This is a genomic window from Acinetobacter sp. YH12096, assembly GCF_013419215.1.
In the GTDB taxonomy this organism is placed as follows: domain Bacteria; phylum Pseudomonadota; class Gammaproteobacteria; order Pseudomonadales; family Moraxellaceae; genus Acinetobacter; species Acinetobacter amyesii.
Window position 1 is genome coordinate 1 of record NZ_VPAM01000005.1, and the last position, 115,343, is coordinate 115,343.

A 115,343-nucleotide genomic window follows, 5' to 3' on the forward strand; every position below is an offset into this window, starting at 1 on the left:
CATGAAATACGGTATTCTGATGTGACAAAACCTGAATCCTGGTCGTTAAAGTGTTTGTTTGCACTCATATTTTAACTGTTAGGACTCAGGTTTTTTTATTTAAAGCAAACTATGGGACAGCAGTGACAAGGGTGTGCCTTTTTTTGTCCCTGTATTTAAATGGAAGATGCCTATGTCGGCTTTCTTAAAATTCACTCAATTTGTGCAGAAAACATTTGCGATTTGGGTGGTGCTGTTTGCAGCGCTCGCCATGTTTTTTCCCGATGTATTTGTTTGGTTAAAAGCATATATCCCATGGATGCTAGGCATCATTATGTTGGGTATGGGCATGACCATGACACTGCAAGATTTTAAAAGTGTATTGCAAAGCCCTAAAGCTGTGATGATCGGGGTTTTGGCACAGTTTATTGTGATGCCGGGATTGGCTTTTTTCTTGTGTAAATTATTACAACTGCCGACAGAGATCGCGATCGGGGTCATTCTTGTCGGTTGCTGTCCGGGTGGAACGGCTTCTAATGTCATCACCTATATGGCAAAAGGTAATACCGCATTATCTGTTGCCTGTACCTCTGTTTCGACATTACTCGCACCGGTTTTAACCCCTGCGATTTTCTATTTGCTGGCAAGCCAATGGATCGAAATTAATGCGGCATCGATGTTGGTTTCAATTTTACAAGTGGTTTTATTTCCGATCATTGTGGGGTTAATGATTCGAACTGTCTTTAAGCACCGAGTGGATGCCTATATACAGGTCATGCCATTGGTTTCTGTTGTGGCAATTGTAGCGATTGTGGCGGCCATCATTGCGGGTAGTCGAACACAGATTTTGCAATCAGGTTTACTGATTCTTGGGGTAGTGGCCTTACATAATGGCTTGGGCTATCTATTGGGTTTTTGGGCCAGCCGACTGTTTAAATTGCCCTATGCAGACTGTAAAGCAGTGTCGATTGAAGTTGGGATGCAAAACTCAGGTTTGGGTGTGGCATTGGCGGCGACCCATTTTGCCGCTTCACCTCTGACCGCTGTGCCGAGTGCGATTTTTAGTTTGTGGCACAATATTTCGGGTCCCGCACTGGCAACCTATTGGGCAGCACGGACGAGTGAGCCCAAAGCATTGGAACAAGACAAGCCTGTGCAATAAACAATTCAGTAAAATAGAGGGCAATGTCCCTCTTTTTTGATGTCGAAAATAAATTTTACGATTTGATGAACAGGGCTTTAGGGAATTGCATGCTTTTTTAATTGATTAATGCTATTTGTAACATAAGTGTCATATCCGCTGCCTAACATGCCGGCAAACACTTTAGATATAGACTGTTTCAAACAGCATTGAGAGGGTATGCAACATTTTCAGCATTCATCAGCGACCTATTATAATCGTGAATTGTCACTTTTAGATTTTAATCGGCGGGTCTTGGCTCAGGCACTCGATTCAAGTTTACCTTTACTTGAACGCTTGAATTTTCTCATCATTTTTTCACGCAATTTAGATGAATTCTTTGAAATTCGCATTGCGGGGCTGATGAAACAACGAGATTTGAATGCAATTGTACGGACGCCAGATGCCATTCCGACTGAAGTGGTCTTAGATGAACTTTCCCAAGTGATTCATGGCACAGTTGCACAGCAATACCAGACCCTTAATCATGCTGTATTGCCTGCATTACAAAGTGAAGGCATTCGCTTTATTCAATTTAAAGATATTTTAGAAAAACATCGGGCGTGGATTAGCCATTATTTTAGTAAAGAAGTACAACCAGTTTTAACACCGATTAGCTTAGATCCATCTCATCCGTTTCCACGCTTGGTCAATAAAAGCCTCAACTTTATTGTGAGCCTAGAAGGCAAAGATGCCTTTGGTCGTGCCATTGAAATGGCGATTGTTCCTGCGCCACGTTCGTTGCCGCGGTTAATCAAAATGCCCACCGAAGTTGAAGGCAGTGCAGAGACACAAATTTTCCTGACCGCCATTATTCAGCAACACATCAATGATTTATTTCCGGGGATGAAAGCGACGGGCTGTTATGCCTTTCGAGTGACACGCAATGCAGATTTGGTTTTGGCTGAGGATGTGGATGACTTGGCGGTGGCATTAAAAGATGAATTGTCTTCACGCCGTTTTGGTCGGGCAGTTCGTTTAGAAATTGAAGATGATTGTCCGCAAAGCATTATTGATTATTTGTTAGATGAATTTGATTTGAGTGAGCAGGAGCTCTATCGCATTGACGGCCCGATCAATTTATCGCGGCTCAGTACCAGTTTTAATCGGCTAGAACTGAAATATCCGTTCTATACACCAATTATTCCTAAAGTTTTTCGTAAACAAACCGCGATTTTTGATGTATTAAAAACACAAGATGTGTTGTTACATCATCCGTTTGACTCCTTTCAACCGGTTATTAACCTATTACGTGAAGCTGCAAAAGACCCTCAGGTTTTAGCCATTAAGCAGACGCTTTATCGCAGTGGGCCAGATTCGGACATCGTACAAGTTTTGGCGGAGGCGGCTCGCAACGGTAAGGAAGTAACCGCAGTTATAGAACTTCGGGCGCGGTTTGATGAAGAATCCAATATTACCGTGGCCAATATATTGCAAGAAGCTGGGGCTGTCGTGGTGTATGGCATTGTGGGCTATAAAACCCATGCCAAGATGATTCTGATTGTGCGCCGTGAAAATAATCAACTATTGCGCTACGCCCATTTGGGAACAGGTAATTACCACGCAGGCAATGCGCGGATGTATACCGATTATGGCCTGATGACGACGCATCCCGATATTTGCGAGGATGTGCATCGCATGTTTCAGGAACTGACAGGCATGGGCAAGATGGCGAAACTAAAAGCCTTACTGCATGCACCATTTACCCTGCATACCGAACTATTGAAACTGATTGAACAGGAAATTATTGCCGCGCAAGCGGGAAAATACGCACGAATTATTGTGAAGGTCAATGCACTCACGGAACCGCAACTGATTGCTGCTTTGTATCGTGCATCGCAAGCAGGGGTATCTGTAGATTTAATTATCCGTTCGATTTGTTGTTTGATTCCTCAGGTCAAAGGGATGTCTGAGAATATTCATGTGAGATCTATCGTCGGACGCTTCTTAGAGCATACTCGAGTGTATTATTTTGAGCATGCAGGCGAAAAACGATTGTACTGTGCCAGTGCCGATTGGATGGGACGTAACTTATTTTCACGGGTCGAAACCTGTTTTCCCATTTTAGAAAGCCGTTTGAAAAAACGCATTATGAAAGATTGTTTACTTAACTATTTGGAAGATAATCAAAATGCATGGGAAATGCAGTCGAATGGGCAATGGGAGAAAGTCGCGGTTGAAGCAGGTGCCGAGCCGCATAACGCGCAAAAATATTTGATTGCACAGAAAATTTCGACCGTTTAAGACAAAAAAATCCCGACTTAAGTCGGGATTTTTGATTTCGCTAAAACCTTTACGAGGCTTTTGCCTGTTTGGATTTTAAAATTTCAGTTCTGAAGTTTTGAGCCAATTCAGCGGCATCACTGTCCATCCCATTGAGCATAAATGCATGACGAGTGAGCACATTGGTCGGATTTGGCAAACTGACCAATTGGAAATGATCTGAAATCTCTTTGAGCAAAGTTGTCGGCACATGAATGGCACTTTCTTTAGCAACCAATTGTTGGACTAAACGTTCAGCCGCTTGCACAGAAGACAATTGCATGGCTTCGACAGAGCTTGAAATTGCACTACGGGTTTGTAAAACGAAACGTTTTTCTTCACGGTAGCGTTTATATAAAACATCTGAAAGCAATTGGAATACTGAGCTGATCATGGTGAGGCAACGCAGCGCATCTGGAGTGTCAGCGGTCATGCTGATGGTTGCGCCATGTTCATCAAACTTATGTACCGTACTGATGTCAGAACTGTTCAATTTATAATGTTGAACACAGAGTTCTGTGGTTTTATTTAAGAAAATTTGGCAGAGATTAAAATACGGCACAGACACGGTTTTGTTGACGCTATCGAGCAGCTGTTTCGGATCATAAAATTGAATATTTAATGCCAAGCTGTTGCTGTCGAGAACCACTGGTTTCATGTCTTTATGCTGTTTTGCTTTTGCTTGCGCATTTTGCTGCGCTTGAGCAATCGCCACAGCGGCATTATGTTTTTCTTGTTCTAAAGCCTGCGCTAGCGTTTGAATTTCATGTTTTAGACGTGATTCATTGTTGATTCGCGCTAAATATTCAGTACGACTAGGGCGAGCAATGGCACGATACGCTAACCACAACAAGCCATGTAGGAATAATGAAAATAGAATCGCGGCCCATTGCGTACGTAAGATTTCACCAATACTTGGTTTAATTAAAGTGATTTCAACCGTTCCGACTTTCTTTTCGTTTTGCAACGCATCACGAACAAAGATTTCACCGTCACGGGTTTTGGTCAAACCGCCTGTGGCCAAAACTTGATTATTGGCATTTAAGATGCGGATGGAAGCCACGCTCGGGTTGGTTGCATAGCGGTCAGCAAGTAAAGCTAATGATACGGTATTGGCCGGCTCAAGCTCAGATAGGCTGTCTGTAACCAATTGACTGGTCATCAGTTGTCCCTGACTGGCACGGTTTTCGTTCAGTTGGTGGGTTGTTGCCAATACCAATAAAAAGGTATGCAAAGCAAAACAAACTACTAATAGGCTAGCAAATAGCCCTTGTCTAGGCGCATTCAACGTAAACTTCCAAGGCATTTCTATTCAATTTAGATTATGATTCTTACATTAGTTGTAGCTCAGACCCGAGTCAATTCATGCGAGAAATCATTCTTATATCACTTTTAGGACCTGACCAACCTAATCAATTTACACGATTAATGCAGGTTTTGTCCGCACATTCCTTACAGATTTTAGATGTCGGACAAGCAGTCATCCACAATCAGCTGACTTTAGGTATTGTTGTTTCGTCGGAAGACCAAACTGCGACAGCATTAGCCATGAAGGAGATGTTGATTTTAGCACATGATATTGGCTTAACTGTGCGCTTTAAACCAATCTCTACAACAGAATATCAACAATGGGTAAATGAGGGAGGCCGCACACGCTATATCGTTACGGCACTTGCGCCAGAATTACAGGCGTCTCATTTACAGGCAGTTACAAATATTGTGTCGAGCCAAGGCTTCAATATTGAAACTGTGACTCGTTTATCTGGCCGTCCAGAGTTAGATGGATCAAGTGAAGGTCCGCGCCGTGCCTGCGTTCAATTTGGTCTAAAAGGCCAGATGTTGGATGCCACTGCGATGCGTGCAGCATGTTTACGTCTATCTACTGAACTAGGGGTAGATGTTGCCGTTCAAGAAGACAATGCTTACCGTCGTAATCGTCGTTTAGTCTGCTTTGATATGGACTCGACGCTGATTGAGCAAGAAGTGATTGACGAATTGGCGATTGAAGCGGGTGTCGGCGCTCAAGTGGCTGAAATCACTGAACGTGCTATGCAAGGTGAACTCGATTTCCAACAAAGTTTCCGTGCACGTGTGGCACTACTCAAAGGTATGGATGCTTCGGTATTGCCTAAGATTGCAGAACGTCTGACTGTCACAGAAGGTGCGGAACGTCTCATTTCAACGCTGAAATCACTGGGCTATCGCACGGCTATTTTGTCAGGTGGTTTTCAGTATTTTGCTGAATATTTACAAGCAAAACTGGGTATCGATGAAGTCCATGCCAATGTACTGGACGTCCAAGATGGCGCGGTAACCGGTGAAGTGAAAGGCCATATTGTGGATGGTGCCCGCAAAGCCTTCTTATTGACACAAATCGCTGAAGAAATGGGGATTTCATTAGAACAAGCCATTGCAGTCGGTGATGGTGCGAATGATTTGCCAATGTTGTCTTTAGCTGGCTTAGGCGTTGCCTTCCGTGCGAAACCTTTGGTGCGTCAAAATGCCAATCAAGCCATTTCAAGTGTGGGTTTAGATGGTGTTCTTTACCTGCTTGGTGTGCACGATAAAGATTTGAATCGTGCTTAAAAGCATTTAATTCATACTAAAAAACGTAGCCAAAAGGCTGCGTTTTTTATGCCAAGAATTCAGCTCATCCGATGAACGGTAGAAGAAAATTGTCGATAAAAACAACGATTAACAGCATTCGAAAAATTAATTTTTTTAGCCTAAAATCAGCTGTTTTTTTTGTAATGACACTCGAAACGAGATGCCATCATTGTTCTAGAAATTCTTTAAAAAGAAAAAATGTAATGACAAAATAATGTTGCGACAAGGTGTGTCGCATGGACAAAAAACGAGACTTTTTTTATGCAAAAAACTCAGCATAATGCTTGCAAGAGATTGAGATCGACCAAATCTATTTACTGAAGATACAGTAGTGAGACGGCTCAGCATCCTGTAAGACAAGAGATGTCAGCTGTCAAATGACGGAGGTTTTTATGTTAACAGCGAATTTAGCAACAATCGTTGGCCTGAGCTTGGTATCGGCGGCTGTGATTGCTGTTTTCTTCTCGCCTTATCGTCGCTGGTTAAGTTTTATGCTGGCGGGGATGCTGGTGTGGGGACTCATTGAAGTGATTCGATTTGGCACACAAACCATGTTTGAATTATCAGTGACTTATAGTTATTTAACGGCATTAATGGCCGCAATGGTGGTATTCACTTTAGTATTGTTACGTGAAGACCGCCGTGCAGAGCGTGCGATGGCAAAGCGCCAATGTATAGAGCACACGCCTGTATATGATGAAGAACAGCAATGTTCGAGCCGATAAGTGCCAGAACAAAATTTCAATGAAAATGCGCCTGAGGGCGCATTTTTTTATGAACGTATTAGTCCGATTTGAGATACAAAGCCTTACTTCTCAAAAGCCAAGTTATGGTAGGATGAAGCCAGTCAATTTTCCAACAATTACAATAGGCTTTAAGTCATGAAACTATCATCAATTCCTGTCGTAAAACTACCTTTAGTTGATGTCAGTACGGATCCACTTGATTTACTCGTGGCAGGTTTAGCGCTTCGTATGAAACAGCTTGCACGTACTAGCCCTAAATTCATTGAATTGGTTCATGAACGTCAATTCCGCATTCAAATCGGTACAGATTTGGGTGTTGCACGTCAAATTATTGTAAATAACGGACAGATTGATACTGTTTCAGGCGATGCTGAAAAAGCAGACTTTATTTTGCAATTTGCGGACAGCGAACAGGGTGTAAAAACCTTGATGAAAGGTGACCCAACTGCATTTATGACGGGTATGCAAAATGGCAGTATTAAAATGGAAGGTGATTTTGGTCTACTGGTCTGGTTTAACCAAGTGGCGAAGTTAATTCCACCTAAACTTCCAAAACCGGTTAAAGAAAAAATTAAAATCGCACGTGCGTTTATTAAAGAAAAAACAGGTAAGTAAGATTTACGCCTTGTTTTCACTCCTTTAGCGGGAGGATTTAAAAAAGCCCTCTTTTGAGGGCTTTTTTAATGCTTCAGTGGTTATTCAACTTCTAAATTAAAGGTCACTGGACCGTCATTGACCAAATGCACTTTCATGTCGGCGGCAAAGATGCCTGTCTGCACATGATCATATTGGCTCTTGGTGTAATCGACCAGCTGTTCATACAGTGCTTTGGCATCGTTTGGCGGCATGGCAGGGCCAAAATCAGGGCGCAGGCCTTTTTGCGTTTGTGCCATCAGAGTAAATTGAGACACCAAGAGGATACCACCGCCAGCTTGACTGACATTCCAGCCCATCTTGCCTTGTTCATCATCAAAAAAACGGTATTTCAAGATCTTATCGATCAGTTTTTTGCCCTTTTCTAAATCGTCAGCTTTACCAAGTCCTAAAAACACTAAAATACCGTGATTGATTTCACCCGTGATCTCACCATCGACCACCACTTTGGCTTCCAAAACACGTTGTAACAAGGCCCGCATAAATTCTTCCGAGTAGAAAATTGAACATAGGGCAGGGATTGTAGCAAAGACAGCATTCTTTCGAAGCGATGTTTAGAAAATTTTGGGCTCAAACATTTGAAAATGAAATGTATATTTTTTATAAATCTAATAATGCGATTGAATTTATGAAAATAATCTGTTTTATCTATTTATTAAATATCAGTATCTTTGCGGGGCAGGAAAGGTATTTAACAGAGATATTAAGACGATGTTTAAGCGTTCTTTATTGGTTGCGATGTTAGCAACAGCAACAGCGGCGACTCAAGCAGCGCCATTAACTAAAGACAATGGTGCACCAGTAGGCGATAACCAAAACTCGATTACTGCGGGTCCAAATGGTTCAGTTCTACTTCAAGACGTACAATCGGTTCAAAAATTACAACGTTTGGTCGTGAGCGTATTCCTGAGCGTGTGGTACATGCCCGTGGTACAGGTGCTTATGGTGAATTCGTTGCAACTAAAGATTTATCTGATCTAACCATTGCTTCATTGTTCAAAGCAGGTACCAAGACTCCAGTTTTCTTACGTTTCTCGACTGTAATTCACGGTAAAGGTTCTCTAGAAACTTTACGTGACCCGCACGGTTTTGCGATTAAGTTCTATACACAAGAAGGCAACTGGGACTTAGTGGGTAACCAAACTCCAGTGTTCTTCATCCGTGATGCGATCAAATTCCCAGACTTCATCCATGCCATGAAGCCTAGCCCAATCAACAACGTTCAAGACGCAAACCGCGTATTTGATTTCTTGTCTAGCCAGCCATGGGCAACCAACATGTTGACTTATGTGTATGGTAACCAAGGCGTGCCTACCAGCTACCGCGAACAAGACGGCTTTGGTGTGCATGCATACAAGCTTTATAACGACAAAGGCGAATACAAATACGTTAAATTCAACTTCCGCTCTAAACAAGGTGTGAAAGGTCTGAACGTTAAAGAAGCTGCTGAGCAACAAGGTAAAGATTTCAACCACTTGACTAACGATCTTTATAACAACATCAATGCTGGTAAATTCCCGAAATGGGATCTTTATATCCAAGTGTTAGATCCTAAAGATTTAAACAGCTTTGATTTTGACCCGCTTGATCCAACAAAAATCTGGCCTACAGATCTAGTGAAAGAAACCAAAGTGGGGACTTTAACGCTGAATCGTATGCCAAAAAACTTCTTCAATGAAACTGAACAAGTGGCATTGGCTCCAGGTAACTTAGTTCCAGGTATCGAGCCTTCAGAAGACCGTCTATTACAAGGTCGTATCTTCTCTTACTCAGATACTCAAATGTACCGTTTAGGCGCGAACCACCAGCAAATTCCAGTAAACCGTCCGCTTGTTGCTGTTAACAACAACAACCAAGATGGCTACATGAATGTTAGCGAGCGTGATTCTGACGTGAACTACGAGCCAAGCCGTAAAGAGCCTAAAGCTGCCACTGAGAAAGCACGTGCAGTTCAAACACCGCTGACTGGCACAGTTCAACAGATCGGTACCAAAGAGCAAAACTTCAAGCAAGCGGGTGAGCTTTACCGTTCATACTCTGCTAAAGAAAAAGACGATTTAATCATGAACTTGGCTGCGGATCTTGGCAACGTAAAAGATTCTGAGACCAAGCACATCATGTTGTCTTACTTCTACAAAGCAGATGCAGATTACGGTATGCGTATGACCAAAGCAGTAAACGGTAACCTTGCAACTGTAAAAGCCAAAGCAGCACAACTGAAAGACTAATTTCGATCAGTCTGAAGGATTGGTAACTAGGGGCTAGAACGTTACCTCAAAAAAGTCCTATGAAGCTCCATACCTTTCCTGCACCCTAGGGGGAGTTTCATAGGCACTCCTTAAATATTCATTTTTTTTAATGAAATGAATTGTTTCCAATTCAATTCTACATTCGATTTCTGTTGGAGTTCATCATGAAAGTTATGCAGCATTTGACTTTAGCCAGTCTTCTTGCGTTTGGTTCCGCATTCGCAAACGTGGCAATCGCGGAAGATATCTCCCCCGCTAAAGCGACTGCAAGCGATCAGATGACCTCACAACAGGAATTGATTGCAATCTTTTTTGCCGCAGCCAAAACCGGCAATGAAGAAGTCATCAATGAGTTTCTCAAGCATGGTTTTCCTGTTGATGTGCGCAATGCCTCGGGTTTTACACCGCTGATGATGGCGACCTATTATGGTCATCAAAATATTGTGACTCGCTTGTTGGAACATGGTGCAGACCGCTGCGCACGTGACAATAAAGGTAACACCGCTTTGATGGGTGCCATGTTTAAATTGGAATGGGCGATTGCAAAGCAATTACGCCAAGTGGACTGTGATGCCAATGCAAAAAAAACGGGGCAAAAGACCGCAGAGCAGTTTGCACGTGAATTTGGTCAAGAAGAAAAATATCGACAGTTGCTCAAAAAATAGTGAGCTAGATCGCGCTCAGCTTTAGCAAAAAAATTGAAAAAAGTCGATGAATCGTGGTGATTTATAAGTTATTCCACTAAATCAATCGGCTTTTTATCAATAAAGTATGCTTTAATGCAAAGAGTTGATAAAAACTGAAAGTCTTTATGTCTCCAATCATCCAATCCTTATTAGACACAGATCTGTATAAATTCACCATGCTTCAAGTGGTGTTACACAAATTTCCGCAAACCCATAGTGTGTATCACTTTCGCTGCCGTAACTTGGATGATACAGCCTATCCACTGGTCGAAATTTTGGATGATTTAAACACGCAGCTCGACATGCTATGTCAGTTGAAGTTTAAAGAAGATGAATTGCAGTATTTACGCAGTTTACGTTTTATTAAAAGCGATTTTGTTGATTATCTTGAATTATTCCAGCTCAAACGTCGTTTTATTAAAGCCGGCATTGATGAAGAAGGTCGTTTAGATATTTGGGTAGAAGGCCCAATGGTTCAAGCGATGATGTTTGAAATCTTTGTCTTGGCGATCGTCAATGAACTGTATTTCCAACGTATTCGTACCCCAGAAACATTGGTTGAAGGTGAACTTCGTCTTCAACATAAAATTGCGCTGTTAAAACAATACGAAGCGGCACAAAATCCAAATGATCCGCCATTCTTAGTCTCTGATTTTGGGACGCGCCGTCGTTATAGCTACGAATGGCAAAAACACGTGATTGCTGAATTTTATCAAGCCGTTCCGAATATTTTCCGTGGCACCAGTAATGTCCTGATTGCCAAAGATTTGAATATTATTCCAATCGGCACCATGGCACATGAATTCTTGCAGGCGTTCCAAGCTCTTGATGTTCGATTACGTGACTTTCAAAAAGCGGCACTAGAAACTTGGGTCCAAGAATATCGCGGTGACCTAGGGATAGCTTTGACGGACGTTGTCGGTATGGATGCGTTCTTACGTGACTTCGATTTGTACTTTGCCAAACTATTTGACGGTTTACGTCATGACAGTGGCGACCCGTATGAATGGGGCGATAAAGCCTATGCACATTACAAAAAGCTTAAAGTCGATAGCAAAAGTAAAATGTTGACCTTTAGTGATGGTCTAAATATCGAAAAAGCGTGGGATTTGCATAATTACTTCAAAGACCGTTTCCAAGTTAGCTTTGGTATTGGCACCAACTTGACCAATGATATGGGGCAAACTGCGCTGAATATCGTACTGAAATTGGTTGAATGTAATGGTCAATCTGTGGCAAAAATTTCAGATAGTCCGGGTAAAACCATGACAGATAATGATACTTTCTTAGCGTATCTACGTCAGGTGTTTGACATCTCTGAAGTTAGCGCTTAAACACAGCATTAGATAAAAATAAAAAAGCCGAATCAATGATTCGGCTTTTTTATATCTAAAATATTGCTAAAGGAATGCAAAAATTCAGAATAATAGTGAAAATGACTTATGCTAAGATCGAATTTAATCGCACAAAATACAACACGAACAACGATGACAGCATCTACACTGAATTTTGGTCTGCTGATTGAAGCGGAAGAATTGGTTCCACATCTTGGTAATGAAAAACTACGGATCGTCGATTTGAGTCGTCGTTCGGTTTATGACCAATTGCATATTCCACATGCACTGCATGTGCAGCCGAAACTGTTAGTGCGCCAAGAAGAACAAGCGATGGGGCTATTACCTGACCAAGCTGGCTTAGAACAGCTCATTCGCTATCTGAATATCAGTCCAGAACATCATGTAGTAGTGTATGACGATGAAGGTGGGGCATGGGCTGGTCGACTGATTTGGAACTTACATTGCCTCGGTTTTGAAAATACCAGTCTCCTCAATGGTGGCATCCATGCTTGGCTTGGGGCAGGCTTACCGACCTCGTCTGAAATTGAGCAATTTGAACCCGTGAGCCCATTGGTTGAAGTAAGTGCAGAGGCGCGTGCTCAGTATCAAACAAACTATGATGAGCTATTGGCTCGTGTACAGCAGGAGCAGATCCAAGTATGGGACTGCCGTACCGAAGATGAATATACAGGCTTACGTTTGGCTGCGCGACGCGGCGGTCACATTCCGGGGGCACGACATTTCGAATGGAGTACTGCCCTTAACCGAGAAAATCATTTAAAATTGCATCCTTTAGAACGCACACAACAACGCTTAGAACAATTGGGATTCAATTTAAACGAACCCGTGGTGGTGTATTGTCAGTCCCATCATCGGTCGGGCCTAGCTTATATACTGGGACGTTTACTCGGTTGGAATATTCGAGCTTATGATGGTGCGTGGAGCGAGTGGGGCAACCGACTCGATAGTCCTGTGATCACCGGAGAGTTGCCGTCTTGAGCCTTACATCTCAGTTAAAAAAACAAATTTTTATTCAAGCTCAGCGTGTTGTTCCACAGCACAAATTATCACGTATCGTGGGTAAATTGGCTGCAAGCGAAAACCCTGTGGTGAAAAATGCCGTGATTACCGCATTTAAAGCGCAGTATGGCATCGACATGTCGATTGCTGAGCAAAGCAATGCCTTAAAATTTAAATCCTTCAATGAATTTTTCACTCGCTCTTTAAAAGAAGGCGTGCGTGCAGTCGATGCTGATCCATCCAGTGTTGTTTCACCTGCAGATGGTGCGATTTCACAACTGGGTAAAATTGAAAATGGTGATGTATTTCAGGCCAAAGGCCAGAAGTTCACTGTTGAAAACCTAATTGCCGATCCACAATTGGCTGAACCCTTTAAAAATGGGCAGTTTGCTACGGTTTATTTGTCACCAAAAGACTACCACCGTGTACATATGCCATTTGCAGGGACATTGACAGAAACCCTGTATGTACCGGGTGAATTATTCTCTGTAAACCAGACCACTGCTGAAAATATTCCGGGTTTATTCGCTCGTAATGAACGCATGGTCTGCTTATTTGATACAGAAGTTGGTCGTATGGCGGTCGTACTGGTAGGTGCAATGATCGTGGCAGGTATTGAAACCGTGGCTACAGGTAAAGTTAAACCGACAGGGCGTTTGGAACTGAATCAACACGATTTATTCTTAGAAAAAGGTGCAGAATTGGGCCGTTTCTATTTAGGTTCAACAGCGGTTGTGTTGTTTGAAGAAAACAAAATGCAATGGGATGCGACCTTTAAAGCCAACTCGACTGTGGTGATGGGCGAAGCTATAGGGCATACCATTTAATGAATTCCCTCTCCTTTTAGGAGAGGGTTAGGGAGAGGTTTTTGAGCTAAGCTGATGTATTCAAAAAAGAATCCCTTCTAACCTCCCTTTATTAAAGGAATGAATAAAAAAAAAGCGCCATCAGGCGCTTTTTTTAAATTCAAAATTTAGCGTTTTACGACGATCGAGTCGATACTGCTATGACGTAAAGTTTGTTGTGCAATCACAGCAGCTTCTTGTGAATCATAGGGGCCAGACACGACGCGATACCAAACTTTGCCATTTTCATTACTTTGGATCACATCGGCAGATAAGCCATTTAAAATAATTTCTGCACGACGGGCATCGGCTTGGTCAGGGTCATCATAGCTACGCACTTGCAAAATATAGCTTGCAGGGGCAGGTGTTGTTTCTGTGGCTTCAATACCCGGCTCAGTCGGTGCAGTGGTAGCCGTTTCAGGTGCTTCAACGATCACCACGGTTTCTTTGGTATCTGTTTCAGGCACAGCTTGATCTGGAATCGGGGTGACTTGTTGCTGAGGCAACAGATCATAAAAACGGTAATCTTTATTGGTTTCTTCTTGGTAGTGTTCAGAGGTAATTTGACCTTTCGGTTTTACCGGCTCCCATGGTTTCCATAACATCAAGGCCACCAAGAAACTCAACACGATTAAAATGATCACAAGTGTACCTAACCATGCAGGAATCAATGGTTTTTTAGGCTGATTTGGCCGCTCTGATACACCGCGTTGCGTTTTTCCAAACACGAGGAAACCTCTTTAATTGTAATTGTTACGAACCTAGTAGGAACTGACCCAAAACCAAGTTCTGATTATTATATATTACATGACTGTCATGCTGTTTATGTTTAATTTTCACAATTTCAACATCTTCAAGTTTTCATTAAAAGATGACTGAATATCCATGAAAATACAGGCTCATAAAGAGCCTGTATAGGCGTCAATGTATATGGTTCATACATGGACGGATTCTAACGTATACTAAGAATGGCTTACATTGATTCAGGCGCACTCACACCCAATAATTCAAGACCATTGCGTAAAACTTGCTGTACGTTTACAGACAGTAATAAGCGCGCTTGAGTCAGTTCTGCATCATCACCCAAGACTTTATTTTCGTTGTACCAACCATGGAACAACGCCGCTAATTCTTTCAAGTAGTTACCCACTTGGTGTGGTTCATAGCTGTTTGCTGCACGAACCACAATTTCAGGGTAAGCCGCAAGTTTAGCAAGAACTTCAGTTTCAGCTTCTAACTCAAGTTTAGCTGCAAATTGACGTGCAGCTTCAGCAGAGAATTGAACGTCTGTCGCAGCGGCTTTTTCGAGCATACGGCAGATACGTGCGTGTGCGTATTGGATGTAGTACACCGCATTGTCTTTGCTTTGAGACACAGCAAGGTCTAAGTCGAAGTCAATGTGTTGTTCTGATTTACGCATGACATAGTAGAAACGAGCAGCATCGTTGCCTACTTCTTTACGTAAGTCGCGTAAAGTCACGAATTGACCTGAACGAGATGACATTTGAACCATCTCGCCGCCACGCCATAGGCTCACAAATTGAACCAAAAGCACCGTCAATTTTTTAGAATCATAGCCAAGCGCATCAATCGCTGCTTTCACACGTGCAATATAACCGTGGTGGTCTGAACCCCAGATATCAACGATATCGGTATATCCGCGTTGTAGTTTATTTAAGTGATAAGCAATGTCGGATGCGAAGTATGTAGTCTGACCATTACGACGTTTCACAACACGGTCTTTTTCATCACCAAATTCAGTTGATTTGAACCAGATGTTGCCATCTTTTTCGTATAAGAAACCACGTTGATCGAGCATTTGTAATGCTTCATCAATTTTTTCAGTCAAGGTTGCTTCGCTGAACCATTGATTGAAAGTCACGCCAAATTCACCGAGGTCATCTTTAATGTCATCGAGAATGGCTTTCAGCGCAGCTTGATGGAACACACGGTAACCCGCAGCCAAATGGTTTTGTGAATTATGAATCAAACCATCAATGTGTTTTTCTTTATCGCCTGAAACAACGACTTTATTGCCTTCGCTATCGAGTTCAGCAGCATATTGCACATCTTCAGGAACATCTTTGTAGATGTCGGCCACAGGGCGTACATAAGCATCGCCATCTTTGTCGATAATGCTTTGTGCGATTTCTTTAACGTAGTCGCCTTGGTATGCATTTTTAGGGAAGACCAGTTGTTGACCCGTCAATTCTAAATAACGCAAGTAAGTCGATGTTGCCAAGATATCCATTTGACGGCCAGCATCGTTGACATAGTATTCACGGTCAACTTTGGCACCTGTTGCCTCAAGGAGATTGGCAACGGTCATACCGTAAGCTGCGCCACGACCATGACCCACGTGTAGGCTAGACGTTGGGTTGGCTGAAACGAATTCCACTTGAACACGTTTTTCAGCGTTGGCCTGTGTACGACCGAACTGATCTTTCTGAGCTTGAATTTGGTCTAAGACAGCAAATCGTTGGTCAGCATTTAAAAAGAAGTTAATAAAGCCAGGACCTGCAATTTCTGCTTTGCTGATATCTGCGACTTCTGGAAGATTTGCCAGAATTTTTTCGGCTAAATCACGTGGCTTCATACCTGCAGCTTTAGAAGCAATCATGGCAATGTTTGACGCAAAGTCACCGTGGCTTCGGTCTTTGGTTCGGGTCAAATTGCTAGTATTGTTCCAGTCAGTTGGGAGTACACCTTCAGCTTGAAGGGATTGCACTGCATGATCGAGCGCTGCTTGTATTGCCGTATTCATAATCAGTCGAAAAATAAATGTCGCAGAAAAACGGTAAATATAGCAAATTTCAGGCTCTTTAGGTGAACCCATTTGTTGCGAATAAAAAATATTCGATAAAAATGAAGCATTGCTTATATCGAAGTAAAACGATATAAGTGGTTTAGCGATTCAGGATCACTGCTTGAGTATATGGATATGTCACAACCCACCCCTAAAATTTTTGGCAATGTGCCGAAGTTAGCTGCACGCTGGGCGCTGATTATCGTGCCGTTTATTTTGTCTTGTCTCATGAGCGGCATTATTTCGTTTATTAATATGCTCAGAAATTTAGGTTGGTTTGAGGGTTTTCTTACCCTATGGCTGCATAATTGGATGATTTCATGGGCAATTGCTTTTCCCATTGTGCTGATTTTATTGCCGTTTGTTCGAAAATTTACAGGCCTGCTGGTTGATATGTCAGGACCACAGCCACCTGCAAAATAAGCCTGCATGTAAGTCACAGTTGAGTCAAACGGTGACTTACTGTATTTCGCTTTAAATATTTATAGGCTATCGCGACAACTTACTGCTTTAGAGAGTAATTCGGCTTTGTTGTTTTGGAAGGTATAGAGTTTTGAGGAATTAAACACTTTAATGACTTTGGCCTGAGCGACAGCGGTTTTAAAGCTTTGGAACTTTTGCTGATGGGCTGTCTCAAACGGATTTCCAAAGTTTTTATTATCGAGCAGAATTTGAATTTGCCCCACATTCGTGTCATGTGCTTTTAGGATCTCTTGGCCATCTGCATTGCTTAAACTGAAAGTAGGGCGCTGAGTGCTGATTTTGCAATTCAATTTGAGGCTCAAGGTGAAATTGTCTGCCGATTTATTTTTGAGGGTAGACGTGCCTTGTTGATCATTTTCAATATAGACCCACTGATTTTTCGGCATATTGGTCAGCAGAGTTTCTAACTGTTGTTGGGTACTTTTGCTGATATCGACAGTGCCTTTTTTATCGATTTCAGGGGCTTTTTCTTTACCGAGCATGCCCATCACTTTGTCGCTGACTGTGCTACTGGTTTTGGAAATGGTCTGGCAAGCGCTTAAGCTACTGATGATTAGAATGAATGGTAGTGTATAGATGGCAGGTAAATGCATAGATTTTATTGTTCTATTAAATTTTCGGATCGGCAAAGTTTAACGGTTCTACGCATAAAGCTCAAACCTGCGGCCAATCTCCTTTGAGGAGGACTGCTGCAGGCGGCTAAAGCAGCCATTCTACACAGGCACGAATAATTCCCAGTGCAAGGCCAATAAAACCGCCGACCACGACACCATTGACTCGGATCATATGCAGGTCGCCACCGACTTCGTTTTCGATCTTATCGATCATTTCACGTGAGTCCCATTCGTGTATACGTTCACTGATAAACCGAATGACTTTTTCACTGTATTGGTCGGAGAGATTGATGGCAATATCACTCATTTTTTCATTCAGCAATTGGCGTACAGCGACGTTAGAGACAATATTTTCGCCCACTTGTTGAATGGCGACTCTTAAATTTTGTGCAATACCTGAGTCCGGCTTTTGTAGATCAGATTTAATCGCATCACATAAAATCACAACAGCGCCGCTTAAAAAGTTAAGCATTTGTGGGCTGTCTAATAAAGCGTCTTTGGTGCTATTCAAACGTTGGCTGGCTACACTTTGATTGTCTGCCAACTCATGCATGAGTTGCTGTGCCATGTCTTCGATTTTACGGCGCCACGGATGTTCATGGTCGGCAAGCATGGACTCAACACGACTGACCAGTGAATCAATGGTGCGCTGCTGTACATCAATACCAATCCAGCTCGCACCTTTGGCGAGCTTCCAAACCCCGAGTTCTTTAAACAATTGACGTGAAAGGTCGCGGGTTTGTTCTGGATGCTGTGTGACCCAATCATGGGCTAAATCGAGCCCGCGCTGTAACACATCTTGATGGAAGTCATTTTCTAAAACTGCCCGTAGCATTTCACTGGCCAAATGATTGACCTGAGTATTTCGTACCCATTGCACGCTGTTATTTTGGATAAAGCGTCCAATTTGTTCCTGACCGACAAATTCGAAAATTTTCGGTACCGTTTGCTGAATGACTTGGGTCACTTGAGCATTATTGTGCGGATTGGCCAACCATTTCCCGACGGCAAGAGAGAGATCCGTCTCCGCTAAACTTTTTTCAACCACTTGGGGTGAAAGAAAATTTTCCTGAACAAAGCGGCCCATGGACTCAGCAATGCGCGCTTTATTGCGTGGAATAATTTCTGTGTGGTCACGTAAAAATTTAGGAATCGGAATCCGACCAAAGGGATTGCGAAATAAAACGGTTATCGCATACCAGTCTGCCAAACCACCAACCACTCCAGCTTCTGCTGAAAGCATTAAAATATGAATGAGCCAGACGTATTCGGGCAGCAATTTAGCTGCAATCATCAATGCAATCCACGCCAGCACCGCCACCACCAAAGCAATGGTGGCGAAGCGTTTACTGCGTTGCAGACTAGGTGAAACAGCAGGCTGTTCAGTTGGGTTCATCAATGATCGGGTCTCTATGGGTTGACTTATTTGGTGGTAGGCTCAGCGGCTACAGGCAAAGGATTTCCTTGGCTGTCTAAACCATATTTAGCCCCGAGTGATTGCAAAATCAAGCGAGCATCAAAGGCATCCTGAGGGGCTTTGGCACGATCTTTATAGCAAGTAATACTGTAGGAAACTTGAGTTGGATCGAGTGTGACCACCTGTGGAACGTCATAAAACGGGCCTGGCCAAAAACCAGGATGGCGACGGTAATAGCCATATGGATAAGGCATTGGGTCTGGGTAAATCACCGCTTGGCGCGGCGGTTTTTGACTCCGATTACTCGGGTCATCCATGACTTTAAAATATTGAAAGCCATTGTGTAGGGTGGTTTGAGCGGCTTTAACCAAGGTGATTTCTTCGGCAGTACCATAGCTCATATTGGGTCTAGCTTGAAAGCTAATACGATAGCTTTGCGCATTTAATGGTGTCGCAGAATATTGACCGAGTTGTTCAAAGGTCAAAGGTTTTGATGGGGTTGTGGCACAGCCAGTCAAACCGAGTGCTGCGGTTATGGCTGCTGCGATAATGAGTTTGTTCATGCGCATACTCCTGTTTAGTCGGTTCATGGCAAGGGGAGATACTGGCCAAAAGCCGTCAATTAAAAGCTAGAATTGGGCTGGGTTAAAAATTCCAATTCCTCTGCTGTAGATGTTCTGCCCAATACCGCATTGCGATGCGGGTAACGTCCAAATCGATCGATAATCACTTTATGCTTTTTTTCAAATTCTAAGTTGATCGGATTGCCCAGTTGCTCAAATAATTTTAACGCGCTTTGATGGATTTTTGTCGATTCGCTATGCATAAAGGGCATATATAAAAATGAGCGCTGTTCAGGGCTTAATTGTAGATCTAAACCCTGCGCGATGGCTTCTTGTGCAAGCGCCAAAGCCAGTGCATCTTGGGCAAAAGCCAAGCCAGAGTCACGGAATAAATTTCTAGAAAATTGATCTAAAACAATAATTTCAGCCAAACGACCTTCGGCAGTAGTACGCCATTGCCACAGTTCTACTTTACTCGCCGCAAGATGGATGTCTTTAAACTTTTTTTCGATTAAAACATCAAAATTATTGCTTTTAGCGAACCAATTGGGCTGATTTTCTGGGTTAAACCAAAATTCGAGAATATCTTGATAATTCATAAGTTTTAAGCATTATTAGCATATATTTGTTTATAAAATCACAAATTTCAAATGTCATATAGAGTAAGTTTGTGATAAAAAATTGCCAAAATAAAATCACGGTTTGTCTCAAAACTATACAGTGGGTCATTTGCCCACTTCAAATCGCGTTATACTGATATAAACTGATGATTTTATTTTAGTAGTTTCTTCCATTTAAGCGAGATAGCAATGAGTCAACCCGAATCGACCTCTCAAGACATTTTACCGACTTGGGTAGATTCTTCGCTGATTAAAGGAATGTTGCGCGGTATTGAGCGTGAAAGCTTACGTATGCAAAGCAACGGTTTCTTGTCTCAGGCCGACCATCCCCAAGCCTTGGGTGCGGCTTTGACTCATCCGCATATTACGACAGACTATTCTGAAGCTTTAATGGAATTTATCACACCGCCAAAAGAAACCATTACCGAGGCGTTGAATTATCTGCAAGATATTCATGCTGTTGCGCATACGCATTTAGAACATGGTGAAAAACTTTGGCCGTTGTCGATGCCATGCATGTTGGATAAAGACGAAGACAGTATTCGTTTAGCGCAATATGGCAGCTCGAATATTGGGCGCTTTAAAACCTTGTACCGTCGTGGTTTAGGGGTGCGTTATGGTCGCCGGATGCAGACCATTTCAGGGGTGCATTATAATTTATCCTTCCCAGATCATTTCTTTGAAGCACTACAACAGCACGAAACTGACGACGCCCTCAAAGCATTGAGCTTACAGGATTATCGTAGTCATCGTTATTTTGGCCTGATCCGTAATTTTATCCGTTTAACGCCATTGGTGATGTTTTTGGTTGGGGCGAGCCCGTCGGTGTGTAAATGTTTTATGACCGGACGTGAACATCAGCTGTTACCACTCTTAAAAGGCACGTTATTTTTACCTTATGCAACGGCGCTGCGTATGGGAAATTTTGGCTATCAAAATTCAGCACAAAAACAGTTAGGGATTCACTACAACGACATTCAGGCATATTTGGAAGGTTTGCAAAAAGCGGTGCATACCCCGTATGCCGCATTTAGTCATTTAGGTTTAAATGATGAACAGGGTGAACCGATTCAAATTAATGACCACGTGTTGCAAATTGAAAATGAATACTACAGTTTGGTTCGTCCGAAACAAGTGCCACAGGATGGTGAAACACCATCTGAAGCCCTGCAAAATCGTGGTGTGGGTTATGTAGAATTACGCGCAGTAGACGTCAATCCTTATAGCCCGATTGGGATCAATGAAGACACGGCAGGCTTGCTCGAAGTGGTGGCTTTATACTGTTTATTGCAAGACAGCCCAGCATTGTTAGATGCCGAACAAAATGAAATTGAGAAAAATCAGGCTGAAGTAGTAAACCGTGGCCGTGCGCCAAACGCAGTGATTTTACAGCAAGGCCAAGCGATTCCAATTGAAACATGGTGTCGTACACATGTTGCAGCGATGCAACCGTTGGCTGAATTGCTGGATGATTCTTACAATACAGATATTTACACTCAGGCAATGGCTGTGATGCAATCACGCATCGATGAAGTCGATGAAACATTGTCGGCACGTATGATTAGCGATACTTTAGAACAAGGTGGAACTTGGGGCTTTGGTAGCTTTATGGCCTTACAACATGCTGAAGTGTATGAGCAGCATGTTTTGAGCCCTGAAACTGCAGCATATTTTGCACAAGCTGCTGAGCAGTCTTTAGAAAAACAGGCTCAACTTGAGCAAGACTGCACCTTGAGTTTTGAAGAATATTTGAAAAACTTTAGATAAAAAATTTTAAGAGGATTTACCATGAAATGGAGTTTCCGCTTCGTGAGTGGTTTGTTGTTTTTAGCCAGCGTGATCGGTATGTCTTTTGCGCTGTTTTTAGAACATGTACAAGGCTTAGAACCTTGTCCATTATGCGTATTCCAACGTATTGGTTTGATTGGACTCGGCATCATTTCATTGATTGCGTTGATTCACAATCCAGCATCGAATTGGGGTAAACGCATTTACGCATTGTTGGGGACACTATCAATTCTTTGGTCTGCTGGGGTGGCTGCGCGTCATATTTGGCTGCAAAACTTACCGCCAGACAAAGTACCTAGCTGTGGCCCAGGACTGGATTATTGGGTAGAAACGCTGCCGTTAAAATCAGTCTTTGAACAAGTACTAACCGGCTCTGGTGAATGTGCCAAAGTGGATTGGACGTTCTTGGGACAATCCTTACCGGTTTGGTCATTGGTGTTTTTTGCGGTCTTAACTTTGCTCAGTCTTTGGCAGTTAATACGTAAATACCCAAGCAAACCCGTGCCACGTTTACGTGATAAATTTTAATTCTATGATGTAAAAAAAAGCCCTCAGTTGAGGGCTTTTTTTACGCATACACATGGTAGAAATTTTACTTTAGGTTAGGGCAATGCCTTCCATACTTTCCAAGTCCATCATAAATTCATAGATATGATCACAAGCTTTATCGTCATTGTTTGGATAGAACCAATGCACGATTTGCTCGGCCACTTGAGGGTGATGCTGAATTTCAAAATGGTTCAGGCCATAAAAAATCGCTTTATGTGAATCTGGCACTTTAAGCTGATAACGTGCATTTGGGTGTTCCCCTAAGGCACTTTTCACGCTGACCAAGTAATCTCCAATCACATGTCGCGTTTTATTGCGACGATGTTCATATTCAATGGTCCCTGCCACGAGGTAGGTATTGATATGTGATGGAATCGGGGCAGGTTTACGGTTGTCGTCCATGAGTCCAATGCGGACATCATTATGTTCCCAATCGTCATCACGCACGCTGCCATAGCGCAAATCTAAAATGCCGTTACTACGGATATTCACCACGTGGCCCACGATTTTGACCAAGGGGAAACGCCCCAATTGATCTTGCAAATGAAATCCGATACGTTCAAGCACAGCACCATGATGTGGTGAGCCCAAGCAGACTAGATTTTCGACTTGATGAATCCATTGATACATATTTTGTTTGCCATAAAAAATGGCACTACGGGACACTAAGCCCCCCATACTATGACCAATTAAGTCGATACTGGTAATGCCGGGGTTGCGACGGACCAAATCTTCTAATGTATTGGCTAGGCTGCGACCATTGGTCGAGATACGACGACCCGTATTGTAATTTAAATACAGCATGGTGTTATGGTCACGTTGAGAAAGTAATTTTTCACCAATGCCGCCATATTTGGCTGTCGACCATGACAGATGATTCATGCACAGCCCATGAATCAACAGGGTAATACGACCGGTTAATTCGCCTTTTTGTACCGCACCATAATGGTCGTAAACCACCATGGGTAAGGCCATCGGGTTGTGATATTTCAGTAAATAGTCGCCCAAGACCCCATTCAGCGCGCCCACTAGAAAATGTAAAGACGGCGTGAGCGGTTTGTCGTGTAAGCGTGGGAATTTTTCAATAATGCTACGCAGCGTTGGTGCGAGTAAATAATTGCCATAATTGAAAAAGGTGTTGTAAGAAAATTCGTAAATCCGTGCAATGGTTGGCTGCTTATGAAAGGCTTTCGAGCCTTGTTCGCTCATTCCAAAAATACTGATTAAAATTTCACGTTGAATGTTTTTGATCAAGTCATGCACGACATCACTAAAACGCATTGTCACGAGTTGTGCCAAACCTTCCAGTACATCTGCTTGACTGGGCGGCGTGCGGTCCCATTTACAATAGGTTTCATGCAATGGTGTTAAGCTAGGCATAATGTTCCTATCCTTACATTCAATGCTATTCCTCGATTGTATTTATTACTGGAATAGCCTGAAGTTTCATTGTTTATTTTATAAAATTCTCACGAACAGCTTTTACAATACCGATAACAGACCTGTCGGTGAATGCCTTTTGTCTGACAATTTTACTAAAAATTCAAATTTAGAAAATGTGACGCAGTTAGCACTTATATGCCACTTTTAAAGCAATTTAAAGATCAATTTGGAATCAAAATGATGAATATTGTGTATTTGCATGGTTTTCAAAGTAACTCAAATTCAGTGAAAGGGCAGATATTGCGGCACTATTGCGCAGACTTAAATGGTGTGCACGTGCATTTGCCAGATTTGAATATGCCACCACTACAGGTAATGCAGCAGATGTCAGAGCTGATTGAAGGTTTGGATAATGTGGTTTTGGTCGGTAGCAGTTTAGGTGGCTTTTATGCGACGCAGTTGATGGCACGCCATCACATTCCTGCGGTACTCATCAATCCTGCGGTCTATCCATGGCAATTATTTCGTGATTTATTTGGCGACACGGCATTGCCTTATCAGGTGACTGAAACGTGGTGCTTGGATGATGCACAGCTCAATCAAATGCAGGCTTTGGCTGTATCTAAGGTTGAAAATGCAGATCAACTGTTGGTCTTGCTCCAACAAGGTGATGAAACCTTGGATTATCGTGATGCCACTAGTTTTTATAGTGCGGTTCAAGCCGGCACGGCTATGCTGATCACTGAGGTGGGTGGAACGCATGGCATGGATGATTTTGCAGGAAAAATACCGATGCTCTTGCAGTTTTTGTCCGATGCTGTCAAAAATATGCCTAAATAAAATGATCCAATCCAAATGCTGAAAAGCTAGATCCAACATACAAAAAATGGGCAGTTACGACATCATTTGACGTTTAAATTGTTTAAGAAAATGGCGGCTGATCGCAAGAGATATGCATTTTAATAAAAAAGCATATACTGTAGCGCTTGAAGAAATGTTTTAACCAAAAAAGCAGGGAATTTTGCAACGTGACGCAATATACGGCTCAATCACTTGAAGTTTTATCTGGCCTAGATCCGGTACGTCGTCGTCCGGGGATGTATACAGACACTACACGACCAAACCATTTGGCGCAGGAAGTGATAGATAACGCCGTCGATGAAGCGCTTGCAGGACATGCCAATAAAATTACCGTGACAGTGTATAAAGATGGCTCATTGTCAGTTGAAGATAATGGTCGTGGGATGCCAGTTGACATCCATCCTGAGTATGGTCAAAGCGGGATTGAAATCATTCTGACCAAACTACATGCCGGCGGTAAATTCAGCACAGACAATTATCAATTTTCAGGTGGTCTGCATGGTGTGGGGATTTCTGTCGTCAACGCATTGTCCAACCGTGTTGAGGTGGAAGTTCAACGTCATGGCAACCTGTATAAAATGGCCTTTGAACACGGTGAGCCAGTTGCGCCACTGGAAGTTTTAGAAGGTAAATGTGCCAAACGTTCGACTGGAACAACCGTGCATTTTTGGCCTGAAGCGAAATATTTTGACTCGCCTAAATTTGCCTTAAAAGCACTTAAACATAATTTAAAAGCCAAAGCAGTATTGGCGGCAGGCTTGCAGATTATTTATATCGATCAAATCAACAACGAAAAGATTGAATGGCAATTTGAAAATGGTCTGGTTGACTATTTGATGGATGAACTGCAAGACCGTGACATCGTTCCTGCCCCTGCATTTGTGGCGACTGGTGAAGCAGAGCGTGCCAGCGCCGAGTTTGCGATTTGTTGGAATGTGGAAGGCGGTGAGTCCATTCAAGAGTCGTATGTGAACCTCATCCCGACCGCGCAGGGCGGTACCCATGTCAACGGTTTACGTTCGGGTGTGACAGATGCGATTCGTGAATTCTGTGAATTACGGAATTTACTCCCACGGAATATGAAGCTGTCTGCCGAAGATGTGTGGGATGGTGTCAACTTTATTCTGTCTTTGAAATTCCAAGAGCCACAATTTTCGGGTCAAACCAAAGAACGACTTTCAAGCCGTGAAGCCTCTGGTGTGGTGTTAAATATTGCCAAAGATGCCTTTGCACTGTGGCTAAATCAAAACTCCGATATTGCCATGCAACTGGCTGAAATGGTGATTGCCAAGGCCGGTCGCCGTTTAAAAGCCGCGAAAAAAGTGGAACGTAAAAAGATCGTTTCAGGTCCAGCTTTACCGGGTAAATTGGCTGACTGTGTGGGTCATACCCTCGAAGAATCAGAACTGTTTATTGTGGAAGGGGATTCTGCAGGTGGTTCTGCCAAGCAAGCACGTGATAAGAACTTCCAAGCGATCATGCCGATCCGTGGTAAGATTTTAAATACTTGGGAAGTGTCTTCAGACGAAGTTTTGGCATCGCAAGAAGTACATGATATTGCGATTGCCATTGGCGTTGATCCGGGCAGTGACGACTTGTCAGAACTCCGTTATGGCAAGATTTGTATCTTGGCCGATGCCGACTCGGATGGTTTGCACATTGCGACTTTACTCTGCGCACTGTTCGTCAAACATTTCCATACTTTGGTTGAGGAAGGACATCTGTTTGTGGCGATGCCACCGCTGTTCCGTATAGATGACAATAAAGATGTGCACTATGCCTTGGATGAAGATGAACTAGAAAGCATCTTAAAGAAATGTAAAACCAAAAATCCTCAAATCACACGATTTAAAGGATTGGGCGAGATGAACGCGAGTCAGCTGCGTGAAACGACTATGGATCCCGATACACGTCGTTTAGTGCAACTGGACTTGGATGACGTACAGTTTACTTCAGGTTTACTCGACAAATTATTGGCGAAGAAGCGCTCTTCAGACCGTAAATATTGGTTGGAACAGAAGGGTAATTTGGCCGATTTAGCGGTTTAAAATTGCAACAAGGAAAAAACCACGCAAGTGGTTTTTTTTTGCTTCAAATTTAGGAAAAGCTGCATGATTTGTGTGCCAAAACACCGTGTTTTTTGAAAAACGTCGCAAAATTGTTCAATTATAGGTCAAATGTTGGATACAAGTTTGTATGCATCTTTGCGGTGATTTTACGATTTTTGAATCGACCCATAAAAAATTAAAAGCAAATTTTATGATTGTAACTATGTGAAAAATAACATTTAAAAATAAATAAAAGCACTCAATCAAAATAAAAAATAAGGCTTGGCACAGTTATTGAATTGCTCTGTTGTGATGAAAGACAACAAATGCATTTTAAAAATGTGAATTACAAGCTTAGGTTGGGAGTGTGAATAATGTTTCAACGCAATGTATTTGCTAAAAGTATTTTAGCGGCAACGATGACTGGGGCGATTGCTTTAACGGGCTGTTCAAAACCTGCAGAAGAAAAAACAGAAAGCGCTACATCAGAACCAAAAGCCGCTGCAGCAAGTGGCGATACTATTAAAGTCGGGATCTTACATTCGCTGTCAGGCACGATGGCGATCTCAGAAACTTCTCTAAAAGATACGGCCTTGATGGCGATTAATGAAATTAATGCCAATGGCGGGGTATTGGGCAAAAAACTAGAACCTGTGGTGGTGGATCCTGCATCGGACTGGCCACTATTTGCGGAAAAAACCCGTCAGTTGATTACCCAAGACAAAGTAGCCGTGATTTTTGGTTGCTGGACGTCGGTATCTCGTAAGTCGGTTTTACCCGTGGTTGAAGAATTAAATGGCTTATTGTTCTACCCTGTTCAGTATGAAGGTCAGGAACAGTCTAAAAATATTTTCTACACAGGTGCAGCACCGAATCAGCAAGCGATTCCTGCTGTTGAATATCTGATGAGTGAAGAGGGTGGTAAGGCAGAACGCTTTGTACTATTGGGCACAGACTATGTTTACCCACGTACCACCAACAAAATCTTACGTGCATTTTTGAAGTCGAAAGGCATTGCCGATGCAGACATCATGGAAGAATATACCCCATTTGGTCATAGCAACTATCAAACCATTGTGGGCAATGTGAAGAAGTTTGCGGCAGGGAAAAAGACTGCTGTGATCTCGACCATTAACGGCGATTCAAATGTGCCGTTCTATCGTGAATTGGGCAACCAAGGCATCAAAGCTGCGGATATTCCTGTGATGGCGTTCTCTGTAGGTGAAGAGGAATTACGCGGTATCGACACCAAGCCGCTGGTCGGACACTTGGCATCGTGGAACTACTTCATGTCAGTGAAAAATCCAGTGAATACTGAATTCACCAATAAAATGAAGCAGTATGCCGTGGAATACAAATTGCCAAATGCCGATAAATTTGTGACCAATGACCCGATGGAAGCTACCTATGTCGGTATCAATATGTGGAAACAAGCGGTAGAAAAAGCAGGAAGCACAGATGTCGATAAAGTGCGTGAAGCTATGGCCGGCCAAGAATTTAAAGCGCCATCGGGCTATACCTTGCAAATGGATGCGTCGAACCATCATTTGCATAAACCAGTCATGATTGGTCAGATCCGTGCCGATGGTCAGTTTGATGTGGTACACAAAACGGCAAAAACCATTGCTGCAGAGCCATGGAGCCCGTACATCCCTAAATAATTCAATCCGAATGCCTGCTGCCATTGTGTAGTGGGCTTGTTTTGATGTGATCCCTAGATGGGGTTGTTCTATTACTCAATAGGGATGCTTATAAGATGAAAAAATTACGCAATTTCCCGATCCTTTTTCTATTCCTGAGCCAATTATTCTGTTTGCAAATCGTGCATGCAGAAACTGCAGCAGATGTGGTGCCTACGGTGCAATCTGTGCAGCAAGGTGACGCCATTCAGCAATTTGTTCGCGGGAGTTTTACCGAGCGACGCAGTTTACTGAATCAATGGCCGGGCGATATTGAATCCTTAGATCAGTTGGCCGCATTGGTCGAAAAAGACCAGTTATATAGTGGTCATGATGGTCAAACCTATATTTTAGAAACTGACGAAAAATTATTGAGCTATCCAGATTTGCAAACCGTGACGGATTGGCCTGCCGATTTATCTCAAGTCACCTTGGTGAATACCCTTCGTAAAGCCTTAACGTTTGCGCAAGCGAAAGAAAAGCTGCAATCGAATGATTTAAACCAACGTTTGGATGCAATTGATATTTTAGAAAATAACTTGGCTGAGTTGGATGTTAAAAATATTAATCAATTGTATTTAAATGAAAAAAATAACAAAGTTAAAGCCCGTTTAGCGCAGCTCAAAGCACGCTTGGATTATCAAAACCCTGATGTTTTACAAAAAATACAGGCGGCCAAAGTGCTGCAAGATTCTAACCGTCCCGATGTGTTGGCGATGGTGGAACAGGAATTACAACAAGCCAACCTGCATCCTGAGTTAAAAGCCGCACTGACAGAAGCCAAGAGCAATATTAAAACTCGGATTCAGGCCAGTGAATGGACTGGACATGTCTTTTCAGGTCTCAGCACGGCCAGTATTTTACTACTGGCGGCGTTGGGCTTAGCCATTACGTATGGTCTGCTAGGCGTGATTAACATGGCGCATGGTGAACTGATCATGATCGGGGCCTATACCACTTATGTGGTGCAAAGCCTGTTTAAGAGTTATCTCAGTAGCTATGTCGATTGGTACTTGATTGCCGCGATTCCTGCTGCATTTATTGTAAGTGCTTTGATCGGCATGTTGATTGAACGTACTATTATTCGTCCCTTGTATGGCCGTCAATTGGAAACACTATTAGCCACCTTTGGTGTGAGCTTAATTTTAATGCAAGTGGTGCGCATGGTTTTTGGTGCGCAGAACGTTGAGGTGTCGAATATTTCATGGCTGTCAGGGGGCATTGCTGTGACACCGAGTCTGATGCTGCCTTATAACCGTATTGCCATTATTGGCTTTACCGTTGCGGTACTCCTGTTGCTGGTTTACTTGCTGAATAAAACCCGCTTTGGTTTATTTGTTCGTGCCGTGACGCAAAACCGTCAAATGGCACAGGCCGTAGGTATCCGTTCTAGCCGCATTGACATGATGGCTTTTGGTTTAGGTTCGGGGCTTGCAGGTCTGGCAGGCTGTGCCTTAGCACAAGTCGGCAATGTCGGTCCTGACCTAGGACAAAACTATATTATCGATGCGTTCTTGGTGGTTGTGGTTGGCGGTGTTGGCCAAGTATGGGGCGCAGTATTGGCGGCTTTAGGTCTAGGTGTCAGTGGCACAGTGCTGGAAATCGGCATGGGTGCAGTCTTAGCGAAAATTATTCTACTGGTTCTTGTGATTTTGTTTATTCAAAAACGTCCACAAGGTTTGTTTGCCATCAAAGGCCGTTTTGTGGAGTAAGCGCATGAAAATCACTTCGTTATTATCGGATAAACCCTATAGCGGTATGGCGATTGCCGTGTGCTTTGCCATTTTACTGATTTTACCTTGGTTACATGTATTACCCGCCGATTCAGCACTGCATTTATCAGCGTATTGGGTCACGCTCATTGGCAAGATTATGTGTCTCGCCTTGGTGGCATTGGCCTTAGATTTGGTTTGGGGCTATGCCGGCATTTTAAGCTTGGGGCATGGTTTGTACTTTGCCTTGGGCGGCTATGCCTTTGGCATGTATCTCATGCGTGAAGCGGCAGGCGATGGCTTACCCGACTTTATGCGCTTTTTGAGTTGGACCGAGCTACCGTGGTACTGGATGGGTACTGAACATATCGTGTGGGCATTGGCTTTGGTGGTTTTGGTCCCAGGACTGATTGCCTTCATTTTTGGCTTCTTTGCCTTCCGCTCAAAAATTAAAGGCGTGTATTTTTCAATTATTACCCAAGCCATGACCTTTGCTGCGGCGCTACTGTTTTTCCGCAATGAAACCGGCTTTGGCGGTAACAACGGCTTTACCGGTTTTAAAACCATTTTGGGTATGGATATTACCTCTGCACCAATGCGTGCAACCTTGTGTTTCCTCACTGCGCTGACTTTGCTGGTCTGTTTTGTCGGCTTACGCCACCTGATGAATAAACCCTATGGTCGTGTACTCGGTGCAATTCGTGACAGTGAAAACCGTTTGCAATATTTAGGTTACCGCACCTTATGGTACAAGCTCTCTGCATGGGTGTTGTCTGCCGTGATCGCAGGGATTGCAGGCGCTCTGTATGTACCCCAAGTTGGCATTATTAACCCGAGTGAGATGAACCCTGTCAATTCGATTGAAATGGCGGTGTGGGTGGCTGCAGGTGGTCGCGGTACGCTGATTGGCCCGATACTGGGTGCAGGTTTGATCAACGGGATGAAGACCTATTTCACGGTGGCTTATCCAGAGGTATGGCTATTGATTTTAGGTGCGCTGTTTATTGTGGTAACGATATTCCTGCCAAATGGCGTGATTGGGCTATTAGAGCGGTTTAAAAAGGAGCGCAGCGAATGAATGATCAATGGGTTCAACCGCATGGCGGTCATGCCGCAGAAGGTTATGGACGACCGAAAGAGCAGGGTGCGGACTTCAGTCACGGGATTGCCCTGTATTTAGAAAAAGTCAGCGTTTGGTTTGATTCTTTCCGCGCATTAAATGATTTGTCGTTATATATCAAAGAAGGTGAGCTGCGCTGCATCATTGGTCCCAATGGTGCAGGCAAAACCACGCTGATGGATGTGATTACCGGTAAAACTCGCCCAACAGAAGGTTCGGCTTTTTTTGGGCAAACCTATGATTTGGCAAAAATGAGCACGGAGCAAATAGCAGAAGCCGGAATCGGTCGTAAGTTTCAAAAGCCAACCGTATTTGAAAATTTTACCGTGATGGAAAATCTGTTATTGGCTGCACCTAAAGATAAACGGGTGAAAAAGAGTTTTTTCAGCAAACTCGATCCAGATGCGCAAAACGCCTTGGACGAATCTTTAGCACAAATCCGCTTAGAAGAATTGATCCATAAACCGGCAGGGCTGTTGTCACATGGTCAAAAGCAGTGGTTAGAAATAGGCATGCTACTAATGCAGCGTCCAAAATTGATTTTGCTGGATGAACCTGTAGCAGGAATGACCGATGCTGAAACAGAGCGTACCGCAGAGCTGTGTTTAGAGTTGAAAAAGAACCATACCCTTATCGTGGTTGAACATGACATGAGCTTTATTGACACCATCAGTGAAAAAGTCACCGTGTTGGCGCAAGGTGCGATTTTGGCAGAGGGTACATTGGCCGAAGTCCAAGCCAATGAAGATGTCATTGAAAAATATCTCGGACGTTAAGGAGCAGACCATGTTAGAAGTCAAAGACGTCAATCAGTTTTATGGTGGCAGTCATATTTTAAGAGATGTGACATTTGCCGCTCCCGTGGGGGCGTGTTCAGTGGTGCTCGGGCGAAATGGTGTGGGTAAAACCACCCTCTTAAAATGTTTAATGGGCATTTTACCGATCAAGTCTGGGCAGATCTTACTGGATGGCAAAGACATTTCTAAACTGAGTCCAGAGCAACGTGTACGTGAAGGCTTGGCTTATGTACCGCAAGGACGGGACATTTTTTCAACCTTGACCGTTGAAGAAAATATTTTGATTGGGATGGCAAAATTTAAAGGCGCTAAAACCCGAAAAGTGCCAGAACATCTCTATGAGATTTTCCCCGTATTGGATGAAATGAAACATCGTCGAGGTGGAGATTTATCTGGTGGTCAGCAGCAACAATTGGCGATTGCCCGTGCGCTCGCTTCCGAACCACGGGTATTGATTTTAGATGAACCGACCGAAGGCATTCAGCCGTCGATTATTAAAGACATTGGCCGTGTGATTCGTCAGTTAGCCGATGGCGGAGAAATGGCGATTGTTTTGGTTGAACAGTTTTATGATTTTGCAGAAGAACTGGCAGATGAATATACCGTGATGGCGCGGGGGCAAGTGATTGCACAAGGTGTCGGTAGTGAAATGCCTGAAAAAGGCATTCGGGAATTGGTGGCGATTTAACATTTAGTTGACTGCGATGTGTGGCGGGCTTGTATCAATCAAGCTCGTTACTCTTTTCATTCAATTTACTACGCTCAAAAAATCGTTGCTGGTCATGGAAATGGCATCAAAAAAACGAGTGGCATAAATTTTTTTTGTTTTAAACCATAAGCTTAAGTTGTTCTCAGTATCGTCATTTGAAGCTTCAGCATGTCGTGCTTCAGTGATGCTAAGTGCAGTACTGAAACTTTGGTAAAGGGCGAATGGGCATCCATCAGTATTCGATCAACTGCAGTCGAATATACAAAATATCTGCTTTATTTTTGTGTGGATTACATTAATCTAAATGTACGACATAACAAGAAGATAAGAATATGGACGCGATATTATATTTGATCCCACCGAATGATTTGGAAACTCTGATTTTAGAAGCAGAAACCCCTCAAGATGTCTTGGATTCACCTTTTGTACAACACTCCTTTTTTTTAGGGGAAGCGTGGCAAGAGTTGAATCCATTATTAAGCGTGAACAGTGAGTCAGTTGCGGCACTGAGTTATGCCATTCAGGCAGAACATCCTTTGTCAGAGCGACGACCGGGACTGAGCCTTGCAGTGCATTACAATACTGTAGTTCGCGTTGCAGAAATCCATCAGGCATTACAACAGTTAAGCGTGGATGAAATCAAAAAACGTTATTTGGTCACGATTGCAGAAACCGCACCTGAGCAAGAGCTTAAATTGGCCGAATTAAAACTACTTTTTTTACAGTTACAAGATCTTTATCGTGATGCGGTGCGTCATAATTTATCGGTGCTGAGTGTGATACAAGATGGTATTCGTTTGGATAAATTACCATAAACACAGCTCAATACGGGCTATAACTGAAGTTGCATCAGGACCAGATCACGCCATTCACCAAACTTTTGTCCCACTTCGGGCATATAACCTGTTTGCTTAAAGCCTAATTTTTTGTGCAGGGCAATCGAGGCGCTATTGCCGTGATCAATGCCAGCGATCATGACATGCATACTTTGGCTTTTTGCATGCTGAATTAGGTGCTCTAATAATTGCTGACCAAGACCCTGTCGAGCATAGTTTGGGTCAATATAGACAGAATGCTCAACAGTATGTCGATAGCCAGCAAAATGGCGGAAAGAACCATAGTCAGCATAACCGGCGATTTGCTGTTGATCCTGATCTTCAATCACCACAAAAGGAAAATTTTGCTTTTGGAAATCCAGCAATTTCTGTTGAAAAGAGTCAAGAGTGTAAGCTTGATCATTCCATGTCGCAAAGCCGTTGAGAACTTCATGATTATAGATTGCGAGAATGGCCGCTAAGTCTTGTGGAGTTGCAGGTCGAATGAGAAAAGACATGCGCAAATTTCTGATAAAAATAAAGTCAATTTAAAAACTTAGGCATAAAAAAAGCAAGGTGATGAACCTTGCTTTTTTCTTCATCGCGTTCTGAGTCGAACTTAGAAGTGGTATTTCACCAAAGCGCTGACATCGTTTTGGTCCTGACCTTTCAGGCCATATTTGTTGTTCCAAACCGAGTGTTCAACACCTACGTAGAGCTTAGTCTTAGGAGAGATATGCTTACCTATATTCCATTTATATTGGCTTGTCCAGTTTAATTCACTAGCTTGCGCCCCTTTTTCAGCTGTTGACCAGTCAAGGAAAGCATCTACTAGAAAATCTTCAGAGCCAATTTTAAATGGCACAGCATAAGTGATCGTCATTTGATAATCATCTTTAGTACCGGCTGATTTAGAATCATTATCGGCTTTATAGAAGTTGATGTTTGCATACTGTGTATATGGAATGTCTAAAGCAAAGCCAATACCATACAAGAAGTTATTAAACTCAGAATTTTTGTCGTAGCCGGCATTATGTTCCCAAGTCGTTGCAATCAGAACGTCTTTGATCGGCCCCATAGAAAGGTCTTTACCAGAAACTTCGCCTAAGCTAAGGCGCGGTGCAAGCTCAAGGTAAGTCGATGCTTCATCATCTTTGTCCCAAGCTTGGTCAACGAAGAAGAATACATCTGAATATTTCAGTTTAGCGGCATATTCAGCTGTGATCGTTTTCTGTTCATTGTTGTCACCATCAAAAGGCACAACATAATTTTCACCATATAGGCCAGTTAAGCTGAAATCTTGCCATACGATAGGTGAAGCTTGAGTGAAAGCAGCAGCAGATGCTAATGCACATGATGCAACGATTTGTGTAAGTTTCATTAAAAAATATCTCCCCCGAGAAGCACTGAAAGCATACAGATTATTAAGCAAAAATAAAGCCAAATTTTACTCAACGGCAAAATTGTTTTGTAATTTGAAGGGGAAATACGCTGTGAATGATCGATGACGGTAAAAGCGAGATTTTGAGTTTGAATGGAATTGTGCAAATAGAAGGTGGGCGTCGAGGAAATGCACAAAAATATGACCCAAATCAATTAAAACAATGCAAATCTACAATAAAGTCTTGCTTTTTGTATGGATATTAAAAAAATATCAAAATAGCACTTGCAAAATTCTAACTTAAGACCGATATTCGAAGTATAAGGACACGGATCTGCAGACTCTAAAGTGTTCATCATTCAATGTGGAGGACGACGTTCCATACAAAGTTGAAGATGGTCATTGCTGTAACATTTACAGCAAATGTAACGTGCCAAGATAATAAGTTTTGCACAAATATTTATAGATATTACAGATAGATATGAGGATGATATTATGAACATAGAAATCCGTACAGATAAAAACATTCCTAATAGTGATCGATTAATTACATACGTTCGTGCAGAACTTAATGAAGAATTTCAGCGCCATAGTGAACGCATTACTCACTTTTCGGTGCATTTAAGTGATGAAAATGGGGACAAGGGCGGTAGCGACGACATTAAATGTATGATTGAAGCGCGTCCTGCTGGTTTGAAGCCTGTCGTGGTCAACCATCGTGGTCATAATGTAGATACAGCTATTCACGGTGCAATTGATCGACTTAAACGTAGTCTTGAACATGTGTTCGAAAAGAAAGAGAACCCACGCAGTACACAACCTGCTTTTGCTGAAGCAGATGACAGCGTAGATGACGAATAAGTCTCAAAATTTAAAAAAGCCCTGCGGGGCTTTTTTTGTGTGTTTTGTATTTTGTTTTACATGAAATTCAAACAAACGCAGCTTTATTCGGCATAATAGATCAAAATAAATTGAAGTGAGCTTTCCCGATGTTAACAGCGCAACAACAGCTTTTTGTGCAAGCGTTAGAAGAACAAGATCTTGCACAGGTGCAACGCCTGTTGGCAGATGGTCTTAATCCAAATTTTATCGACTTTGAAAAAGGACCTACGGTTTCTGTATGGTCTGATGGTTTGTTTAAATGGTGGGAAATGGTTTGCGAAGCATATGAAGCAGGTCAACCCTTAACAGCAGAACAGAAAGCACAACATTTAGACGTACATATGCAAATCTTGGAAGCGCTGATTCAAGCCAAAGCCAATGTGCATTTATGGGATGCTGAAGAAATTTATGGTCCATTATGGGATGCTGCGAGTGCAGCATGTGTCCCTGCGGTACAGCGTTTATTGGATGAAAAAGTGAATCCAAATATGATTGATAGCGATGGTTTAACCATTTTATCGTCGATTAGTGAATTATTTTTTGACTGTGATTTTGATGCGGTAAATTGGTCAGAAGCATTGGAAGAAGAAAAACAAACCTTGGAGCTTTTGCGTAGCCATGGCGCAAAAATGACCAAAGAATTAGCATAATTGTGAGTAAAAACATGACTGTATTTAAAGTTTTAAGCATTGCAACATTATCCAGTTTGAGCCTGTCTGCATTTGCGGCGGATTTTTCATTTGATCGTCCGGGCGCGGGTATGGGCACAGGCATTACCCCTGTAGGTCGTTTGGCATGGGAACAAAGTTTGCCAGCAGCGAGCTATAGTGAAAGTCGTGATGAAAATGGTGAAAAAGTAAAAAACACCACTTTAAATGCAGACATGTTATTCCGTACTGGTTTGGCAAAAGATTTGGAATTGCAATTGGGTTGGCAAGGTCCTGCATGGTCTAAAACCAAAGTTGCGGGTCGCTCAGTTGAAGATGATGGTTTGGGTGATGTCAGCATTGGCCTGAAAAAAGCCATTGATTTGAATGATGAGAAATTGTCGATGGCTATTCTTGCTGAAGCTATTATTGCGACAGGCAATGAAGGCTTTAGTGCTGAAGATGACATTTATAGTCTGACTTCAGCCGTGGCTTATGATTATAGCGATACAATTGGGACTTCAATGACCATGCGTTATGAGGTTCAAGATGGTGATTGGGCTGTGAGTGCAATTCCGGGAATGGAATATCACATTGCGGGTAATTTATCGGGCTTTTCTGAGCTGGTTTATCGCAAAGCAGAGAGTACCGATCAGGAAGTGTCTTTGGCTTCAGGTCTGACGTATGCCGTTTCGGATCGTATGCAGTTGGATGCGAGCGTCGGTCTAGAACTCACTGGCGGTCATAAAAATTATCAGTCCGGTTTGGGCGTATCTTACCTGTTCTAAAAGAACCCTAAATTTTAAAACGTATAAATACAGACTGAGGATGAATTCAGCTGAATGAAACAATGGACTTATGTTGCGGCAGCGGCTGTGCTGTCGTTCAGTATGGGCGTCTCTGCTCAGGATGCATTACTTTCAGCTGAAGATGCTTTTCCTTTCTCGGTCGTCTCCGATCGTGCAGATCAGGCGGAGCTGAGTTGGGATATTCCAGCGCATTATTATCTGTATCAGCACAAAATAGAGGTGAAGCAGGGCAATCAAGTTTTAGCTTTGGATTTGCCTGCTGCTGAGGATTTAAAAGACGATAACTATGGTCATACGCAGGTGTATTACCAACAGTTGAGTTTTAAAATTCCGACTCAAAAACTGCAGACCTATCAAGTCAGTTGGCAAGGCTGTGCCAAGGATCGGGTGTGTTATCCACCACAGAGCATCAGCTTTGAAACGGATGCTTCTGGCTTGGTCACACAGCAAAATCTTGCCAGTCCAAATAAACGCTTACTCGATTTTGCAGCAGAAAATACTGCCGAACAGCCTACGGCGAATCGTTTAGATCAGCAGCGGGCAGATAATGCTGCACTGGCTTCTGATCGCTATACCGCAAGCGACCAAATGTGGTCTGAAAAATTAGCACAAAGCTCCATATTTTATGGCCTTTTCCTGTTTTTTGGCTTGGGTTTTTTGTTGGCCTTTACCCCTTGTTCATTGCCAATGCTGCCGATTTTAACCTCACTGATTGTCCGCGACAGCCGAGGTTTAAAAGCGTGGATGATTGCACTGACTTTTGTCACCAGTATGGCGATGGTGTATGCCATTCTTGGCTTGGTGGCGTCGTCTGCAGGTTTGAATTTCCAGCGTTGGTTGCAACAACCCTCGACTTTAATTGCCTTTAGCGTACTCTTTGTGGTTTTTGCCCTGAATTTATTTGGTTTATTTGAACTGAAATTGCCACGCAGTTGGGTCAATCGCTTAGACCAAGCTCAGTCGATGCAAAAGGGCGGTAGTCTCGTTGGCGCTGGGGTCATGGGGATGATTTCAGCATTACTGGTCGGTCCTTGTATGACAGCACCGTTGGCAGGCGCATTATTATTTATTTCCCAAACCCAAAGTCAGTGGCAAGGTGCGTTATTGTTATTCACCCTCGGCTTTGGCATGGGGACCCCACTATTGTTGGCCAGTGTCCTTGGCTCACGGGTATTGCCTAAAGCGGGATTGTGGATGAATCAAATCAAGGTGCTTTTTGCTTTCATCATGTTGGCATTGGCTTTGTATTTTATTCGACCATTGATCAGTGAAGCTTGGTTACAGTGGTTATCCCTTGCTCTGGGGCTGGTGTTTAGCGCTTATGTGCTTTGGCGCATTTTATGGCGCAGTACTCAGCTCAAATGGTTATATATCTTGGTGTTCTGTGCAGCTGTACCTTATATTGTGTACAGTCAATATCAACACAGCCAACGTTTTTTAGTCGAAGAAAATCAACAACAAAGTGCTTGGCATGTGGCACATACAGCGGAAGAGTTTCAACGTTTATTAAGTGAAATTCCCCAAGGTCAATCCGCGATTATTGATGTCTATGCCGATTGGTGTGTGGCCTGTCAGCCGATTGAACATAAAGTTTTAAAATCGGCTGCGGTACAACAGGCTTTGGCACCGTATTACTTAATTAAGTTAGATTTGAGTCAGTATGATGCAACCCATCAAGTACTGCTCAATCAATGGGATATTTTAGGGCCACCGACCTATTTATTTTTAGATACAGCACATCAAGAGATACGTGGACTGCGTTTGACGGGTGCTTTTAGTGAGGAAGAATTGCTAGCGCAATTGGAAAAATTTAAATCGCGTGGAGAATAAAAATGATGCAATTATATATTGCCAATAAAAACTATTCGACGTGGTCTATGCGACCGTGGTTGGTGTTACACGCGTTTAATTTACCCTTTCAAGAGATCTTGATTCCTTTTTCTGAAGAAGCAGATGGCGGAGCATTCAAGCAGCAAATGTTAGCCCTACATGCCAATGGTAAAGTGCCCCTACTGCAACATGACGGTGTGATGATTTGGGACTCATTGGCAATTTGTGAATATTTGGCAGAGCAGTTTCAAGAAATCCCATTGTGGCCAAAAGATGCCACCCAACGTGCATGGGCACGGAGTATTTGCGCGGAAATGCACAGTAGTTTTATGCAATTGCGTAGCTTATGCAGTATGAATCTGCAGGCGGATTATGGTCGTCATGGTCAGAGATTATGGTCTGAACATGCTGAATTGCGTGCTGAAGTGACTCGAATCGAGCAGATTTGGTCGAGTCGTCCTGCGGTGGATGGCTTTCTATGCGGTGAATTTAGTATTGCCGATGCATTTTTTGCACCCGTGGTGACACGTTTACAGACCTTCCAGCTACCTGTGAGTGACAACACACAGCGTTATATGCAAAAGATTTTGCAGCAACCTTCTGTGGTGGCATGGATCACGGCTGCTCAACTGGAACAGCCAGTCCGTCGTATGGAACAGTATCCACGTTAAAAGCTTAATGCCGCATCTGAGCTATATAAAAGGTTTTAAACCAAATGGCTAAAGCTTTGTTGTTCGGTGTAGGCCATGACCATGTTACGACCACCAGCTTTAGCTGCATATAGCGCCTGATCTGCATGGGTCAGCAATTGTTGCGGTACCAATTCAGGCGTAGAAATTGCAATGCCAAAACTAGCTGTCACATGAATTGTCTGACCGTCATGCCCCCAAATTTCAAGCTGTTCAATGGCTTTTCGACAGCGCTCTGCAATGAAAATTGCTTGTTCTAAGTTAGAATTTTTTAACACCAAAATAAACTCTTCCCCGCCAAAACGTCCAACCACATCACTACCGCGTAAATGTTGGTTTAATACTTGGCTGACGAGAATCAAGGTTTCATCGCCTTTATCGTGTCCGTATTCATCATTGATGCGTTTAAAATGGTCTAAGTCCAACAAGACCAGTGCATATGTATCTGTTTTAGCACTATCGAGCTGTTCCAAACACTGATTGATACTGCGTCGATTAAATAAATTGGTCAGTGGGTCGACTTGACTGAGTTTTTGTATCAAATGCTCACGGTGACGCCATTGGCTCAGTAAGATTTCAAATAAAGCCAGACAGGTTAATAAAATAGGAACAATGAAAAAGATCATTGAGAAGAGCCAAAAACTATTTTGATAGCCATAGGCATGAGGTTGAAAAATCGGGGCATAGGGAATAATGCCGCGGATGCTTAAATACATACAAATGGATAAAAAAATCGTGGCTGGAATCAGCATGCTATAGACGATTTTTCGTGTAAATAGTACCAATCCAACGGTCACAAGGCTCACGTAGGAGATCATAGTGGCTGGACTCATGACGCCAATTAAATAACCATCACGACATAAAGAAATGACGAATAAGCCGACCGAAAGATAAGGTAAAATTAGCTGAATCTTGGGATTATCTTTTCCAGCATAGCAAGGCCAAATCAGCAGGACCATTAAGCAAAAAAAGACGATGTTGGTCCACAATTGAGAGTGGATGAGCTCAAGGTTAACCCACTGCCAAAGTTCTGGCGTGACATAAACATAAAATTTCCAGATGATCCAAAGCAGATGAATGGCTGAGCCAAGCATCAGCATGAGCATACACTTTTTCAGGATACTCCAATTCATCACCACTTCATCTTCCAGTAAATACTGGGCGATTCTATTGCGGAGGATCATGTCACGTATGCTTGATTTCACCGTCATCCTGTGTCATTGCCCTGTTCGAGTTATCAGTTTTTTTCTTAAAGTTTATATAGATATCATTTTATAGGCTTACATTAGCATGAAAATTTACACTTGATAACGGTCAAGAACCGCTCAGTAATTTTAAATTTTTTACGAGTTTAAAAAGATTGTTCTAAAAATAAAACATAGTGTCATAAGGATCGGGATTATTCTATTTATGAAAAATGATTACACTAGGCTCAAGTTAATAACAACAGCTTTAGGTTTTAGTCATGAAAATTCTGCATATTGATTCAAGCATCATGGGCGACGCTTCAGTTTCACGTCAACTTAGCGCTGAAATTGTACAACAGCTACAGCAAAAACATGGTGATGCGGCACAGGTTCAACATCTCGATTTAGCTGTACAGCAGATTCCACATCTCAGCAGTGAAATTTTGATGGGTCAAAATGCAGAACAATCGGCTTTAGGCGAGCAGTTGTTACAACAGTATTTAGATGCCGATGTGGTTGTGGTGGGTGCTGCTATGTATAACTTCGGTTTGCCATCAACTTTGAAAGCATGGATTGACCGTATCAGTGTTGCAGGTCGTACCTTTAAATATACAGAACAAGGTCCAGTGGGCTTGGCAGGTGACAAAAAAGTTTATATTGCCAGCAGTCGTGGCGGCGTGTATGGCGATAACAGCCCTGTAGATTATCAAGAAGGTTTATTAAAAGCCGTATTTAATTTCACAGGTGTCAGCGATATTGATGTGATTCGTGCCGAAGGTGTCAATATGGGACCTGACATGAAAGCACAAGCAATGGCGACAGCTCAGGCTCAAATTCAAGCCATTTAACAGATTGACATTTCCCTCTTAGGTCAGCATCTGCTGACCTTTTTTTATGGTGGCTTTGATCAGTTTTCAGGGATTAGTCCTGATCCAGTCGGTGTGCAAAATCAGCTAAATCACTCAGCGCACGCTGTCCTTCTTCAAACCATGGGCTAAACATTTGGAAGTTATGCCACATGCCAGTGTACAGCTTAAATTCGACATCTAGGCCGGCATTTTCTGCTTTGACTTTAAAGCGCTGCGCATCATCCAATAAAATTTCTTTAGAACCCACTTGAATATGAATCGGAGGCAGTCCTTTGAGTTCGGCAAAAAAAGGCGAGACCAATGGATCAGCTCGATCGACCGAGCGTGGTACATAATAATCAATGCCTGTTTCGAGGGCTTCTATGCTTAACAGCGCATCATGCTTGAGGTTATAGCGTAGGGACTCACTACTCAACGTCAGGTCTAAAAACGGTGACATCAACACCAAACCACTGACTTGTGGAAGTTGTTCCTGTTGAATTTTAAGAGCTAAGGCAAGCGCTAAGTTTGCACCACAAGAGTCGCCTGACAAAATAATATCTTTGGCTTGAACCCCTTGATCTAATAACACCGCATACACATCAAAAAGGGCATCGAGTGCTTCAGGAAACTGTGCTTCAGGGGATAAAGGATAATCCAAATGTAACACTTGCATTTGCGTGCGTGCCGCAACTTGAGTCAGAAACGCCCGATGCGTGTTCATCGAACCCAAGAAAAATGCGCCCCCATGAATATGAAAAATGAGTTGGGTCGATGCCTGTTGTGGTTTGATTTCTTCGGCTTTTAAGCCGGCTAAGCGAATAGGACGAATTTGTACATCGGGGTTTTGGGGAAATGCACGACACATTTGTTCCAAAGCAAACCTTAAAGTATTGGGCGGTAAATTGAATTGGCTCGGCCCACGAATTGTGGTTTTTAAAATGCTTTCTGTAATCAGTTGTTTCGTCAGTGGCGATATCTTCATTGTCTTTCCATCTTTTTCTATTTTTGGAATCGTGTGAGCATATTTACCAACACAAATTACAAGGTTACACTAAACGGTCACATACAAAAATTGATAAATTGTTGTGACTTTTGGATACTAATGTCGTCTATATCAGACCAGGGAAATAAACAAAAATGAAAAAAATTGCACTAGCATTAGGATTGATGAGTTTAGCCGCATTTGCAAATGCTGCAGATCCGCTAAATGGTACAACTTGGAAAACCATTGATGATAAAACCAAGCAGCCAAAAGCGATTGTAAAATTCACTGAGCAAAAAAATGGTACGCTTTCTGCGAGCATTCAGTCAGTTTTGACACCAGGTGAAGAGAACGCTTGTAAAAAATGTGAAGGCCCATATCACAATAAATCATTAAAAGGCTTACGTATTGTGACAGGTCTTAAAAATGTAGGTGGTACAAGCTATGAAGACGGTTCAATTTTGGATCCTCAATCAGGTAAAACTTACAAATTAAAAGGTCAATTGGCTGATGGCGGCAAAAAACTAGAGCTTCGCGGCTTTATTGGTGTTGCTGCTTTAGGTCGTAACCAAACATGGATCCGCGCCAACTAATTTGACGTGATTCCAACAAAAAAGCCTGACGATGTCAGGCTTTTTTATAGCCTATTTTCAGCCACAATTGAACTAGAGCCGTGCATGAGTGTGATAAAAAAATTTATTTCAACGCACGATAAGCGCTTTCATCAAAGCCAACCAATAAATCGCTACCTGTATCCAATACAGGGCGTTTAATCATACTGCTATGCGCTGTTAAACACTGAATCAAATTTTCTTCACTGGCTAAGGCCGCCTGTTGCTCTTCTTCACTGAGTTTTTTCCATGTGGTGCCTTTTTTGTTGAGAATCACATCAGCACCTTTGGCATCGAGCCATTTTTTCACGGTTTCAGCATCAATCGCTTCTTTTTTATAGTCATGAAATTCGTAGCTTAGGCCTAATTCGTTGAGCAAGTCGAAAGCTTTTTTCATGGTATTACAGTTTTTGATGCCATAAATTCTAAGCATGAACAGGTGTCCTCAATTATTCAAAACAATAAGATAAAAAATAAAATCAGCTATTATCCTACAGGCTAATTCATCAATGCTCAAAGCTCGATCTGGATATGGATTGAGAAATAAATGTTTTGCTGTAAAAGTCGCATGTAATAAATATTGGGTATTGTCATCAAAACGACATTTTGGTGTTTTAAAATAGCCTACAGAACAAAACGAATCAGAAAAGAAAGCGCTGCGATAACAAGAAAATTCAGCTTAAGGTTGCATAGTCAAAAGTAGAAAGAAAGCGAGAATAAGAAAATGCTGTGCAGATCGAATTTTTAGCTGTTTTAGTTGGGGGATGTTTTGAGTCTATAGATGTGGGGACTAGATAAGAGAAAACCCGCATTTAATCATCCTGATCATGCGGGTCTCAGTCCAACGTCCATTGTCACATCCTTGAAAACAAGCTAAATCATTTAGTTTGTTTTTATACTTCCTTCGGCGTCCAATCCTTTTGTGTCATCCTGACATGTCCCTTTGCCGTGCGACCATAATGCTACGTTCGAGTTGTGAGATAAATCCACAAATTCGTCATGTAATGTGAGAAATAACCTCTAATTTAGTAAACAATCGTTCACTCAATTAATTGCTGAGAGCTTAAATTTTATAGTCAATAATCACTGGGGCATGGTCGCTAAACCACTCATCTTTGAATACCCAAGCATTCACAGTACGTTCTTTCCAGTCTGGCGAACATGCATGGTAGTCAATACGCCAACCGACATTTTTGGCACGTGCTTGTCCTCGGTTAGACCACCAAGAGTAAAGCTCGGCTTCTTTACGTACCTCACGGAAGGTGTCGACATAGCCAAGTTCATCATAAATATGATCGAGCCATGCACGTTCATGTGGTAAGCAGCCCGAAGCCTTTTGGTTCCCAGACCAATTTTTAATATCAATACGTTTATGCACGATGTTGTAGTCACCGCAAACAATCACTGACTTATTTTCAGCACGCCATTGCTTCAAAATTTGTTTGTATTCGTTTAAAAATAAATCTTTACGTGCCTGAGCTTCTTCACCCGATGAACCAGAAGGCAGGTAGAGCGAGCAAATATGTGCAGTTTGTCCAAGTCCTAAATCGAACTCAGCAGAAATAAAGCGGCCTTGGCTATCGGCTAATTCAAAGCCTAAGCCATCTTTCACTGATACAAAGGGTAGGCGGCTATAAATCGCAGTACCGGCATAGCCTGGGCGTTCTGCAGGGAAAAGGTGTGTAAACCAACCTTCGGGTTTAAATTTATCGGTCCATTGTTCATGGGTAATGCGGCTTTCTTGCATGCAGATGACATCGGCATCTGAAGTTGCCATCCAGTCAAAAATACCTTTTTTTTCAGCGGAACGCAGACCATTCACATTAATTGAAACGACACGTAAAATTTTTTGATCACTTGGATAGCTACTCTTTGGTATCATGCTCAGGTTTAACCTCAAACTTAAAAAAATGGAGCACCTCATGACAGCGCAAGCGGCATTTAATCCACAAGCTTTTATCGAACTCGCATTATCACGTGGTGTGCTTAAATTTGGTGAGTTTACTTTAAAATCGGGTCGTGTGAGTCCTTATTTTTTTAATGCAGGTCTACTGAACGATGGTGAAGCCTTATCATTATTGGCTTCTGGCTATGCAGCTAAATTAACACAATGCGATAATGTGGAAGTGGTCTTTGGCCCAGCTTATAAAGGTATTCCATTTGTAGCCGCTACGGCTGTTGCACTGTCACAAAACCATGGTGTGAGCGTACCTTGGGGCTTTAACCGTAAAGAAGCGAAAGACCATGGCGAAGGCGGTGTATTGGTTGGTGCGTCTGTTGAAGGTAAAAAAGTCTGGATCATTGATGATGTGATCACTGCGGGTACAGCGATTCGTGAAGTAGTAACTATTCTGAAAAATGCCGGTGCACAAATTGCGGGCGTATTGGTGGCGCTAGACCGTCAAGAAAAAGGTCAGGGCGATTTGTCTGCGATTCAAGAAGTACAAAAAGAACTCGAAATCCCAGTTCATGCCTTAATTACCATGAAAGATTTGATGACTTTCTTAGAGGCTAAAGGTGAAACTGAAGCTTTAGCGAAAATGGAAGCGTACCGTGTTAAATACGGCATTTAATTTTTCGGGATTTCAAAAGGCAGCTGAAGCTGCCTTTTTTACGTCTTTAAATGATGATTGTTGCATCTAACTAACAAAAAACGTGAAATATTGCTTAAAAAGTAGGCGTTAAACGTGAAGAATCAATAAAAAGCCGTCTCAGTGCGCTATTTACTGAAACGGCTTTAGTTAAACTATTGATGCTTATAGAAAATTTAAAGAATTTCGTATAACGTGTATTATGTTAATTTTAGATTTACTAAAACTATTTTTTGAGAACTAGGCTGTTATGGGAACTGTAAAGCTCAAATCTTCTGATGAAGTTTTTCAATTAAAAATTAGTCTGCTAGGTAGTGATCCTGAAATCTGGAGAACTATTCAAATTTCATCGGCAGCTACTTTATCTAGGCTCCATAAGGCAATTCAATCCGCTTTTGATTGGGAAGATAGCCATTTACATGAATTCACGACTATTAAGCATGAAAAGATCAATAAAAGACAAAAATTGAAAGAAGTTCTACGTGTAGGTAAAAAAATTATATATACATATGATTTTGGCGATTGTTGGGAACATTTGATTACTGTAGAAAGCAGACAATCTCCTGATTTAAATAAAAAATATCCATGTTGTATAGATGGTCAAAATCATGCTCCATTTGAAGATATTGGAGGAATTTTTGGATATCTTGATATTTTAGATGCATTACAAGACCCCAAACATCCAAGATATGACGATTACATGCAAATTATCGAAGATGAAATAGGAGAGATAGAGTTTGATCCGACCTACTTTAATTCACATGATATTAAGTTTTAAACCTGATTTAACATAAGGGCTGTTATACGAAATTGCAACTAAATATAGTTGCAATTATTATTTAAAAGTAACTATACTTAGTTGCAATAGCAGTAGGGCTGAAGTATGGGTAAAACGGAAAAGTTACTGGAAAAATTTGGAAATTCAAAAAATACATTTCCGTATAAAGATTTAGTCGTTTTACTGAATCAGCTCGGCTATGAAAAATTTGAAATGGCAGGCTCTCGTGTCCGTTTTTTTAATACGAAAACTGAACACATGATTTTACTGCACAGGCCACACCCTGAAAATGAAATCAAAGGTGGGGCTTTGAAATCTGTAAAACAGGCACTCAAGCAGGAGGGATTTTTATGAGCTATTTAAAATACAAAGGTTATCTAGGTACAATTGAACCTGATCTTGAAACAGGTGAGTTATTTGGAAAGCTTGCATTTATCCGTGATCTCATCACTTATGAAGCAGAAACATTAAAAACTCTTGAACAAGCTTTTCAGGAATCTGTCGATGGATATTTAGAGTCTTGTGCTGAATTAGGTAAAAAACCCGATCAGCCATTCAAAGGTACATTTAATGTCCGTATTAGTCCTGAGTTACACCGTAAAGCTGTTTTAGCATCAAGTGATAATTCTCTTAATGCTTTTGTAAGCGATGCGATTCAAGAGAAATTAATGCGTTTAGGTGCTTAATTTATTGAAGCCTAGATTGACATCTAAAAATTGAAAAAAATTAGTAAAAAAGGGAGCTTACAGCTCCCTTTTTTGTGTTATTCCTAAGTAGAAATGTCCTACCTAATAACCAAATAGAAATGTCCTATATGGACATTTCCAAGTCAAGCACAGGATTTAGATTTCGTTCTTGAATTGCTGTTTTCTGTGCACGTCTGCTTGGCATCTTTTGAGAACGATTACGTTTGTTTTGCTGTTCCAGTTCTTCATGTTGTTGTTGGATATGATTCAGAACAGCACTCAACCGTTTATTCTCAACAATCTCTCGCTGATTCAGCTGACTTAATTTATCGAAGAGGCTGTAATTGATCTTTCGGCTATTATGCATGATGGCTACAGTACCATCCGGGTATTCCAGGAACTCAAGATACTTACCGATCAACCTCTGATTTTCTTCGGTGTTTTCCAAGAGATATACGCATTTATCATAAGTAATCGTCAGGCTATTCGTGACTCTGCGGGGTTCACGCCAAGTAAAAATATCATCTAACTCTTCGGCTGTTTCAGTGATCGGCCGATGTAGATTCTTAGGATTAAAAGCCATCTTGGCGAACTTCTGATTGAACTGCTCAATGAAGCAGGGTAGCCAGGCATTCGCTTGCTCAATCGAACAGATGCCTTTCAGGCGCATCTCCTTGATCAGACGGTCCTGAAGGGTTCTGTTGGCCCGTTCTACACGGCCTTTGGCCTGCGGTGAATTGGCGAAGATGATATCGATATTCAGGGTGCTGAGTACACGTCCAAACTGGGTAATCTTGGTGTCTTTCTTGCTGCTTTGATTCACTCTAAAGACTGAATGTTTGTCGCTGTAAAACGCTAAAGGCTTACCGTGCTGTTCGACATATAAACGTGTTGAAATCATATAGTCAAAAGTTGATTCTGACTCACAGAAGCGTAAATGCTGTAATTTGCCTGTGGCATCATCAATGAACACCAGTAGGCAGCATTTAGCAGCGCGTCCTTCAAACCAGTCATGGTGTGAGCCATCAATTTGGATCAGCTCACCAAAGCAATCCCGGTTGTAACGAGGCTGATACGGGCGCTTCAGGCGCTTGGATCGAGGAATCCATAAGTCAGCTGCAATCATCCAGGAACGCAGGGTTTCTACTGAAAGATCGAATCCATGCACGGTGGTGAGCTTTTCATGCGCTAAAGTGGGTCCGAAACCATGGAGTTGGTCAGAAACAATATTGAGGCATTTGAGTCTGAGTTCTTCAGGAAGTTTGGAATTGCTGATTTGGCCACGACCGGCATGGGCTAATGCAACTGGACCTTGGGCTTTGTATTTCTGCAGTAAGCGTCTGATCTGACGTTCTGAAATATGAAGTAGCTGAGCAGCCTGGGATTGAGTTATGCGTTGATCGCAGATTTCCTGCAAGACCGACAATCGTTTAAGTTCTTTATCCGACATAGACACCAACATATCAAACCGTCCGCTAAGGAAATCGCAAAAGTGCATATTCTAAAAGCGGACATTTTTACTTTGGAGAAACCGGACATTTCTATTTTGGAGTTACACAGCTCCCTTTTTTGATTTCGCATAAGGTGTATTATGTTAATTTTAGGAACGCTACAAGATAGATTAGACTCGATTTTTTCTCTTTTTGAGATATAAATAACAAATCAACAGAAAACTAAGCCAAAATAAGTAGTCCAAAATAAAGTAGTGAAGAAGGAACTCATCTAAATCCCAAAAAATAAATAACACGCTTATATTGTTACCAGGTGAAGTGAAATCTCCATCAATTAAGAATGGCTTTGTTGCACAAAGATTTCATAACTATATGATTTTAAAAGTTTTGATTATTTTTTGATCTAAAATTAAATTTATTTAAATCAGATGCTTACATATTTATGCAACAAAGCCATTAAAACTTAACAAAAACCTGAACTTGTAAAATAATCTAAATATCAATTACTTAATTCTCAGAAAAATATTATTATTATTGTGTTATTAATGTTTAATATTTGTGGTTTGTATGTTTTGGATTCTTATAGCAGTTCTAGTTTTGATTAGTACACTATTAATTATTTCTATATTAAAGGAATATCTTAAAAATCCTTTCAGATAAATGACTCAATTTTAATCTATTTAACATAATGGCGATTATACGAAGTACACTTGTATATTAATATAAATATCAACTACTTAATAAAAATAGAAAAATCCAAAAATGCCCAAAAAGCCGACTTTGAAACAAGTCGGCTTTTTTATGATCGATTTTGATAGTTTTTGCCAAGAAAATTGGCTAAAAAAATGATCAATTTAGCAATCAGTGCCCATTTCATACGGATCCAGGTTCCAAAACTATCCCCAATTGCTGGGGATAAAATTTAGGCTATTTTGTACGCTTTGGCTCACATAAAACTCGGCCCTTTGCGGCTATCCAGGATAGGTGAATTTTCCTATGATGAAGTCATAGAGAACAGGATGTTCCAAACAACAAGAATAAGAAAGATCGCACCAGGAGCGTGAGGTAAGACAGGAGTCATACCTAGCAACCCAATATGAGAAACCCCGGCAGGATGCTGGGGTTTTTTATTATCTAAAATATTTAGATCAAAGTTGGATGGGCATCCAGAATGCGAATTAAAGTCGCTGCAGGACCAGTCGGATAGCGTCGGCCTTGTTCCCAGTTCTGTAGCGTTCTCGCGCTAATATGCAAACGTGCAGCAAACTCTGCTTGCGTTAATCCAGTTTTCTCACGTACTTCTTTAATATCTGGCAATTCAAGCTCTGTGACTCGACTGGCCTTTATCTCATTACGTTTGATGGCACCAGCTTCTTTGATTGAAGCAACCAGGTCATCAAATAAGTTGTTATCCATGAAATTGCTCCTTTACTAATTGACGCAGGATCGATGTTTCTTTGTCTGTCAGATTATCTTTCACAGACTTTGGATAAGCCACCAGGAAAAATATCTGATCATCTTCTGTGACCCAATAATAGATCACCCGGATGCCGCCGCTTTTACCTTTATTGCCTTGAGTACAGCGTACTTTACGAATTCCACCACCATTCTTGATTAAGTCACCTTTATCAGGTTGTACCAAAAGATCTTGCTGGAGCTGACGATACTCTTCATCACTTACAAGCTCTTTAATTTGCTTGGTAAAAACACTGGTTTCAATGAATAACATGAGCTCAAGTACGTCAATGGCGTATAAGAATTTTAGCAGTTTTAGAATAAAAAAACGAGAAAAGGTAGCTCTCATTTCTCATAACCGAAATTATCTTACGTGATTAGCTTCAATTTTGATTTTTAGGTAATAGAAATTACAACCAAAAGGTAAATAAATATTCAATTTTTTGATACAAAAAGTCATTTATAGTATATTTAATTAATTGATATAATTTACATTAAGTACATTATTAGAATAAATATATAGAATGCCTCGTTTAGTTCTAAAGGCTAAATCAATAAGATCTTTTGATCCTAAATTTTTGATGGCCTTAATTGATTGTCTACCTTTAAATCAGCGACCCTCTATTAAGGAATTATTAAATCTTTATCCAGAAGAAATTAAATTAGATCTAACCTCTGAAGTATTGGAGTCTACTATTGAAAAAATATCAGCTCGATTAGGTACGGTATTCGATATTCAACATTCATAATTTAAAATTAAATAATAGATGTTATATGAAAGGCACAATTCATGAGCCTTTTCATCACTCGTTTAACATAAAATCTCTTATACGAAACTCTCTTCATCACACTTCTTACATTCCAACATTACCCCTAACTTTTCGTTCCGTCCTTGCTCAGTGATAACCCAAGGACGGTTTTGCCAAGGCGGATCATGCCGGACATGCTGTGTATGGCCACAAGCTAAAATAGCATACCAATGATTTTCATCATCCAAGGCAAAATCAACAATGGCTTGCTGCATATCGGACACCTATCTAAACTGAACTTATGTTGAAAAGGGGAGAGAGCTCATGCTGAGCAATCACAACGGCTTGAATATCAAATTGCTAAATAGACTGTGAAATTTGGTTTATTTCTGCCGCACGCTTACGCCGCGACAGTTCTATTTTTCCCGCCATGTTTGGCTTTATACAGCGCTAGATCAGCACGCTTAATTGTATCTTCGTAGGTACAATCTTCAGGCATGATGGTTGTTACTCCTATGCTCACGGTGACATGGGCGTTATCTATTGAAAACCGACTTAATTCTTTTCTGGAATGTTCATGAATCCGTTTGGCAAATTGAATGGCTTGTTCACAGCCCGTGTTGGGTAATGCGACCACAAACTCATCTCCACCTAAGCGGCAGGCGCAATCAGTCTTGCGCAGCGTTAAACGAAGAATATTTGCGACTGCTCGGATTGCCTCATCACCGACATGATGACCTTTGCTGTCGTTGATTTTTTTGAGGTTATCAAGATCGAACATCAAAATCGAGGTCTGTATGGAATGTCGTAGGTATGACTCATAATGTAATGCTAAGTCATGCTCTAATTTTCTTCGATTGAAAAGACCGGTTAACTGATCCGTATGGCTGAGTTCCTTCAGCTTAATTTCCAAGTTGTGACGCGCTGAAATATTACTTGCGACCCAAAGCACAACGTCTTCTTCATCTACTGAAAAACTGAGGGCTTGGATGCGCACCTCAAACCAAATGGGCTCTTCAGGACCATAATCGGGCAGACCTTTTACATCCCTATTGCTCAATTCGTACTCTTCGATGAGTAGATTTCCTGACGCTAGAGCTTGGTCGATCAGTTGCATAAACAAGTTGGCTTTATCTGGCTTGATCACATCTGAAATATAGGTACCAACAAGACCGGAACCATCGTGGTAATAGCGATTATCGCGCCCACCAAAAACCGCAACGTATTTTCCACTACGCGATATGACAAAAGCAGGGTCTGGCAAAGCATTAAGAATGATAGCCATCTGCTCAATGTTGATCATTAATTAATTCTATTTCTTTATTTACAATAATTAACACAATAGCTAAAAAAAAATAAAAAGCACGTGTTTTTTCACCAAAAATAGTGATGGGCGAGATGTAGATGTGATGAATATCTGTATCGATTGTTTGGCGTCGATTTACACAGGCCTAACGCCATAATGCTTTCACGGCTTATTTCCTTTATTGAGATAAGGCCGATGATAGAAATATATCGAATTATCGCCTGCATCACACGAATCCATACATACACATGCAAAATCAGAATAAACAAAAGAAAAATCTCGGCTATACTCATTCATAAATTGATAATGAACAGAGCACTGAATAATGCGTGTACTTGTTGTGATGGATCCCATCGAAAATGTAAACCTAAAAAAAGATACCTCAATGGCGATGCTATGGGCAGCAGCACGTCGTGGACATGAGCTAGGCTATGCATTACAGCAAGATTTATATATCGATCAAGGCAAAGCCTTTGGTTTGATTTCACCGCTAAAAGTTTTTGAAGACTACAACCACTATTACGAACTCGGCGAAAAACAAAAAGAACCAATTGCTGCTTATGACGTGGTTTTGATGCGTAAAGATCCGCCGTTTGACATGAACTTTGTCTACACCACCTATATTTTGGAACAGGCTGAACGCGAAGGTGCATGGATTATTAACAAGCCACAAAGCCTACGTGACTGCAATGAAAAATTGTTTGCGACACAATTCCCTGAACTTCAAGTACCAACCTTGGTGACTTCGCAGCAAAGTCTGATTCGTGAATTTTTACAAGAACATGGTGATGTGATTGTGAAGCCATTAGACGGCATGGGCGGCATGGGCATTTTCCGTTTATACCAAGATGGCGTTAATATTGGTTCAACCATTGAAATCCTGACCAATAACGGCACACAGCCGATTATGGCGCAGCGATACATCCCAGAAATTGTGGATGGCGACAAGCGCATCTTGATGATCAATGGCGAACCCGTACCGTATTGTTTGGCGCGTATTCCGCAAAATGGCGAAGTGCGTGGCAACTTGGCGGCAGGTGGTTTGGGCGAGGCGCGTCCATTGACCGAAAATGATAAAGCCATTGCAGCCAAAGTTGGGCCATTCCTTCGTGAAAAAGGGTTAGTGTTTGTTGGTCTGGATGTGATTGGTAATTACGTGACTGAAATTAATGTCACCAGTCCAACCTGCGTACGTGAAATTGATGCGCAATTTGGCACCTCGATTGCCGATGATTTATTTGATGTCCTTGAGGCAGGTTTAAAAGCTTAATTTTGCACTAGATTTAAAAGAGTCCTTCACGGGCTCTTTTTTTGGCCTGCGCTAAGGGGAGGGGAGCTTAAAAAGCAAAAAAACTGTAAGTGAATGCAATTAAAGTGAAAAATTGTCTGATTTTTTTTCAATTCTCATAGATTAATAATAAAACTAGTTTAAACTTTTAAAATAGTAGAAAAAAACAATCATACGCCTGTTGAAAAAAAGTAAATTACCTTTCACGGTCATGCGTTTGTGATTACAATTGTTTGCTTAAAATCGAATATCATTAGCCTCTTTTTAGAATTGAAGAATTAGACAGTGACCGAAGTAACGCAAGTAAAGCCGAAACATGTCATGATGATGGCTGCCGGAACCGGTGGTCACGTCTTTCCAGCGCTCGCTGTTGCCAAAGAGTTGCAACAACAAGGCTGTGAAGTTTCTTGGCTCGCAACGCCAACAGGTATGGAAAATCGCCTGCTTAAAAATCATAATATTCCAATTTATCAAATTGATATCCAAGGCGTACGCGGCAATGGAGTCGTGCGTAAGCTGATGGCACCATTTAAAATTCTCAAAGCTACATTGAGTGCCATGCGTTATATGAAACAACTCAAAGTCGATGCAGTTGCAGGCTTTGGGGGGTATGTGGCTGGGCCGGGTGGCTTGGCAGCTCGTGCATTGGGCATTCCAGTCATTATCCATGAACAAAATGCGGTGGCAGGTTTTACCAATACGCAGTTGTCACGTGTGGCCAAAATTGTTTGTCAGGCATTTCCAAATACCTTTCCAGCACAAGATAAAATCGTAACCACAGGGAATCCTGTACGTAAAGAAATTACAGAAATTTTAAATCCGTCATGGCGTTACCAAGAGCGTGAAAAAGCTGGGTTGCCATTACGGGTTTTAATTGTGGGTGGCTCACTGGGCGCACGTGCCTTAAATGAATGTGTGCCGGCAGCCTTGCAGCAATTAGAACAGCCACTCAGTGTATATCACCAGTGTGGTCAAAATAACGCTGAAAGCACATTGGCTCGTTATGCAAATGCACCTGAACATATGCAAGTTGAAGTTCAGCCGTTTATTGAAGATATGGCAGCAGCCTATTCTGCAGCGGATTTGATTATCTGCCGTGCTGGTGCGCTAACCGTCACTGAAATTGCGACAGCAGGTGTAGCAGCCGTGTTTGTTCCTCTGCCAAGTGCAGTGGATGACCATCAAACTGCAAATGCAGGGTTCTTGGCCAATATCAATGCTGCAAAAATTTGCCCACAAGCGGATATGACCGCAGAAAGTTTAACAGCGTTGTTGAAGCCGCTGATGAATCGCCAACGACTTATGGAAATGGCGGTTAAGGCTCGACAACAGGCACAACCCGATGCGACACAGCACGTGGTTGGTTTAATTCAAGATTTGTAAAATTCGAGTAATCTATGTCTCCATCAACGCCTGCCGATCAAGCGAAAAAGCTCATTAAAGTGCCAGAAATGCGCCGTATTAAACACATCCATTTTATTGGGATTGGTGGTGCGGGCATGTGCGGTATTGCCGAAGTATTGAAAAACCAAGGCTATAAAGTTTCAGGTTCAGATATTAAAGCGTCGAAAACTACGGCTCAGCTTGAAGAAAACGGCATTCAAGTTTTCATCGGTCATGCTGCTGAAAATATTCAAGGCGCCAATGTAATCGTGGTATCAACAGCCATTGATTCTGAAAACCCAGAAGTGAAAGCGGCGATTGAAACCCGTACACCTGTTGTACGTCGTGCAGAAATGTTGGGTGAATTAATGCGTTACCGTCATGGTATTGCCGTTGCTGGGACGCATGGTAAAACCACGACAACCAGTCTTGTGACCTGCATGTTGGCAGAAGAAAATCTGGATCCAACTTATGTCATTGGTGGTTTGTTAAATCGTACTGGTGTGAATGCTGCATTGGGTGCAAGTCGTTATATCGTGGCCGAAGCGGATGAATCAGATGCATCTTTCCTGCATTTACAGCCGATGGCAACGATTGTCACCAATATCGATGCTGACCATATGGATACCTATGGCGGTAGCTTTGATGTATTGAAAGATACCTTTGTGCAATTCTTACAGCGTCTTCCATTTTACGGTTTAGCCGTGATGTGTGGTGATGATGCCAACATCCGTGAAATTATGCCGCGTATTGGTCGTCCTGTCGTGACTTATGGTTTCAATGAAGACAATGACATTCGTGCTGTTGATGTGGCTCAAGAAGGCATGCAATCACACTTTACAGTTTTGCGTAAAGACCGTGAGCCGTTACGTTTAACCATTAACTTGCCGGGTCTTCATAACATCTTAAATGCCTTGGCAGCGATTGGTATTGCAACGGATGAAGGCGTTTCTGATGCTGCGATTGCACGTGCCTTAGAAAGCTTCAGTGGCGTAGGTCGTCGTTTCCAAGTCCAAGGCGAATTTGAAGTTGAAGATGGCTTGGTGAAATTGGTCGATGACTATGGTCACCATCCAAAAGAAGTGGAAGCGACCATTAAAGCAGCACGTGCAAGTCATCCAGATCGTCGTTTGGTGATGATGTTCCAGCCACATCGTTTTAGCCGTACGCGTGACTGTTTTGATGACTTCGTCGATGTCTTGTCTCAAGTCGATCAACTGTTGTTATTAGAAGTTTATCCTGCAGGTGAAAAACCAATTGTGGGTGCGGATAGTCGTGCGTTGGCTCGAAGCATTCGTCTCCGTGGTGAGGTTGAGCCGATTCTCATCGATCCAGTAGAAGGCAACTTACAAGCAGTAATGAAAAAAGTGTTACAAGCAAATGACTTGTTATTAACACAGGGCGCAGGTAATGTTGGAGCAATCTCAATCGAACTTGCTCAAAACAATCTCTATGTAAAATGATCACCGCTGGGTGATCCAAAGTTTGTTTAGACCGTAGATAAAAGTTTAAGGATATAAACGTGTCAAATGCTTCAAAATTCGGCAAAGTTGCCGTGTTATTAGGTGGGAAATCTGCCGAACGTGAGGTTTCTCTCGATAGTGGTAAAGCTGTACTTGAAGCATTGGTGCGTTCGGGTGTAAATGCCGAAGCATTTGATCCGCAGCAACGCAGTGTGACTGAGTTGGTGGCTTATGACCGTGCATTTATCGTACTTCATGGCCGTGGTGGTGAAGATGGTCAAATTCAGGGTACTTTGGAATGGTTAAACATTCCGTACACTGGAACGGGCGTTCAAGGCTCAGCGATTGGTATGGATAAAGTCAAAACTAAACAAGTTTGGCAAGGTTCAGAACTACCGACAGCACCTTATCGTATTGTCAGCAAAGATTCAGATTTACAAGAAATTGTAGATTCAATTGGTTTGCCATTTATCATTAAGCCGGTGCATGAAGGCTCAAGCATTGGTATGAGCAAAGTTGAAAAAATTGAAGACTTTGCAACCGCAATTGCCAAAGCGACCCAGCATGATGCAGTTGTGATGGCTGAAAAATGGATTACCGGACGTGAATTTACCATTGTGATTTTAAATGGTCAGGCATTACCTGTGATTCGTTTAGAACCGCCTGCAGATGTGGCTTTTTACGATTACGAAGCGAAATATAACCGTAACGATGTGCAATATGGTATTCCATGTGGCTTGACTGAAGATGAAGAAAAGCGTCTACAAGCTTTATCTTTACGCGCTTTCCAAGCGGTAGGTGCGAGTGGTTGGGGTCGTATTGACGCGATGCAGGATGCCGAAGGAAACTTCTGGTTACTTGAGGTAAATACTGTTCCGGGTATGACCAGTCATTCTCTAGTACCAAAAGCTGCTAATGCTGTAGGTTATAGTTTTGAAGATCTTTGTGTTGCAATTTTGGAACAAACCCTGACAGGTGCGGCACACTAAATTATGGCTCAACTTCCTGCGTCTATGCGCCGTAAACGTGCAGCAACGACATCGATACATGACAAACCACCGACACGTAAGGAAAAACTTACCAATGTGGGTGGATGGCTGTTGTTGTTTATTGCATGTGTGGTTTTGATTGCCGGAATTTGGGGGCTATATAAAGTCATGACGGATGCACGTGTGGCTGAACTTGATGTGGTGGGTGTGCGGAGCGCCCAAGAAAAACAACAAGTCATGTCATACGTTTCACCGATGATGACTGAAAACTATTTTACCTCTGATTTACGTGTCATTCGTGACCGTACTTTAGAAATCTCTTGGGTCGATCGCGTGGTGGTATCGCGTGCATGGCCGAATGCAATTCGTGTACGGGTGATGCCGCGTCAAGCGATTGCACGTTGGGGAACTGGGCGACTGTTAAGCGACAGTGGTGATGTATTTGCTGAATTAACTCCGACCAATCATCAGAATTTACCGTTATTGCATGGGCCGACGAGTCAGTCCAAAATGATGATGCGTCGCTATAATGAAATTAATCAACTATTTATACCTGTTGGCATTCGTTTAAAAGAATTATATTTAACCGAACGAATGACTTGGTTTATGCAGTTTGATTCAGGCTTACGTGTGATTGTCGATCAGGATCAAACCATGAGTAAGTTGCAGCGTTTAAGTTATCTCGCACACAGTGACTTAAAACCTGTTTGGCCACGAATTTCTGCCATCGATTTGCGCTACCGAAATGGTTTAGCGATTCAATGGAAAAACTCTGTGCCAGCAAAGTCGATAAATGGTCAGTTTGTTGTAACCAGTGATGACATAGGCATTGCGAATGCAGCGCCTGTAAAGCCATAATGATCGGCTTTATAAGTAGAGGCTTTAAGCCATAAATTAAACAAACATGTGAATGGTAGTAGTAAATAATGAATGAAGCTGTTCCCTCGGTTGTTGCGATTGACATTGGGACACACAAAGTTTCAGTTTTGATTGGTAAGGTACACGCGCCAGACAATATCCAAGTGGTAGGGATGGCGACCGCTCGTAACCGCGGCATGAATAAAGGGAAAATTGTCAGTCTCGATAAAGTTGTTACCGCAATTAAAAATGCAGTGCAGGAAGCGGAAGATATGGCGGAATGTCGTGTACATTCTGCGTGGATTTCCATTCCAAGTGCTGAACTAAAAAGTTTTTATGCCTCTGGTCGTACTCCAATTGAAAATAATGACCATGCGATTACCACCAATGAAGTGGTGCGTGCTTTAGAACTGGCCAAAGCCAGTCATTTAACGTCTGACCATTATTTGGTGAGTGCTGTACCTTTAGGTTTTGAACTAGATGATGAACCTGAGTGGGTATTAAACCCGATTCGTATGTCAGCACGGAGTATGACAGGACATTATCATTTGATGATGTTACCCATCAGCACTATGCAGAATTTGGATCGTGCATTAAAAGGCGCCAATATTGGTGTTGAACGCATGGTCATTTCATCATTAGCAACAGCTGAAGCCAGTTTGCTTAAAGATGAAAAAGAATATGGTGTGTGCTTGGTCGATATTGGTGCAGGTACGACCAATATCGCGGTGTATTTAGATGGTCGCTTGGCGATGACACATACCTTGCAACGTGGCGGTGAGCATGTAACACGTGATATTGCTGCTGTATTGCAAACCACAACAGAAGAAGCGGAACGCATTAAGCTGTTGTATGGTTGTGTCGACCTGAAAGTGGTTAAACCTGAAAGTATGATTCAGTTCCAAGGGATTGATGGTCCACAAACCATTAGCCGTATTGAACTGACCGAAATCATTATTGCGCGCTATGAAGAAATCTTTAATCAAGTGCGTAATGAATTGGTCGATCATGGTGCAATTCATGGTTTATACCATGGTGTTGTACTCACAGGTGATGCCTGCCAAATTGAAGGAATGGTGACATTTGCACGCCGGATTTTAGGTGTCTCTGCACATTTAGGTAATCCACCTATGCAAGTGTATGCCGATGATCAACAGCAAGCAGCTTTACGTCGTTCACAATACGCGACTGCCGCAGGTCTGTTAATTTTCAGTCAAAGCGAAACACAAGATACGATCGTTGAGCCAGAAGATACGGAAAAACTTTCAGTATTGAATCGGGTAAAACGGGCATGGTCGGGCTTCAATGACACCTTGAAGTCGATCTTTTAAGTTGAAATATTTGGGAATATTGTTGGGAAGTTGTACGGATTATTGCTTGTACTTGACAAGCTGGAACTTGGACAGCATTCTAAAAAACAATTTTTATTAAGATCAAGGCAGTATACGGGCTGAAGTGTCTGCCAATTATGGATTAGGAATTTTTTAGGCATGGCCTCATTTGAATTTTTAGAAGATGATCAAAGCGACAGCAACGGTCAAGCCCGTTTCACAGTATTCGGTGTGGGTGGTGCTGGCGGTAACGCTGTGCAACACATGTTGGAATCAGATATCGAGGGTGTAAAATTTGTTTGTGCCAATACAGACAAACAAGCACTCGACCGCATGAATGCACAATTTAAAATCCAACTCGGCGAGCAAAGCACGCGTGGTTTGGGTGCAGGTGCAAATCCACAAGTGGGTCAAACTGCTGCTGAAGAAAGCCGTGAGTTGATTCGCCAACACCTTGAAGGTACGGACATGGTGTTCGTGACTGCAGGTATGGGCGGTGGTACTGGTACAGGTGCTGCGCCGGTTGTTGCTGAAATTGCCAAAGAAATGGGTATCTTAACGGTAGGTGTGGTGACGACTCCGTTTAACTTTGAAGGTAAACGTCGTCAGCAATCTGCTGAGAAAGGTATCGAAGCCCTTGAGCAACATGTTGATTCTCTAATTATTATTCCGAACCAACGCCTGCTAAAAGTGTTCCGTGATATCTCGATGAAAGATGCTTACAAAAAAGCAGACGACGTACTGTTAAATGCTGTACGTAGTATCTTTGATCTTGTGGTGCGTCCTGGTCATATCAACCTTGACTTCGCCGATTTGAAAACTGCGATGAGTACACGTGGTTATGCCATGATGGGTGCAGGTTCTGGTCGTGGTGAAAACCGTGCACGTCAAGCTGCTGAACAAGCGATCCGTAGCCCATTGTTAGATAACGTGACCATCATGAATGCAAAAGGCATTTTGATTAACGTAACAGGTGGCGATGACGTAACCTTCGGTGAAATTGAAGAAATCACAGATGTAGTGAACCAAATTGTGGATCTTGATGAAGGTCAAGTGTTCTACGGTACGGTATTTGATCCAGATGCACGTGATGAAATTAGTGTAACTGTGATCGCAACGGGTTTAACTCGTAATTCTGCCGATTCTGCTGAGCCAGTGAAACGCCCTGTCGCACAAGCAACACGTACAGTCGCTTCTGCACAAGCTCCTGTAGATGAAGATGATGTACCAGCGATTCAACGTCAACATAATGAAGCAGCTGCTCCGGCGGCTGCGGTGGCGTCAGCATCGAATTCACGCCCTACGCCAATGAGTATTCAAGACTACTTGAAAAATCAGCAACGTAAATAAAACAAATTCAATGACTTAAGTGTCTATTGATTGCAAAAGGTAGCTGATCAGCTACCTTTTTGTTTTTTATCAATGGCTAAATATGCTAACGTATAGCGGTTTTGTGAACTGATGATAGAAGACACATGTTGAAACAACGTACCCTGAAACGCATCGTGAAAGCGAGTGGCATCGGACTGCATAGTGGGCAAAAAGTGATGATTAACTTTGTGCCACATCATGCCGATGGGGGCATTGTGTTTCGTCGTATCGACTTAAATCCACCGATTGATATTCCAGCTGATGCTATGCTGATTCAAGAAGCATTCATGTGTTCTAACTTGGTGCAAGAAAATGCTAAGGTGGGCACAATTGAGCACATTATGAGTGCGATTGCTGGTTTAGGGATTGATAACCTGATCGTGGAAGTGTCGGCGTCTGAAGTGCCCATTATGGATGGGAGTGCCGGCCCATTCATTTATTTGCTTATGCAAGGTGAACTACAAGAACAAAATGCACCTAAAAAATTCATAAAAATACGCAAACCTGTCGAAGCACTGATCGATGATAAACGTGCTGCCTTCCAACCGCATGACGGTTTCCAATTAAATTTTACGATTGATTTTGACCATCCTGCATTTAAGAAAGAATTTCAATCGGCAACCATCGACTTTTCAACCGAAACATTTGTCTATGAAGTCAGTGAAGCGCGGACTTTTGGCTTTATGAAAGATTTGGATTATCTCAAAGCCAATAATTTGGCTTTGGGGGCGAGTCTCGAAAATGCCATTGGCGTAGATGAAAATGGTGTGGTCAATGAAGAGGGTTTACGCTTCTCGGATGAGTTTGTTCGTCACAAAATATTAGATGCTGTGGGTGATTTATATTTGCTTGGTCATCAAATTATTGCGAAATATGATGCCTATAAGTCAGGTCATGCATTAAATAATCAGTTATTACGCAATGTCAAAAGTGATCCAGATAGCTATGAAATTGTAACATTTGATGACATTAATGATTGCCCAATTAGTTATGTGAATGTGACATAAGTCATTGTCTTATAATAGTGATGTTATATTGTATCATTTGTAAGTGTTAAGTCTGTCACATTCTGAGCATTCAAATTTGTCTGTTACAACTGGGTGGTTACTTTTTATTGCTTGCCAAACGCAGCATTGCTTGGCTAAGCTTAGGGTCGCTCACAAAGTCAGCAGCATTACGGAGTAAATCCTGAGTTTCTGTACTGAGGGTTCTTGAAATTTTTTCAGGGGAATGGGGCGTTGGAGACGGAGTTCTCAGACGGACTTGAATCTTGTGTAAATCCTTGAATTCGTATATTTGTGATAATTGTGCAATATATTGCTTTTGTAAATAGGCCAACTGACTTATCAGTGCCTGATTTTCTCCAGTTAATATAAGTACACCGTTTATATAACAAACGACTTGCCATTGATCCGGTTGGGGCAATAGCGGTTGAACAATTTTCGTAAGCTTCTGCCATGCAGCAACTTGCGTTGAGAGAAACGACAAGTTTCCTGTTTTTATGTGTTTTCTTGTTGGTTGAAAGACGTTGACAGGTTCTGACATACATATTTCCTACATGTTTATGTCTTAATCTTATGCGCTCCTTTTGGCTGATATCAAGGACGAAATCACACAAGGAACAAAAGAGAACAGTTTATAGAGGTTTTTTATGCATTTACGACGTATTTTATTGGCGTTTTCATTGGCAGCTTCGGCCGCTTCAGTCGCTTTTGCAGATTTAGTTGAATTAAATCAAGCAGACTCATCAGATCGTATTGAACAGTTAACTCGCACTTTGTCTCAAGGTGCTTACTCTGAAAGCAATGATATTGATGTTCCAGCGGAAACGAAGTTGAATGTTCAAATTCGTGAAAAATCAATTGAACTCAACAATGCGACAATCGCAAAAAAATACGGTTCAAGCAATTCCTCTCAAAACTATTCAGCAAGTTCAAATAATCCATATTCATGGTTAATTGCCCACCCACTTCCAGACATGAAGCGCGTGAGCTCAAATTATGGTGGCCGTACCATGGGTGGCCGTGCAGAAAATCATTCAGGTTTAGATCTTTCTGCGGCAAGTGGTACACCTATTTATGCAACGGGTCCAGGCATTGTAACCAAATCAGGCTGGGGCACAGGTTATGGCCAATATGTTGAAATCAACCATGGTAATGGTTACCTGACACGTTATGCACATGCATCACGCTTAATTGCACGTGTAGGCGACCGTGTTGCTGCGGGTGAGCATATTGCTAACGTTGGTTGTACTGGTCGTTGTACTGGCCCACATTTGCATTACGAAGTAGTGAAAGATGGTCAACGCAAAAACCCATCGACGTATTTAGCGATGTTGCCATAAGCGCATACAACATCTGTATACGAAGCCATTGTCTGAACCTCTACAGACAATGGCTTTTTTATTTATCGCTAATAACTATAAAATTATCATTCTAAAAAATATTGTCTGTATGAAATATGGCGAAAATTGACCCAAAAATGTAAATTTGTGTAATTGTTAATCAATAAGTATTTAGTAAATAAATAATAGAGCTATTTCGTATTCATCTGTGGCGATAACTCAGCCTAGCCAAAATATGGTACTAATAGAGCCATATATTTAGCACATAGGATAGGTGAAGTATGGCGTTTTATGGCGATACAGATGCGCAAGAAACCCAAGAATGGCAGGACGCATTTGATTCAGTTTTACAGCACATGGGAACTGACCGCGCTGCATTTTTGCTTGAAAAACTCTATCAACAAGCGATTGCTAAGCACGTTCCCATTCAGCGACTAAATACTCCTTACTTAAATACCATTTCAGTTGAAGAACAACCGCCTATGCCGGGTGATTCGGATATGGAGCGCCGTATTCGTGCGCTGATCCGCTGGAATGCCTTAGCGATGGTACTGCGTGCCAATAAAACAGGTGACGATTTAGGTGGTCACTTGGCAAGTTTTGCATCATCTGCCACTTTATATGACGTGGGTTTTAACCACTTCTTCCGTGCCAATAGCGACAGCTTTGGCGGTGACATGATCTATTATCAAGGTCACTGTGCGCCAGGTATCTATGCACGTTCGTTCTTAGAAGGTCGTTTGACTGAAGAACATTTAAATAATTTCCGTCGTGAAGTTGGCGGTAAAGGTTTACCTTCATACCCACATCCGTACTTGATGCCAGATTATTGGCAGTTCCCAACCGTATCGATGGGTCTAGGCCCGATCATGTCGATCTATCAAGCACACATTCAAAAGTACTTGATGAACCGTGGCCTGATCAAAGAAGAAAACCGTAAAGTTTGGGCTTACCTCGGTGATGGTGAAATGGATGAACCTGAAAGTACAGGTGCCATTTCACTTGCAGGTCGTGAAAAGCTCGACAATCTGATTTGGGTCGTGAACTGTAACTTACAGCGTTTAGATGGCCCAGTTCGTGGTAATGGTAAAATTATTCAAGAACTTGAATCATTGTTCCGTGGTGCAGGCTGGCGCGTAATTAAGGTGGTTTGGGGTCGTCATTGGGATCCGTTACTGGCAAAAGATGATTCAGGTGCCTTAAAAGCGGTGATGGAAGAAGCGGTCGATGGTGACTTCCAGCGTTATCAAGTGAAAGGTGGTGCGTATACGCGTGCACATTTCTTTGGTAAGTATCCTGAAGCTGAAGAGTTGGTGCGCAACTTAAGCGATGAAGATATTGATAACCTGAACCGTGGTGGTCATGACCCATTCAAAGTGTATGCGGCTTATGCCGAAGCGATGAAGGAAACGGGTCAGCCAACAGTTATCTTGGCAAAAACAGTCAAAGGTTATGGTTTGTCGGAAGAGATTGAAGCAGTCAATAAGACGCATCAAATCAAGAAAATGCAGCTTGAGTCGTTGAAATACGTGCGTAACCGTTTCAACTTGCCATTTACCGATGAACAGCTTGAAGAAGTGCCATTCTATCGTCCGAGTGAAAACTCGCCTGAATTGAAATACATGAAGGCGCGTCGTGAGGCATTGGGTGGTTATTTACCTGCACGTCGTAAAGAAAGTGAACAGCTGGCGATTCCTGAATTGTCTGTGTTTGATGCGGTACTGAAAGGCAGTGGCGGTAAAGAGCAATCGACGACCATGTTGATGGTACGTTTGATTTCATCATTATTGAAAGAAAAAGCCATTAAAGATCGTGTCGTACCAATTGTGCCAGATGAAGCGCGTACTTTCGGTTTGGAAGGTATGTTCCGTCAGTTGGGGATCTATGCTGCGCATGGTCAAAAATATACCCCTGAAGACCAAGAACAGTTGATGCATTACCGTGAAGCTAAAGATGGTCACATGTTACAAGAAGGGATTAACGAAGCGGGTGCGATGAGTGCTTGGGCTGCGTTAGGAACCAGTTATTCAACCAATAACTTGCCAATGATTCCGATGTATATGTACTACTCGATGTTCGGTTTCCAGCGTATTGGCGATATTGCATGGGCTGCAGGTGATGCGCAGGCGCAAGGCTTCTTGCTCGGTGCAACTGCGGGTCGTACAACACTGAACGGTGAAGGTTTACAGCACCAAGATGGTCATTCACATATCTTGGCAAATACGATTCCAAACTGTATTTCTTATGACCCATGTTTTGGTTATGAGTTGGCAGTGATCGTACATGATGGTTTAAAACGCATGTACGTGAACCAAGAGCGCGTGTTCTATTACTTAACAGTAATGAATGAAAACTACGAACACCCTGCTATTCCTGAAGGTGCTGAAGAAGGCATTAAACGTGGTATGTATCTCTTCGAAGAAGATGAGAAAGCAACGGTTCAGTTGATGGGTTCAGGTGTGATTCTGCGTGAAGTGATTAAAGCGGCGAAAATCCTTCGTGATGAATATCAAATTCATTCAAACGTGTGGAGCGTCACTAGCTTTAACGAATTAGCTCGTGATGGTATGGCGTGTGAAGAATACAACCGCCTACATCCATTGGCTGAAGATACGAAAGAAGCTTGGATCTCTCAATTACTTCGTGAAAAAGACGGTATTGTGGTATCGGCAACCGATCACATGCGTGCTTATAGCGAACAAATCCGTGCTTATCTTCCAGACAATCGTCCGTTCGTTGCATTAGGTACAGATGGTTATGGTCGTTCAGATACACGTGGCAACTTACGTAGCTACTTTGGTGTCGATGCCGCACATATTGTGGTAGCAACATTGAAAAAACTCGCGGATGAAGGCGAAGTTGATGCGCGTTTAGTCAAAGATGCTATCTCAAGCTTTGAACTAGATACTGACCGTCCAGTGGCATGGGCTCCGCAGGAAACGCCGGAACTGCATGCTGTGGCTGACTACAAAGAGGAGAACTAATCATGCAAATTACGACTCCTGATATTGGTGTAGATAAAGCAACGGTCGCTGAGATTTTAGTGAAAGTCGGCGACAGCATTAGCGTCGATGACAGCATTGTGTTGTTAGAGTCTGATAAAGCCTCTGTTGAAGTACCAAGCACTTCGGCAGGCGTGGTGAAAAGCATTGCAGTTAATCTGGGTGACAGTGTTGCTGAAGGTGCTGTGCTGATCGAGTTGGAAGCAGAAGGTCAAAGTACTGCTACAGCTGAGCCAGTACAAAATGCAAGTGAAGACGAAGCAGCAGAACCAACTCCGGTTGTGGAAGCAGAACAAACTGCAGCAGCATCTGTTGCAGCCAATGCTCCTCAGTCGCAAAGCATCGATGTGCAAGTTCCTGATATTGGCGTAGAAAAAGCTACGGTAAGTGAGATTTTGGTCTCTGTTGGTGATGAGATTGATGTCGATCAAAGTATTATCGTGGTGGAATCAGACAAAGCGACAGTCGAAGTCCCAAGTACTGTATCAGGCCGTGTTGAATCGATCACAATCAGTGCTGGCGATGTAGTGAAAGAAGGTGTAGTGATTTTAACGGTGAAAACGGCGGCTTCATCTGCTGCGGTTGAATCGGCTGCTGTGCAAGAAACTGCACAGCCTGTTGCTGCACCTGTTGTTGCAGAAGCAACACCAGCGCCGTCTACGGCTGCGGCGTCTGGACCTGTTGATATTGCAGTGCCTGACTTAGGTGTTGATAAAGCAGCAGTGGCTGAAATTTTAGTCGCTGTGGGTGATGTGGTTGAAAAAGACCAAAGCATCATCGTGGTGGAATCAGACAAAGCAACGGTAGAAGTGCCAAGCTCTACCGCTGGTAAAATCACCGCGATTCATGTCCAGTTAGGGCAAAGTGTCTCTGAAGGCGTCGCTTTAGTGACGATAGAAGCCGAAGGTCAAGCTGTTGCAGCACCCGCACAAGCAGCGAAACCTGCACCAGCTGTAGCACAGCCTGCGACAGTTGCACCTAAAGCTGAAAGCAAAGTTGAAGCAGCTCCACAATCACAAGGCGCAGATAAACTCACCAAAGAGCAAAATGCTGCCAATGCCAAAGTGTATGCAGGACCGGCCGTTCGTAAGCTTGCACGTGAATTGGGTGTGGTTTTGGCAGAAGTCAAAGCATCTGGCCCGCATGAGCGTTTAATGAAAGAAGATTTATTCGCTTATGTGAAAACCCGTTTGACCACTCCGCAAGTTGCACCTGCAGCTCAAGCTGTGGCACAGGTTTCAGGCTTGCCGAAATTGCCAAGCTTTGATGCTTTTGGTGGTGTGGAAGAGAAAGTTTTGACACGTTTACAACAAGTGTCGATTCCGCAATTGTCTTTAAACAATTTTATCCCGCAAGTGACGCAATTCGATGCTGCGGATATTACCGATCTTGAAGCTTGGCGTAATGATTTAAAAGCTAACTTTAAGAAAGAAGGTATTGGCTTAACCATTATGGCTTTCATCATCAAAGCAGTGGCTTATTTGTTGAAAGAAGAGCGTGAATTTGCAGGTCATTTGTCTGATGATGGCAAGTCAGTATTGCTACGCAATGAAATCCACATGGGGATTGCCGTTGCCACGCCTGATGGTTTGACCGTGCCTGTACTGCGTAATCCAGATCAAAAATCGATTAAGCAGATTGCAATTGAGCTGGGTGAGCTGAGTCAAAAAGCACGTGACAAAAAACTATCGCCAAAAGATCTACAAGGTGCGAATTTTACCATTACCAGTTTGGGTTCAATTGGTGGCACGGCATTTACACCGTTGGTCAACTGGCCACAGGTGGCGATTTTGGGTATTTCACCTGCAACCATGCAGCCAGTATGGAATGGTGAAAGCTTTGATCCACGTTTGATGCTGCCGCTGTCATTGTCATACGATCACCGTGTGATTAATGGAGCGGACGCTGCACGTTTTGCCAATAAACTGACGAAGCTGCTCAAAGATATCCGAACTTTATTGATCTAATCTGACCTGTTTAAGTTTCAAAATGAACCCTGCTTTGGCAGGGTTTTTTTATGGCGTGGTGGTGGACTGACAAAGCCAATCAGGAAGTTCAATGGGTGAAGGGTAGAGCTTTAATGCCGAGTTTGCGTTGAGGTTATAGGTGAGTGGAAGCGTACGATGTGGCTGCGCCGTCGACCAAAGCTTATGTCGTAAATGTTCAAAGCGTTGAAAGTCTTTTAAAAATAAGCCCCAAAACTTTTCATAATGCTCAAGTTCTTGCACATGTTGATGCTGATATGCATGTGTTTGACCGTGTTGGTGCTGAAAGTCATAGCCCATCAGCCAAATACGCTGCGGTTGAAAGAGATGTGCGAGTGAATAGGCTTGAAGGCCGCAATTATTACCATAAACAAAGTACGGTGAATGAAATAACTCCGCTTGCGTATCGATACGCACGGTTTTAAAGTTAATCACTTCATGTTCAGGATATGGACGGTTGTGACCTAAACCACATCCGCTAATGATGTCACCTCGAAAGGATGCTTTGAGCATGGGCTGATACTGTAACCACCATGCATAGTCTGAATGATGAGCAATTTGAGCCTGAGGAAGTTGAAGAAAACTTTGATTACAGCAAATGATCAGCAGTTTTTTTGAGGGCTGAATGGTGGTTAAGTCGAAATTGAGCTGAGATGGACCACCTGCAATGATTAATACATCCTGCACATGCATATAGTGTTGAATAAATTCTTGAAATTTTTGATTATTGTTTTGCATATCAAATTGAGTCATCGAAAATTAAAATTGCGAAAACATGCATTCCTCGCTAGAATAGCATTACTTCATTGGGGAGTAGCCGCTTTTTACGCAAAGTAAGAAGGTGATGGTCAACATATTTGCTCTAAAACGAGCATGGTCATCATAGCAAAGAACCAAATGAGCTCTTCGTAGCTTTCTTTTGTTGGCAAGACCTTTGATTTATCACTCTGCACATTGGCTAGCAGGAGGGATAAGTCATCGGTATATGTTATTGCTAGCCAGAGAAATGCACCATGTTAACCGCTTTCTTCATTTCCCTTGCTGTTGTTGCCCTGTCAGAAATGGGCGATAAAACACAATTACTTGCCTTACTGCTTGCTGCACGTTTTCGTAAACCCGTTCCGATCTTAATTGCAATTTTCCTCGCGACTGTGGTGAACCACGGGGTTTCTGCTGTGCTGGGTCAATGGATTACCACTGTTTTAAGTCCAACCGTTTTATTGTGGATCGTTTCTCTGGGCTTTATTGCTATGGCGGTGTGGATGTTGATCCCCGATCAATTGGATGATGAATCTGAAAGTATCAATAAGTGGCAAAAATATGGGGTTTTCGGCGCCACTTTCGTTTTGTTCTTCTTGGCTGAAATTGGAGATAAAACCCAAATTGCCACTGTTGCACTGGCTGCACGCTTTGACAGTATTGGCTGGGTGACTTTGGGGACGACATTAGGCATCATGTTGGTTAATGCGCCTGCGGTATTTATTGGGAACAAGCTAGCTGAAAAACTACCGATTTCACTGATTCATAAAATTGGCGCCTTGGTATTCTTGGTGATTGGTTTGGCTGCGTTGGCACAACACTATTTATTTTAAATAATGATCTCACCATATTAAAAATACATGAAATCCTGAGTTAAAAACTCAGGATTCTTTGCCAATAAATGAGACCCAATTCACTGATATTTCAGATAATATTGACTTAATATTTATTGTAAGTTTCCCTAAATAAATATATGTTATTCACCTATAGAATATATTTTTTTTGATAAAAAATTTGGGGAATGGGAATGGCTTTCGAACGCACAACATCACAGGTACTTTATGATGATGGAAAGCATAAATGTATTAGCTTTACCAGCTTGGTAAAAGGCGAGGGCGTACAGGCGAACCAGTTCCTGATTTTGGATAATGAGCGCGCAGCGGTGCTCGATCCGGGTGGTGACTTGACCTATGTCCCACTGACTATGGAACTGAATAAATATACCCGTTTGACCAATCTTGACTATGTGATGGCCTCGCATCAGGACCCAGACATTATTACCTCGATGCCGCGTTGGTTGGTTTATACCGACGCCAAAGTGGTGGCATCTAAGCTGTGGGCGCGTTTCTTACCGCATTTAAACTCTGCATTTATGAGTGACCGGATGAAAGGCAACTGGTTGGATCGTCTGATCGAACTGCCAGATCATGGTCAGGTGATTCCATTAGGCAACAGTCATTTGGTGGCTGTTCCTGCACATTTCCTACATTCGGTTGGTAACTTCCAATTTTATGACCCGATTGCCAAAATTTTATTCTCAGGGGATATGGGCGCATCTATGGTGGATGATGCCTCTAAACCTTTAGAAAATTTTGCCGCTCATATTCCTAAAATGAAAGGCTTCCATCAGCGCTACATGTGTTCGAACAAAGTGATCCGTCTGTGGGTCAACATGGTACGGACGATGGATGTGGAAATGATCGTACCGCAGCACGGCACGCCATTTATTGGTAAAGAACAGATCAACCAATTCTTAGATTGGATCGAAACCTTGCAGTGTGGTGTCGATTTAATGGATGAAACAGTCTTTACTTGCCCAGTATAATGACTTGAAAATTCAGAAAAAATAATTGAGTTTGCAGATAACATTTTTTAATATTTTTTGTCCATAAAATAAGCTTTTAGATGACGAGAATAGATAAAAATGTTGTCTCAAATACCGACTCAGGATGCATGTTTAACCTGTGGAGCATGTTGTGCCCACTATCGCGTTTCTTTTTATTGGGCAGAAGGGCTGAATATGCCCGAACATTATACTGAGCCGGTTAATGCTGTGTATTCATGTATGGCGGGCACCAATCAAACACAGTCTCGTTGTATCGCTTTGGGTGGTGAAATTGGGCAAGCAGTGAGTTGTAGTGTGTACGAGGCGCGCAGTTCCACATGTAAAAGTGTGCAGATAGCTGATGAGCAATGTAATAAAGCACGCATCGCGCATCAAATGATTCCATTGATCAGTATTCCACTGCATGACGCTGAAAATGATGAAGATTTCGATCAAGTCAGTTAAGGCTTTAGTTCCAGAATAAATTTATTGAAATTAAGCGGTAGAGTCTTCGGATTCTGCCTGTATTGAACAAGTTGCTGACTAACCCTCAGTGTATTCTTGCTGAAAACAGCATATTCGATGGTTAATATTGAAAACTCCGTAAAGAATTGCCGCAATTAAAATGAAAATTGAACGGAAATTTGTATATAATGGCTCACGGAAATTACCAGCGAGACTGTTATGTTGACCATCGTTCAAGAAGCCCTAACCTTTGATGATGTCTTATTACTCCCTGCCTATTCTACTGTTCTCCCAAAAGATGTCTCTCTTAAGACACGTTTCACACGTGGCATCAATTTGAATATTCCACTTGTTTCTGCTGCGATGGATACTGTGACTGAATCACGTATGGCAATTGCAATGGCGCAAAACGGTGGTATCGGTATCCTGCATAAAAACATGGATATTGCTGCACAAGCTGCAGAAGTTCGCCGCGTGAAAAAATTTGAAGCAGGTATGGTGAAAGACCCAATTACCGTTACACCAGAAACGACTGTACGTGAGCTGATTGCTTTAACTCAAGCAAATAACATCAGCGGTGTACCAGTGGTGAAAGACGGTCAAGTGGTGGGTATTGTTACTGGTCGTGACACTCGTTTTGAAACCAATCTTGAGCAACCTGTTAGTAACATCATGACAGGTCATGATCGTTTGGTAACTGTTCGTGAAAACGAATCAAAAGAAAATATCCAAGCATTACTTCAAAAACACCGTATTGAAAAAGTCCTTGTTGTAAATGACAACAACGAACTGAAAGGTTTAATCACGGTTACTGATTTCCGTAAAGCTGAAAACTATCCAAACAGCTGCAAAGATGACTTAGGTCGTTTACGCGTTGGCGCTGCAGTAGGTACAGGTGCAGAAACACCAAGCCGTGTAGAAGCATTGGTGGAAGCAGGTGTTGATGCGATTGTTGTTGATACAGCACATGGTCACTCTGCAGGTGTAATTGAACGTGTACGTTGGGTAAAAGCCAACTATCCACAAGTTCAAGTGATTGGCGGTAACATCGCGACTGGTGATGCAGCTCTTGCATTATTAGATGCTGGTGCAGATGCAGTGAAAGTGGGTATTGGCCCAGGTTCAATCTGTACTACACGTATCGTTGCTGGTATTGGTATGCCGCAAATCTCTGCGATTGACAGCGTTGCCAATGCACTAAAAGACCAAATTCCATTGATTGCAGACGGTGGTATCCGTTTCTCTGGTGATATGGCAAAAGCGATTGGTGCAGGCGCGAGTACCATCATGGTAGGTTCATTGATGGCGGGTACGGAAGAAGCACCGGGCGAAGTTGAATTCTTCCAAGGTCGTTACTACAAAGCGTATCGTGGTATGGGTTCATTGGGTGCGATGGCAGGTGCAACAGGTTCTGCTGACCGTTATTTCCAAGACTCAAAAGCAGGCGCTGAAAAACTTGTACCAGAAGGTATTGAAGGTCGCGTACCTTACAAAGGCCCAATGGGTAACATCGTTCATCAAATGATGGGTGGTTTACGTTCATCTATGGGTTATACCGGTTCTGCGGTGATCGATGACTTACGTAAAAATGCACAGTTTGTCAAAATTACTGCGGCAGGTATGTCTGAATCTCACGTACATGACGTGACTATTACTAAAGAAGCACCAAACTACCGTGTTGGTTGATATTTAGTAGCTTTTAGCCGAAAAGGCCGTCATTAATATGACGGCCTTTTTGTTTTTGGTGTAAAGTATTTGCAGTAAAAAGTGATGATTAAGATCACCATTAAGAAGTGAGTACAACATGAGTTATTTTGGTACAGATGGCATTCGTGGCAAATTCGGTGAATTGCCTATTACCCCTGAATTTGCATTAAAACTAGGATTTGCCGCAGGTAAAGTATTAAAACAATACAGTAAAAAAGCAAAGCCCATCGTTGTACTAGGTAAAGATACCCGATTATCGGGCTATATTTTAGAGTCAGCATTACAAGCCGGTTTAAACGCAGCAGGTGTTTATGTTCATTTGTTGGGTCCATTACCTACACCCGCAATTGCCCATTTAACCCGTGCATTACATGCCAGCTTAGGCATCGTGATCTCGGCGTCGCATAATCCGTATTTTGATAATGGCATTAAGTTTTTCTCGAGCGAAGGTAAAAAATTGCCGGATGAAATTCAAGAAGCCATAAACAAAGAACTTGAAAATGACTTGGTGATCGAAGACCCTGCAAACTTAGGTAAAAGTGTGCGTGTAAAAGATGCCAATGGTCGTTATATCGAGTTTTGTAAATCAACCTTCCCGTACCATTTTGACCTGACAGGCTTAAAAATTGTGGTGGACTGTGCCAATGGTGCAGCCTATAGCGTCGGTCCTTCGGTATATCGTGAACTGGGTGCAAAAGTGATTGCGCTGTTTAACGAACCGGATGGTTTGAACATCAATAAAGACTGTGGTTCGACGCATCCTGAGTTTTTACAAAAAGCAGTTGTTGAACATCAGGCGGATTTAGGGATTGCCTTTGATGGTGATGCTGACCGTGTGATTATGGTCGATAAAAATGGTCAGCAAATTACCGGTGACCATATTCTCTATATTTTAGCCACTCAAGCGAGTCAAAAGCCTGCGGGTATCGTGGGTACCGTGATGAGCAATATGGCGCTTGAAATTGCTTTAGATCAAGCCAAAGTGCCGTTGCTTCGTGCCAAAGTTGGTGACCGCTATGTTTTACAAGGCCTAGAAGAAAAGGGCTGGGTAACGGGCGGTGAGCCATCAGGTCATATTCTGACTTTGGACAAGAGCACCACAGGTGATGCGATCATTGCTTCACTTCAGGTGTTAACGGTGATGGTTGAACAAGGTAAAGCCTTACATGAATTGGTGGAAGGTTTTGAATTATTACCAAACGTTCTGGTAAATGTTCGCTTGGCTGCGATGTTTGACCCCTACGCCGTACCTGCATTGGTGAGCGAGTTTGAAAAAGCTGAAGCGCAGCTCAAAGGACGCGGTCGAATCTTGATTCGTAAATCAGGCACAGAGCCGGTGATTCGAGTCATGGTTGAAGGTAATGACCTTGAAGAAGTTACCGCTTTGGCAAATCATTTGGCCGATGCTGTTCGTGCCAATGCAGCTTAAATCAAGAGGGGAAATTGCATGAATGATGTGATTAAGGACTTAAGTGAACTGCGTTTAACTTATCAAAAAGGTGAGTTGCATGAAGATCAGGTGAACCGTGATCCACATGAGCAGTTTTTATTATGGTTTAACCATGCCTTAGCAGCACAACTGCATGAACCCTATGCTATGTCTTTGGCTACGGCAAATGCCCAAGGTCGTCCGCACGTGCGGACGGTCTTGTTGCGCGGTGCGACCCATGCAGGTTATGACTTCTACACCAACTATGACAGTCAAAAAGGCAATGATCTGCTCGATAATCCTTATGCAGAATTATTGTTTTATTGGCAAGAGCAGGAACGTCAAATTCGGGTCAGTGGTCGTGTGGAAAAGATATCTCTCGAAGAATCGACAGATTATTACCATAAGCGACCGCGTGATAGCCAAATTGCAGCGCACATTAGTACTCCACAAAGTGGTGTTATCGCTAGTCGTGAAGAATTACAACAGCGTTTCCAAAATTTGCATGATCAAGTGGAAAGCAAAGACGTTTTGGAGAAACCTGAGTTTTGGGGCGGCTATCGTTTAGTTCCGGATTATTATGAATTTTGGCAAGGCCGTCCGAATCGTTTACATGACCGCTTGAGTTATAAACTACAGGATGGTCAATGGGTTTTACAGCGACTGATGCCATAAATGTCTAAACTTTTAATTCAACAAAGACCCTATTTGACGCGCCCTGAAGATATTCAGGGCGTTGCCCCGTTTATTGCTGATTTATTGGCACGTCGCGGGGTTTCTTCCGCACAAGAACTGGAATTGAAGCTCAAGCATTTACATGCCCCGACCTTAAAAGGCATGCAGCAAGCTATAGAGTTGATCGACCAAGCTATTGATGCACATAAAAAAATTGTCATTGTAGGCGACTATGATGCCGATGGTGCAACCAGTACTGCATTGATGGTCTTGGCACTGCGTGATATGGGCGCGGATGTTGAATATCTGGTTCCAGACCGTTTTAAGTATGGTTATGGCCTGACACCCGCCATTGCTGATTTAGCCTTCGTGAGTTTTACCCCAGATGTGCTGATTACAGTCGATAATGGTATTTCGAGCCATGCTGGTGTAGCACAGGCACAGGCACATGGTATGCAGGTGATCATTACCGATCATCACCTGACCACAAAGGAAACACCACTAGCAGAAGCGGTGGTAAATCCGAATCAGTTCGGATGTGAATTTCCAAGTAAAGCCTTGGCTGGCGTAGGTGTTGCATTTTATGTGTTGGCAAATTTGGCCAGTATGCGTAAAAAAAATGCTAAATCCACAGCCAACCTCAGCCAATATTTGGACTTGGTGGCCTTAGGCACTTATGCCGATGTTGCAAGTCTAGATCTGAATAATCGGATTTTGATCGATGCTGGTTTGAAGCGGATACAGCAAGGATTATGTCGTCCAGGGATCAGTGCATTATTGGATATTGCCGGTCGTGATCCTGCACAGTTAAAAGCACAGGACTTGGGCTTTGTGGTCGGCCCACGACTCAATGCAGCTGGGCGTATGGAGACTATGGATATTGGGATTGAGTGTCTGATTGCGGCAGATTTAAGTACGGCTTATCCGATTGCGCAGCAGTTGAATCAACTCAATATTGAAAGACGCCAAGTCGAAGGGCAGATTAAACAGGAAGCTCTGGCTGAGTTAGAACATATTCAGCTTGATCAGGATAACTTACCTGCAGCCTTGATCATGTTTGAACAGCATTGGCATCAAGGGGTGATTGGGATTGTTGCAGGGCGTTTGAAAGAACAATTTCATAGACCTGCAATCGTCTTTGCCGCAGATGAGGATGGCGTACATATTAAAGGCTCTGCGCGTTCTATCGAAGGTATTCATATTCGAGACAGTATTGAGCGTATTGCTGAATTACATCCGCATTTAGTGAGTCATTTTGGTGGACATGCTGCCGCAGCAGGACTAACCATTCAAAAGCAGCATTTTTCTGAATTTAAAACCGCTTTTGAAGCACTCATCGCTGAGCAAGATGAAAGTTTATTTCAGGCGACTATTTGGACAGATGGTGAATTGCCTGATTCGGCCATTAATGTCGAAACCGTGGATCTTCTGCAAAATTTAAGTCCATGGGGACAAAAATTTCCTGCACCGGTCTATGAAGGTCTATTTAAAGTCTTAGATTATCGTTGGTTGAAAGATGTGCATCTGAAATTAAAACTTGCTTTAGATAATGGCTTAATAGTGGACGCAATTGCATTTAATGCGGCAGAAAAGTATGAATTTAATCCTATGCAAGATCAAATTCGCTTGGTCTATGAACTCGATAAAAATGAATTTAGAGGAAATGTCAGTGTTCAATTGAGAGTTTTACACTTGGCTTAATAAATTCTATTTTTACAGACAAATAAAAAAACCGCTCAGAAGAGCGGTTTTTTTATGGTTTTGACTTCAATGGATTAGAAGCGGTATTTCGCTGCTACACCAAATGAATTGTAGTCATTGTTGCCAACTTCACCGAAACCAACACGACCTTCAAGGCTCACTTGTTGGTTGAAGAATTTACGTGCATTGATCCCTACTTCGTTACGATCAGTGACATCGTTGTTGTAGTAGTCAGCACCAACACTGAATGTTTTGTCGATGAAGTAATCCGCTGCTAGATTGAATTCATCTAGATCACCGAATGCTGCACCCGCTTCAAGGTTAATGTCTTTACCATTGCTTAAAGTTGTTACGTATTTAGCACGTAAAGTTGGATCTACACCATCATCATCATCGTTATCCCAACCTTTCACACCAACTGCAACTAAGAAGCCTGGTGCAGGAAGATAACCGACTTCAGCACCGTAGTAAGTTGTATCGTTGTCTACTGTGCCAAATGGAGTGTCAACTTCGACATTATTACGGCTTACATCACCAGATACATAGAAATCTGAGTTTGGTACGAAATATTCGATACCAACGCCATAAGTATTGTCGTCAACATTGCCACGGTCAGCGAAAGTTGCATGTGCATTTACGTTACTTGCACGGTTTAAGAATGCAGCTTCTGCAAGAGGAGCGTTACGAGTTTGAACAGGGTTGAAGTAATAAGTACCGTTTACACCAAATTCACTGCCAGAGCTTCCATTATCTGGGTCGATGTAACCAGCTGAAGCGCCCACTTCTGCTTGATAAGCATGAGCTGTACCTGTAATAGCAAGTGCAGAAAGAAGTGCTGAAGCAATTGCGAGTTTTTTCATGGAAACTACCCCTCTAAATTGTTTGGCTAAATTTAATACATTTTTTGTTACAAGTTTTAGTCTAGAGAATTTTTAAAGATGGTCAATCGCTGCAAAGTTGCAGAACTGTGTATTCGGTAATTTTATGTAATTTTAATTATTTAAGATATTGAAAAATATATAATTATTATTAATGTTTTGTTTTATTAAAACTGTGTAGATATTATGAATTTGTAGATTATTTGGTCAACAACTGGACTTTTTTTAAAGTAAATATTACATCGAAAAGAAAAAAGCACCTCAAATTTGAGGTGCTTTTTTAATGCACATTCCTAATTCAAACGAAATTAGAAACGTAAAGTTGCATTGATGTTGAACGCTTGAACGTCATCACCAAAACCAACTTGACCACCGATTGCTAGGTTCGGGTTAAGGAAGTATTTTGAACGGATAGCGAAGTAATCCGTGTCTTCATCACCATCATCTTCGATGTTGTAAGATGCACCAATGCTAAAAGCTTGGTCGAAGTAGTAGTCTGCACCAATCGTAACAGAGTCTAAATCACCAAAAGCGCCATCTGCCTCTAGGTTGATGTATTGACCATTGTTCAAAGGCGCAACATATTTTGCTTTAACAGCAAAACGGTTGTCTTCGTCTTCATCATTGTCGCCTTGATAGCCATCAATACCAACAGCAAGTAAAAGGTTAGAGACAGGTAAATAACCTACTAATGCGCGGTATGTTGTTGAATCATAGTCCTCGCTTGCTGAAATGCCAGCAACTTTTACTTCAGCTTTTTCTTCTTTGTAGCCTAATTCACCATTAAAGTAGAATTGTTCAAAGAAGTATTCAGCACCTAATGAAATATGGTGGCTGTCATATTCTGCTTTGCCTGCAAGCGGACCTGAAACAGGAAAATAATCTGATACATCAACTGTTTTTGTATCTAAATATTGATAGCTATATTTAGCATAAATATTGCTGTTATGGCCTAAAAATGCAGCTTCGTTTAATGGGCCATTTTTAGGGTTTACTGAGTCTAAATATAACGTGCCTTGTAAGTTGAACAATCCGTTTGAATCTACGATGTCATTGTCCCAATCTGTATAAGTAAAACCGCCATCAACTTGACCATCATAAGCAAAAGTTGATGAAGTGATAACAGCTAACCCTAGTGCAAGTAATGTCTTTTTCATAAAACCCTCGAAACATTATTGTTGTAAATAAAATGTAATAAATAGTAACGCGAGCGTATTGTTCATATTATGTGCATTGAAGTCAATGATTTGGATGATCAATCTGGCTGAATCTGTGCAAATGCTCTGTGATATAATAGGCGGCTATTTAAGCCAAATTTTTTGATTGAGAGTAATTCACGTGGAAATTAATCCGTATCTATTACAGCTAAAAGACTTAAACGACCGTGGTCAAACATTACGGGGGTATCTTTGACTACGATCTGAAAAAAGAGCGTTTAGAAGAGGTTCTACGTGAGCTGGAAGACCCAGCAATTTGGAATGATCAAAGCCGTGCGCAAGCAATGGCAAAAGAAAAAGGTGAACTCGAAAACGTCATTAACGTGCTCGAAGGGCTTTCAACTCAGCTAGAAGATGCCCAAGCGATGTTGGATCTTGCGGTTGAAGCAGAAGAAGAAAGCTTACTTGCGGATGTGCAAGCAGAGTTAACTTCAGCGGAAGCAGAACTTGCGAAATTAGAATTCCGTCGTATGTTCAGTAATCCGATGGACCCGAACCCATGCTATGTCGAAATCCAAGCAGGTTCTGGTGGTACTGAAGCACAGGACTGGGCATCGATGTTACTGCGTATGTATCTACGTTGGATTGAACGTCATGGCTTTAAAGCAGAAGTGATGGAAGAATCTGATGGTGATGTGGCAGGGATCAAGTCTGCAACGATCCGTGTAGAAGGTGAGTATGCATATGGTTGGTTACGTACAGAATCTGGCGTACACCGTTTAGTCCGTAAGTCACCTTTTGACTCAGGTAATCGTCGCCATACTTCATTCTCAGCGGTTTTTGTATCGCCTGAAATTGATGACAATATTGAAATTGAAATCAATCCAGCTGATGTACGTACTGATACCTATCGTGCATCTGGTGCGGGTGGTCAGCACATTAACAAAACAGACTCTGCGGTACGTTTAACTCACGCTCCAACAGGGATTGTGGTGGCATGTCAGAACCAACGTTCACAGCACGCCAACCGTGACCATGCATGGAAACAGTTACGTGCAAAATTGTACGAACTTGAAATGCAAAAACGTAATGATGCGGCACAAGCGTTGGAAGACACCAAGTCAGATATCGGTTGGGGCAGTCAAATTCGTTCATACGTTTTAGATGACTCGCGTATTAAAGACTTACGTACCAGTGTAGAAAGTTCAAACACCGGTGCAGTGCTTGATGGCGATTTAGATAAGTTTATTGAAGCCAGCCTCAAACAAGGTTTGTAATTTAAATTTATATAGAAAACAAAGTTCTATCTGTTTTTGATTAATATATCTATAAAAATCGATATAAAAATCGAAAAAATACGATATATTGTATTCAAGATGCTGAATAGAACTTTGTTGTCCAAATTTTTATTTAATTAAACCCGTTTAAATTATGGATATTGATTTAATTTTTAAAGCACTTGCCAATCCGACTCGACGTCAAATCTTGGAATGGTTGAAAACACCAGAACAGTTTTTGTCAGAAGAACAATGTGGCGGCTTTAATCGTGGTGTATGCGCTGGCAATATCGAAAAACTCGGTAATGTTTCGCAGTCTACGATGTCTAATCATTTGTCTGTGTTACAACAGGCGGGCTTAATTCAAGCCGAGAAATATGGTCAATGGTCGTATTTTTCGCGCAATGAAGAACTCATTCAGCAATATATTGATTATCTGCAGAACTCACTTTAAATCATTTTTCGCATTTGAAGTGTTAGGCGAGACATATATGGCTGAACTTAATACTCCTCTCATTTTGGGTGATTTACACCTCAAAAATCGCGTTGTAATGGCGCCACTAACCCGTAGTCGTGCAACCATTGACCGTGTTCCAACGCCGATGATGGCTGAATATTATGCACAGCGTGCAAGTGCTGGATTAATCATTTCAGAAGCAACAGTCATTTCAGAAGCAGCTAATGGCTATTTGCAGACGCCGGGTTTATTTACCGATGCTCAAGTTCAGGGCTGGAAATTGGTGACCCAAGCCGTACATGAACAGCAAGGTTTAATTGTGGCACAATTGTGGCATGTCGGACGTGTCTCACATCCCGACCTTTTGAATGGTGATACACCAGTTTCTGCCAGTGCGGTACAACAGGCGGGTTATGTCAGTCTGCTTCGCCCAAAACGCGAATATGTCGTGCCACGTCCATTAGAGATTGCAGAAATCAAAAGCATTGTAGAACAATACAAACAGTCTGCGATCAAAGCCAAAGAAGCCGGTTTTGATGGTGTGGAATTGCATGCGGCCAATGGTTATTTGATCGATCAATTCCTACAAAGCAAAACCAATTTACGTGAAGATGAGTATGGTGGTTCTGTCGAAAACCGCGCACGTTTATTGCTTGAAGTGGTGGATGCGCTGATCGAAGTGTGGGGTGCAGGTCGTGTAGGTGTACATCTTGCGCCGCGTGGTGATGAACACGACATGGGCGATCATGATCCACGTGAAACCTTTGGCTATGCCTTAGAGCAGTTGGGGCAGAGGAAGATTGCATTTTTCTTTACCCGTGAATATCTGGCGGATGACAGTATTAGTGATTATCTGAAACAGCGCTCAAATGGTGTGCCATATATTGCCAATATGCGTTTAAGCCGTGAAGATGCTGTAGATTTATTGGCCTCAGGTAAAGCCGATGCGGTGTCTTTTGGTAAAGCCTATATTGCCAATCCAGATTTGTTTGAACGTTTGCTGGCGAATGCTGCACTGAATGAATTGCAGTTGGAAAATATGATTGGAACTGATGTAGCCGAAGGCTATATTGATTATCCAAGCATGAAAAATAAATTTGGTTCAGGTCGTTCAACCTATTAATCGACACTTGAATATGCATTATCCATTAACATGTGGATAATGCTCTGATATATTCTGCCGATTCAAACCGTTTTTGAGCGTAATAATTTGACTACTCCTTTTTGGTATAACGCAGCTTTGGCGCTGATTAAACCGCTATATCAATGGCGCATCAAAAAACGTGCTGAAGATCTCCAACTATATCAGCAAGAGTGTCTTGAGCGCTTTGGGCCATTTCAGCCGGTTAAAAACCGCAATGCAATTTGGTTTCATGTGGTTTCCGTAGGAGAAACCAACGCTGCACAGCCGCTGATTGAACATTATCTCAAAGCAAGCCATCCAGTCTTAGTCACCAATACCACCAAAACCGGACAAGCGCGTGCGAAACAATTATTTTTAAAAGCACCTTATGAATCACTGTTTCAGGCCGTGTATTTGCCGGCAGATCAAAAAAAATTAGTCCGTCGTTTTATCGAAAAATATCAACCGAAAATGTTGGCACTGGTCGAAACTGAACTCTGGCCAAATTTGATGATTGAAGCCGATCAGGCCAACGTTCCGTGTTTATTAATTAATGCCAGATTATCTGAAAAATCGGCGAAAGGTTATGGCAAAGTCCCGAGTTTGACGCAGCCGATGCTAAAGAGTTTGAAACAATTATTGGCGCAAGATCAGGCAACTTTAGCGCGATTTATTGAGTTGGGTGCAAACCCCCATACCAGTCAGGTCGTGGGAAGTATCAAGTTTGATATTCATGCACCCGATAGCTTTGTGCAACAAGCAGCGCAGTTGCGCGAAGATTGGGCTTTGCAAGAGCGCAAAATCATTACCATTGCCAGTACACATGCACCAGAAGAACAAAAACTGCTCGCAGCACTGCAGCCGATTTTGCAACAACAGCCTGAGCTATTATGTATCGTCGTACCACGGCATCCCGAACGCTTTGATGAGGTTTTTGTAGAAGCGCAGAAACTGAATTTACGCACACAGCGCCGCAGTTTAAAGCAAACGATTCAGCCTGAAACGCAAGTGTATTTAGCGGATAGTATGGGTGAATTATGGCTTTGGCTGGCACTGAGTCAGGCTTGTTTTGTTGGCGGGTCTTTAAATGTACCGGGCGGTGGACATAATATTTTGGAACCTATCGCGCTGCATGTCCCGACAGTATTAGGTCAGCATTATTTTAATTTTCAAACCATTGTGGATGAATTTGTAGCGGCCCATGCGGTTGTGGTTGTGCAGGATTTTGAGCAGGCGGCTAGTGCATTGGTTGAGATCATTCAAAATACTGCGAAAGCGCAGGCTTTAAATGATGCAGCTCAGCTGATTATGCAAAAGAATACTGGGTCGCTGCAAAAGCATATTCAGGTGATTGATCAATACCTTTGAATTTACAACCATGATTTAAATTGGTTGATGCTTTAAACAGATGAATGAATAGGCTCGACAGAGTCTTACATTTAAGATTTGAAGAAAGGGCTTAGCCTTCGGTTGGAGGTACTCTTACGAAACGTTGTTTCTCATTCGGCAAAATGGAATGCGAAGCTTCGCAAGGAAGCCATCTTGCGGTGCAGTGCAGCTCACCGACAAAACGCGTCGAATTTTTATGTCTAACAAATAATCGCTGAAACTTGAGTGATTCTATTGAGTGTTGCCTTGAACCGTTGTGGATGACGTTTTCGCGTATCCAATTGAACTGGGTAAGAGAATTTTTATGAACATTGTCCTGCTTGACCCACGTCAAACTGAATCTGAACTGTGGAATATCAGTGCCAAACGCCAAATTGAGCATTTAAAAAACCATGTGAATATACAGGTGGGCGATACCCTCAAAGTCGGGATTCGGGAAGGAAAGCGTTATTTAACCCAAATCGTCAGTATCAGTGATGAGCGCATTCAACTTAAACCCTTACAAGAAGAAGAAGTACCAGCAAAGCATCCGGTGACTTTAATTGTGGCAATGCCTCGTCCGAAAGTGTTGCGCCGTCTGATCATGGATGCCGTCACCTTAGGCGTAGAAAAAATCATTTTGCTGCACAGTTATCGCGTGGATAAAAGCTATTGGCAGACGCCATTTTTACAGCAGCTCGATCACTATGTGACGTTGGGTTTGGAGCAGGCAGGTGACACCATTGCGCCCAAAATTGAACTGTATAAACGCTTTAAGCCCTTTGTGGAGGATGTTCTACCGAGCATGATCTCCTCGGACTATCCCGCTTATGTGGCGCATCCTTATGTCGAAGATGTGATGCCTACAGGGATTCAACATGGATGTACGATCATCATTGGACCTGAAGGTGGATTTATTCCTTATGAGGTAGATTTACTCATAAAAAACGGCTGCCAAGCAGTCAGCTTAGGCAACCGAATTATCCGTACAGAAACTGTGATTCCGTACGTTTTAGGGCGATTATTTAGCTGTTGAAGCTTCTGCCTCAGCTTGATCACCACGGTAAACTTTCACTTCCTGTACAGGGTACGGAATTGAAATACCATTTTGATTGAATGCTTGGATAACGTGTTCTTGCACTTCACTGATCGAGTTCGCAGTGGTGGTTTCTGTGGTATCTACCCACCAACGGACATTCAGATTGACCGAGAAATCAGCCAAAGCATTCACGTTTACGGTAAACGCAGGTTGGCTCAAAATGGTCGGGTCTTTGTCTAAAATGGCCAAAACAATGTTTTTAGCTTTTTGAATGTCATCTTCATAACCAATACCCACCACAAATTCACAACGACGACGTTGATAAGCGGTATTCACCGTTACCGCACTGGTGTAAACCGTCGCGTTTGGAATCACGATACGACGACCATCGGGAGAGCGTAGGAAGGTTGCACGAATTTGAATATCTTCAACTGTACCTTCCATTCCTGACACAATAATGTCGTCACCGATTTTGAACGGTTCACCGAGGAGAATCAAAATACCCGACAGTAAGTTCTGGAAAATATCTTTAAACGCGAAACCGATTGCAACCGAACCAATCCCCAAGGCACTCATGAGCTGACCCGGTGTGAAACCAGGGATCGCAATGACCATTGCAATCAGGAAACCGAAGAACATAATGGCTGAGCTACCGACACGGTTCAGGACCAAAACTAGATTTTGTTTTGAATAAGAACGGTCAGTGAGTGCTTTACGAACAAAGAATCTAAAGAGTTTTGACAGTAGATAGAAGATCGTAAAAACAATTAATGCGATACAAATATAAGGCAGGCGTTCCCAAAATCCATCGACAAATTTATCGATCGTTGAGTATGCGTCATTATATTTAGAGGTATGTTCCAGCACGGTTTGTGCGGTTTTTTCTGTTGCCTCTTGCAAAAGTTGAGTCGTGCCTTGAGTGACATCACTCAAGGCATTTTCTTTTTCAGCCACGAGTTTTCCAAATGTTTCGATTTTTCGCTATTTTGCCTGAAATTAGTGGCGAAAATAACCCTCATTTACAGGCTTGCGAACGGATGTATCAAAATTCAGACAGGCTCAGATTCGGTTAGTGGCTTAGAAATATTCAGTACCTTGTTGAATGATTTCTGTAGGCGATTCAATTTCTCCGCTACCCATCATATAAGACGTGATGCTACCTGTAGCCACGAGCGACAAGACACTGATTAAAATCATCAACCATGCCAGAATTTTTTCCCAAACTGCAGCAGGGCGTGGCGCGCCGTATTGATTTACGGTCGGTGTGCCTGAGGCCAATAATAAATACAGGATAAAGAATAGATTGATCACGGGGATAAATAAGAGCAGTAGCAACCAACCGGCTTTATTGAGGTCATGCAGCCGACGCACGACAAAGACACAATAAAAATAGATATAGAGAATAATAATCGCCAAATAGGCGAGGCCAGATACCCCAGTGAATATGCCAACAAATTGCTCATTTAACGTCATGGTATTGATGTTGAAAATACCCACGGCAAGGCTTAAAGCGATCAAGGCAAAAAAGCTGATGATATTGAGAAAGCCATACCAACCAATCATGCTCAGTCGACCAAAACGTCCATCTGGTTTCAGGGGATTATCCGATGTAGTGGTCGTCTGACGGGAAAAGAAAGAAGAGTCATTGGTATTCATGCTTGGGTCAACTCAACGTGTATGGAAGAATAAAAAAGTGGAATGCTGAGTAAAATTACCTTTGCATTATAGGTTCAAATGAACTGATCAGATACTGAATTGAAACATGTTTTTGTTGAAATTTTGCTTATAGATGTGCTTTAAATGGGAAAGAATAATACGACCAAAGCATGATTGCTGCGATTAAAAATTAATCGTCATACTGCTGTGATGCAGAAATTATAAAAGTAGAAATGTGGCATGGCATCTCGTGATGAGATGAATCAGATCAAGGAAAATACAATATGAAAGAGATCTATCCAGTACCTGAAAGTTTTAAAAAAACCGCGCGCATCAATGAGTCGGAGTACTTTGAGCGTTATCAAAAATCGATTGAACAACCAGATGAGTTTTGGGCGGAGCAAGCGCAAAAGATCGATTGGATCAAACCGTTTACCCAAGTTAAAAATACAAATTTTAAGCAAGATGATTTCAAGATTGAGTGGTTTGCTGACGGTGAACTGAATGTCAGTGCCAACTGTCTCGATCGACATTTAAAAGAACATCCACATAAACCAGCCATTATTTGGGAAGGAGATCATCCTTCACGGCATAAAATCATTTCTTTTGAAGAACTGCATGATGAAACTTGCCGTTTTGCTAATGTGCTGAAAAAACATGGCGTGGGCAAAGGCGACCGTGTGGTGCTGTATATGCCAATGGTGCCAGAAGCGGCAATTGCGATGTTGGCCTGTACCCGAATTGGAGCAGTACACTGCGTGGTTTTTGGCGGGTTCTCACCAGACTCATTGGCAAGTCGTATCGATGACAGTCAGGCGAAAGTCGTGATTACTGCGGATTGTGGGATGCGTGGTGGTAAGCCCATTCCACTCAAAGAAAATGTCGATCTTGCACTCGACATCGAAGGCACATCTTCGGTTCAAAATGTCATTGTGGTGCACCGTACAGGTAACCCGATCGAAATGAAAGCAGATCGTGACCTGTGGTATCACATGGAAATCATGTCGGTTAATGATATTTGTCCACCTGAACCTATGAATGCCGAAGACCCGCTATTTATTTTGTATACATCAGGTTCGACAGGAAAACCGAAAGGTGTATTGCATACCACAGGCGGCTATTTAACCTATGTGAATTGTACCTTCCGTGAAGTTTTTGACCTTAAACAAGATGATGTGTTTTGGTGTACTGCCGATGTTGGTTGGATTACGGGACACTCTTATGTGTTGTATGGGCCATTGTCGAATGGCACCACGACCGTGATGTTTGAAGGTGTACCACAATATCCAAGTTGGGCTCGGACCGGACATATTGTCGATAAACACAACGTCACTATTTTATATACGGCACCGACTGCAATTCGCGCCATGATGCGAGAAGGGGATGCCTTTGTCCGAGAAAGTGACCGTAGTAGTCTGCGTTTACTAGGTTCAGTGGGTGAACCCATTAACCCAGAGGCATGGAATTGGTACTACACCGTGGTAGGTGAAAGCCGCTGTCCAGTGGTGGATACATGGTGGCAAACAGAAACGGGTGGTTTCATGATTACGCCATTGCCGGGGGCAACTGATTTAAAACCGGGTTCGGCGACGCGTCCATTTTTTGGTGTACAACCTGCGATAGTTGATGCTGAAGGCAATGAGCTTGAAGGCGCCGTAGAAGGTAACTTGGTGATTAAGGATTCTTGGCCGGGACAAATGCGAACCATTTGGGGTGATCCTGAGCGCTTTATTGAAGCTTATTTCTCCACTTATCCGGGGACGTATTTTACAGGTGATGGCGCACGTCGTGATGAGTCTGGCTACTATTGGATTACGGGCCGTGTGGATGACGTCTTAAACGTTTCAGGGCATCGATTAGGAACGGCTGAAATTGAAAGTGCGCTGGTTGCACATGATGCTGTGGCAGAGTCTGCGGTGGTGGGTATGCCGCATGATATTAAGGGACAGGGGATTTGCGCCTTTGTGACCTTACAAGCCGGGACAGCCGAGACGGATGAGTTGCGTCAGGAACTGGTGGCTTGGGTACGAAAAGTCCTTGGACCAGTGGCAACGCCAGATGCACTGCATTGGGCGCCAGCCTTACCTAAAACGCGGTCTGGTAAAATCATGCGCCGTATTTTAAGAAAAATTGCGGCCAATGAGTTGGACTCTTTAGGTGATACCTCGACCTTGGCAGAACCTCAAGTGGTTGAACATTTGATTGCTACGGTTTATCCGAAGTCATAAGAACAATTTGAGCGTGAGTGATCACGTTCTGATGAAAGTTCACTATGGCTTATATGAAGGATTATTAAAGCAATAATGAACGTCCTTTCTCCTATAAAAGTTGATTAGGATGAAGGGACGTTCATGATGGATTTTATCCATCCTAAATACGACGTATAAAATGATCAAATTATAAGTCGCCTGAATCTTGGTGACTTAGATTTCATGAGATATAGATTTTACAGATATAGACTGCAGGCATTGAGATAAGCGGAATGCCTCTACTTTGTTAAGCTAAAACGGTAACAGAATAATCAGACAGATATATGAACGCTTCAATTCCATTGACTCAAGATCCGATCGACATTGCCAAAAAACTGGCGGCAGAATTTGCCACGACGGCTGCTCAGCGTGATAAGCAGGGGGGAAATCCCAAAGCTGAACGTGATTTGATTCGTCAAAGTGGTTTGCTTGCACTTTCCATTGGAAAACAATACGGTGGACAGGGGGCAGATTGGCTGACGATTTTTAAAACCATTCAAACCATTGCTCAAGTGGATAGCTCATTGGCGCATGTTTATGGTTTCCATCATTTATTGATTGCAACGGTACAGTTGTTCGCGCAGCCAGAGCAATATGGCCCGTGGTTTGAACAGACTGCACGTGAGCATTTATTTTGGGGTAATACCTTAAACCCTTTGGACCGCCGTACTACAGCGACGCAATTGTCTGAACATGAATATGTGTTTCATGGCGATAAAAGCTTCTGTTCGGGTTCCATGGATTCAGATATTTTGCTGTGTTCCGGGTTCAATGACGATGGAAAATTATTGATCGGGGTGATTCCTACAGCACGTGAAGGCGTCAGTTTTCTCGGCGATTGGGACAATATGGGACAACGTCAAACCGACAGTGGAAGCAGTCATTTTGAACAGGTAAAAATTTCCAAAGATGAATTACTACTGAACCCGGGGCCTTTGAGTACGCCGTATTCCAGCTTGCGTCCATTGATTGCACAGTTGATCTTTGTGCATTTGTTTTTAGGGGTGGCAGAAGGGGCTTTTGAAACAGCAAAACAGACGGTTCAAAACCAAAAGGCGTGGTCAAAATCATTGGCTGAAAATGCAGTGAATGACCCATTTATTCAAAAGCATTTTGCTGAGTTTTATGTGCAATTAGAAAGTGTACGTTTATTGGCAGATAAAGCGGTTCAGCGTTTGCAATGGGCTTGGGAGATTGGTGAAGCTTTGACGGCGGAACAACGTGGAGAAGTCTCTATTGCGATTGCAACAGCCAAAATCGCAGCCACCAATAGCTCGCTATACATTACGCAAAATATTTTCCAAGTGATGGGCGCACGTGCCACGACGGCCAAACTGAATTTAGACCGCTTCTGGCGCAATGTGCGTACCCAGACCCTGCACGATCCGATTGATTATAAATATCAGGAGGTCGGTGAATGGGTGCTCACAGCGAAAGTGCCAGATCCAAGTTTTTATTCTTAAACATATATTGCACATGAGCCAATAAAAAGCCTCCGAAAGGGAGGCTTTTTTGCAATGTGCTGTCAGTCGATTTAACGCTGATGAATATTTTCTAAGGTATCGACTAAGGTTCGCGTTGTTTGATCAATTTCATAATTCACGGCATCACCGACTTGGACATTTTTCCATGTAGTGAGGCGCAGTGTTTCAGGAATAAGATCGATTGAAATTTCACTATTGGCACGATCAACACGGTTCACAGTCAAACTACAACCATTGAGCCCAATAAAACCTTTGAGAAAGAAATATTTAATATTGCCTGCTGGAATGTGAATATCGAGATGAAAGGTTTCCCCGCGATGCTCTAAGTTTTTGATCGTGGCTGTGCCTTCGATATGACCATATAGATTGTGACCACCATTTTCTGCCCCAACTTTGGCTGAGCGTTCGACATTGACCTCATCACCAGCTTTGAGAGTTTTCAGCGTGGTGAGTTGATTGGTTAAATCAGAGACATCAAAATGTACTTGGTTGGCTGCCAAATCAATATGTGTGGCCGTTAAACACACGCCATTAATTGCAACACTTGCCCCGATAAAGACATCATGAAAAAAATTCTGATGATTTGAAATCACCAAGGTTGTGAAGCCATTGCCTTGACGAATGTCTAAGACTTTTTCTAAACCTTGCACGATGCCTGTATACATGTGAGCGTCTCTAAAATGATTTGCGTTTTCTGTATTGTAGGGACAAAACGACCGATCGGCTATGCCTTAGAGTGACCATTTCAGTACAGCGTTTTGATCCCTAGCAGTTCGATCTTGGCAGTCTCTACAATGCTCGGAATGTTTCAATTGCCGCTAGGCGAGACTGCTTTAAATCGACAATCGGCTGAGGGTAGTTCAATTCTAGTTGAGGATTTTTGGCAAAGGGTTGGTGAATTTGCTTTGCATCCAAATCTGCGAGTTCAGGTAGCCATTGACGTAAATAATCCCCGTTCGGATCAAATTTCTGAGATTGGCTGATCGGGTTAAAAATCCGAAAATAAGGTACAGCATCTGTACCCGTCGAGGCGCACCATTGCCAACCGCCATTATTGGCTGCTAAGTCACCATCGACAAGGTGCTGCATAAACCATTGCTCCCCCAACCGCCAATCGATCAGTAGATTCTTACTGAGGAACATGGCACAAATCATCCGCACCCGATTATGCATCCAACCCGTAGCCAGTAGTTGACGCATCCCTGCATCGACGATCGGAATGCCCGTCTGGCCGTATTGCCACGCAGCAAAGTCTTGTGGTGCATGGCGCCATTTTATTTTTAAGGTTTTGGCTTGAAACGGCTGGTGCTGAGAAACTTGCGGGTAGTCAAATAAAATGTGCTGGTAAAATTCACGCCAAAGCAGCTCATCGAGCCAAGTTTGTTGTCCTCTGTGGTCGATCTGGAAATAGCCGCCTTGTTCACGAAAAAGGGCTTGCAGACATTGGCGAATAGACAAGATGCCCAAGTTTAAATACATGCCAATTCGACTGGTTCCATTGAGCGCAGGAAAGTCCCGATCATCAGCATAACGATGCAGATGTTGTTCAATAAATTCATCTAAGCACTGTAGTGCGTGATCTTCTCCAATCGGCCAAAGCTCGATTTGAGCAGCTAACAGCGATGTGGGATAAAAAGGAGTTAAATCAAATTGATTTTGCCACAGCGGATGCGGTTCGAGAGCCGCTTGGGCTTCAATAGCGGGATAACAAGTAGGCAGACTGATGCTTAATTTTTCGTAGCAATTTTTCTTAAATGCACCGAAAACTTGATAAGGATGTCCAGATTGATTGCGAATACTGCCAACAGGAAACAGGGTGCGGTCATGGTACAGCTCAACAGAGATGTGCTGCTGTTCTAATAACTGTTGTACTTCGCGATCTCGTTTAAGTTCATTCACACCATGTTCAATATGTGCATGAACAGTGTGTATATTGAGCTGAGTACATAGGGTTAATAGCTCATTGGCGATGTCTGACCAATGGGGAATATGCTGAATAATCAGTGGAATATTTAGTTCAGCCAATTGCTGTCGCAAAAGTTCCAGTTGGGCAAGATAGCGATGGATTTTAATGGGGGCATCGTCATGCCTTGCCCATTGTTCAGGAGAAAGCGCAATAAAGGCAATCGTTGGACCAGACTGTGTCGCCTGCCACAGTGCGCTATGGTCATGTCGTCTTAAATCTTGTCGAAACCAAACCAGTTGCATGTTTATTGCCTCGTTTTTGTTGGAAATATCACCAGAATTACGGGGGTATCTATTGGTAATGAAATTATCTAAAAAATCGATTTCTATAAAAAACCATATAATATCTATCGTTTAACTTAACCGATTGCGCACAATTCTGTCAGCTTAAGCGTACAAGCAACGAAGTTTTTGACGCTAGGCGCACTTTTAAATTTTACCTAAGATGAACTCATACAGGAACAGGACGTTCCGGAACATAAAACAATAACAAAGTGTTCACCATCAGGACTGTGAAGCAAGACAGGAGTCATGCTTAAGTATCCATATAGAAAAAGCCCGACAGGATGTCGGGCTTTTTCTTTGTCTACAGGTCAGCTCATTTTCTAGAATCAGAGCATGTCTTTAAATGGTACTCGAGATAAAAAATCCCCTAAGCCGAGCCTTAGGGGAGGAAAGTGAAGTGAGCCGGTTGTGATTATTATGCTGATTACATGAGCTGTGACTGCATCAACAATTATGCTGATTTAGCCTGCACAACTTGCTGCTGTTGAGCTTCCAGTTCACGAACCAGTGGCAACACTTTTTCGCCAAAGTATTCCACTTCTTCAATGAAGTGGAGAAAACCTGAGAGAACCAAATCGACACCTACACTTTTGAGTTCCACAATGCGTTCGGCAATTTGTTGTGGCGTGCCAATCAGATTGGTTTTAAAGCCGTCGTTATATTGAACCAAATCTTCAAAAGTTGATTTTGCCCAGTTACCTTCGCCCTCTTTGGTGGATGCACCTGCTTCACGAGTTGCATCGCCAAAAGCATTGACCGCTTCGGTATTGGCATTGTCGATAATAGCTTGAAGCACCGCTTGGGCTTCTTCCTCCGTATCTCGGGCAATAATGAAGGCATTCACCCCGATTTTGACCTGATGGTTGTTGGCTTTGGCTTTTTCACGAATATCGTCGATCTGCTTTTTCAACTCAGCAGGGGTATTGCCGTTGGTGAAGTACCAATCGGAAACACGGGATGCCATGTCACGTGCTGCACGTGAACTGCCGCCTTGGAAGATTTCAATATGCGGTTTTTGCACAGGTTTTGGAGATAGGGTGTAGTCTTTAAATTGATAGTATTTACCATCAAAACTAAAGTTATCCTGCGTCCATACGCCTTTTAGGCTACGAATGAATTCTTCAGAGCGCGCATAGCGTTGATCATGCTCGGGCCATTCTTCACCAATCGCATCAAACTCTCCACGGAACCAACCACTCACGACATTAATCGCAATACGGCCATTGGTAAGATGATCGATGGTCGCCAATTGTTTCGCAGCCAGAGCTGGTTTCCAAGGGCCGGGTAAAATCGCTGCAATGACTTTGAGCTTTTCGGTTTTGGCCAAAATACCATGACTGAAACTAACCGATTCATGTTGATTTTCCGCGTTATAGCCTGCGGTAAAACGAATTTGAGTCAGCGCATAATCAAAGCCACTTTTTTCTGCAGCTTGTGCCAAACGCACGTTATAGTCATAGCTCCAATCGGTACGCTGTTCAATATTACTGACCACCAAACCACCACTGACGTTTGGTACCCAATACGCAAATGTAATGTTTTTTTCTTGTACTGACATTTTGCAAACCCTCGGGATCGAATTGTTATGCTGTGGTGTTTAGGCCACTTGCGTTTTTGGCTTTTTACTATGCAGTCGAGCTTCAGCAGCATCCAAACTTGGAACGGCTGCAGAAGGAAGGACTTCTTCTTGCTCGATTTGCTTATTAATGCCCAAGTTTTGGTTGGCTTGTTGAGACTTGGCTTTCACCACTTCAGCACGCTGACCTTTGGCTGGAGCCCATTCCAAAATCGGCAGCGCACGTGCTACAGCTAAAGTAATGCGGTCACGGAGTAATTCACTATGAATGGTGTATTCAGGGGTGAAATCACGATCTGTTGCATAGACCCCAATCGGCAATGTTTGCGCTTGGAAGAAACTGAACAATGGACGCAGTTGATGTTCAAGCACTAAAGCATGGCGTTCAGAACCACCCGAAGCTGCAAGCAAGACAGGTACATCGACCAATGCAGTTTGTTCGACAAAGTCAAAGAAGTGTTTAAATAGACCTGTAAATGAAGCACGGTAAACTGGCGTTCCAACAATCAGTGCATCAGCAGCTTCAACGGCAGCAAGGTCATCTTGTACACGTTGTGGCAATTGGTTACGGTAAATCGCGCCACCTAATAAATTGCCAATTTCACTAAACTTAATAAAATGCACATTGATTGGAGTCGCATCACCGAGCTCATCAACAATGGCTTGTACCAAAGCTTCAGTTTTAGATGGATTGTTTAGACCACCTGACACAGCAACAATATTCAGGGGTTTTTGTAGATTAACTTGAGACATTTTTTAAACCTAAAAGTGTGGTTTCTCGGAATGCCTTTTATTAATCCCGATGCGTGGATCACTGTAAAATAACGAAAATCAGAAAAGTTATCTGATTTTTAGATATGTTGGAAAAACCTCAAGATTCGTGAAATTTCAAATTTTAAACTGTTGATATTTCAACATATAATGCTTAGATATAAGCATTTTTACTGTGTTGATAAAATTTATATGAAAATATGATTAGATTTAAAGATTTATAGAAAATGCGAAAAAAGACGCATTTTAGGTGAAAATCTACATTTTAAATGCAAAAAAATAAGTTCTTGCATATCCTTCACATAGCATGTGTGGTTAGAATAGGGTCATTGTGCACAAGATCTCTCACGTTGCTTATGAATATTTTAATCGTTGATGATCACCCGCTGTTTCGTCATGCTTTAATTCAGGCGGTTCGTTATAGTTTGCCTCAGGCGCAAATTCATGAGACTGCAGCAGTCAATGAATGCTATGAACGTCTTGAAAATGGCCCTGAGCCTGATCTTGTGTTATTGGATCTAAACTTGCCAGGCGCTTCAGGCTTTTCTGCCTTGGTGCATATTCGCGCACAATATCCATCGATTCCTATCATTGTGGTCTCTGCGCATGAAGAAGCGTCGATTATCCAACGTGCGATTGCACATGGCGCGATGGGCTATATTCCAAAATCTGCACATCCGAGCCACATTGGTGAAGCGATTCGTCAAGTCTTAGAAGGCGAGATTTGGTTACCACCAAATTTACCTGCCAACATGAACTTTGACCCACGTGCTGCAGATGAAACAGCATTGGCAGAACGTATTCAGTCTTTAACACCGCAACAATTCCGTGTGTTAATGATGGTGGCGGAAGGTTTGTTGAATAAGCAAATTGCCTATGAGTTGGATGTGTCTGAAGCAACCATTAAAGCGCATGTAACGGCGATTTTCCGTAAGTTGGGCGTACAAAACCGAACTCAAGCTGTATTGGCAATTAATGCATTGAATATTGAAGAAAAGAAAATCTAAGGATTTTTTCAAAAAAAAAGACCTCCACGATGGAGGTCTTTTTTTATGCTATTTAAGCGCTAATGCTGGCGCTGGATCATTTCGGTGTAAATGCTGTTAGGTCTTTACATGTGGTTTAAAAGCAATAGAGCAATGCAACTTAACAATGACTTAAACAAACCACTTCAACTTAAGCAATATAGTCTTGCTTAGGCGTCAGATCGGTACAGTACAAAGGGTTGAGCGCACATTGCAATTCATCAATTTGTTCATCGGACACATAGCCGCGCGCTTTGAGATAATCCGCGACACGGTCATCACGTAAACTCAGGAAAGCAGCATCATAAACACCCAAATCCACAAATAGAGCTGCGGTTTCTAAGCTGTTAAAACGGTCCAGATAAACATCATTGTCATACATCAGGAAGATATGGTCTTGCTTGGAGTTGGCATCAACATTTAAACGTTGTGCCAATTCAAATGGCGCTGTTTTAATAAATAGTAAATCGGATAATTCATCAAACTGTGTTTTATCCAGCTGGTTTTTGTCGGTTTTGACTTTACCGAGCCAAGCTTTAAATACTAAGACCGCACCACCACGCAGTAGCATGCTCCAAATCTGATGACGGGTGTCCAAACCTAAGCCATTGGATTCTGCTTCTAAATTTTGCAGTAGTAGATCTTCCTGTTCTACCAGTCGATCGAATAAGCCAAGGCCTTGAGGTTTGTAGGCATTTGGCGCAAAGACATCAAAATTCAGTTCATCAAACACTTGTAACGCGAGAGGAACGGCACTGCGATAGAGCGTTTCCAGCGCTTCGACTTGCACATCACTTAATTTGCTGAACTTAAATAGCTGACGCCAATCGATCTCTGGCAAAATGGCATTGGCACCATACTGACGATGAAACTGTAGATTTTGATCAAAACCATGCGGCATTGTTTCTGAAATATTCACAAGATCACTCCTAATATGCGGGGGAGATCAGCTTCTCAAGTGTTGAGTTATGACGCTTCTTGAATTGGCTTGAAACTGATCAACTTCTTATGAATATTTTTAAAACGAACGGCCGCAGCTAAATATACGACTAAAGTTTTAGTTTTTATTTTTGGTTATAAAAATATGATTTAAATCAAATAGATTTTTAATTGTAACTAAGTGTACAAGTGTTCACTCACGCATTCGATATCTTTTGCCATAGGCAATCTTAATTTGATATTTATGGCTAATAAATAGACGAAATATCGGGGCTATTTTGAATGGTCTTGCTGTTGAGACAAATTTTTTTGCCAGTTAGGTAAGTTTAAGTAAAAGCAAGGTAAACAAAAGCCCATTTCATGTGAATGAAATGGGCTACTTTTCACAGAGCGATGTCCTGTAACAACGCTACTGATTTGAAATTTTTAAACCAGATAACCATGAACGCAGTGAAGCCGGTTTCAATGGTTTTTTCAGTAAGACGATGTTTAACTCTTTTAGACGTTGCGGTAGTTCAGGATCAGAATCTGCGGTAATCAGCGCCACAGGGACATTTTCCTGACGGTTATCTAAAATAAAGTCGAGACCGATCTTGTTGTTATTCAAGTGTTGGTCAACCAACCAAACTTGAATATTTTCTTGTTGAATCAACTCCATGGCCTGTTCAGGTTCAGTGGCTTTAAAGACTTGATAGCCCCATTTGGTCAGTAAGGTCGACATCCCTTCCAAAATGGTTTCATCATTGTCTAAGCACAGAATCTTATAGGCTTTGGTCTTCAGCGGAACCGCTTGAGTCGGTGCAGCGACCACTTTTGGCGCAGCGACCACAGGCACTTCAATCATAAAACACGAACCATGACCAAGTTCTGAGAACACATGCACTGGGTAGTCGAGTAGGCTGGTCATGCGTTGCACGATGGCTAAACCTAAGCCCAGGCCCTGTTCGCCCCAAGGAGAGGTATGTCCACAGCGTTCGAACTCTTGGAACAACTTAATGCGCTGTTCTTCCGCGATCCCTGGACCTGTATCCCAAACGCCAATACGAATATGTCCTGGACGTGCTGAACGTAGCACACCCACCACAACACGACCACGCGCCGTATAGCGTAGGGCATTGCTGACGAAGTTTTGAATAATACGACGAATCCACTGTGGGTCGGTGTCAATCCAGAACTGAGCATCATGTACGGTCAGTTTGATATTACGCTGTGCCGCAATCGATTTAAATTGCAGTTCAAGATCGCTGAGTAAGTCATGCAGCGGATAAGGCTGACGTTTTGGTTGAATGGTTCCACCTTCGAGTCGTGCGATATCCAAGAGGGCAGAGAGCATACTTTCCGCACCATGCAGCGCACGATCTAGTTGCTGAAGCGTTTTACGATCATCATCATTTTGTACGCTTTGCTCGAGGGCGGTACTAAACAGGCGAGCAGCATGCATCGGTTGCAATAAGTCATGGCTTGCAGCAGCAATGAAGCGGCTTTTCGACATATTGGCTTTATCGGCTTGCTCACGTGCCAATTGTTGTTCGGACAGGGCATCTGCCAACTGTTGGGTACGGTCTTGTACACGCCCTTCAAGCAAGGCTTCATTTTCACGGAATGCAGTAATATCGGCAAAGGTCGTGACGAAACCACCGCCTTCGATCGGGTTCCCGCGCATCTGAATTACACGACCATCTTTACGAATTCGTTCAAATTCGTGTGCGCTGCCGACTTGCATCCAATGCATACGTTTACGCACATGTTCTTCGACTGAACCAGGACCACATTCGCCGCGTTCAGCGTTATAACGAATCAAGTCTGAAATTGGGCAACCGACATAGACAATGTCTTTTGGATAATCAAACAGTTTGAGGTATTGATTATTCCATGCCACCAAACACATATTTTCATCAACCACGGACACACCTTGAGTCATATGGTCGATCATGGTCATGATCAGGTTTTGGTTAAAGCGCTGCCACTGTGAGGCTTGGTCAAGAATATTTGCGACCTGACCGAGTGCTAAACCATTATTGACCATGGCTGTGGTGAGTAGGGTACGGGCAGATGCCGCACCGATGGTGCCGGCAAGATACTGTTCGGTAAAACGCCACCACATGCCGTTGGCGCTGCTATTTTCATTCAAAACGACATTGTTTTGTGCGCAGAACTGGTTGAAGGCGCGCATAGTTGGACCTTCACCGGTAATGCGTTTTGCCAAAGTAATCAGATCACCTACTTTTAAGCGTGCCACATCATGGTGAATATAGCTGATGTCGTTTGATGTACTTTGAGCCGGGAGGGGCTTGGTTTCATAATAAAAGAAACTTTCGGCCTGAATTTGCTCGGCAACACTTGGACGGAAGACGCGGGAAATCCAAATATAGAGGGTGATATTTAAACCGAGCGCCCAAACTACGCCATGGGTAAGTGGATCGAAAGATTCAAACCCCAACAGTGCTTCAGGACGTAACCAACTCAAGCCTAGCGGACCCTGACTTAAAAGATTTTCGGTAAATGTTTTAAATTGTTCAGGTAGGCTACGCAATACGGTTGGTAATAACAGGGTATAAGCCCACATGCCAAAACCGACCAACAGACCTGCATATACGCCTTGCTTACTTCCGCCGCGCCAATATAAACCACCAATTAACGCCGGTGCAAACTGTGCCACAGCACTGAAGGCCAATAGGCCAAATACCGATAATTGGTCAATGTCATTGAAGAAATGGAAGAACAAGAAGCCCAATAACATGACCGCTAAAATACATACACGACGTGTGAATTTCAGTACGAGTGGTAGGCGTTTGTCATGACGTGACAATAAGCGTGTACGCCACAGTGCAGGCATGATCAAGTCATTACTGAGCATAATCGACAAGGCCACTGACGACACCAACAGCATACCTGTCGATGCTGAAAAACCACCGAGAAACGCAAGTAAGGTCAACCAGTCTTGGTTATAACTCAAAGGCAGTGAGAGCACAGCAACATCGGGGATTGCCAAGTAGGCAGGTGCTGCATGCAGCGCCCAACTGGCAATCGGGATGATCGCGATAATGGTTAAAATCAGATAAATGGCAAACCAACGACGAGCACCACGGATATGCTTTTCATCTCGCAGTTCAACCACCGCGACATGGAACTGACGTGGTAGACAAATAATCGCTAATGCAGCCAATAAAGTTTGAATCCAAAAGCTTTCTGGCACACCTTTGAGCTGAACATCTTTAAAGGTGGTGTTGATGTCATGGCTGATTTGAGCCATGTTTTCAGGTGATTCAAAAACAAAGAAAAATGCGACTGCAAGTAGTGCAAACAGCTTGACGAAAGACTCAAATGCCACAGCCAACATTAAGCCGCCGTGCTGTTCAGTATTGGCAATCTGTCGTGTCCCAAACATCATCGCCAAAATCGCCAATACACCAGTCAAAAACAGCACACTATTGGTGGTGCTGGTCAGACCAGCGGTCGGTTCTAAAATGACCGTTGCACTTAGGGCAATTGCACGTAGTTGCAAGGCTAAATAGGGAATAATGGCAATCACGGCAAGGATCGTGACTAATGACGCTAAGGGGCCACTTTTACCATATCGTGCTGCTACAAAGTCGGCAATCGATGAAATGGCATGATGCTGACGGACACGGCCTAAACGTCGCCAAATATCATAGCCGAGCGCAACAAATAGCAGCGGTCCTAGATAGATCGGCAGGAAAATAATGCCCTCACGAACCGCGGCACCTGTTGCGCCATAAAACGTCCAAGATGAACAGTAAACCCCTAAAGTTAGACTAAAGAGAAGCATTCTGCCGCGAGTACTGAGCCTGCTGGCATGCTTTTCACCAAAGAATGCACATACAAAGAGTAATGCGATGTAAAGGGCCAATACCCCGACGATAAGCCAACTATTCATAGAGCCTGCAGCATATTAATTCTCGCTTAATGATAACGCATCCATAGGCTTAGGGAGGTTATTGCTCAAAATTTAACGACCAAAGTCTAAATTACAAGAGATAAGGAACATTGGTAAGTTTAGCTTCGAAATAATTCGAATTAGAAAATTGCGCGCCAAGGTTCGGCGTAAGGAGAACATTATGGATGAGAGACAGGTAGAACAAATTCTACAGAATCCAAAATTTAAGGAAATGGTTAGCCGTAAAAGTAAGTTGAGCTGGACTTTGACGATCATCATGTTGGTGGTCTATGTCGGCTTCATGCTACTTGTGGGCTATAACAAAGAGTTCTTGATGCAATCCGTGAGTGGTGGTGTAACCACGATTGGTATGCCATTAGGTTTGAGCATTATTGTATTGTCATTCCTACTCTGTGGTGTGTATTCGTACATTGCAAATAATAAATTAGATGCATTAAACGAAGAAGCAATGCGTGAAGTAGAAGCAATTACTCAAGAAAAAGGACTTCACTAAGATGAAATGGAATTCATTGAAAGCAACAGCACTGGCGGCTCCCGCTCTGCTCATGTCAAGCATGGCAATGGCAGGACCAGATTTAGGTGAAGCACAGCAGCAAGCGACCAACTGGCACGCAATTATCATGTTTGCCATCTTTGTAGGTTTTACGCTGCTAATTACTAAATGGGCTGCAAAACAAACTACCAACACTGCAGATTTCTATACTGCTGGTGGTGGTATTTCAGGTTTCCAAAATGGTCTAGCGATTGCCGGTGACTATATGTCAGCAGCATCGTTCCTCGGTATTTCCGCAATGGTATTCAGTTCAGGCTTTGATGGCTTGCTGTATTCATTGGGCTTTATGGTGGGTTGGCCAATTGTATTGTTCTTAGTAGCAGAGCGTCTGCGTAACTTAGGTAAATTCAACTTATCTGACGTTGTATCGTTCCGTTTGGCTGAAAAACCAGTACGTACATTGGCAGCAATGAGCTCGCTGGTGGTTGTAGCGTTCTACCTAATCGCACAGATGGTAGGTGCAGGCCAGTTAATCAAATTGTTATTCGGTCTAAACTACAACATTGCGGTTGTGATTGTTGGCTTGCTGATGATGGCGTATGTAATCTTCGGCGGTATGTTGGCAACGACTTGGGTACAGATCATTAAAGCAGTGATGCTACTTTCTGGCGCAACGTTCATGGCATTCATGGTCATGAAGGGCGTGGGCTTCAGCTTCTCTGAAATGTTCTCACAATCTATTCAAGTTTTCTCTAAAGTTCACGAAGTGACTTTGGCAGAAGCGGGCAATATTATGGGGCCTGGTAAATTGGCTGCGAACCCAATTGATGCGATCTCTCTAGGTCTTGCATTAATGTTCGGTACAGCAGGTTTACCACACATCTTAATGCGTTTCTTCACGGTTAAAGATGCCAAAGAAGCGCGTAAATCAGTGGTTGTAGCAACAGGTTTCATTGGTTACTTCTACCTACTGACTTTCATCATTGGTTTTGGTGCGATCCTTTACGTTTCAAACAACCCACAATTCCTTGATGTTGCAAAAATGGCGGTAACTGGCAAGCTAGAGCTTGTTGGTGGTAACAACATGGCTGCGGTGCATTTATCTGATGCATTAGGCGGTGATTTGTTCATGGGCTTCATTTCAGCGGTGGCATTCGCAACGATTCTTGCAGTTGTTGCAGGTCTAACATTGTCTGGTGCTTCAGCTATTTCACATGACTTGTATGCAAACGTATTCAAGAAAGGTCAAACAACGCCAGAATCTGAACTTCGTATGTCTAAAATCGCGACTTTAGGTCTTGCGATCTTCGCGATGATTTTAGGTATCTTGTTCGAGAAACAAAACGTTGCATTCATGGTTGGCTTGGCGTTCTCTGTAGCAGCATGTGCAAACTTCCCAGTACTTGTATTGTCTATGTTCTGGAGAGGCTTGACCACTCGCGGCGCAGTGATTGGCGGTTTAGTAGGTCTGCTTACAGCAGTGACCCTAATTATCTTATCTAAAGCAGTTTGGGTAGATACATTCGCAATCTCTGAAACACCAATTAACCCATTCAATGGTCCTGCTATCTTTGCAATGCCATTGGCATTCATCTGCTGCTGGTTGTTCTCTGTGACTGATAATTCAGCACAAGCACAAGCTGAGCGTAAAGCATTCGATGCACAGTATGTACGTTCACAAACTGGTATTGGTATCTCTGGTGCTTCAGATCACTAATCTGAATCGCCTAAAAAGCCCCTAATAAGGGGCTTTTTTTATATTTAGTGAATGATATGACGCAGAGGTTTGTAGACAAATCTCTGTCCTATTTGCGTGTATAATTTTCTCCATTGATCGACATTTTCCAATGGCCTTGATCATCTTGATAAGGCGAGCGCTGAATGGTGAATTGTTGAGAGAAATTATCCTGACCGATGCTAAAGCTCTGATCACCAAAACTGCTCAAATGGGCTTTTATTCGCGACTGTTCAGCACCACTGAAGGTTTGGTTGGCAATACTTTTTTCAGTATGTTCTTGATGGTAATACGTCACTTCGCCCGACGATTTGATCACTAATTCACTGTGGTTGTTTTGCCAAGTCCCCACATAATTTTCATGGCCTTTGAGGAGTGGACTGTCTTGTGTACAGGCAGCGAGCATGAGCAGACAGAGGGGAGCAAATACGAGATGTTTTTTCATAATGAAATCTACCACGCAGGAGATTTCTTTAAATGTGCGCCTGAATGCTGAAACTTACAATAGGCTTTTTGAGGCTCATAGGTGATAAAAAAACTGAGGCAGAACAGTAGGCATATGTGATGTTTTTCAGGACACGCTCAACAAATCTTTGCAGTAGAAGAAACTTGCTTCATGCTAATTTAAAATCAATCAGTTGATGATGCTTCAGATTGATCATTTCAGCGCATGATAAAAAAATATAGAGATTGAACATAATGCAAGGATTCGTGGATTTTTGGAGAAGCTTTAGACTTTTACCCTCAGCATGGCTGTTACTGGTGCAGTTTCTGATCTTGGTTTTAACCGCGATTACCCGAGAAAGTCTGTCTTTTCGTGCGCTAATTTGGGTACTTGGGGTGTCGGTACTATTGATCATTGCCAAAGTGATTCGCCAAACACCGATGTTTACGATTCTAGGACTGAGTTTTGTTGGCTGCGCCGTATTGTTTTCTACTTTGATTATGCTCGGTGTAAATCATCCGAATATTCAAATTATTGCGCATGGTTTTGAAGCCTGTGCGTATTTTAGTGCAGCCTATGGCTTATTACGCTATATGTTTGCCGATCGCTATTTAACCAAAGATGAACTTTTTGCAGCAGGGGCAGTATTTACCCTCATCGCATGGGGTTTTGCTTTTCTCTATAGTATTTGTCAGCTGATTTATCCGGATAGTTTTGTAAATCCTGCAGAGCCGGGCATGCAGTCGTGGTTAGATTTATTATTTTTAAGTTTTAGTTTGCAGTCTGCCACGGGCTTGTCGGATCTCATGCCTGTGAGTGCGCCTGCACGGGTCTTGGCTATGCTTCAAATGTTCTGTGGGGTGATGTATTTGGCTCTCATCGTTTCACGCTTAATTGCATTGCAATATATTGCCCATTTACCGGAACTCCATGAGCCCAAAGACAAATAATGGCAGGAAAAAAAAGGACGCAAATGCGTCCTTTTTGTCTTCAGGATCTAATATGAATTAGAAACGGAATTTAGCGTTTACGCCAACAGTTTGAGTGTCGCCGATAAAGCTTGTTTCAGTCGCTTTAGCTGCTTCATAGTTAGCATTTACATAGCTAGCACCAACTGCAACAGCAGGAGTGATGAAGTAGTTTACGTTCGCGCCCCAAGCTGAGTCTGGAGTACCAGCAAAGCTAGATTCAGCGTAAGAAGCACCAACGCTTAATTTAGGAGTTACGAAAAGATCAGTTTTGAATTGGTAAGCAGTGTCATCACCGTAGATGATGCCTGATTCGAAACCAATTGCCATGTTAGTGTCGTCGATTGCGCCAACATATTTAGCACGTGCAGTGATTGCGTCTTGGTCTTGACCAATAGTCGCAGCTTCTGCAGCAGCTTTAGCAACACCGTTACCCATAACGTTGAACGCGTCAACAGCAGCTTGGTCAGCAACGCTAGTGTAACCAACAGCAACTAAGAAGTTTTGAGTTGGAAGCGCACCAACTTCTAATGCATAACGGTCGCCATTGCCTTCTAATTCTTTAGATACTTGGTTTTTAGAATCTAAAATAGTGTGGCTGTAAGACGCGCTTGCATATACAGGAACAACTTTAGTTGGAACATAAGCTTCAGCTTTAGCACCAAAGTTATGAGCAACTACGTCAACACCTTGTGAACCAACTTCGCCGTAGTTGTAAGCAACAGCTACGTTAGAAGCTTGGTTTAAGAATGCAGCTTCTGCTAAAGGACCTTTTGTAGAGTCAACATTTTTGAAGTAGTAAGTACCTTGAACACCACCAATGAAATCTTTGTCATTTGTAGTTGTGTCGATGTATTCTGCTTGGCCTTGAACTTCAAATTGGTAAGCTTGAGCACCGGTCATGGCTAATAATAAAGCAGTGGCTAAACCGAGTTTTTTCATGATTTTCTACCAGTTGTTACAAATGGATTAAACATTGAGCATTGTATTGTAACAATATATTAAGTCAATGATCCTAAAGGTTATTATTCAGTCTCTGACTCAGATCTTTATTTCATAATAAGAAATTCAGTTTTTACTCTAACTAATAAGTCACTGAAAAAAAATCATTGAGAACAATTAAGTAAGTTTGATTAAATTCTTAATTAAAAAAATACACTTGAAAAAATACACAACTTTTCAATCTGAAATAACAATCAATGTATTTATTTTTATTTAAAATAACATTTAATACGAAGGGCAAATTCTAACGCTTTTCACGCATTTGAAGCGATAAATTGCGGCTTTGACTGCCGAATTGTTGGGCAAAAACTGTTTATTTGCATAGTAAATGGACGTTTTTGTTTTAAATCTGAGGTCTAATTCACTTAAATGAATATCTTAGTGATAAATTTAATATCCTTGTGAAATACTTGGCTTTACATCAGGTTTTATTTGATTCATAATTTGCCAATCGAGTCGTCACACAGTTTAAAAGTGTGACTTTGACCCTGATTCTCCATCATTTGTTTTTTATTCGCCCAGCTTTCCCCAAGGTTGGGCTTTTTTTTTGTCTAAAAATGGAACTTTACCGCAAAGATTATAGATAAAACGGAGATGGAATAAAAATAAATGCCCTTTTATGGTGCATATATTATTGAATTTATCATCGAGTTCAGTAGGTCCAGACAAAAAAAATCCTGATTTTCATGGAAAATCAGGATTTTTTAGCCAAAATTTTCGGGAAACTAAAATATTCTGCTGAGGAAGAAATTTAGTGTGCCCTAATACGGTGCATTCTGCACCAATTTATTGCAATTGTAAATATTTATTTAAGCAAGTTCATAAAAAAATTTATTCCTTTCAAATATGTTGCTGTTTTTTAGCAAATTATCTCGTTTTAAAATGATAAAAATGTGACAGATTCAACACATTTGTATAGAATTTAGCTGTATAAATGTTCATTTTATAAATTAATAAATTATTGATCATTAATTTAAATATTCCCGCGTTTAGTTGATAAGTGGGTTGGGGTATGCAACAAGTGTGGGGCATAAAATAGATGGAAACATTACGAACAGAGCATATTAGTAAGCGCTTGCAACTTGCGATGCTAGTAATCGTCTTGTCTATCGTATTTATTAGTGTTCCACTGATTGTGAGCAGTTATCAAAACTACCTCAAAAATGCTCAAGCGCTGAAAGAAATTCAGATGCTAAAAATGGTGGCAGATTTAACCAACCAAATTTCTCGTGAACGTGCGCCAGCTAACAGTGCAATGTCGAGTCAAGGTGAACAGCGCGAGCAAAAAATTATTGAGTTGGCTGAATATCGTCAAGGCGTTGATCGGCAATATCAAGATACACTGAAAGTTTTAAAAGAAACGGGCTTTGCACCGATCGCCCAGCAGTTAGAGTCCAATTTATATCCATATTTGTTGCAGGGTCGCAAAACGGTCGATCAATATATTGCGCTGCCGACACAACAGCGTGAAGCTAAAAAATTGGATCATGCCATTTTGGCGATGTTCCAAGCTTGGGATCAAAGCTATATTGCCATGCAGAAATTGGTCAATCATTCACATGGTAAAGATACCCGTGTATCGAATTATTACACGCTGATTTTATTACTGGCAGAATTACGTGATCAGGCGGGACGAGTCGCATCAAATATTATGGCTGCGGTATCATTTCAACAGGAAATTCCAGAGCAAAATTTAGCGCGGAGTTTACAAACCCAGCGTCAAACACGCTATCTATGGGAATTGATCAATGTCGTGCAGTCCGAACATGACAAAACACCCGAGTTTAAACAGTTACATCATGCGGTACGAACGGAATTTTTAGATAAAGGTTTGCCAATTATTGATGGTTTGGCTCAAAAAAGTCTTCAACATCAGCGTTATCACATGGATGGCACCCAGCTCACTGATGTAATGGTCAATAAATTTGTCACAGTGGTGGAATTGCAAAGTTATATTTTAGATTACAGTCTCAAAGTAGCTGCGGATGAACAACGTGAAGCGCGAAATAAATTGATTTTCACGCTTTTTGTCTCGCTCGTGTCATTACTGACTGCATTATTAACGATGTTCTATGCCAAGAAATGGGTGTTTGAACCTTTAATTCGTGCTCGTAATCAGTTATTTAAACTGGCTCGGCACCGACAAATGGATCAAGGCGTGATTGAACCTGCCAAAGTAGGTTATCTCAGTTTATTTGATGCCATTCAGCATATTGAAAACATGTTGGAACAACGTGATGCCTTTGAATTTCAGCTTAAACATATTGCCAATACTGACTCACTCACCAATGTCGCCAATCGTTTTGCCTTAGATGAATATATTAAATTTCGCGACAGCCAAAATTCAGGCTTTTTACATACAGCACTGATCGTGATTGATATTGATCACTTTAAACAGGTGAATGATCGCTATGGGCATATTGTCGGCGATTTGGTGATTCAACATGTTGCCAATCAATTACGACAACATATTCGTTCATCCGACTTGGTGGTGCGATATGGTGGAGATGAGTTTTTAGTCCTGATCGAGGGGATTGATATGCTCAAAGCCCAGCACATTGCCGAAACCATACGGCATGATATTCAGCATGTGAATTTCAATTTGGCAGAAGACGAAGCAGATCTCATCGTGACGGTGAGTATTGGTGTTGCAGTGGGTGCCAAAAGCTGGATCGATTTATTAGAGCGCGCAGACCAAGCATTATTTAAAGCCAAAGCTGCGGGGCGTGACCGTGTTTCAGCCTAAACGCAGCTTGATATTCATAAATATCTTGGCAGATTCATAAAGTTAGCTAGAAAAATCAATTAATCTTCATCTTTATATAATTTATTGCAGGCTTGTTGGTTCATTTGACTACCATCTTCATTCCAACACTGGGCTTGGGTAATTTTGCCTAAATCGTACTGAAGCACCGCTTCAGGTTGCCCATTGTCATACCAAATTTTATAACTGTTATGACGAACGCCATTACGATAATAACCTTGGCGTTCTAGTTTGCCGTTTTCAAACCACATTTTCAGCTCGCCAATCAGTTTATTGTTTTGAAAATTGGCATAGGTCCATGGTTTACCATCGCTATACCAGCGTTGGCGCAGGCCATTTTCGATCCCATTTTTATAATTTTGAGAAAAAGCCAGTTGGCCATTCGGATGCCAAATTTTGTAATCCCCCTGCGACTCACCATTGATGATGCTACTTTCTTGCTCTTTTATCCCATTGGCAAACCAAAACTCGAGTTTGCCTTCGTACTCCCCATTTTTATAAGCAATGCGGCTACGGGATTTGCCGTTGGGGAAGAAACTTTCAAATACGCCTGAGCCTTGAATACCATCTGGAAAGTGAATTAAATGTTCACATTCACCGTTTTTAATTTTGCTATTACTCAGAAAGATGGTGGTCAGGGCATTGCCATTGGCATAGACATATTGATTTTCAAAGATTCCTTTGTGTTGAGTCGGGGTACTGAGGGCTTTACATTGCGGCTTATCTTTCCATGGGCTAAGATCGGGGTCTTCTTGTGAGACAAACAGCACCATGTATTCGTTTAGATAGCCATCGGCAAAGCTATATATTGGACATAATAAGAGGCTGAAACTTAAGATAAATTTATTCATTGTTAGTATGCTTTTATATTTAAAAAATTAAAAATTATTCGTTGTTGAGTCCACGATAGGCGTCATCATAAGGATGTTTTGTTTAAAAATAAATAGTGGATGCGCTAAGTTTGCAACAGATACAAGACTGTTGAAAAGTAAACAATTCAGATTTGAACTTCATCTTATACTATGGGCTTTAAATACCATAAAAATAGTGCAATGAAAAAAATATATCTATCGTTGATGACTGTCCTGAGTTTGTCCGCATGTACAGCAAATGAAGGCATGTTGGATTCATCTCAACACTTAAAACAAACCGCTCAAGCCAATTTAGCAAATTCACGGGTGAGTGAAATTCCGTCTTTATTTAATCAAGCACAGACACAGGCGGTAATTGTCACATTTGATGGTCAGCGCATGAGCCATTATGGCAATGACTTACAGCGCGCCCACACTGAATACATTCCTGCATCTACCTTTAAAATGTTAAATGCTTTAATTGGTTTGCAGCATCAGAAGGCGACAGCCAATGAAGTTTTTAAATGGAATGGCGAAAAGCGTGCGTTTCCCACTTGGGAAAAAGACCTGACTTTGGGTGAAGCCATGCAAGCGTCTGCGGTTCCTGTATATCAGGAACTGGCAAGGCGAATTGGCTTGGCGTTAATGCAACAGGAAGTTAAACGGTTAGGTTTTGGAAATCGTAATATTGGCCAGCAAGTTGATAACTTCTGGTTGGTCGGGCCGCTGAAAATCACGCCCGAGCAAGAAGTCCAATTTGCTTATCAACTTGCCACACAAACCTTGCCTTTTGATGTTGTTGTACAGAAGCAAGTCAAAGACATGCTTTATATTGAAAGCCGTGGGGATGCGAAGTTATATGCCAAAAGTGGTTGGGGTATGGATGTAGAGCCGCAAGTTGGGTGGTATACCGGTTGGGTAGATGATGGTCATGGCAAGATTACAGCGTTTAGTTTGAATATGCAGATGGCTGCAGGGGATGATGTGGCGGAGCGTAAGCAGTTGACGTTGGATGTGTTGGATAAGTTAGGTGTGTTTCATTATTTACGTTAATTTTTTGAGTTTTGAGTTTTGAGTTTTGAGTTTTGAGTTTGCATTGGGGTTGAGTTCCATTACGTAGTAGATTCATACTTTTGAAAGCACAAAAATAAGCAAAATGCTTTTGTTTGGTTGAAGGTAAGTCCGAACGGTTGCTGTTGAATGTATAAAATGATGGTACGAATTTTGTGGATGGATTTAGTTAAGATTATTTTCAAAAAATATGCTTTCTAAACGTCCTCACTTTGCATTGGGGCTGAGTTTCCATTGCGTAGGAGATTCCCACTTTTGAAAGCACAAAAGTAGGCAAAATGCTTTTGTTTGACTGAGGGCACATCCGTGCTGTCCCAGTCAAACGGGCGACATCCATGTCGCCGTCATGTGATTGAATGTTGTGAAGAACAAGAATTTATTTAGAAATGGCTTTGTTTAAGCTCGTATAAAGTGATTTTCTAGCTTCTAAAATTTCAAATCTATATTGAGCAGTTGTTTCAACATTGATAGATCCATTTTTACAAAGTGTATAAGCGTTAAATTTTCTGAGTAATTCGCCATAAATTCTTAGCTTTTCTTGTTGTTCAATATATCCATGTAAAAGAAGTAAACCTTCATTTTTGCTAAGTAAATTAAAGTCATTAAAAAGTGCGTGTCTTAGAGGTTTAAGTCTGTCTGAAATCTCATTAAGAGCTGGTTGAGATTGTTTTGTTTCAAATTCAAAAATTGCCCAAATTTTTAAAACGAGATGATTTATTTCCTCGAGATCTTTGGAAATATTGGTCAATAAATTACGATTATATAGAAGGTTATCTTTTGCTACTGATGCTGAAATATTTGCCTTTTGATTTAAGTAGGTAATTACGCCAGTTATCAGTGCTCCTAAACCAATTTTTACGGCTGTATCAATTATCTCTAATAAAGTCATATAAATAAAAAACGGTGAATGAATCACCGTTTTATCATGCACTTAAAGGAAAGAGAATCTTATTTCAACATCGGCTTTAAAAATTTCGCTGTATGCGACACTTTATTCTTCGCAACAACTTCAGGTGTACCTTCGGCAATAATCATACCGCCACCCGCACCACCTTCAGGGCCTAAGTCCACAATCCAATCGGCAGTTTTAATCACATCCAAGTTATGCTCAATCACTACAATGGTATTGCCCTTATTACGCAGCTCATGCAGGATGTCGAGCAACTTGGCAATATCATGGAAGTGTAGACCAGTTGTTGGTTCATCAAGCACATACAAGGTTTTGCCTGTATCGCGCTTCGCCAACTCACGAGCCAATTTGACACGCTGCGCTTCACCACCTGAAAGTGTGGTTGCAGACTGACCCAAACGGATATAGCCCAAGCCCACTTGGTTCAAGGTTTCCAAACGACGGTGGATCACAGGAATGGCATCGAAGAAATGCATCGCATCTTCAACCGTCATTTCTAAGACATCAGAAATGTTACGACCTTTATAGCCAACTTCTAACGTTTCGCGGTTATAGCGCTTGCCGTGGCAGGCATCACAAGGCACATACATATCAGGTAAGAAGTGCATTGCAACCTTAATCATACCGTCGCCTTCACAGGCCTCACAGCGACCGCCTTTCACGTTAAACGAGAATCGACCTGCAGCATAGCCACGTGCTTTGGCTTCAGGGGTTTGCGCAAACAGTTCACGAATAGGGGTAAACAAACCGGTATATGTTGCAGGGTTTGAACGTGGTGTACGACCGATTGGGCTTTGGTCAATATCAACGACTTTATCGAGGAACTGTAAGCCATCAATCGAATCAAATTTCTCAGCCGTTAATGTGGTTGCACCATTCAATTGAGTCGCTGCAAGCGGCAATAATGTCCGGTTAATCAGCGTCGATTTACCTGAACCTGATACACCTGTCACACAGGTCATCACACCTAAAGGAATAGTCAAATCGACATTTTTCAGGTTATGACCCGCAGCGCCCATTAACTTAATTTGCTCTTCAGGTTTTGGCGGTTGTGTGCGTGTTTTCGGCACATCAATACTGAGCTTTCCTGATAGATATTGACCAGTTAATGAATCTGGATTTGCCAAAATTTCATCATACGTCCCTTCGGCAATCACATGACCGCCATGCACACCTGCACCGGGGCCAATATCAATAATATGGTCGGCGGCACGGATCGCATCTTCATCATGTTCTACAACTAATACGGTATTACCTAAGTCACGCAAACGTACTAGGGTTTCCAATAGGCGGTCATTATCACGCTGATGCAAACCAATAGAGGGTTCATCCAGCACGTACATTACGCCCATCAGGCCCGCGCCAATTTGCGAAGCCAAACGAATACGCTGAGCTTCACCACCCGACAGTGTTTCTGCCGAACGCGATAAACTTAAATAGTTCAAACCGACAGAGACTAGGAAGTGCAAACGTTCACGAATCTCTTTGAAAATCTTGTCAGCAATTTCGCCTTTGGCACCACTTAAGTTGAGGTCTTGATAATAGCTTTCAGCATCGCCAATCGACATCTTGGTGATTTGCGCGATGGTTTTATCTTTAACTCGAACATGACGTGAAATTTCATTGAGACGTGAGCCACCGCAAGCATCACATGCGGCATTGGATAAATACTGTGCTAAATCCTCACGCACATAGTTCGACTCTGTTTCACGATAGCGACGCTCTAGGTGAGGTAGAATCCCTTCAAAGGCTTGCACACGTTTGTGCGAACGACCACGTTCATCAATATAGCTGAGGTCAACTTTTTCCTTGCCTGTACCATAAAGGAATTTCTTTTTGGTCTCGGCATCGAGTTCATTCCACGGTGTGTCTAGAGAATAACCAAAATGATCGGCAACTTTTTGGATCATGCTGTAGTAATACGGACGTTGACGGTCCCAACCACGGATTGCCCCTTGGCTAATCGAAACTTCATTATTGGGAATCAATTTGTCAGCACTAAAATGGCTGCGTGTGCCTAAACCATCACAAACAGGGCATGCACCGAATGGATTGTTGAAGGAAAATAGCCGTGGTTCAAGTTCACCAACGGCACGTTCACATTCAGGGCAAGAGTGTTTCGCAGAAAATACGCGATCTTCTTGTTCGCCTTTCATCCACGACAAAATGGCAATATCGCCACCCATACGTAGTGCAGTTTCAAAGCTTTCTGCAATACGGTTACCGAGGTCATCACGAACTTTAAAACGGTCAACAACGACTTCGATGGTGTGCTTTTTCTTTTTGTCGAGTTCAGGCGGAGTATCAATATCAATGACTTCACCGTCGACACGCGCACGGACAAAACCTTGACCTTGTAATTGTTCAAATAAGTTGGTGTATTCACCCTTACGGTCACGGACCACAGGGGCAAGCAACATAAGCGCCGTGCCTTCTTCTAGACCTTTGACGGTATCGACCATTTCAGACACAGTCTGAGCCACCATCGGGAGGTCATGTTCAGGACAATACGGCGTGCCGACACGGGCATAGAGTAGACGTAAATAGTCGTAAATTTCGGTGATTGTTCCCACTGTTGAGCGTGGGTTGTGGCTCGTTGATTTTTGTTCGATGGCAATCGCAGGACTCAAGCCTTCAATCGAGTCAACTTCGGGCTTTTCCATTTGCGAAAGGAATTGGCGTGCATAGGCAGATAAGGACTCAACATAGCGACGTTGACCTTCAGCATACAAGGTATCAAAAGCCAAAGAGGACTTCCCTGAACCAGAAAGACCCGTAATGACCACAAACTTGTCGCGTGGAATATCGAGTGACACATTTTTTAAGTTATGGGTACGTGCGCCTCGAATACGGATATGGCTTTGGCTCATGCAAGGGGTCCTAAAAGATTCATCGAAAAACCTATATATGATAGCGCATGAAAAATGTTCAAGTGTAATTTAAACCTAGATTTATGCGTGACTTTGTGAGAAAAATGGCCGAATCAAAATATAGCTGTCTGTGCCGATGCCCTAAAACATCCGCAAATCAGCAATCTAGGACTTTTAACATGAAATGGCAACTTCATCTCAATCCAACATTAGGTGTGATGGGTTTATTGATGTGTAGTGTGTTTTTGAGTGCATGTACCCCGAACCAAACACCGAAAGCGCAAAATTATGACAGCTTAGAACAAGCAACTTTGGCGCTGAATACCGAAAGTGAAAAAATTGATCTGTATATTGCAAAATTAGGTCAAGCCAAAACAGAAGCTGAAAAAAAGCATCTGGCTTGCGAAAAAATTCCTCAACAGTTTGATTTGGTTTTGGCAATTGTTGAAAACAATCAACATTTGATGAGTGCTGAAGATTTAAAAGTTCAAGCGCAGTTTAAGCAAATGGCTGAGCAACAAAAAGCGCGCTTTACATCTAGCCTATGGTGTAAAGGTGCATAAAGATCACGGCACTATGACTGTTTTAAGTTCATCGTTTAAATCTCCTGTGCTATGCGCATAAAAATGCATTAGAAAATCTCAGGACTATCGCAGAAAAGGCGTAAAATGCAGTTTTATCGAAACCATAGAATGCCATGTTGTCCTTATTTCTCAAAAGCTTAATGGGTGCCTTTGTTGTGGTATTAATTGCTTTGCTGTCTAAAAGTAAGGTGTTTTATATTGCAGGTTTGGTTCCATTGTTTCCGACTTTTGCGTTGATTGCTCATGTAATTGTGGCAAATGATCAGGGTGCAGCCGCATTACAAAAAACTGCGCTGTTTGGACTCTGGTCTCTCATCCCATATTTCATTTATTTATTGATGGTGTACCTGCTCGCAACACGTTTGAGCTTAACGGCATGTTTGAGTGTAGCAACTTTGAGTTGGGTGCTTGCTGCGGCTGTTTTGATTTATGCATGGCAGAGTTTTCAGTAAGCATCAAAAGCCTATATCGATGCTGTTTCAGATTAACTTTTTATCGGTTCTAGATCATTTATAAAACAATAGATTTGTATTAAATTATGATGAATTTCCAATCACTAAATGTGTGATTTAAAATGTAAGTATTTGAATAATTAATTATAATTCTGCCAGAACAGCAAATAATCATGATAAGAGCAAATAATGTTAAAACAATTTTGGGTGATCATCTGCCTCATGTTTTCAAGTCAAATCCTGTGGGCTGAAGACAGTCAAATCCTCGCGTTTGAACAGTTTATTGACCCGGTAGCCGAGCAGCGTTATAGCGTGAGCGTGCCTGCGGTCGGGCAAAATGAACAGCTATGGTCTGTGGTCTATATGGTACTGCAAACCAACCAAGTCCCTGACAATACTGTTCTGGACTTTAAAGTCGTTCCGCAAGGTTTATTGTTGAAAAATAATCCTGCACAAAAAATACAAGAGTATGCTTTTGATGGTGTACAGTTGGCACAGAAAAAAGACTATGTACTGTCCCAATTCTCAGATTTGAGTGAACAACTGGAAGATCAAACTGGCAAGAAAGTGCAGGATGCATCAATCTTTGATATTAGTCGTGCCCATGTATATGCCCGCGTAGAAGATTGGGTGCCTGACTATAATGCACAAGCTACTCAACTGAATATTGAACTGGGAAAACTCAATGAAATGCAAGTCAAAGGGCTTTATTTCATTTTAGGCAAAGGTGAAAAGCCCAAAGATTTATTGGCTATTGCTCAACTAGATCCGATGGTCAAATCACAATTTCATTCAGAAGAGATGCAGGAACGCAAAGCAGCACGCAGTGAGTTGCGTGAAGCACGTTTTGCGATTTTTTTGGTGATTATTGCGATGGGGGTTTTCCTCGGATGGTATCGTTTTAAACGCTAATGCTTAAAATGATCATGCAAGGTCATTCTAAAAACCGAATCCAACCGTATAAAAAAAGGATCTAAAAGCAATTTTAGATCCTTAAATTTTTATACAGCTAAAATCACAGGTTTATTCAATGGGCCAAGT

Annotated in this window: 104 protein-coding genes, 1 pseudogene and 1 riboswitch (1 of these 106 running past the window's edge); of the genes and pseudogenes, 67 read left to right on the plus strand and 38 right to left on the minus strand. The window is 42.3% G+C overall.

Features of this window, described 5'->3' with window-relative positions; genetic code table 11:
- Nucleotides 1-172: 172 nt before the first annotated feature.
- Nucleotides 173-1,141, plus strand: a complete 969-nt coding sequence (locus tag FTU36_RS03110; RefSeq protein ID WP_180008617.1) for a bile acid:sodium symporter family protein — start codon at nucleotides 173-175, stop codon at nucleotides 1,139-1,141.
- 198 nt (nucleotides 1,142-1,339) lie between these two features.
- Nucleotides 1,340-3,403: a polyphosphate kinase 1 gene (gene ppk1, locus FTU36_RS03115; protein WP_180116795.1), complete on the plus strand. Its 2,064-nt coding sequence runs from the start codon at nucleotides 1,340-1,342 to the stop codon at nucleotides 3,401-3,403.
- A 49-nt stretch (nucleotides 3,404-3,452) separates the two neighbouring features.
- Here the strand turns inward: ppk1 and FTU36_RS03120 are convergent, their stop codons facing one another.
- The gene (locus tag FTU36_RS03120; RefSeq protein ID WP_180116843.1) at nucleotides 3,453-4,709 is read right to left on the minus strand and encodes a hypothetical protein; all 1,257 of its coding nucleotides are present in this window, start codon (nucleotides 4,707-4,709) and stop codon (nucleotides 3,453-3,455) included.
- A 77-nt stretch (nucleotides 4,710-4,786) separates the two neighbouring features.
- Between FTU36_RS03120 and serB the strand changes: the two genes are divergently transcribed.
- The 3 genes from serB (at nucleotide 4,787) to FTU36_RS03135 (ending at nucleotide 7,389) form a co-directional block, all read left to right on the plus strand.
- On the plus strand, nucleotides 4,787-6,007 hold the full coding sequence (gene serB, locus FTU36_RS03125) for a phosphoserine phosphatase SerB (protein WP_078193257.1): 1,221 nt from the start codon (nucleotides 4,787-4,789) through the stop codon (nucleotides 6,005-6,007).
- 413 nt (nucleotides 6,008-6,420) lie between these two features.
- Nucleotides 6,421-6,753 (plus strand): AciT family ciprofloxacin tolerance protein, encoded by a 333-nt coding sequence (gene aciT, locus FTU36_RS03130; RefSeq protein ID WP_078190616.1) that lies wholly within the window; start codon nucleotides 6,421-6,423, stop codon nucleotides 6,751-6,753.
- Nucleotides 6,754-6,909: 156 nt separating this feature from the next.
- Nucleotides 6,910-7,389, plus strand: coding sequence for an SCP2 sterol-binding domain-containing protein (locus FTU36_RS03135; protein WP_078190615.1), 480 nt, complete (start codon nucleotides 6,910-6,912; stop codon nucleotides 7,387-7,389).
- 80 nt (nucleotides 7,390-7,469) lie between these two features.
- Here FTU36_RS03135 and dtd read toward each other — a convergent pair whose 3' ends face one another.
- Nucleotides 7,470-7,910, minus strand: a complete 441-nt coding sequence (dtd, locus tag FTU36_RS03140) for a D-aminoacyl-tRNA deacylase (protein WP_168379709.1) — start codon at nucleotides 7,908-7,910, stop codon at nucleotides 7,470-7,472.
- A 229-nt stretch (nucleotides 7,911-8,139) separates the two neighbouring features.
- Here dtd and FTU36_RS03145 point away from each other — a divergent pair.
- From FTU36_RS03145 to asd, 5 genes and pseudogenes are all read left to right on the plus strand, one after another.
- Nucleotides 8,140-9,656: pseudogene (locus tag FTU36_RS03145) on the plus strand (catalase).
- A gap of 185 nt (nucleotides 9,657-9,841) precedes the next feature.
- Nucleotides 9,842-10,342 (plus strand): ankyrin repeat domain-containing protein, encoded by a 501-nt coding sequence (locus FTU36_RS03150; RefSeq protein WP_180049699.1) that lies wholly within the window; start codon nucleotides 9,842-9,844, stop codon nucleotides 10,340-10,342.
- A 146-nt stretch (nucleotides 10,343-10,488) separates the two neighbouring features.
- Nucleotides 10,489-11,697, plus strand: coding sequence for a nicotinate phosphoribosyltransferase (pncB, locus tag FTU36_RS03155; protein WP_180116796.1), 1,209 nt, complete (start codon nucleotides 10,489-10,491; stop codon nucleotides 11,695-11,697).
- 153 nt (nucleotides 11,698-11,850) lie between these two features.
- On the plus strand, nucleotides 11,851-12,699 hold the full coding sequence (locus FTU36_RS03160) for a sulfurtransferase (RefSeq protein WP_180024687.1): 849 nt from the start codon (nucleotides 11,851-11,853) through the stop codon (nucleotides 12,697-12,699).
- Nucleotides 12,696-13,547: an archaetidylserine decarboxylase gene (asd, locus tag FTU36_RS03165; RefSeq protein ID WP_180116797.1), complete on the plus strand. Its 852-nt coding sequence runs from the start codon at nucleotides 12,696-12,698 to the stop codon at nucleotides 13,545-13,547. Before FTU36_RS03160 ends, asd begins: the two co-directional genes overlap by 4 nt.
- Nucleotides 13,548-13,693: 146 nt before the next feature.
- Here the strand turns inward: asd and FTU36_RS03170 are convergent, their stop codons facing one another.
- Together FTU36_RS03170 and argS are read right to left on the minus strand one after the other, a co-directional pair.
- A complete protein-coding gene (locus FTU36_RS03170; protein WP_180041413.1) occupies nucleotides 13,694-14,293 on the minus strand; it encodes an SPOR domain-containing protein in 600 nt (199 codons plus the stop codon).
- Between the two features lie 245 nt (nucleotides 14,294-14,538).
- Nucleotides 14,539-16,329: an arginine--tRNA ligase gene (gene argS / locus FTU36_RS03175; RefSeq protein ID WP_078190674.1), complete on the minus strand. Its 1,791-nt coding sequence runs from the start codon at nucleotides 16,327-16,329 to the stop codon at nucleotides 14,539-14,541.
- A 177-nt stretch (nucleotides 16,330-16,506) separates the two neighbouring features.
- Here argS and FTU36_RS03180 point away from each other — a divergent pair, with 177 nt between their 5' ends.
- Nucleotides 16,507-16,794, plus strand: a complete 288-nt coding sequence (locus tag FTU36_RS03180; RefSeq protein ID WP_372491143.1) for a DUF2798 domain-containing protein — start codon at nucleotides 16,507-16,509, stop codon at nucleotides 16,792-16,794.
- 59 nt (nucleotides 16,795-16,853) lie between these two features.
- On the opposite strand, the gene FTU36_RS03185 is transcribed toward FTU36_RS03180, so the two are convergent.
- From FTU36_RS03185 to FTU36_RS03200, 4 genes are all read right to left on the minus strand, one after another.
- Entirely contained in the window at nucleotides 16,854-17,447 is a 594-nt protein-coding gene (locus FTU36_RS03185; RefSeq protein ID WP_180116798.1) for a hypothetical protein, read from the minus strand.
- Nucleotides 17,448-17,553: 106 nt separating this feature from the next.
- Entirely contained in the window at nucleotides 17,554-18,864 is a 1,311-nt protein-coding gene (locus FTU36_RS03190; RefSeq protein WP_180116799.1) for a DUF445 domain-containing protein, read from the minus strand.
- A 26-nt stretch (nucleotides 18,865-18,890) separates the two neighbouring features.
- Nucleotides 18,891-19,448, minus strand: coding sequence for a hypothetical protein (locus tag FTU36_RS03195; RefSeq protein WP_180041416.1), 558 nt, complete (start codon nucleotides 19,446-19,448; stop codon nucleotides 18,891-18,893).
- 59 nt (nucleotides 19,449-19,507) lie between these two features.
- The gene (locus tag FTU36_RS03200) at nucleotides 19,508-20,047 is read right to left on the minus strand and encodes a DUF924 family protein (protein WP_180008629.1); all 540 of its coding nucleotides are present in this window, start codon (nucleotides 20,045-20,047) and stop codon (nucleotides 19,508-19,510) included.
- Between the two features lie 210 nt (nucleotides 20,048-20,257).
- Between FTU36_RS03200 and gshA the strand changes: the two genes are divergently transcribed.
- Nucleotides 20,258-21,835 carry a glutamate--cysteine ligase gene (gene gshA, locus FTU36_RS03205; protein WP_168379700.1) on the plus strand — a complete coding sequence of 526 codons (1,578 nt, stop codon included), beginning with the start codon at nucleotides 20,258-20,260 and terminating at the stop codon, nucleotides 21,833-21,835.
- 21 nt (nucleotides 21,836-21,856) lie between these two features.
- Entirely contained in the window at nucleotides 21,857-22,384 is a 528-nt protein-coding gene (locus FTU36_RS03210; protein ID WP_180088699.1) for a disulfide bond formation protein B, read from the plus strand.
- Between the two features lie 69 nt (nucleotides 22,385-22,453).
- Here FTU36_RS03210 and FTU36_RS03215 read toward each other — a convergent pair whose 3' ends face one another.
- Nucleotides 22,454-23,785: an alpha/beta hydrolase gene (locus FTU36_RS03215; RefSeq protein WP_180116800.1), complete on the minus strand. Its 1,332-nt coding sequence runs from the start codon at nucleotides 23,783-23,785 to the stop codon at nucleotides 22,454-22,456.
- Nucleotides 23,786-24,028: 243 nt separating this feature from the next.
- Between FTU36_RS03215 and FTU36_RS03220 the strand changes: the two genes are divergently transcribed.
- The 8 genes from FTU36_RS03220 (at nucleotide 24,029) to FTU36_RS03255 (ending at nucleotide 33,529) form a co-directional block, all read left to right on the plus strand.
- Nucleotides 24,029-24,628 (plus strand): YqiA/YcfP family alpha/beta fold hydrolase, encoded by a 600-nt coding sequence (locus FTU36_RS03220; protein ID WP_180116844.1) that lies wholly within the window; start codon nucleotides 24,029-24,031, stop codon nucleotides 24,626-24,628.
- 188 nt (nucleotides 24,629-24,816) lie between these two features.
- Nucleotides 24,817-26,697 (plus strand): DNA topoisomerase IV subunit B, encoded by a 1,881-nt coding sequence (gene parE / locus FTU36_RS03225; RefSeq protein WP_180116801.1) that lies wholly within the window; start codon nucleotides 24,817-24,819, stop codon nucleotides 26,695-26,697.
- Between the two features lie 374 nt (nucleotides 26,698-27,071).
- Entirely contained in the window at nucleotides 27,072-28,358 is a 1,287-nt protein-coding gene (gene urtA, locus FTU36_RS03230; protein WP_180004371.1) for an urea ABC transporter substrate-binding protein, read from the plus strand.
- A 95-nt stretch (nucleotides 28,359-28,453) separates the two neighbouring features.
- A complete protein-coding gene (urtB, locus tag FTU36_RS03235) occupies nucleotides 28,454-30,088 on the plus strand; it encodes an urea ABC transporter permease subunit UrtB (protein WP_180116802.1) in 1,635 nt (544 codons plus the stop codon).
- Nucleotides 30,089-30,092: 4 nt separating this feature from the next.
- Nucleotides 30,093-31,166 (plus strand): urea ABC transporter permease subunit UrtC, encoded by a 1,074-nt coding sequence (gene urtC / locus FTU36_RS03240; protein ID WP_168379684.1) that lies wholly within the window; start codon nucleotides 30,093-30,095, stop codon nucleotides 31,164-31,166.
- Complete coding sequence (urtD, locus tag FTU36_RS03245; protein WP_068532837.1) at nucleotides 31,163-31,984, plus strand: urea ABC transporter ATP-binding protein UrtD; 822 nt, start codon at nucleotides 31,163-31,165, stop codon at nucleotides 31,982-31,984. The genes urtC and urtD overlap by 4 nt, the downstream gene beginning before the upstream one ends.
- A 10-nt stretch (nucleotides 31,985-31,994) precedes the next feature.
- Nucleotides 31,995-32,693: an urea ABC transporter ATP-binding subunit UrtE gene (urtE, locus tag FTU36_RS03250; RefSeq protein ID WP_068532840.1), complete on the plus strand. Its 699-nt coding sequence runs from the start codon at nucleotides 31,995-31,997 to the stop codon at nucleotides 32,691-32,693.
- Between the two features lie 353 nt (nucleotides 32,694-33,046).
- A complete protein-coding gene (locus tag FTU36_RS03255; RefSeq protein ID WP_180116803.1) occupies nucleotides 33,047-33,529 on the plus strand; it encodes a DUF1877 family protein in 483 nt (160 codons plus the stop codon).
- A 17-nt stretch (nucleotides 33,530-33,546) separates the two neighbouring features.
- On the opposite strand, the gene FTU36_RS03260 is transcribed toward FTU36_RS03255, so the two are convergent.
- Together FTU36_RS03260 and FTU36_RS03265 are read right to left on the minus strand one after the other, a co-directional pair.
- Complete coding sequence (locus tag FTU36_RS03260; protein WP_168379687.1) at nucleotides 33,547-34,047, minus strand: GNAT family N-acetyltransferase; 501 nt, start codon at nucleotides 34,045-34,047, stop codon at nucleotides 33,547-33,549.
- A 101-nt stretch (nucleotides 34,048-34,148) separates the two neighbouring features.
- Nucleotides 34,149-34,910, minus strand: a complete 762-nt coding sequence (locus tag FTU36_RS03265; RefSeq protein WP_168379688.1) for an outer membrane protein OmpK — start codon at nucleotides 34,908-34,910, stop codon at nucleotides 34,149-34,151.
- A gap of 495 nt (nucleotides 34,911-35,405) precedes the next feature.
- Between FTU36_RS03265 and FTU36_RS03270 the strand changes: the two genes are divergently transcribed.
- The 5 genes from FTU36_RS03270 (at nucleotide 35,406) to FTU36_RS03290 (ending at nucleotide 39,749) form a co-directional block, all read left to right on the plus strand.
- A complete protein-coding gene (locus FTU36_RS03270; protein WP_111885127.1) occupies nucleotides 35,406-35,771 on the plus strand; it encodes an HPF/RaiA family ribosome-associated protein in 366 nt (121 codons plus the stop codon).
- 128 nt (nucleotides 35,772-35,899) lie between these two features.
- A complete protein-coding gene (locus tag FTU36_RS03275) occupies nucleotides 35,900-36,442 on the plus strand; it encodes an ankyrin repeat domain-containing protein (protein WP_180025883.1) in 543 nt (180 codons plus the stop codon).
- Nucleotides 36,443-36,456: 14 nt separating this feature from the next.
- Nucleotides 36,457-37,227 carry a transporter gene (locus tag FTU36_RS03280; protein ID WP_168379690.1) on the plus strand — a complete coding sequence of 257 codons (771 nt, stop codon included), beginning with the start codon at nucleotides 36,457-36,459 and terminating at the stop codon, nucleotides 37,225-37,227.
- A 54-nt stretch (nucleotides 37,228-37,281) separates the two neighbouring features.
- Nucleotides 37,282-39,078 carry a protein-disulfide reductase DsbD gene (gene dsbD, locus FTU36_RS03285; protein ID WP_180116804.1) on the plus strand — a complete coding sequence of 599 codons (1,797 nt, stop codon included), beginning with the start codon at nucleotides 37,282-37,284 and terminating at the stop codon, nucleotides 39,076-39,078.
- Nucleotides 39,079-39,080: 2 nt separating this feature from the next.
- Nucleotides 39,081-39,749, plus strand: a complete 669-nt coding sequence (locus FTU36_RS03290) for a glutathione S-transferase family protein (RefSeq protein WP_180116805.1) — start codon at nucleotides 39,081-39,083, stop codon at nucleotides 39,747-39,749.
- Between the two features lie 35 nt (nucleotides 39,750-39,784).
- Here FTU36_RS03290 and FTU36_RS03295 read toward each other — a convergent pair whose 3' ends face one another.
- Nucleotides 39,785-40,951, minus strand: coding sequence for a GGDEF domain-containing protein (locus tag FTU36_RS03295; protein ID WP_373686345.1), 1,167 nt, complete (start codon nucleotides 40,949-40,951; stop codon nucleotides 39,785-39,787).
- 281 nt (nucleotides 40,952-41,232) lie between these two features.
- Between FTU36_RS03295 and FTU36_RS03300 the strand changes: the two genes are divergently transcribed.
- Nucleotides 41,233-41,802 carry an FMN-dependent NADH-azoreductase gene (locus FTU36_RS03300; protein WP_078190588.1) on the plus strand — a complete coding sequence of 190 codons (570 nt, stop codon included), beginning with the start codon at nucleotides 41,233-41,235 and terminating at the stop codon, nucleotides 41,800-41,802.
- Nucleotides 41,803-41,875: 73 nt separating this feature from the next.
- On the opposite strand, the gene FTU36_RS03305 is transcribed toward FTU36_RS03300, so the two are convergent.
- Complete coding sequence (locus FTU36_RS03305) at nucleotides 41,876-42,787, minus strand: alpha/beta hydrolase (protein WP_180116807.1); 912 nt, start codon at nucleotides 42,785-42,787, stop codon at nucleotides 41,876-41,878.
- 155 nt (nucleotides 42,788-42,942) lie between these two features.
- Between FTU36_RS03305 and FTU36_RS03310 the strand changes: the two genes are divergently transcribed.
- Complete coding sequence (locus FTU36_RS03310) at nucleotides 42,943-43,380, plus strand: DUF2147 domain-containing protein (protein WP_078193227.1); 438 nt, start codon at nucleotides 42,943-42,945, stop codon at nucleotides 43,378-43,380.
- 103 nt (nucleotides 43,381-43,483) lie between these two features.
- Here the strand turns inward: FTU36_RS03310 and FTU36_RS03315 are convergent, their stop codons facing one another.
- Together FTU36_RS03315 and FTU36_RS03320 are read right to left on the minus strand one after the other, a co-directional pair.
- The gene (locus tag FTU36_RS03315) at nucleotides 43,484-43,831 is read right to left on the minus strand and encodes a Spx/MgsR family RNA polymerase-binding regulatory protein (protein WP_180116808.1); all 348 of its coding nucleotides are present in this window, start codon (nucleotides 43,829-43,831) and stop codon (nucleotides 43,484-43,486) included.
- 630 nt (nucleotides 43,832-44,461) lie between these two features.
- Nucleotides 44,462-45,280 carry an exodeoxyribonuclease III gene (locus tag FTU36_RS03320; protein ID WP_180054178.1) on the minus strand — a complete coding sequence of 273 codons (819 nt, stop codon included), beginning with the start codon at nucleotides 45,278-45,280 and terminating at the stop codon, nucleotides 44,462-44,464.
- Between the two features lie 40 nt (nucleotides 45,281-45,320).
- On the opposite strand from FTU36_RS03320, the gene pyrE reads away from it, so the two are divergent.
- From pyrE to FTU36_RS03340, 4 genes are all read left to right on the plus strand, one after another.
- The gene (pyrE, locus tag FTU36_RS03325) at nucleotides 45,321-45,971 is read left to right on the plus strand and encodes an orotate phosphoribosyltransferase (RefSeq protein WP_111885133.1); all 651 of its coding nucleotides are present in this window, start codon (nucleotides 45,321-45,323) and stop codon (nucleotides 45,969-45,971) included.
- A 268-nt stretch (nucleotides 45,972-46,239) separates the two neighbouring features.
- On the plus strand, nucleotides 46,240-46,767 hold the full coding sequence (locus tag FTU36_RS03330; RefSeq protein ID WP_000537572.1) for a plasmid pRiA4b ORF-3 family protein: 528 nt from the start codon (nucleotides 46,240-46,242) through the stop codon (nucleotides 46,765-46,767).
- 105 nt (nucleotides 46,768-46,872) lie between these two features.
- Complete coding sequence (locus FTU36_RS03335; protein WP_044425274.1) at nucleotides 46,873-47,121, plus strand: type II toxin-antitoxin system HicA family toxin; 249 nt, start codon at nucleotides 46,873-46,875, stop codon at nucleotides 47,119-47,121.
- Nucleotides 47,118-47,453 (plus strand): type II toxin-antitoxin system HicB family antitoxin, encoded by a 336-nt coding sequence (locus FTU36_RS03340; protein ID WP_035270373.1) that lies wholly within the window; start codon nucleotides 47,118-47,120, stop codon nucleotides 47,451-47,453. The genes FTU36_RS03335 and FTU36_RS03340 overlap by 4 nt, the downstream gene beginning before the upstream one ends.
- 124 nt (nucleotides 47,454-47,577) lie before the next feature.
- Here the strand turns inward: FTU36_RS03340 and FTU36_RS03345 are convergent, their stop codons facing one another.
- The 3 genes from FTU36_RS03345 to FTU36_RS03355 form a co-directional block, all read right to left on the minus strand.
- Entirely contained in the window at nucleotides 47,578-48,903 is a 1,326-nt protein-coding gene (locus tag FTU36_RS03345) for an ISNCY family transposase (RefSeq protein ID WP_180116809.1), read from the minus strand.
- Nucleotides 48,904-50,047: 1,144 nt separating this feature from the next.
- The gene (gene nadS, locus FTU36_RS03350) at nucleotides 50,048-50,320 is read right to left on the minus strand and encodes a NadS family protein (RefSeq protein ID WP_004641921.1); all 273 of its coding nucleotides are present in this window, start codon (nucleotides 50,318-50,320) and stop codon (nucleotides 50,048-50,050) included.
- A complete protein-coding gene (locus FTU36_RS03355; protein ID WP_067765721.1) occupies nucleotides 50,313-50,633 on the minus strand; it encodes a type II toxin-antitoxin system RelE/ParE family toxin in 321 nt (106 codons plus the stop codon). Before FTU36_RS03355 ends, nadS begins: the two co-directional genes overlap by 8 nt.
- A gap of 250 nt (nucleotides 50,634-50,883) precedes the next feature.
- Between FTU36_RS03355 and FTU36_RS03360 the strand changes: the two genes are divergently transcribed.
- Complete coding sequence (locus FTU36_RS03360) at nucleotides 50,884-51,108, plus strand: hypothetical protein (RefSeq protein ID WP_100329926.1); 225 nt, start codon at nucleotides 50,884-50,886, stop codon at nucleotides 51,106-51,108.
- Nucleotides 51,109-51,185: 77 nt separating this feature from the next.
- Here the strand turns inward: FTU36_RS03360 and FTU36_RS03365 are convergent, their stop codons facing one another.
- Entirely contained in the window at nucleotides 51,186-51,383 is a 198-nt protein-coding gene (locus FTU36_RS03365; RefSeq protein ID WP_180054181.1) for a DUF3565 domain-containing protein, read from the minus strand.
- 125 nt (nucleotides 51,384-51,508) lie between these two features.
- Entirely contained in the window at nucleotides 51,509-52,411 is a 903-nt protein-coding gene (locus FTU36_RS03370; RefSeq protein WP_180116810.1) for a sensor domain-containing diguanylate cyclase, read from the minus strand.
- A gap of 328 nt (nucleotides 52,412-52,739) precedes the next feature.
- Here FTU36_RS03370 and gshB point away from each other — a divergent pair, with 328 nt between their 5' ends.
- The 8 genes from gshB (at nucleotide 52,740) to lpxC (ending at nucleotide 62,104) form a co-directional block, all read left to right on the plus strand.
- Nucleotides 52,740-53,684: a glutathione synthase gene (gene gshB, locus FTU36_RS03375; protein WP_168379397.1), complete on the plus strand. Its 945-nt coding sequence runs from the start codon at nucleotides 52,740-52,742 to the stop codon at nucleotides 53,682-53,684.
- A 303-nt stretch (nucleotides 53,685-53,987) separates the two neighbouring features.
- Nucleotides 53,988-55,085, plus strand: a complete 1,098-nt coding sequence (murG, locus tag FTU36_RS03380) for an undecaprenyldiphospho-muramoylpentapeptide beta-N-acetylglucosaminyltransferase (RefSeq protein WP_168379398.1) — start codon at nucleotides 53,988-53,990, stop codon at nucleotides 55,083-55,085.
- A 14-nt stretch (nucleotides 55,086-55,099) separates the two neighbouring features.
- Entirely contained in the window at nucleotides 55,100-56,548 is a 1,449-nt protein-coding gene (murC, locus tag FTU36_RS03385; protein WP_078190576.1) for a UDP-N-acetylmuramate--L-alanine ligase, read from the plus strand.
- 59 nt (nucleotides 56,549-56,607) lie between these two features.
- A complete protein-coding gene (locus tag FTU36_RS03390) occupies nucleotides 56,608-57,537 on the plus strand; it encodes a D-alanine--D-alanine ligase (RefSeq protein WP_180008768.1) in 930 nt (309 codons plus the stop codon).
- A 3-nt stretch (nucleotides 57,538-57,540) separates the two neighbouring features.
- On the plus strand, nucleotides 57,541-58,395 hold the full coding sequence (locus tag FTU36_RS03395) for a cell division protein FtsQ/DivIB (protein WP_180116811.1): 855 nt from the start codon (nucleotides 57,541-57,543) through the stop codon (nucleotides 58,393-58,395).
- Between the two features lie 68 nt (nucleotides 58,396-58,463).
- Nucleotides 58,464-59,726: a cell division protein FtsA gene (gene ftsA, locus FTU36_RS03400; RefSeq protein ID WP_078190573.1), complete on the plus strand. Its 1,263-nt coding sequence runs from the start codon at nucleotides 58,464-58,466 to the stop codon at nucleotides 59,724-59,726.
- A gap of 159 nt (nucleotides 59,727-59,885) precedes the next feature.
- Complete coding sequence (gene ftsZ / locus FTU36_RS03405; RefSeq protein WP_180041748.1) at nucleotides 59,886-61,076, plus strand: cell division protein FtsZ; 1,191 nt, start codon at nucleotides 59,886-59,888, stop codon at nucleotides 61,074-61,076.
- Nucleotides 61,077-61,201: 125 nt separating this feature from the next.
- Nucleotides 61,202-62,104 (plus strand): UDP-3-O-acyl-N-acetylglucosamine deacetylase, encoded by a 903-nt coding sequence (gene lpxC, locus FTU36_RS03410; protein ID WP_180002680.1) that lies wholly within the window; start codon nucleotides 61,202-61,204, stop codon nucleotides 62,102-62,104.
- A 97-nt stretch (nucleotides 62,105-62,201) separates the two neighbouring features.
- Here the strand turns inward: lpxC and FTU36_RS03415 are convergent, their stop codons facing one another.
- On the minus strand, nucleotides 62,202-62,642 hold the full coding sequence (locus FTU36_RS03415) for a DciA family protein (protein WP_180054185.1): 441 nt from the start codon (nucleotides 62,640-62,642) through the stop codon (nucleotides 62,202-62,204).
- 106 nt (nucleotides 62,643-62,748) lie between these two features.
- Between FTU36_RS03415 and FTU36_RS03420 the strand changes: the two genes are divergently transcribed.
- The 3 genes from FTU36_RS03420 to FTU36_RS03430 all read left to right on the plus strand — a co-directional run bounded on the left by FTU36_RS03420 (nucleotide 62,749) and on the right by FTU36_RS03430 (nucleotide 68,410).
- Entirely contained in the window at nucleotides 62,749-63,441 is a 693-nt protein-coding gene (locus FTU36_RS03420) for a M23 family metallopeptidase (protein WP_180059327.1), read from the plus strand.
- A gap of 281 nt (nucleotides 63,442-63,722) precedes the next feature.
- Complete coding sequence (gene aceE / locus FTU36_RS03425) at nucleotides 63,723-66,425, plus strand: pyruvate dehydrogenase (acetyl-transferring), homodimeric type (protein ID WP_078193212.1); 2,703 nt, start codon at nucleotides 63,723-63,725, stop codon at nucleotides 66,423-66,425.
- Between the two features lie 2 nt (nucleotides 66,426-66,427).
- Nucleotides 66,428-68,410 carry a 2-oxo acid dehydrogenase subunit E2 gene (locus FTU36_RS03430; RefSeq protein WP_180025893.1) on the plus strand — a complete coding sequence of 661 codons (1,983 nt, stop codon included), beginning with the start codon at nucleotides 66,428-66,430 and terminating at the stop codon, nucleotides 68,408-68,410.
- Nucleotides 68,411-68,458: 48 nt separating this feature from the next.
- Here the strand turns inward: FTU36_RS03430 and FTU36_RS03435 are convergent, their stop codons facing one another.
- On the minus strand, nucleotides 68,459-69,166 hold the full coding sequence (locus tag FTU36_RS03435) for a methyltransferase type 11 (protein ID WP_180025894.1): 708 nt from the start codon (nucleotides 69,164-69,166) through the stop codon (nucleotides 68,459-68,461).
- Between the two features lie 58 nt (nucleotides 69,167-69,224).
- A riboswitch (yybP-ykoY riboswitch) is annotated at nucleotides 69,225-69,367 on the plus strand.
- 74 nt (nucleotides 69,368-69,441) lie between these two features.
- On the opposite strand from FTU36_RS03435, the gene FTU36_RS03440 reads away from it, so the two are divergent.
- The 7 genes from FTU36_RS03440 (at nucleotide 69,442) to recJ (ending at nucleotide 76,989) form a co-directional block, all read left to right on the plus strand.
- Entirely contained in the window at nucleotides 69,442-70,020 is a 579-nt protein-coding gene (locus FTU36_RS03440; protein WP_078190565.1) for a TMEM165/GDT1 family protein, read from the plus strand.
- 194 nt (nucleotides 70,021-70,214) lie between these two features.
- Nucleotides 70,215-71,012 (plus strand): MBL fold metallo-hydrolase, encoded by a 798-nt coding sequence (locus FTU36_RS03445; protein WP_078190564.1) that lies wholly within the window; start codon nucleotides 70,215-70,217, stop codon nucleotides 71,010-71,012.
- Nucleotides 71,013-71,111: 99 nt separating this feature from the next.
- The gene (locus FTU36_RS03450) at nucleotides 71,112-71,477 is read left to right on the plus strand and encodes a YkgJ family cysteine cluster protein (protein ID WP_180041711.1); all 366 of its coding nucleotides are present in this window, start codon (nucleotides 71,112-71,114) and stop codon (nucleotides 71,475-71,477) included.
- 219 nt (nucleotides 71,478-71,696) lie between these two features.
- Nucleotides 71,697-73,163 (plus strand): IMP dehydrogenase, encoded by a 1,467-nt coding sequence (guaB, locus tag FTU36_RS03455; RefSeq protein WP_078190562.1) that lies wholly within the window; start codon nucleotides 71,697-71,699, stop codon nucleotides 73,161-73,163.
- A 118-nt stretch (nucleotides 73,164-73,281) separates the two neighbouring features.
- A complete protein-coding gene (glmM, locus tag FTU36_RS03460) occupies nucleotides 73,282-74,613 on the plus strand; it encodes a phosphoglucosamine mutase (RefSeq protein WP_111884469.1) in 1,332 nt (443 codons plus the stop codon).
- An 18-nt stretch (nucleotides 74,614-74,631) separates the two neighbouring features.
- Entirely contained in the window at nucleotides 74,632-75,288 is a 657-nt protein-coding gene (pdxH, locus tag FTU36_RS03465; protein WP_180041705.1) for a pyridoxamine 5'-phosphate oxidase, read from the plus strand.
- Nucleotides 75,289-76,989, plus strand: a complete 1,701-nt coding sequence (recJ, locus tag FTU36_RS03470; RefSeq protein ID WP_180116812.1) for a single-stranded-DNA-specific exonuclease RecJ — start codon at nucleotides 75,289-75,291, stop codon at nucleotides 76,987-76,989. It abuts the gene before it with no gap.
- A gap of 74 nt (nucleotides 76,990-77,063) precedes the next feature.
- Here recJ and FTU36_RS03475 read toward each other — a convergent pair whose 3' ends face one another.
- Together FTU36_RS03475 and FTU36_RS03480 are read right to left on the minus strand one after the other, a co-directional pair.
- A complete protein-coding gene (locus FTU36_RS03475; protein WP_168379409.1) occupies nucleotides 77,064-77,849 on the minus strand; it encodes a putative porin in 786 nt (261 codons plus the stop codon).
- Between the two features lie 326 nt (nucleotides 77,850-78,175).
- Nucleotides 78,176-79,024: a putative porin gene (locus FTU36_RS03480; protein ID WP_180116813.1), complete on the minus strand. Its 849-nt coding sequence runs from the start codon at nucleotides 79,022-79,024 to the stop codon at nucleotides 78,176-78,178.
- A gap of 181 nt (nucleotides 79,025-79,205) precedes the next feature.
- Here FTU36_RS03480 and prfB point away from each other — a divergent pair.
- The 5 genes from prfB (at nucleotide 79,206) to FTU36_RS03505 (ending at nucleotide 84,285) form a co-directional block, all read left to right on the plus strand.
- A protein-coding gene (gene prfB / locus FTU36_RS03485) for a peptide chain release factor 2 (protein ID WP_111884474.1) occupies nucleotides 79,206-80,301 on the plus strand; the annotation gives its coding sequence in 2 pieces (ribosomal slippage) (nucleotides 79,206-79,277 and nucleotides 79,279-80,301; 1,095 coding nt in all).
- 154 nt (nucleotides 80,302-80,455) lie between these two features.
- Nucleotides 80,456-80,755 (plus strand): helix-turn-helix transcriptional regulator, encoded by a 300-nt coding sequence (locus FTU36_RS03490; protein WP_078190555.1) that lies wholly within the window; start codon nucleotides 80,456-80,458, stop codon nucleotides 80,753-80,755.
- A 37-nt stretch (nucleotides 80,756-80,792) separates the two neighbouring features.
- Nucleotides 80,793-81,881, plus strand: coding sequence for an alkene reductase (locus FTU36_RS03495; protein ID WP_111884475.1), 1,089 nt, complete (start codon nucleotides 80,793-80,795; stop codon nucleotides 81,879-81,881).
- An 87-nt stretch (nucleotides 81,882-81,968) separates the two neighbouring features.
- Nucleotides 81,969-83,249 (plus strand): 3-deoxy-D-manno-octulosonic acid transferase, encoded by a 1,281-nt coding sequence (locus FTU36_RS03500; protein WP_180116814.1) that lies wholly within the window; start codon nucleotides 81,969-81,971, stop codon nucleotides 83,247-83,249.
- Nucleotides 83,250-83,574: 325 nt separating this feature from the next.
- Complete coding sequence (locus FTU36_RS03505) at nucleotides 83,575-84,285, plus strand: 16S rRNA (uracil(1498)-N(3))-methyltransferase (RefSeq protein ID WP_180116815.1); 711 nt, start codon at nucleotides 83,575-83,577, stop codon at nucleotides 84,283-84,285.
- On the opposite strand, the gene FTU36_RS03510 is transcribed toward FTU36_RS03505, so the two are convergent.
- Nucleotides 84,271-85,242 carry a mechanosensitive ion channel family protein gene (locus FTU36_RS03510; protein ID WP_078190551.1) on the minus strand — a complete coding sequence of 324 codons (972 nt, stop codon included), beginning with the start codon at nucleotides 85,240-85,242 and terminating at the stop codon, nucleotides 84,271-84,273. The two genes, FTU36_RS03505 and FTU36_RS03510, sit on opposite strands and share 15 nt — an antisense overlap.
- A gap of 123 nt (nucleotides 85,243-85,365) precedes the next feature.
- Nucleotides 85,366-85,944: a DUF805 domain-containing protein gene (locus FTU36_RS03515; RefSeq protein WP_180011586.1), complete on the minus strand. Its 579-nt coding sequence runs from the start codon at nucleotides 85,942-85,944 to the stop codon at nucleotides 85,366-85,368.
- A 284-nt stretch (nucleotides 85,945-86,228) separates the two neighbouring features.
- Here FTU36_RS03515 and acs point away from each other — a divergent pair, with 284 nt between their 5' ends.
- Together acs and FTU36_RS03525 are read left to right on the plus strand one after the other, a co-directional pair.
- A complete protein-coding gene (gene acs, locus FTU36_RS03520; RefSeq protein ID WP_180022761.1) occupies nucleotides 86,229-88,172 on the plus strand; it encodes an acetate--CoA ligase in 1,944 nt (647 codons plus the stop codon).
- A gap of 305 nt (nucleotides 88,173-88,477) precedes the next feature.
- Nucleotides 88,478-89,656, plus strand: a complete 1,179-nt coding sequence (locus FTU36_RS03525) for an acyl-CoA dehydrogenase family protein (protein WP_180116816.1) — start codon at nucleotides 88,478-88,480, stop codon at nucleotides 89,654-89,656.
- A 71-nt stretch (nucleotides 89,657-89,727) separates the two neighbouring features.
- Here the strand turns inward: FTU36_RS03525 and FTU36_RS03530 are convergent, their stop codons facing one another.
- From FTU36_RS03530 to msuE, 4 genes are all read right to left on the minus strand, one after another.
- Nucleotides 89,728-90,342 (minus strand): riboflavin synthase subunit alpha, encoded by a 615-nt coding sequence (locus tag FTU36_RS03530; protein WP_180116817.1) that lies wholly within the window; start codon nucleotides 90,340-90,342, stop codon nucleotides 89,728-89,730.
- 124 nt (nucleotides 90,343-90,466) lie between these two features.
- A complete protein-coding gene (locus FTU36_RS03535) occupies nucleotides 90,467-91,885 on the minus strand; it encodes a deoxyribodipyrimidine photo-lyase (RefSeq protein WP_180116818.1) in 1,419 nt (472 codons plus the stop codon).
- Nucleotides 91,886-92,378: 493 nt separating this feature from the next.
- The gene (gene sfnG, locus FTU36_RS03540) at nucleotides 92,379-93,485 is read right to left on the minus strand and encodes a dimethylsulfone monooxygenase SfnG (protein ID WP_078190545.1); all 1,107 of its coding nucleotides are present in this window, start codon (nucleotides 93,483-93,485) and stop codon (nucleotides 92,379-92,381) included.
- Nucleotides 93,486-93,524: 39 nt separating this feature from the next.
- Nucleotides 93,525-94,256, minus strand: a complete 732-nt coding sequence (gene msuE, locus FTU36_RS03545) for an FMN reductase (protein WP_078190544.1) — start codon at nucleotides 94,254-94,256, stop codon at nucleotides 93,525-93,527.
- Between the two features lie 374 nt (nucleotides 94,257-94,630).
- On the opposite strand from msuE, the gene FTU36_RS03550 reads away from it, so the two are divergent.
- Nucleotides 94,631-95,281 (plus strand): response regulator transcription factor, encoded by a 651-nt coding sequence (locus FTU36_RS03550; RefSeq protein WP_078190543.1) that lies wholly within the window; start codon nucleotides 94,631-94,633, stop codon nucleotides 95,279-95,281.
- A gap of 169 nt (nucleotides 95,282-95,450) precedes the next feature.
- Here the strand turns inward: FTU36_RS03550 and FTU36_RS03555 are convergent, their stop codons facing one another.
- Complete coding sequence (locus FTU36_RS03555; RefSeq protein ID WP_218954374.1) at nucleotides 95,451-96,200, minus strand: hypothetical protein; 750 nt, start codon at nucleotides 96,198-96,200, stop codon at nucleotides 95,451-95,453.
- 447 nt (nucleotides 96,201-96,647) lie between these two features.
- Nucleotides 96,648-100,136, minus strand: a complete 3,489-nt coding sequence (locus FTU36_RS03560) for a PAS domain-containing hybrid sensor histidine kinase/response regulator (RefSeq protein ID WP_180022766.1) — start codon at nucleotides 100,134-100,136, stop codon at nucleotides 96,648-96,650.
- Nucleotides 100,137-100,317: 181 nt separating this feature from the next.
- Between FTU36_RS03560 and FTU36_RS03565 the strand changes: the two genes are divergently transcribed.
- Complete coding sequence (locus FTU36_RS03565; RefSeq protein ID WP_078190540.1) at nucleotides 100,318-100,650, plus strand: DUF485 domain-containing protein; 333 nt, start codon at nucleotides 100,318-100,320, stop codon at nucleotides 100,648-100,650.
- Between the two features lies 1 nt (nucleotide 100,651).
- Entirely contained in the window at nucleotides 100,652-102,367 is a 1,716-nt protein-coding gene (locus FTU36_RS03570) for a cation acetate symporter (RefSeq protein ID WP_180002715.1), read from the plus strand.
- Nucleotides 102,368-102,455: 88 nt separating this feature from the next.
- On the opposite strand, the gene FTU36_RS03575 is transcribed toward FTU36_RS03570, so the two are convergent.
- A complete protein-coding gene (locus tag FTU36_RS03575; RefSeq protein WP_180116820.1) occupies nucleotides 102,456-102,830 on the minus strand; it encodes a hypothetical protein in 375 nt (124 codons plus the stop codon).
- A 254-nt stretch (nucleotides 102,831-103,084) separates the two neighbouring features.
- Here FTU36_RS03575 and FTU36_RS03580 point away from each other — a divergent pair, with 254 nt between their 5' ends.
- Complete coding sequence (locus tag FTU36_RS03580) at nucleotides 103,085-103,780, plus strand: ion channel (RefSeq protein WP_180116821.1); 696 nt, start codon at nucleotides 103,085-103,087, stop codon at nucleotides 103,778-103,780.
- Between the two features lie 57 nt (nucleotides 103,781-103,837).
- Here FTU36_RS03580 and omp33-36 read toward each other — a convergent pair whose 3' ends face one another.
- Nucleotides 103,838-104,740 (minus strand): porin Omp33-36, encoded by a 903-nt coding sequence (omp33-36, locus tag FTU36_RS03585; RefSeq protein WP_180088765.1) that lies wholly within the window; start codon nucleotides 104,738-104,740, stop codon nucleotides 103,838-103,840.
- Between the two features lie 1,099 nt (nucleotides 104,741-105,839).
- Here omp33-36 and FTU36_RS03590 point away from each other — a divergent pair.
- Nucleotides 105,840-107,546 carry a diguanylate cyclase gene (locus FTU36_RS03590; RefSeq protein ID WP_180073371.1) on the plus strand — a complete coding sequence of 569 codons (1,707 nt, stop codon included), beginning with the start codon at nucleotides 105,840-105,842 and terminating at the stop codon, nucleotides 107,544-107,546.
- A gap of 59 nt (nucleotides 107,547-107,605) precedes the next feature.
- On the opposite strand, the gene FTU36_RS03595 is transcribed toward FTU36_RS03590, so the two are convergent.
- The gene (locus FTU36_RS03595; RefSeq protein WP_180116822.1) at nucleotides 107,606-108,415 is read right to left on the minus strand and encodes a toxin-antitoxin system YwqK family antitoxin; all 810 of its coding nucleotides are present in this window, start codon (nucleotides 108,413-108,415) and stop codon (nucleotides 107,606-107,608) included.
- A 201-nt stretch (nucleotides 108,416-108,616) separates the two neighbouring features.
- Between FTU36_RS03595 and blaOXA the strand changes: the two genes are divergently transcribed.
- On the plus strand, nucleotides 108,617-109,468 hold the full coding sequence (gene blaOXA, locus FTU36_RS03600; RefSeq protein ID WP_180025906.1) for a class D beta-lactamase: 852 nt from the start codon (nucleotides 108,617-108,619) through the stop codon (nucleotides 109,466-109,468).
- Between the two features lie 394 nt (nucleotides 109,469-109,862).
- On the opposite strand, the gene FTU36_RS03605 is transcribed toward blaOXA, so the two are convergent.
- Together FTU36_RS03605 and uvrA are read right to left on the minus strand one after the other, a co-directional pair.
- Nucleotides 109,863-110,375, minus strand: a complete 513-nt coding sequence (locus FTU36_RS03605; RefSeq protein ID WP_180025907.1) for a hypothetical protein — start codon at nucleotides 110,373-110,375, stop codon at nucleotides 109,863-109,865.
- Nucleotides 110,376-110,434: 59 nt separating this feature from the next.
- Nucleotides 110,435-113,266 carry an excinuclease ABC subunit UvrA gene (gene uvrA / locus FTU36_RS03610; protein ID WP_180025908.1) on the minus strand — a complete coding sequence of 944 codons (2,832 nt, stop codon included), beginning with the start codon at nucleotides 113,264-113,266 and terminating at the stop codon, nucleotides 110,435-110,437.
- Nucleotides 113,267-113,445: 179 nt separating this feature from the next.
- Here uvrA and FTU36_RS03615 point away from each other — a divergent pair, with 179 nt between their 5' ends.
- The 3 genes from FTU36_RS03615 to FTU36_RS03625 all read left to right on the plus strand — a co-directional run bounded on the left by FTU36_RS03615 (nucleotide 113,446) and on the right by FTU36_RS03625 (nucleotide 115,214).
- On the plus strand, nucleotides 113,446-113,829 hold the full coding sequence (locus FTU36_RS03615) for a hypothetical protein (RefSeq protein ID WP_180002741.1): 384 nt from the start codon (nucleotides 113,446-113,448) through the stop codon (nucleotides 113,827-113,829).
- Between the two features lie 134 nt (nucleotides 113,830-113,963).
- A complete protein-coding gene (locus FTU36_RS03620; protein ID WP_180002743.1) occupies nucleotides 113,964-114,302 on the plus strand; it encodes a GlpM family protein in 339 nt (112 codons plus the stop codon).
- Between the two features lie 189 nt (nucleotides 114,303-114,491).
- A complete protein-coding gene (locus tag FTU36_RS03625; RefSeq protein WP_180116823.1) occupies nucleotides 114,492-115,214 on the plus strand; it encodes a hypothetical protein in 723 nt (240 codons plus the stop codon).
- Between the two features lie 111 nt (nucleotides 115,215-115,325).
- Here FTU36_RS03625 and tenA read toward each other — a convergent pair whose 3' ends face one another.
- Nucleotides 115,326-115,343: the 3' portion of a thiaminase II gene (gene tenA / locus FTU36_RS03630; RefSeq protein ID WP_180022380.1), read on the minus strand. 648 nt of this gene lie beyond the right edge of the window; 18 of the gene's 666 nt are visible here — the last part of the coding sequence; its start codon lies off the right edge, out of view; the stop codon is at nucleotides 115,326-115,328.

Excerpts from the sequence above, each read along its gene's own strand:
- FTU36_RS03110 (WP_180008617.1), top strand. The coding sequence starts at position 173 with ATGTCGGCTTTCTTAAAATTCACTCAATTTGTGCAGAAAACATTTGCG.
- ppk1 (WP_180116795.1), top strand. The coding sequence starts at position 1,340 with ATGCAACATTTTCAGCATTCATCAGCGACCTATTATAATCGTGAATTG.
- serB (WP_078193257.1), top strand. The coding sequence starts at position 4,787 with ATGCGAGAAATCATTCTTATATCACTTTTAGGACCTGACCAACCTAAT.
- aciT (WP_078190616.1), top strand. The coding sequence starts at position 6,421 with ATGTTAACAGCGAATTTAGCAACAATCGTTGGCCTGAGCTTGGTATCG.
- FTU36_RS03135 (WP_078190615.1), top strand. The coding sequence starts at position 6,910 with ATGAAACTATCATCAATTCCTGTCGTAAAACTACCTTTAGTTGATGTC.
- dtd (WP_168379709.1), bottom strand. The coding sequence starts at position 7,910 with ATGCGGGCCTTGTTACAACGTGTTTTGGAAGCCAAAGTGGTGGTCGAT.
- FTU36_RS03150 (WP_180049699.1), top strand. The coding sequence starts at position 9,842 with ATGAAAGTTATGCAGCATTTGACTTTAGCCAGTCTTCTTGCGTTTGGT.
- pncB (WP_180116796.1), top strand. The coding sequence starts at position 10,489 with ATGTCTCCAATCATCCAATCCTTATTAGACACAGATCTGTATAAATTC.
- FTU36_RS03160 (WP_180024687.1), top strand. The coding sequence starts at position 11,851 with ATGACAGCATCTACACTGAATTTTGGTCTGCTGATTGAAGCGGAAGAA.
- argS (WP_078190674.1), bottom strand. The coding sequence starts at position 16,329 with ATGAATACGGCAATACAAGCAGCGCTCGATCATGCAGTGCAATCCCTT.
- FTU36_RS03180 (WP_372491143.1), top strand. The coding sequence starts at position 16,507 with ATGTCACAACCCACCCCTAAAATTTTTGGCAATGTGCCGAAGTTAGCT.
- FTU36_RS03185 (WP_180116798.1), bottom strand. The coding sequence starts at position 17,447 with ATGCATTTACCTGCCATCTATACACTACCATTCATTCTAATCATCAGT.
- FTU36_RS03190 (WP_180116799.1), bottom strand. The coding sequence starts at position 18,864 with ATGAACCCAACTGAACAGCCTGCTGTTTCACCTAGTCTGCAACGCAGT.
- FTU36_RS03195 (WP_180041416.1), bottom strand. The coding sequence starts at position 19,448 with ATGAACAAACTCATTATCGCAGCAGCCATAACCGCAGCACTCGGTTTG.
- FTU36_RS03200 (WP_180008629.1), bottom strand. The coding sequence starts at position 20,047 with ATGAATTATCAAGATATTCTCGAATTTTGGTTTAACCCAGAAAATCAG.
- gshA (WP_168379700.1), top strand. The coding sequence starts at position 20,258 with ATGAGTCAACCCGAATCGACCTCTCAAGACATTTTACCGACTTGGGTA.
- FTU36_RS03210 (WP_180088699.1), top strand. The coding sequence starts at position 21,857 with ATGAAATGGAGTTTCCGCTTCGTGAGTGGTTTGTTGTTTTTAGCCAGC.
- FTU36_RS03215 (WP_180116800.1), bottom strand. The coding sequence starts at position 23,785 with ATGCCTAGCTTAACACCATTGCATGAAACCTATTGTAAATGGGACCGC.
- FTU36_RS03220 (WP_180116844.1), top strand. The coding sequence starts at position 24,029 with ATGAATATTGTGTATTTGCATGGTTTTCAAAGTAACTCAAATTCAGTG.
- urtA (WP_180004371.1), top strand. The coding sequence starts at position 27,072 with ATGTTTCAACGCAATGTATTTGCTAAAAGTATTTTAGCGGCAACGATG.
- urtB (WP_180116802.1), top strand. The coding sequence starts at position 28,454 with ATGAAAAAATTACGCAATTTCCCGATCCTTTTTCTATTCCTGAGCCAA.
- urtC (WP_168379684.1), top strand. The coding sequence starts at position 30,093 with ATGAAAATCACTTCGTTATTATCGGATAAACCCTATAGCGGTATGGCG.
- urtD (WP_068532837.1), top strand. The coding sequence starts at position 31,163 with ATGAATGATCAATGGGTTCAACCGCATGGCGGTCATGCCGCAGAAGGT.
- urtE (WP_068532840.1), top strand. The coding sequence starts at position 31,995 with ATGTTAGAAGTCAAAGACGTCAATCAGTTTTATGGTGGCAGTCATATT.
- FTU36_RS03255 (WP_180116803.1), top strand. The coding sequence starts at position 33,047 with ATGGACGCGATATTATATTTGATCCCACCGAATGATTTGGAAACTCTG.
- FTU36_RS03260 (WP_168379687.1), bottom strand. The coding sequence starts at position 34,047 with ATGTCTTTTCTCATTCGACCTGCAACTCCACAAGACTTAGCGGCCATT.
- FTU36_RS03265 (WP_168379688.1), bottom strand. The coding sequence starts at position 34,910 with ATGAAACTTACACAAATCGTTGCATCATGTGCATTAGCATCTGCTGCT.
- FTU36_RS03270 (WP_111885127.1), top strand. The coding sequence starts at position 35,406 with ATGAACATAGAAATCCGTACAGATAAAAACATTCCTAATAGTGATCGA.
- FTU36_RS03275 (WP_180025883.1), top strand. The coding sequence starts at position 35,900 with ATGTTAACAGCGCAACAACAGCTTTTTGTGCAAGCGTTAGAAGAACAA.
- FTU36_RS03280 (WP_168379690.1), top strand. The coding sequence starts at position 36,457 with ATGACTGTATTTAAAGTTTTAAGCATTGCAACATTATCCAGTTTGAGC.
- dsbD (WP_180116804.1), top strand. The coding sequence starts at position 37,282 with ATGAAACAATGGACTTATGTTGCGGCAGCGGCTGTGCTGTCGTTCAGT.
- FTU36_RS03290 (WP_180116805.1), top strand. The coding sequence starts at position 39,081 with ATGATGCAATTATATATTGCCAATAAAAACTATTCGACGTGGTCTATG.
- FTU36_RS03295 (WP_373686345.1), bottom strand. The coding sequence starts at position 40,951 with ATGATCCTCCGCAATAGAATCGCCCAGTATTTACTGGAAGATGAAGTG.
- FTU36_RS03300 (WP_078190588.1), top strand. The coding sequence starts at position 41,233 with ATGAAAATTCTGCATATTGATTCAAGCATCATGGGCGACGCTTCAGTT.
- FTU36_RS03305 (WP_180116807.1), bottom strand. The coding sequence starts at position 42,787 with ATGAAGATATCGCCACTGACGAAACAACTGATTACAGAAAGCATTTTA.
- FTU36_RS03310 (WP_078193227.1), top strand. The coding sequence starts at position 42,943 with ATGAAAAAAATTGCACTAGCATTAGGATTGATGAGTTTAGCCGCATTT.
- FTU36_RS03315 (WP_180116808.1), bottom strand. The coding sequence starts at position 43,831 with ATGCTTAGAATTTATGGCATCAAAAACTGTAATACCATGAAAAAAGCT.
- FTU36_RS03320 (WP_180054178.1), bottom strand. The coding sequence starts at position 45,280 with ATGATACCAAAGAGTAGCTATCCAAGTGATCAAAAAATTTTACGTGTC.
- pyrE (WP_111885133.1), top strand. The coding sequence starts at position 45,321 with ATGACAGCGCAAGCGGCATTTAATCCACAAGCTTTTATCGAACTCGCA.
- FTU36_RS03330 (WP_000537572.1), top strand. The coding sequence starts at position 46,240 with ATGGGAACTGTAAAGCTCAAATCTTCTGATGAAGTTTTTCAATTAAAA.
- FTU36_RS03335 (WP_044425274.1), top strand. The coding sequence starts at position 46,873 with ATGGGTAAAACGGAAAAGTTACTGGAAAAATTTGGAAATTCAAAAAAT.
- FTU36_RS03340 (WP_035270373.1), top strand. The coding sequence starts at position 47,118 with ATGAGCTATTTAAAATACAAAGGTTATCTAGGTACAATTGAACCTGAT.
- FTU36_RS03345 (WP_180116809.1), bottom strand. The coding sequence starts at position 48,903 with ATGTCGGATAAAGAACTTAAACGATTGTCGGTCTTGCAGGAAATCTGC.
- nadS (WP_004641921.1), bottom strand. The coding sequence starts at position 50,320 with ATGGATAACAACTTATTTGATGACCTGGTTGCTTCAATCAAAGAAGCT.
- FTU36_RS03355 (WP_067765721.1), bottom strand. The coding sequence starts at position 50,633 with ATGTTATTCATTGAAACCAGTGTTTTTACCAAGCAAATTAAAGAGCTT.
- FTU36_RS03360 (WP_100329926.1), top strand. The coding sequence starts at position 50,884 with ATGCCTCGTTTAGTTCTAAAGGCTAAATCAATAAGATCTTTTGATCCT.
- FTU36_RS03365 (WP_180054181.1), bottom strand. The coding sequence starts at position 51,383 with ATGCAGCAAGCCATTGTTGATTTTGCCTTGGATGATGAAAATCATTGG.
- FTU36_RS03370 (WP_180116810.1), bottom strand. The coding sequence starts at position 52,411 with ATGATCAACATTGAGCAGATGGCTATCATTCTTAATGCTTTGCCAGAC.
- gshB (WP_168379397.1), top strand. The coding sequence starts at position 52,740 with ATGCGTGTACTTGTTGTGATGGATCCCATCGAAAATGTAAACCTAAAA.
- murC (WP_078190576.1), top strand. The coding sequence starts at position 55,100 with ATGTCTCCATCAACGCCTGCCGATCAAGCGAAAAAGCTCATTAAAGTG.
- FTU36_RS03395 (WP_180116811.1), top strand. The coding sequence starts at position 57,541 with ATGGCTCAACTTCCTGCGTCTATGCGCCGTAAACGTGCAGCAACGACA.
- ftsA (WP_078190573.1), top strand. The coding sequence starts at position 58,464 with ATGAATGAAGCTGTTCCCTCGGTTGTTGCGATTGACATTGGGACACAC.
- ftsZ (WP_180041748.1), top strand. The coding sequence starts at position 59,886 with ATGGCCTCATTTGAATTTTTAGAAGATGATCAAAGCGACAGCAACGGT.
- lpxC (WP_180002680.1), top strand. The coding sequence starts at position 61,202 with ATGTTGAAACAACGTACCCTGAAACGCATCGTGAAAGCGAGTGGCATC.
- FTU36_RS03415 (WP_180054185.1), bottom strand. The coding sequence starts at position 62,642 with ATGTCAGAACCTGTCAACGTCTTTCAACCAACAAGAAAACACATAAAA.
- FTU36_RS03420 (WP_180059327.1), top strand. The coding sequence starts at position 62,749 with ATGCATTTACGACGTATTTTATTGGCGTTTTCATTGGCAGCTTCGGCC.
- aceE (WP_078193212.1), top strand. The coding sequence starts at position 63,723 with ATGGCGTTTTATGGCGATACAGATGCGCAAGAAACCCAAGAATGGCAG.
- FTU36_RS03430 (WP_180025893.1), top strand. The coding sequence starts at position 66,428 with ATGCAAATTACGACTCCTGATATTGGTGTAGATAAAGCAACGGTCGCT.
- FTU36_RS03435 (WP_180025894.1), bottom strand. The coding sequence starts at position 69,166 with ATGCAAAACAATAATCAAAAATTTCAAGAATTTATTCAACACTATATG.
- FTU36_RS03440 (WP_078190565.1), top strand. The coding sequence starts at position 69,442 with ATGTTAACCGCTTTCTTCATTTCCCTTGCTGTTGTTGCCCTGTCAGAA.
- FTU36_RS03445 (WP_078190564.1), top strand. The coding sequence starts at position 70,215 with ATGGCTTTCGAACGCACAACATCACAGGTACTTTATGATGATGGAAAG.
- FTU36_RS03450 (WP_180041711.1), top strand. The coding sequence starts at position 71,112 with ATGTTGTCTCAAATACCGACTCAGGATGCATGTTTAACCTGTGGAGCA.
- guaB (WP_078190562.1), top strand. The coding sequence starts at position 71,697 with ATGTTGACCATCGTTCAAGAAGCCCTAACCTTTGATGATGTCTTATTA.
- glmM (WP_111884469.1), top strand. The coding sequence starts at position 73,282 with ATGAGTTATTTTGGTACAGATGGCATTCGTGGCAAATTCGGTGAATTG.
- pdxH (WP_180041705.1), top strand. The coding sequence starts at position 74,632 with ATGAATGATGTGATTAAGGACTTAAGTGAACTGCGTTTAACTTATCAA.
- recJ (WP_180116812.1), top strand. The coding sequence starts at position 75,289 with ATGTCTAAACTTTTAATTCAACAAAGACCCTATTTGACGCGCCCTGAA.
- FTU36_RS03475 (WP_168379409.1), bottom strand. The coding sequence starts at position 77,849 with ATGAAAAAACTCGCAATTGCTTCAGCACTTCTTTCTGCACTTGCTATT.
- FTU36_RS03480 (WP_180116813.1), bottom strand. The coding sequence starts at position 79,024 with ATGAAAAAGACATTACTTGCACTAGGGTTAGCTGTTATCACTTCATCA.
- FTU36_RS03490 (WP_078190555.1), top strand. The coding sequence starts at position 80,456 with ATGGATATTGATTTAATTTTTAAAGCACTTGCCAATCCGACTCGACGT.
- FTU36_RS03495 (WP_111884475.1), top strand. The coding sequence starts at position 80,793 with ATGGCTGAACTTAATACTCCTCTCATTTTGGGTGATTTACACCTCAAA.
- FTU36_RS03505 (WP_180116815.1), top strand. The coding sequence starts at position 83,575 with ATGAACATTGTCCTGCTTGACCCACGTCAAACTGAATCTGAACTGTGG.
- FTU36_RS03515 (WP_180011586.1), bottom strand. The coding sequence starts at position 85,944 with ATGAATACCAATGACTCTTCTTTCTTTTCCCGTCAGACGACCACTACA.
- acs (WP_180022761.1), top strand. The coding sequence starts at position 86,229 with ATGAAAGAGATCTATCCAGTACCTGAAAGTTTTAAAAAAACCGCGCGC.
- FTU36_RS03525 (WP_180116816.1), top strand. The coding sequence starts at position 88,478 with ATGAACGCTTCAATTCCATTGACTCAAGATCCGATCGACATTGCCAAA.
- FTU36_RS03530 (WP_180116817.1), bottom strand. The coding sequence starts at position 90,342 with ATGTATACAGGCATCGTGCAAGGTTTAGAAAAAGTCTTAGACATTCGT.
- FTU36_RS03535 (WP_180116818.1), bottom strand. The coding sequence starts at position 91,885 with ATGCAACTGGTTTGGTTTCGACAAGATTTAAGACGACATGACCATAGC.
- sfnG (WP_078190545.1), bottom strand. The coding sequence starts at position 93,485 with ATGTCAGTACAAGAAAAAAACATTACATTTGCGTATTGGGTACCAAAC.
- msuE (WP_078190544.1), bottom strand. The coding sequence starts at position 94,256 with ATGTCTCAAGTTAATCTACAAAAACCCCTGAATATTGTTGCTGTGTCA.
- FTU36_RS03550 (WP_078190543.1), top strand. The coding sequence starts at position 94,631 with ATGAATATTTTAATCGTTGATGATCACCCGCTGTTTCGTCATGCTTTA.
- FTU36_RS03555 (WP_218954374.1), bottom strand. The coding sequence starts at position 96,200 with ATGCCGCATGGTTTTGATCAAAATCTACAGTTTCATCGTCAGTATGGT.
- FTU36_RS03560 (WP_180022766.1), bottom strand. The coding sequence starts at position 100,136 with ATGAATAGTTGGCTTATCGTCGGGGTATTGGCCCTTTACATCGCATTA.
- FTU36_RS03565 (WP_078190540.1), top strand. The coding sequence starts at position 100,318 with ATGGATGAGAGACAGGTAGAACAAATTCTACAGAATCCAAAATTTAAG.
- FTU36_RS03570 (WP_180002715.1), top strand. The coding sequence starts at position 100,652 with ATGAAATGGAATTCATTGAAAGCAACAGCACTGGCGGCTCCCGCTCTG.
- FTU36_RS03575 (WP_180116820.1), bottom strand. The coding sequence starts at position 102,830 with ATGAAAAAACATCTCGTATTTGCTCCCCTCTGTCTGCTCATGCTCGCT.
- FTU36_RS03580 (WP_180116821.1), top strand. The coding sequence starts at position 103,085 with ATGCAAGGATTCGTGGATTTTTGGAGAAGCTTTAGACTTTTACCCTCA.
- omp33-36 (WP_180088765.1), bottom strand. The coding sequence starts at position 104,740 with ATGAAAAAACTCGGTTTAGCCACTGCTTTATTATTAGCCATGACCGGT.
- FTU36_RS03590 (WP_180073371.1), top strand. The coding sequence starts at position 105,840 with ATGGAAACATTACGAACAGAGCATATTAGTAAGCGCTTGCAACTTGCG.
- FTU36_RS03595 (WP_180116822.1), bottom strand. The coding sequence starts at position 108,415 with ATGAATAAATTTATCTTAAGTTTCAGCCTCTTATTATGTCCAATATAT.
- blaOXA (WP_180025906.1), top strand. The coding sequence starts at position 108,617 with ATGAAAAAAATATATCTATCGTTGATGACTGTCCTGAGTTTGTCCGCA.
- FTU36_RS03605 (WP_180025907.1), bottom strand. The coding sequence starts at position 110,375 with ATGACTTTATTAGAGATAATTGATACAGCCGTAAAAATTGGTTTAGGA.
- uvrA (WP_180025908.1), bottom strand. The coding sequence starts at position 113,266 with ATGAGCCAAAGCCATATCCGTATTCGAGGCGCACGTACCCATAACTTA.
- FTU36_RS03615 (WP_180002741.1), top strand. The coding sequence starts at position 113,446 with ATGAAATGGCAACTTCATCTCAATCCAACATTAGGTGTGATGGGTTTA.
- FTU36_RS03620 (WP_180002743.1), top strand. The coding sequence starts at position 113,964 with ATGTTGTCCTTATTTCTCAAAAGCTTAATGGGTGCCTTTGTTGTGGTA.
- FTU36_RS03625 (WP_180116823.1), top strand. The coding sequence starts at position 114,492 with ATGTTAAAACAATTTTGGGTGATCATCTGCCTCATGTTTTCAAGTCAA.